This is a genomic window from Antarcticibacterium flavum, from assembly GCF_006159205.1.
GTDB classification, from domain to species: Bacteria; Bacteroidota; Bacteroidia; order Flavobacteriales; family Flavobacteriaceae; genus Gillisia; species Gillisia flava.
The window spans coordinates 1,384,111-1,499,453 of the sequence record NZ_CP040812.1 but is presented as its reverse complement, the minus strand read 5'-3'; the positions used below and the strand labels follow the sequence as shown (position 1 = coordinate 1,499,453).

Genomic DNA, 115,343 nt, shown 5'->3' with positions numbered 1-115,343 from the left:
CTTCTACATTCTCAGTAATTTCAGAAACAATAAAATCATACAATTCTGCTCTTTCTATTTGCGGCAATTCCTCAACGGTTATGTTATTTTCTGTATAGAACGGCACATTACCAAAGTCATCCATTAACAGATAGTAAAAAAATGCACGTAGAATTTTGGCTTCAGCAACTTTTGCCTGTTCAGCACCAGAGTTTTCCAGCTGCTCCACTGCCAGGTTTGCACTAAAAACAGATTCATACAACCAGTTCCAGGTGTTGTTAATAATAAAATCTGTAGGCAACCATTCGTGCTTATAGAGCCTTGCAAAATCCAGTTGCCAGTCCCCTGTAGTACGGTGAGGAATTACCTGCTCATCTGCACTCATTGAGTTAAGGTCATACCAGCCATTGTCTGCCCCGGCATAACCTACACCACCCCAGTTACCTCCAATTTGTGAATAAACTCCTGCCAAAGCAACATCTGCCCCTTCTGGAGAACCGTAAAATTCATCGGCAGGGTACTTGTCATACACCCGTTCACCTACATCTGTACACCCCTGCAACAAGAAGAGGTTTAAAAATAGTGCAATTAGTATAGTTTGTGTTCTCATTTTTTTATTATTTAAGTTTTACTGTAAGTCCTAGTGCTACACTTCTGGTACGGGGATAAATCCCATTATCTCCACCAAATCCACTACCACCACTTAAATTAAGTTCCGGGTCTATACCTGTGTATTGTGTGAATAAAGCCAGGTTATTGCCGGTGAGTGATACACGCACAGATTCAATATTTTTATTGTCAAAAAAGAAGTTATACCCTGCCGTAAGATTTTCCAATCTCAGGAAAGATCCGTTTTCCAGCCACAAATTGGAGCTGTACTGGGAGGTATAGATATTCAATGGTACAGCACTGGTTAAAAGGTTGGATCTTCCAATGTTCTCCATATAACTTAAGTTTGCCCTTAAACCATTAAAGACCTTGTTACCACCAGATCCTCTCCACACCATGGCTACATCAAAGTTTTTATACCTGAAGGAAGGATTTATAGCGTAGGTATGAGTAGGTAAGGCTGCACCCTGTAATGCTCTGTCCGGACTCCGGGCGCCCATGTCTATAACTCCATCTCCATTTCGATCTTCTACTATCTCTGCCCCCACCTCATTCACACCTGCGTGCTGTAGGATATTAAATGTTCCAATGGGCTGTCCTTCAATCAAAAAGGAATCTGGTCCCCAGGGCACATAATTTGTGTTAAGGTCAACCCCGTTAATGCTACCACTTAGGTTTAGCACCCGGTTTTGTAAAAGGGAGAGGTTACCAGCCAAAGTAAAGGTCATATCATCTGTGCTTATAACATCATAGCTAAGCACGGTTTCCAATCCCCTGTTCAATACGCTCCCCACGTTGGCAGCGATAGTGTTATGTGGAAAAGGAGGCTGAGGTACTGTATAATTGAAAAGTAAATTATCTGTAGTAGCAGTAAACGCATCTATAGAACCGCTTAACCTTCCATTAAGTAATGAGAAATCCAAACCAACATTCGTTTGTTTTTTGGTTTCCCAGCGCAGATCTTCATTCGCATTTTGTATGATATTAAAATTTGTGATCTGGTTTCCACCAAAATAGGTAACACCGGCTGCACCCACTAAAGAAAGAGAACTCTGGGGATATAACCCCTGTTGATTACCTGTTATTCCATAACCTCCCCGAAGTTTTAATTGATCAAAGAGTTCCTGGTTGGCCATAAATGGTTCCTGGTCAATGTGCCAGGCTACGGCTGCAGATGGGAAATTACCCCATTTGTGGTTTTCCCCAAAAACAGAGGAACCATCCCTTCGCATACTTAAAGTTAACTGGTAGCGGTGTAAAAATGTATAGTTTAACCTGCCCAGAAAAGATATAAGGGTACGGTCATTTTTATATGATGAAATATCACCCGGCCTTACGCTGGAAAGATCCCCCAGTTGTAAAGCATTATAAGTAGTGAGGTCATTAAGGAATCCCCTTGCCTGCAGGTAATTCCCCTGGTATGTTTGATTTTGCCATTCATAAAGCAAAAGTCCATCAAAATTGTGATCGCCTATCCTGTTGGTATATTTTAGACTAACATTCATCAATTTCTCATCCTGCCTGTTGTTGTTCACATTGGCAAAACCATTCTGATCTATTGCCGCAGCAACTGTAGATTCTACCGGAAGAAAGAAACCAGAAGTATAATCTGTTTTTCTCCAGCTACCGAACCACCCGGTAGAAAACCCGTCAAACAGTTTTAAATCTGCATTTAAACTTGCAAATAGATTATTATTTTTCCCCTCATTCACAACAGTTTGGGCAACAGCATAAGGATTTAAATATTGGAAAACGTTAGGATCCATATAATAGCTGCCATCTGTATCCAAAACGGGGTCTGTAGGGCGCATCACATACGCATTTGATATAAGGTTAGAGGTGAAAGCCGCTCGTCCTATACTCTGTACACTACTGGTTGTATTATTAATACCGCTATTTAAATTCATGGTAAGCGATAAACGGTCATCGAGAGCCTTTTGGGTAGCTTGTATCCTTCCAATATACCTCTCATTGTTGGAGTTGATCACGATTCCCTGCTGCAAAATTGCACTTACGGAAGCCCTGTAATTGAAATTCCCTGTACCGCCTCCAAATGATAACGTGTGGTTTTGAGTAGCTCCTGTTTGGGTCAACAGGTCAAACCAATCTGTACTGGAGCCGTGGTTGGCAGAGGCAGGAACATTGTTTATCCTGGCCTGTTCCCACCATTGGTTCGCATCCATCATATCCAGCTTTTTTGGAATGAAATCCAGGGACATTGCTGTTGTATATTCCAGGGAAGAAGTGCCTTCCCTGTTTTTCTTTGTGGTGACTATAAGTACTCCCGGGGCACCCCTGGAACCATAAATGGCTGTGGCCGATGCGTCTTTTAAAATATCTATAGACGCGATTTCACTTGGTGGTACCTGGTTGAGCAGATCCATATTTCCCTGTATTCCGTCTACTACAACCAAAGGATCATTACCACCAATTAAGGAGGTGATACCCCTTATTCGTACACTGGGTGATGATCCGGGTTCACTCCCCGTCTGATTTATGACCACCCCTGCTGCCTTCCCGGATATTTGCTGTAATGGATTGGTAATAGCTCCCTGGTTAAGGTTCTCCTCAGAGATTGAAGAAATGGCGCCAGTAACATCCCTTCTGGAGGCCGTACCATATCCTATCACTACTACTTCACTAAGTGCATCGACGGAGACAGAAAGTGTCACATTTATGGATGCCTGGTCCCCCACTGTAATTTCCCGTGTTTCAAAACCTACACTGGAGAATACCAGAACAGCATTTTGGGTGGTGACCTCAATTAAATAATTTCCATCAAAATCTGTAATCACACCATTGGTAGTCCCTTTTTCAATGATGTTTACACCCGGGACCGGTAATCCGTTTTCATCTACAACAGTTCCCCCTACAGTTTGCTGTAATAGATCTTTGCCAATTGGGTCACTATGGACAGCAGCTTTCGCAAAAGCATTTGTTGAGTGGCAAATAATGCACAGTAACAAAACGAAGAAAATTGTTTTCGTTTTTGAGAGGCAAAAGAAATTGACCTTTCTTTCTGATAGTTTTTGTTCCATATTATTTAAACGTTGTTCATTTTTCTGAAACTTATTTCCCTTTAGGAATAATGAGAAATCGTTTTCGTTCAGGAAAAAGATTAATGAACACCAAACTTATATACTATGATAGTGTTATAGAAATTGTGAAGAAAAAATCAAGGTGTTTATGAATCCGTTTCATTGATAAAATATTGAAAATAAACGACTTATTGGGAATAAGCTTACGTAGAAATCAATATTAAATCAAGGTTTTAATTTAACGAATTTTAGGAAAAGTGGAGTTTTTCATTATATTTGGCTCATAGAGTGTTAAAGAAATTATAAATATATTCGGGCATTGAAAAGGAGAGATTGGTTATGTGGATGTTTTGTTTTGTTTGGCCATTTCCTGATGGCTCAACAATATCTGCCTCTTTTGGAAAAACTTGATGAGGAATTAAAAAATGAAGATTCCTATGTTAAGAGTAAACATTCCAAGATTTCAAATCTACAGGATGAAGTTCAAAAAAATCTGCTTAGGAGCGATACCCGCGATCTCTACTCATCCTATTTAAAACTTTTTGAAGAATACAAGTCATTTAAATACGACTCTGCTTATTATTATATAGAGGAAGCCAAGGAGTTGGCGTTGTTAATGGATAATGATATCCTGGTGGCACAAACCGGCATAAAGGAAGGGTTTGTTCTATTGTCTTCCGGCTTATTTAAAGAAGCCCTTGATGTACTCAGTACTATTGACCCCAATAAGCTGGATGACAAGACGAAATTTGATTATTATTTTATAATGGCGAGGGCCTATTTTGATATGGCCAATTATAATGATGACCCAAGGTTCAGAATTAATTACGTTCGGCAGGGAAATCGGTATCTGGAAGAAGCCCTGGTTTACGCTGAACCAAATTCTTCAAATTTCTGGTCTGCTGTAGGTCTTATGTGGTTAAAGCAACAGGAATGGGATAAAGCCAGGGAGGCTTTTCATTACTGGATAGATTTTTATGACTTACCTCCCGATCTTTATGGGGTCGCAACTTCCAGCCTTAGTTTTATCTATTCACAAACAGGGAATTTTGAAAAGGCCATAGAGTATCTCGCTTTGGCAGCAATATCTGATGTGCAAAGTGCAACTAAAGAAAATATAGCCCTCCGTAATCTTGCTACTGAACTTTATAATGTAGGAGAACTTGAGAAGGCCAATACCTATGTACATTCTGCTATGCGGGATGCTACTTTTTACAACGCAAGGCACAGAAAAATTGAAATATCATCCATACTTCCAATTATTGAGGGGGCACAGCTAATTAAAGCTGAACAAAAGAATGCCACCCTGGTAAGGGTAGTGGTGCTTCTTGCTTTCCTGGCATTTATAGTAATCATTTTTCTATATATTATCCTGAAGCAACTCAAAGCTAAAAATGTAGCCAGAACTGCTTTAAGTGAATATACCCATAAGTTAGAAGAGACGAACCTGAATCTTTTGGAAGCCGATGCGATCAAACAGGATTATATCACCTATTTTCTAAAGGCTACCTCAGGATTGATTCATAAAATGGACCATCTGCAAAAAAGTACCAGGCAAAAAATCAAGACCAGGCAGCCGGAAGAGGTGCTGGCTATCCTGAAAAAATATAGTGTTCAAAAAGAAAGGAATGATCTTTTCCATCAATTTGATGAAGTTTTTTTAAAGCTTTTTCCCACATTCATAGAAGAATTCAATAACCTTTTTCCACCAGACCAAAGAAGAGAAAGAAAAAAAGGGGAGTTACTCAACACAGAACTCAGGATCTTTGCGCTTTACCGGTTAGGTATCCAGGATAATCAACAGGTAGCTGAATTTCTGGAGATCTCTGTAGCTACGATTTATTCTTATAAAACCCGGTTAAAAAGTAGGTCTCTTTATAAAAATTCATTTGAAGAAAGGATTATGTCAATCAAGAGATTATAAGGGTTTATTATATTTTTTCTATTCCAGTCTACCTGCTACTTGTCGCCAAATAGAATGTTTCAATCTCTAACCCAAAACCTGCTTATGTTTCGTATAAAAAGCATCTGCCTGCAGCTGCATAAGCTCGCGTGCCTTTTTTCGCTTATAGTCGTACAGTTCCTGTTCTTCGGCAATGTCTGCATACACCCGGTTGTTGACTTCGGCATCTGTTTTAAGAATGAGTTCCCGCTGCTGTATTTGCTGTGAGACCCAGGTTTGCAGTGCATTTTCCTCTTCTTCCAGCTTCAGGTCGTAGGCTCCTTTTGACGATAGCAACTTGGCGATAATAGGGGAGGTCTCAATCGCCAAAAACAAGAACATAATGAACAAAGAGGGCAGGAGCGGCAGTTTGTTCAAAGCGTTTACCCGCGCCATGAGTCCGTCAAAACCATCTATAACAGGTTGTGACTCATTGATCCTGGCCTGATTTTCCTGATTTAGGGAAGCAATCGCCTCTTCCGCAGCTTCAATTTTCCCGGCATTTGTTTCTTTTAATTCCTTGAGAGTTAGCAACTCTGCATCATGCTTCTGCCTTTTTTCGGCATATACCGGGCCTTTACCTAATTTTCCGGTTCCGGCGGTACCTTCAGCTTCTGTGATATAGGTGCTGTAGAGGGCGTTGACTTCAGCTTCCTTAACAACCACTTGCTCTTTCAAAGAAGCTATTTCCGCAGTAAGCGCGTTTATCTTCGGCGTGAATTGGGTGGCGATCTGCTCCTGATTTGCAAGGGTCATATCATTCTTTTGTTCCAGTAGCACCCGGTTGATCTCTTTCTCAAAGATCTTAAGCTCCAGCGGTTTTGCGATCACGATCGCGATGATCACTGCCAGAATGATCCGCGGGGTGGCCTGCACTAACTCACTCCTGAAGTTGTTTTTCTTTTTGATAGTGGAGACAATAAACCGGTCCAGGTTAAAAATAAGAAGGCCCCAGATCAAACCGAATAAAACTGCCGTAAGAGCATTATCAAATACGGTGTAAAGCGCATAGGAAGAAGCAATGAATGCCATCACTGCCGTAAAGAAAACAGTGGCGCCTATGCCTGCATATTTTGTTTGTTCGCCGGGAGAACAGGAGTCGAGGATCTTAGTATCTGCCCCGGAGCAGAAAATAAAAAATCGTTTAAGCATGAGTGATGTTTGATTGATGAAATCCTATAACGCTCATTTTCAATATTTCTTGCAGGGTGGTGGTTAAAAATGTTTTAGAGATAGAAGTGGACAGAGGACAGAAAGTGTAGAACCAGGCTACAACAAGAGTCAAGAAACAAGAGCCAAGAAACAAGAAACAAGAGAAGAGAGAAGAGAGAAGAGAGAAGAGAGACCGAAAAGAAGTAAAAAACCAAACGCCAAACACCAAACCCCAAACCTTAAACACCAAACCCCAAATTCCAAGCACCAAATTCCAAATTCCAAATTCCAAGCACCAAATCCCAAATTCCAAATTCCAAATTCCAAAAATATAACTTAACTGAAAACGGTAAACGGAAAACATTTCTCAAACACCAAACCGACAACCCACAACTGACAACTGACAACGGACAACTTTTCTAACGACTAAAGACTAACGACTAACGACTAAAGACGACTCCTCCTCACCTTCAGAAAAACATACCCGAAAAAGATTCCGAAGAAAAGGTCATTGACGCCATAGATGCTAAAGAATAATCCGGCGAAGGTATCCTGATCATATAAATTGCCGGGGGAATTTGAGAACAGCCAGCTGAGCCATACAAGGACATACACCGCTTTTTCAATTGTAAAAACTGCAAGTAACCAGGGAACCGCAGCATAGGTGTTGCGGACTGAAATATAGGCCAGGCCCCATAGTATTATGGAGATAAGGCCAAAATAACTCATCACTGCCGGTTGTGCCGACAATAATACACTGTTTGTAAAGAATTTCGAGAAAATAAGAACCCCCAGGATATTGCTGAGGCCGGCGAAAAGGAAGAGTTTGGAGATGATGTTTGGTTTCATATGCTGTTTTTAAAAACCCCGGATAAATGCAAATTTCCTGTTTCTAATGTTCGTTTATCGGCTTAATAAAATATCTAAGGGAGATTATATAAAAGAAGACTTTATAATTAGATAAAGCACTAAGATCCCAAATTAATTCCGGGAAACTAAAAAAAGCTCCGTGTAATCCGCTAAAATCCGTGTAATCTTAATTTTAAATTCCAAGCACCAAATTCCAGGCACCAAATTCTAAGCACCAAGCACCAAGCACCAAATTCCAAATTCCAGGAAGAAATAAATAGCACCTGAACTTGATTCCATTAGATCCTGAAACAAGTTACCATTGACATATTTTTAAAAGTGCTCATTATTCTCTATATTTTGAGGGTGAGTCTAATCCCATTTCATAGGACCGCTCCTTCTTTTTTGCATCGCCCAAAAAAGAAGCAAAAAAGTCTAGGCTTACGAAAGCTTATCTAAATTTTTCATTCGGTGGCTAAATTTTAGGAACTCGCGGGAAAGTATATTCTATCGAGATTAATCCGTTTCGCTCAAACAGCCTAAAATTCTTTACGCCCCTCTCATTTCAAATTTTACGATAAACTTTCGTAGGCCGGAAAAAACCTTCAAATAATATATTGACTCGAATTGATAATTCTCCTACGTCATCAACTTGCGCTAATAAAATTTTTTATGTGGGTCTCAGGATGACGGTAAAGAGACGTATTTAAGAAACCAAAACGGAAATTTGCGAACAGTAAACACTAAACAGAAAACGGAAAACGGAAAACCGCAAACCGAAAACGGAAAACAGTAAACAGAAAACAGCAAACAGAAAACAGAAAACAGAAAACGGTAAACGGTAAACGGTAAACGGTAAACAGAAAACTTTACAAACTAACTCCCACCCCAATATTCAGGTTAGAAGTATATTCCTCTGTATTCAGCGGAGTCTTACTGTCGAAATAATAATTATAAAGGGTAAATACCTTTAACCAGCCGGAAAGGGGAATGTCGAGCCTGAACTGTTCCAGGATCCTGTAGTCGCTCAAATCCCTGTAAAGCGGTTGGTAATACACGGTATTGGTAACTGAAAATTTTCCCGCGCCTGCAGCATAGGATAAGGTAAGGTAGGTGCTGTTGCGATGATTATAATCTGTAGTTCCTGCCTGGTCACTGTATTCCGCTTCATACATATAGCTGTTGCCGGCATAGCCGCTGAAACGTTCCCTGTCCATCCATTTCACCCGGAGCCCTGCCCCAGGAGGTTACGCTGCTCCACCACCAGCAGCTGATTGTACTGCCCCTGGATAAAGCTTTCAATCCGCAATAATGGTAACTCATCAAACTTATAATTGAACCTCCCGTGAAGGAACCAGGCATTCTGCAAATTATTTCCTTCGGAATTTATTAGCCGGTAATTTCCCAGGAAGAAATAGATCTTCCGGAGATCCCTGGATTTCATCTGAGTGGTAATGGCCGCATCAATCTGGTTCACCTGGTTCCCGTCATTATTGGTGTGGTTGAAGGAGAAATCGGCATTCAGCGCAAATCTCACTGAATCGGTTTGCATTCTTTTAGCTTCAATATTCACCAGTTGCGCAGAGAGGAGGCCGGGAAACAGGCAAAGGAGGGTTAAGAGTAAGATTCTTGTCATAACGTGAAATGAAGGGCAAAAGTAAAAAACATGTTTTAAAGTTGTAGGTTGTAAGTTGTAGGGTTGTAGGTTGAAAAAAAATGTTGTCTGTTGTCGGTTGTCTGTTGTCGGTTGAAAAGGTTGTAGGTTGTAAGTTGTAGGTTGTAGGTTGAAAAAAAATGTTGTCGGTTGTCGGTTGTCTGTTGTCGGTTTTTGTTAGGTGGTGACGAGATGAATTTGAGATCCTTCAAGTTTAAATGGCTTGAAGAGGAAAATTCTCTAAGAACCACAAAAAAATGCCGTTCGGCATGACCGATTCCGTAGCCCAGGGTTTCAACCCTGGGTTTTGTGATCGTGCTAAGAATAGAATGCCGTAGGTATGGCCGATAAATCTGCGGCTGAGTGAGAAACATAGAACCTCCAATTTTTATCGGTCGTACCCTACGGCACTTGATATCGAGGGTGTGTCACCTTTCCCCGGAATGAATTCCGGGACTACGAAATGGGTCGTGCCGCTGGCACTTGGTTTTGGATATGCCGGGTGTTGTTCTCTTTGGAAGGGAGATTGTTATAGGGACATCCAGATAGATTTTAGGGAACCTAAAAAAATGCCGTTAGGCATGGCCGATTCCGCAGCCCAGGGTTTCAACCCTGGGATTCAGGATAGGAATAAGAATAAAATGCCGTTAGGTATGGTCGATATATTCACGGCTGAGTGAGAAACATATGTCCTCCAATTTTATCGGTCGTACCTACGGCACTTGATATGGAGGGCGTTTTGCTTTCCCCCGGAATGAATTCCGGGGCTGCGAAATGGGTCGTGCCCCTGGCACTTGGTTATGGATATGCCAGGTGTTGTTCTCTTTGAAAGGGAGATTGTTATAGGGACATCCAGATAGATTCTGGAGACCTCAAAAAAATGCCGTCAGGCATGGCCGATCACGTAGCCCAGGGTTTTAACCCTGGGAATCAGGATAGGAGTAAGAATAAAATGCCGTTAGGTATGGCCGATATATTCACGGCTGAGTGAGAAACATTGGAACTCCTAATTATATCGGTCGTACCTACGGCACTTGATATGGAGGGCGTTTTGCTTTCCCCCGGAATGAATTCCGGGGCTACGAAATGGGTCGTGCCGCTGGCACTTGGTTATGGATATGCCGGGTGTTGTTCTCTGGGAAGGGAGATTGTTGTAGGGACATCAAGATAGATTTTGGGAACCTAAAAAATGCCGTCAGACATGGCCGATTCCGTAGCCCAGGGTTTCAACCCTGGAATTCAGGATAGGAGTAAGAATAAAATGCCGTTAGGTATGGCCGATATATTCACGGCTGAGTAAGAAACATAAGACCTCCAATTTTTATCGGTCGTACCTACGGCACTTGATAACGGGGGTGTGTCACCTTACCCCGGAATGAATTCCGGGGCTACGAAATGGGTCGTGCCGTTGGCACTTGGTTATAGATGTGCCTGGTGTTGTCCTCTGGGAAGGGAGATTGTTGTAGGGACATCCAGATAGATTTTGGGGAACCTAAAAATGCCATTAGGCATGGCCGATCCCGTAGCCCAGGGTTTCAACCCTGGGATTCAGGATAGGAATAAGAATAAAATGCCGTTAGGTATGGCCGATATATTCACGGCTGAGTGAGAAACATATGTCCTCCAATTTTTATCGGTCGTACCTACGGCACTTGATATGGAGGGCGGTTTGGTTTCCCCCGGAATGAATTCCGGGGCTACGAAATGGGTCGTGCCGCTGGCACTTGGTTATGGATATGCCGGGTGTTTTATGTTAAGGCGGATTACGGTTGAGGTCTCAAAAAAATGCCGTCAGGCATGGCCGATTCCGTAACCCAGGGTTAACCCTGGGTTTTGTGATCGTGCTAAGAATAGAATGCCGTTAGGTATGGCCGATATATTCACGGCTGAGTGAGAAACATTGGAACTCCTAATTATATCGGTGTACCTACGGCACTTGATATGGAAGGCGTTTTGCTTTCCCCCGGAATGAATTCCGCGGCTACGAAATGGGTCGTGCCCCTGGCACTTGGTTATGGATATGCCGGGTGTTGTTCTCTGGTAAGGGAGATTGTTGTAGGGACATCAAGATAGATTTTGGGAACCTAAAAAAATGCCGTTAGGCATGGCCGATCCCGTAGCCCAGGGTTTCAACCCTGGGATTCAGGATAGGAGTGAGAATAAAAATGCCGTAGGTATGGCCGATATATTCACGGCTGAGTGAGAAACATTGGAACTCCTAATTATATCGGTCTACCTACGGCACTTGATATGGAGGGTGTTTTGCTTTCCCCCGGAATGAATTCCGGGGCTACGAAATGGGTCGTGCCGCTGGCACTTGGTTATGGATATGCCGGGTGTTGTTCTCTGGTAAGGGAGATTGTTATAGGGACATCCAGATAGATTTTAGGGAACCTAAAAAAATGCCGTTAGGCATGGCCGATCACGTAGCCCAGGGTTTCAACCCTGGGAATCAGGATAGGAGTAAGAATAAAATGCCGTTAGGTATGGCCGATATATTCACGGCTGAGTGAGAAACATAGGACCTCCAATTTTTATCGGTCGTACCTACGGCACTTGATATGGATGGCTACGAAATGGGTCGTGCCGCTGGCACTGAATTGATAACAGATTATGATGTGACCGGTATACTTCAGGTGTGGTAATTAATCAGATTTCAATTATTCGGGCATTTTAAAAATGTATCGCTTGTCGTATTCGATCTCAAATTTCTTCAGGAATTGAATGTATTCCTCCACAAAGGTCATCTTCTTATGATGCTCTTCCTGATTTTGGATATACCTTATAACATCCGGCACCTGACTTTTACTATACGAAAACGTCCCAAAACCCGACTGCCATTCAAATCGGCTATCCAAAAATCTGCTTTCATTGATCCATTTGGATGATTTTGCCTTCACATTTTTCATTACTTCAGAAACAGAAATATCCGGTTTCATACTTATTAAGCAATGAACGTGATCTTCTGTGCCATTTGCTATGATAATTTTACACCCTGTTTCGTTGATGAGGTTACCTATCACTGCAAAAAGATCCGCCTTCCATTGTTGCTGAATTAATGAACCTCGGTGCTTCACTGCAAAGATGCTATGGATGAAAATTTGATGATGTGTATTGGCCATTGAATATCGTTTTTCTGAAATTACCAATTTATTTGATTCGATAATCTAAAAATCTTCCTCCTCCTCACCCTCCTCATCATCCAGCTCATCCAATTCCTCCTGCGTGATCCCATTGATGTTCGCCAAATAATTCATCACATCTTCCAGCTCATCAAAAAAGTCGAGCAGCTTATTCAGGTTCACATCACTGGTACCTCTGAACTGTTCCACATCAAATTTATAAGTATCTCCCACAGCGAAAACTTTATTCACCTCTGCCAGTTCCCCTGTCATTCCCACGTTGATAGTGCGGGTGAGGAGTTCTTCGTGCATTTTGAGAAGAAATTTGTAAGTCAGCAGGATCTTTTCGCGGTAAGGAGTAGGCATGGGTTGTTGGATTTTATATTAGTATTGTAAGATAACTTAAGGTAGCGACAATAGGTGTCGGTGCTCTGAGAGTCTAGAGTCTGGAGTCTAGAGGCTGGACTAAAATGTGTTTTCTATCGCTTTGAATATGGTGGTTGCGGCTTAATTCCAACTACGCCCGGAACCAAGAAACAAGAACCAGGAAACAAGAAACAAGAGTAAATTCCAGGCAACAACTTCCAATTTCCAATTAGAAGACAGTTTGCGTTAAACAGGAGGCAATAAAAGGAGTAAATAACTTTTTCCGCCACCCTTTAGGGAGGGGCAAAGCGGAAAAAGAGATAGGAGTTAAGAGCATAAAGGAAATATTTCTCCGCTCAGGTTACTTGTAACCTTGAGTTTATTTTAGGTCCCGCAGCGCCCACCCCGCCTTTCAGGCACCCCTCCGCAGGAGGGGAATCTCCCAAGCCTAACTCCGTGCAACTCCTATTCAAAACTCCTATTAAACTCTGTGTTTAAGCTGCCATTAGCCTCGAAAAAAAGAAAAGTAATCTCGCCAAAAAAAATTTTCAACCTACAACCTACAACCTAGAACCTACAACTTTTTTTTCAACCTTCTTTAATAATAAAAAACCCTAAATTTACGATAAACACCAACTAACCAATACCTTATAAATGAGAACCAAAAATTTACTAGTTATTGTCCTTTTTTTCTGTCTTGGGCTCACGTTTTCTCAAACCCCGGATAAAGAAGTGAGACTTACATTAGACAAGGAGATATCAGATTCGCTCCACTCAAAAAACAAGCATTCTTATAGTATAGAACTGGATTCAGCTCAGTTTGTTCACGGGTTTATCAATCAAAAAACAGTAGATGTGGCTGTTAAGATCCTTAATCCAAAAGGGGAAACGGCAGCTCAATATGACGGGCCCGGTAGAGGAAATGAGTATTTTTATTTTGAAACAAAGTCGGCAGGTAAATACACCGTGCAGGTTAACCCATTCGAAGAAAGCCAGGGTCGGTATAGTATTAATCTTACTAAAGTAGAACCTCTGGCTAAGGAACCTGGAAAAAGAATAAGTCAATACATGACCCCTTATTCGAGAAAGGATGTTCCCGGTGCAGCGGTTTTGGTTTTAAAAGATGACAAGATCCTGTTTCAGGAAGCTTATGGGATGGCAAATCTTACTTATCAAATTCCCTTTGAAGTGAGTACCCCTACAAATATTGGCTCCACATCCAAACAATTTACAGCCTTTGCCATTCAGTTACTGGCAGACCGCGGAAAGATCTCTTTGGATGATGATATAAGAAAATACTTTCCTGAAATTCCCGACTTCGGAAATACTGTAACCATAAGGCATTTGCTTACCCATACCAGTGGATATCGGGAGTTTCTAAACACCCTGGGAATGACCGGCCGCAGCCTGAACAGCCCTATGGAAAATGAGATGATATTTAAAATTTTAAAGAATCAGCCCGAATTACAGAATGAGCCCGGGGCTGAATGGAATTATAATAACACAGGCTATGTATTGGCGGCTGCCCTGGTAGCCAAAGTAACAGAGGTACCTTTTCCCGAATGGATGCAGAAAAATGTTTTTCAACCTTTAGGTATGAAAAATACCATTGTGAGAGCAAACCAGAATGAAGTTGTTCCCGGACGTTCCCAGGGTTATAATATGGATGAGGACGGGAAGTACCAGGAAGTGGAAGATCTTGGAGGGGCTATGGGCGCCGGGGGAATTTATACAACCCTGGAGGATCTTGCAAAATGGGTCAGGAATTTCAGAGATCCTAAAGTTGGAAATGCAAAGATCTTTAAGGAAATGACCACCCCCTTTGTCCTGAAAAACGGAGATACCACCAACTACGGACTCGGACTTTTCATTGAAGAAAAGAATGGAATGAAAGTAATACATCATGGCGGGGCAGATGTAGCCCACCGGTCCATGTTAATGTATTATCCTGATATAAATGCTGCGGTGATCACCCAAAGCAATAATGCAAATTTTGATGGGAACAGCGTAGAGAAAATTGGAAAGCTTTATTTTCCGGAATATTATAAGGAAAAGGAAAATGGGAAGAGGCAGGATACAGCAAAGGGAAGTACTGCAGAATTCGATTATGATGTAGAGAAATTTGATGCCCTTACCGGCCGATATGAACTGGAAGTTGCTCCCGGATTTGTGTTGACATTTAAACGGGATGAGGATAGGATCTATACTCAGGGTACCGGCCAACCCGAAATAGATATTAAAGCCGTGTCAGATTCTGTATTTCATCTGCAGGGTGTAAATGCTAAAGTCACTTTTCATCTAAAAGAGAATGGCTCTGCCGATTCCCTTACCCTTCACCAGAATGGGAATCATATTGCAAAACGAATCACCTGGGATCCCGATGTAGCCGCGCTGAAGGAATTTACCGGAAAATTTTATAGTCCTGAGATCGAGACGGTTTACAATGTTGATGTTATCGATGAAAATCTTGTTGTTACCACTTATCAGGTAACAGACAAAGTAAAGCTATCGCCTACCGATAAGGATTCCTTTGGAGGCGAATTCCCTCTTGCTGAAGTAAAATTCCTGCGGGATGATAATGGGAATATCAAAGGTTTTGATGCCTCAAACGGCAGGTCCCGTGGAATACGGTTTGAGAAAATGAAGGATTTGGAATAATGCTCAAATTCAACTAAGAAATAAGAGCCAAGAGCCAAGAAACAAGAGCCAAGAAACAAGAAGCAAGAAACAAGAAAAGAGAGAAGAGAGAAGAGAGAAGAGAGAAGAGAGAAGAGAGAAGAGAGAAGAGAGAAGAGAGAAGAGAGAAGAGAGAAGAGAAAATGAGTTTAGAGTATAGAGTCTGGAGTCTGGAGTCCGGACTGGGCAAATAATTCGAGAATGTGGCTTTACCGCTTAAAATTGGGAGGTGGTTGTATGATTGTTACTCCGCCCGGAACCCTTCCGTCTTAAGCGGTTGATCCTTTCCGGATACGAGGCTATTTTTCTGCCGCTTACACCACCCACCCCGATCGCTATTGCGGGCTTAAAAAAGGGAAGGAACTTTTTTGTTTGTAACTTTTTCCGCCACCCTTTAGGGAGGGGCAAAGCGGAAAAAGACATAGCAGTTAAGAGCATAAAAGAAATATTTCTCCGCTCAGGTTACTTGTAACTTTGAGATTATTTGAGGTCCCGCAGCGCCCACCCCGCCTTTCAGGCACCCCTCCGCAGGAGGGGAATCTCCTAAGCCTAACTCCGTGCAACTCCATTTTAACCTCCTTTTAAACTCTGTGTTGAAGCTGTCATTAGAATCGAAGAAAAGAAAATTAAGCTCCGCAAAAAACCAACCGACAACCCACAACCGACAACCGACAACTTTTTTTTTTAACCTCCAACCTACAACCTTCTAACCCGTCCCAACTATCCACTTCTATGTTGTAAACCAAGTTCCAGAAGCTAAAAATTTCATAAATTTAAGTCATAAATCCGAAGAGGAATTGAGCTCTGCTGGAGAGCAACTCAACAGCAATAGGGTTTATGACGATGAAAAAAGTAGAGCCCCTTCTTGTTAAGGGGTTTACAATTATTCAATGTCGGGTATGGCTAAGAAAACTCACGGTCTTCATAGCTTACCTGGGGTGCCCGGATGTTGTAATTCTATAAAACAGCCTTCTATGAGCAGTCGATTTATCGCTGCAGTGTCTTGTTCAGCATTAAAGGATAATGAGCCGTAGTCTCTCCGATAACAGTCGCAAAATCGCTGCAGTGGAAAGTGAACGGTCTCATTGGATTGAAATTTTATAGAGATTATACAACTTCTAATTTATATAGTTCTTTGTTCTTTAGAACAAATCGTATTCTTCTTAATAGCTTTTTTGCAATTCTAATGATTGCTTTATTTGGCATTAGACCTTTGTGACATAATTCGGCATATCTGCAAGCTAATGCAGGATCCTTTTGAACCGCTATCCAGGAAGCCTCTATTAAAAGTGGTCTTAAAATAACCTGAGCTCGTGAGGTAATTTCGCCAACACTTTCTTTTTCTCCAGAGGATTTTGTGGAAGGAACAAAGCCTATAAAACTGCAAAGTTGATCAAAAGTTTTAAACCGATTCATATTCTCTAATTCAGTTAAAAAGGCCATAGCTATTACCAGTCCGATTCCTGGTACACTCCGAAGCAGTTTCACATCTTGTTCATATCTGCTGGTTCTGGAGAGTTCAGTTATTTGTTTTGTAATGCATTTTTTTTTCTCAGCTAGTCGCTCATAATCCTCCAGCAATCCATTTAAAGTTAGCCGTAGAGACAAACTCAAGTCAATTTCTTTTAACCAATTTATCAATCTTTTCGGCCACCTCCCTTCTGGGATATCTTCTGGTACTTTGAGGCCATTTAAATTGATAAACGATCTTATTCTGTTTTTTGTTCTGGATAATTCCTTTACAACAGTATTTCTATACCTGCAGAGACTTCTGTCATCTAAACACTCCTGGGAGGGAACATAGATGGGAGTAAGATCTCTATTCTGCAAGGATTTTGCAATTTTTCTACTGTCCCTTACATCTGTCTTCTGAACCTTCTCTTTAATGGTCGTAGGGATATCAGCTGCATTGACCACAATAGAATTAATCCCTAATTTAAGAAGTTGATAATGAGGCCAAAATCCAGCAAATCCAGCTTCATAGGCACTAAAATAGTTTCCTCCGGGAAATTTCTTGTCCAAATAATGCCGGAGAGTCTCTGGACTTGCAGGTGCATTAAAGGTTTTGGAAAATAGCCCCATCATTGTCGTAATATTCCAGCTCTTTTTATGAGTGTCAATGCCCACAAAAATATCTTTGCCCGTATAGTCTAATTTTGTAACTTGCTTTTGCATAAGTTTCAGTTTTAGAGTTAGTTATCACCTTTAAATTACTCTACTTTTCTGAAACTTGTGCTTTTTTATACAAACATAGGACCTCTCCACTTTTTTCAACCTACAACCTACAACCTACAACCTACAACCTACAACTCACAACCGACAACTGACAACTGACAACCGACAACCGACAACCGACAACTTTTTTTTCAACCTACAACCTACAACCTACAACCTTCTAACCCGTCCCAACTATCCACTCTCCACTTTTTTCAACCTACAACCTACAACTGACAACTGACAACTGACAACCGACAACCGACAACCGAGACCCACTTTTTCTAACGACTAACGACTAAAGACTAACGACTTTTCCCTAATTTCGTAAAATGCAATTCCCCCAATTCAAGCTTTACCTGTTTAGCCTGCTATTACTCCTTAACACCGCCTGCGACAGCAGCGGGGAAGGGCAGGAGATTGCTGTGAGCGAGGCTGCGCCAGGGGAGGCGGCTTATTATTTTGAACACGCCAAACAGGCGGAAGGATCTGAAGAGAAGATCCAATTTCTCAATGCCGCACTGAAGGCTATGGATGAGGAAAGTGACAGTCTGCTAATCAATCTACTCGACTTCAAGATTTATTATCACAAGGACCTGAAACAACGCGACAGCGCCTATTTCTTTGCCGACAGCCTTATAAGGGCATCAGAGGGGAATGGGGATTTCACAGGAATAGGGCTGGGGTATTACCGCCTCTCCAAGCTTAATTTCGATGAGGATGACCATATAGGGGTTTTTAAGAACGCCTTCGAGTCCCGCCGATTCTATCTCGCCGCCGGTGACAGTTTGAAGTTTGGGCGCAGGTCTATGGAAATGGCCAATGCCCAGGTGCGCACCGGTGATTATACCGGCGCTCGTGAAAGTGCTACCGAGGCGCTGAGGTTCCTGGAGCAGGAGGCAGATTCGGTGTACCTTAGCAGTGCCTATAACGCCATCGCGATCACTTACAGGATGCATGGTTTCCATGCAGACGCAATCCGTGAATATGAGAATGCCCTAAGATATTTCACCTCGCGGGATGACAGCATCTCCTACCTTAACAACAAGGCCCTCGCCCTGCAGGACCTGCAGCGGTATGAGGAAGCTGTTGACATCCTGAGGAACCTGCTGGAAACAGAGCAGGAGGTAAAAAAGGTTTCCCGCGCAAGGCTGCTGGATAATCTGGCATATACAAAATGGCTGCAGGACCCAGATGCCAATGTGGAGGAGGAACTTTTAACCGCAACGCAAATGCGCAGGGATGCCGGGGACCGGGATGGCCTGCTGGCAAGTTATGATCACCTCACGCAGTTCTATGAGAGAAAGAATGACCAACAGGCACGGCAATATGCCCTAAACTGGCTGGAAACTGCCGAACTTTACAATAACCCTTCCTCCCGTCTCAATGCGATGAAATATTTGCTGCAGCTACCCGGTGATGGCGGGGAGGATTATGCCGTGGAATATGTGCGGCTTAATGACAGCCTCAACACTGCTTCCCTGCAGGCCAAGAACAGCTTTGCCAAGATACGTTTTGATGAGGAGCGCAAGCTGCAGGAGATAGCTGCCCTGGAAACTCACAGTGCCCTGCAGCAGCTGGAAACCCAGCGGCTTCGCAATACTACTTCCATCATTCTGCTTGTGGTGCTGCTGGTGGTACTCGCGCTTTTCTTTCTTATCTATTATCTACGGCAGCGGTACAGGAAGGAAAAGGTGCAGGAGGTTTACAGGACAGAGAGCAGGATCTCCAGGATGATTCATGATGAGCTGGCCAATGACATTTTCAACGTGATGAGCAGCCTGGAGCAGGTGGTGCCCGAGCCGGTTATAGACAAACTGGAAAAGGTATACCTGCGCACCCGCGATATTTCCCGGGAGAACAGCGAGATCGATACCGGTCCGCAGTACTTGCAGTCACTGGTGGCAACACTTTCTACCAACACCCCGCCTGGTGCCCGGCTTATCCTTAGAGGCGAGAACGAGGTGAACTGGGAGAAGCTGTCAAAGGAGAAGAAACTGGTGCTCTATCGCGTGCTGCAGGAGCTTATGGTGAATATGAAGAAGCACAGCAACGCCAAACTGGTGGCGGTTACTTTTGCTGAAACATCGGGCAGGATGGAAGTGAATTATTCCGATACCGGCACCGGACTGCAGCCGGAAAATTTTAATCCGGGTAACGGCCTGCGGAATGTGCAGAACAGGCTGGCTTCCATCAACGGCAAGATCAGTTTCGAACCCAATGAGAATGGCTTCAAAGCGATGCTTGCTATCCCTTTAAAATAGTTTCGGTTATTTTTCTGCGGAAGGCTTCTCCTTCTGCTGAAAGTTTAAAAAATCCCCCTTCAAATTTCTGAAACCGAAAAATTTTCTGAAATAATTAAGAATATCCCATGCAGGGTGTGTGTGGTCCAATATTTTGATTATCTTACCTTTATGAAAATCACCCTGCTATTTTTGCTCGTATTGACCACCACTTCTGGAATTTCACAGGAAGTGTACACCAGCCACGCCACCCAGCATTTCCCATCGGCTGAAGTTATATCGATGGACCGGGTGATCACGGTAGACGATCAAAAGATCACTATCAAGTCAGTAACCAACGAGAACAAAGTGAAGATCCAGACCCTGCAAATCACCGGCAAGGTTACAAATTATGATAACGGTTATTCCTTCGTGGAATACCGCTGCACCACCAGGAACAGCCGTTCCCCCAGCACCGTGATCATCAAAAAAGACCGTCCCTCCTTCATCACCCTTCTGCAACCCTCCCTCACAGACCACAACACCCTGGAAGAACTCAAGATCCTGCTTGATAGGTAGAAGAGAGACAAGAATCAAGAGACAAGAACCAAGAGAAAAGAACCAAGAGACAAGAACCAAGAGACAAGACAAAACAAATCTGGAGTCTGGAGTCTGGACCGGTTTTTTTTTGCGACTCAAACTTTACATCTCCTTTTAAAACTCTGTTTTTAAGCTAATATTAGCCTCGAAGTAAAGAGAATTACCTTTGCCAAAAAAAATCACAACCTAGAACCTTAGAACCTACGACCTACAACATTTTTAAAATTCCAAATCCCAAATTCCAAGCCCTTCTAACGACTAACAACTAAAGACTAACGACTAATTTTAACTACCATTAGCCTCGAAGTAAAGAAAATTAACCTCGCCAAAATAACCGACAACCCACAACCTACAACCGACAACATTTTTCAAATACCAAACACCAAACAACAAACATACAACGCAGCACCCCACTTTTCCCGCCACCCTTTAGGGAGGGGCAAAGCGGGAAAAGAGAAAGGAGTTAGTTAGGGTATTCTATGAAGACTTTTTTTACACTCTGCTCGCTTCTGCTTCAAGAATAATCCCGTTCCCGCAGTTCCCACCCCGCCCTTCGGGCACCCCTCCGCAGGAGGGGAAATCTTCAATTCCAAATTCCAAATTCCAAATCCCAAATCCCAAATCCCAAATCCCAAATCCCAAATCCCAAATCCCAAACTTCGCCCCAGGCCCCACTAACGTCTAACGACTAATGACTAACGACTAATCCATCCAACTCCGTGCAACTCCATTTTTTCAACTTCTTTAAAACTCTGTGTTTAAACTACCATTAGCCTCCTAGTAAAGAAAATTAACCTCGCCCAAAAAATCAAACCTACAACCTACAACCTACAACCTACATCCTACAACCCACAACCTACAACCTACAACCTACAACCTACAACCTACAACCGACCACAGACAACCCACAACCCACAACCCACAACAGACAACCCACAACCCACAACTCACAACCCTGTAACATTTTCCCCCTCCAATCGTATTATTAGAAGGATTTTTATCTAAATCATATGAGAACAATTTTACTTTTGGTAGGTTTAATAGTTAGTGTTTCAGGATGTACTCCTATGAAACCCGCTTTATCCAATTCCGGAATGGCTGAGGTGCAGAGTCTGGACGTAAAGGGAAGACAGGGATTGTTGATCAATCAAAAGCTGTCATTTGGGGAGTTTCAAACTTCTAAAGTAAAACGCTCCTGGACCAGGGGCAGGGAAGGAGGTTTTGGCGTGCCCGTTGGAGCCGGCGGTCGCGATATACTGTCTTATACAACCATTGAAAAGGCCCAGACTTTCTCTTTTCAAATGGAAGACATTCACGGAAACCGCGCAATCGTTTATGCAATATCTGAATTCGCTGCGGAAGAACTGCAGCTAAATAAAAATCTTGGGGGGCTGGTGGAGGATTTTTTCGGAGTAACCCTCTCCGGAAATAACATTTTTTACCTGCAGCTTTTTATCAATAATGAATTCCAGCCCTGGGAACTTATCCTTAATAATGAAGCCGCACAGGTATTCGCAAAGGAGTACAAAGGTTTGTTTGCCGCAAGTGAGGAACAATACTATGTCTTAAAACCAATTACAAAAATTGAAGGAAAAAAGGGTCCTCAAAATTTAATCATGGGTTCCATTGGTTATGAGATCTTTAATAAAAACGAAGAACCCGTAGCTGCGGTTTCCCTTGTTGATGCAGGCCGGGTCTTTTTCCATACCACAGATCCTTCAGAACGATTCCTGCTGGCCAACCTCTGCGCAGCCCTTTTGTTGCAAGAAGATATCGCCGAATAACCTCCGATAGAATATCCGGCAGGTACAGGGGAATTCAATTCCGCTTTATTCGTTTATACTTCAAGAATAATCCCGTTCCCGCAGCTCCCACCCCACCTTTCGGGCACCCCTCCGGAGGAGGGGAAATTTTTTCCGCGCAATCCGTTTCCCTCCGTGCAACTCAATTTTTTAAACTCCCTTCAAAACTCTGTGGTTAAAATACTATTAGCCTCGAAGAAAAAAAAATTAACCTCGCAAAAAAATCACAAACCTACAAACCTACAACCTACAACCTACAACCTACAACCTACAACTACAACCGACAACCCACAACCCACAACCCACAACCCACAACCCACAACCCACAACCCACAACCCAGTAACACGTCCCAACTATCCACTCTCCACTTTCCACTCTTCACAATTTTTCAACCTACAACCTACAACATACAACCTACAACCTACAACAGACAACCTACAACAGACAACCGCCAACAGACAACCGACAACAGACAACCAACAACATTTTCCAACAAACCTTCATCATTTCCAAAAATCTTCTTAATTTCAACCCTTCAGCAGGAACCGTTCCCTACAATCGTATTGCTTTGAGGCTAATTTTCAGCCTTATTTAGATACTCCTGCCTCATCAATCATCAAGAGTCACTATGAAGAGTTTAAATTGGCCTTTCCTGTTCCTTTTTTCAGCAATCATCAATATTCCCCCTCTCGCGGCGCAGGAGGCGCAGGATCCCATGGCTGCCTATAAGTGGTTTGACGCCGTGGTGGGAAAGGAGAATACAGGCCTTTTTAATGGGATAGAATATATCGAGCAGCACGTGACAGTAAATGACCGGCAAAAATTCCTGGGCAGCATCTACTACTCTCCCGGAAGCCTTGTTTATGAGGGACAGCCCTACTATGAGGTCGATATGAAATACAATGTCTATGATGACCTGTTATTACTGCGGGGTACGGGAAGCAAGCCTTTGCAAATTCACCAATCCAGGATTGCGGAATTCCACCTGGATGGCTATGACTTTATAAATATCAATGCCGATACTACCGCTGCGGTACACGGATTTTATGAAGTGCTGCTGGAAACAGGACAACTAAAACTGCTGAAGAAGCACAGGAAAAAATACCGGAAATTCCTGGACAGATCTTATACTTACTATGAATTCTACGACGATACTCCGGGATATGCCATCGCAATTGAAGAGGATTTTCATCCTGCCAATTCCCGGCGGGAGGTTATAAGTGCTTTTCCCGGTAATGCCCGTGAGATAAGGCGGTTCTACCGCGAGCGGCGGAAGCTGTCAAAGAACAATCCCGATATTTTTATGAGGGAACTGGCGGGAAGGCTGGAACAATTGTCTCATTCTAATACAGCTGGGAAATGAAGAAATTATTACTGATAGCGCTTTTCTTTTGTTTCCAGATCTCTCAGTCACAGGAGCAGGAAAAACAAGTTTCTATAAATTTTGAGAATGCCCTTATTCCTGAAGTTCTCGAGCAGTTAAAGCAAACTACCAATCTTCAGTTTTATTATGTGGAAGCCTGGTTTGAGAACAGGAGGGTGAGCGGCAAGTATCAAAACGCCCCGGTAACGAAGGTGCTCGAGGAGATCTTTAAGGATACCTACATCAACTATTATTTTATGGATGGGGGCCGCGTTGTGCTCACCCGTAACAATATCATCTACGACGAGCTGCCCCGCGGTTTCTTTGAGGAAAAACAGGAAGCCGTGGCAGAGCGGGAAGTAGAGGAAGAGGCCTATGATCCTGTTTTCTATACCGGGAATAAGACCGCGACCACGGCGCCTATGGAAACCGTTTATATTGGAAGGGAAGACAGGGCGACGAACAGGAGCAGGTTGAGTTTATCTGGTTATATCTATGACCGCGAGACCGGGGAGCCAATTCCCAATCTCGCGGTATTGGTACGGGGCCGTAATATTGGTGCGGTGACCAGTGATTCTGGTTTTTATTCCCTGCAGCTGCCGGCCGGGGAGAATATCCTCGAAACGCGCAGCCTGGGGAGCGAAAATCTGCAAATGCGGGTGGTGATCTATAATGACGGGGAGCTGAACTTACAATTATCTGAAAATTTCGAAGCCCTGGGCGAGGTTTTCCTCGAATCCAATCTTGATAAGAATGTGAAGAATGCCTACGCCGGGGAGGAGACAATTGATGTAAGGGAAATAAGGAACATTCCGCTTATTTTGGGTGAGCGTGACATTATGAGGGTAGCTACAACCCTGCCCGGGATCTCCACTGCCGGGGAAGGCGCGGCGGGCTTCAATGTACGGGGCGGGAATGCAGATCAAAACCTTATCCTGCTCGATGATGCGGTGATGTATAATCCCGCGCATTTCTTCGGAATATTTTCTGCTATCAACCCCTTCACCACCGGCGATGTGACTATTTATAAAGGCAGCATCCCCGCGCAGTACGGGGGCAGGTTGTCCTCTGTCTTTGACCTGCGTACCAAAGATGCAAATACTGAAAAATTCTCAGGGGAGGTTTCTATAGGGCCCGTTACTGGGAATGTGGCCCTGGAGGTCCCAATTATCAAGGAAACTTCCGGATTGCTGGTGGGGGTGAGGAGCACCTATAGCGACTGGATCCTGAAAAGCCTTGATGAGGAAACCCTGAGCGACAGGAGTGCTTCTTTCTATGACGGTAATATCAAGTACAACCACAAATTCAGCGATAATACAGATCTAAGCGTAACTGGCTATTACAGCAGGGACTCCTTCAGCATCACTGCCGATTCCCTTCACAGGTTTTCCAACCGAATGGCCACCATCAGGCTTAATCATAAACTTTCTGACAGGCATCGTGGGAGCGTGATCCTTACCAATAGCGATTATGCTTTTGATATAGATTATGACAGCGATTTCAGCAATAATTTCACATCGGGTTACAACATCAATGAGACCGAGGCAAAGCTGAATATGGACTTTCAGTTAAACCCCAAACACCGCTTTAACTACGGGATATCGGGAAAACTCTATAATGTGATGCCGGGAGAGATCGCGCCCCTGGGGGAAAATTCCATAGTGAGGCCCCTGCGGCTGGATACCGAGAGGGGGCTGGAAGGCGCGGTATACTTCGAGGACAGTTTTAATGTGACAGATAAGTTGCTGGTGAATGCCGGGATTCGGTTTTCGGTTTTTGCCGCGCTTGGTGCCCGGGAGCAGAACATCTATGAGCCGGGAGTACCAAGGCGATTGTCAACAAAAATTGAGAGGCGCGAGTATGATGACAATGAATTTATGGAGACCTATGCCGGGCCCGAAGTGCGCTTAAGCAGCAGGTATCTGCTCACCCGGGATCTTTCAGTCAAAGTGAGTTATAACAATACCTACCAGTACATTCACAGCCTTTCCAATAATACCACCGCGTCGCCTACAGATACGTATAAACTCAGTGACATCAACATCGCTCCACAGCGGGCAAATCAATACTCCCTTGGTTTTTATCAAAATCTGGATAATAACACTTATGAGTTAAGTGTGGAAGGCTTCTATAAAACTTCAAATAATATCCTTGACTACAAAGTGGGGGCAGAGATGTTCCTCAATGAAGCTATTGAGACCGAAGTGCTGCAGGGAGAAGGCAGGGCTTATGGAGCAGAATTCCTGCTGAAAAAAACCATAGGAAAGTTAAACGGCTGGCTGGGGTATACCTATTCCAGGTCCTTCATCAAGCTGGACAGCGAATTTCGTGAAGAGCGGGTGAACAACGGGGAATATTTCCCTTCCAATTTTGACAAGCCACACGACCTGAGTATGGTGGCCAATTACAAGATCACAAAACGCTTCAGCTTTTCTGCCAATTTCGTTTACCAAACAGGAAGGCCGGTAACGGTGCCGGTGGGCAAATTTGTCGAGGGAGGCTCACAGTACGTGATGTACAGTAACAGGAATGAATACCGCATCCCCGATTATTATCGCCTGGATGTAAGTTTCAACGTGGAAGGGGATCACAGGATAAAGAAATTTGCCCACAGCTTCTGGAATATTTCAGTGTATAATGTGTTGGGCAGGAATAACCCTTACTCGGTATTTTTTGTGACCGAGGCAGGAGAGGTAAAGGCATACCAGAGTTCCATATTTGCGATCCCGGTGCCTACCATTACGTATAATTTCAGGTTTTAACCTTCAGCAAAAGAGAAAATGAAAATGATCGACAGATATTACCGTGGGCTCCTTATGCTGTTCTTAACCGCGCTGCTGCAAGGTTGTATAGAGCCATATGATTTTGAAGCGGAATCCTATGAAAATATTATGGTGGTGGAAGCCAATATTACAGATGAATTCAAACGGCAGGAGGTACTGCTTACAAGATCCTTTATGGTGGGGTATGACACCCCTATGCCACAATCTGCAAGCGTATGGGTATATGATGACAGCGGGAATAGTTACTTATTTAGGGAGGTGGAGCCGGGGAGGTATCTATCTCTTGAGGAATTTGCTGCGGTGCCAAACAGAAATTACCGGCTTCATATTACAACTACTACAGGGCGATATGAATCCCATCCAACCACCCTGGAGGAAAGCAGCCCAATTGATGATCTTTACGCCCGGCGCACTACCTTTAATGGGGATGATGGGGTGGCGCTGTTGATAGATAACTATAATCCAGAGGATGCTGCCACATATTTTCGCTATAAATATGAAGAGACCTATAAGATCATTTCCCGTTATTTCCACGACTTTGATATGGTATATGAGGACGGGCAATTCCGGGAGGTGCCAAAAACAAAGGAGGAAAGGATTTGTTACAACACTGTTCCCTCCAATGATATCATTCTGGCAGCCACTACCTCGCTGCAAGAGAATAACCTGGAAGGTTTCCTGGTGAGGTTTATAGACAGCCGTAATCCAATTGGTTCCAGGCGCTACAGCATCCTTTTAGAGCAACAGGCCCTTTCGCCGGAAGCTTTTACATACTATGAAACTTTGAAAAAATTATCGGGATCAGATAATGTTTTTTCCCAGAATCAGCCCGGTTTCGTGACCGGAAATATATATAAGGTAAACGATCCCGAAGAAATGGTCGTGGGGATGTTCAATGTTTCCTCGGTTTCTTCAAAAAGGATCTATTTCAATTATTCCGATTTTTACGGACCTGAATACGACCGGCCACATTTCACCGATGATTGTGATATTAGTACTCCGCCTATTAATCCGCAGGAAGCAGCAGATAATGTGATCGCATTCCTCGAACTGGGATGGATAAAATACCTGGGCTTATCCCATCTTGCCGGAGAGGAAACAGGAGTGATAGGAGCTATAGATGATGTAGGCCCATATATGTTTGTGAATGCAGAATGTGTAGATTGTACCCTGCTGGGCACGAATGAGGTACCCGATTTTTGGGAGGAAGAATAAAAAGATCGAAGATGAAAATAATTGGTAAATATAATCCGCGATTCCTTTTGCTGTTCTTAACCGTACTGCTGCTGCATAGTTGTATAGAACCCTATGATTATGAAGCTGAAACCTTTGAGGACGCCCTTGTGGTGGAAGCAACTATTACAGATGAATTGAAAAGGCAGGAAGTGCTGCTCACAAGATCGTTTATGGTAGGAGGCAACACCCCTGCGCCACAAACCGGGGCAGATGTAAGGATCACAGATGAGAGCGGAAACATATTTCTCTTTGAGGAAGCAGAACCGGGAAGATATTTTTCCCGGGAGGAATTTGCTGCAGTTGCCGGCAGGAATTACCGGCTGCATATCGTCGTTGCGGGAAGCGAGTATGAGTCAGATCCCACCACACTTCAGGTAAGCAGCCCGATTGATGAGTTGTACGCCCGCCGCACCAATTATAATGGTGATGATGGTGTAGCTTTGTTTATTGATAATTATAATTCACCAGATGCTGCCCGCTACTACCGCTATAAATATGAAGAAACTTATAAGATCATTTCCCGCTATTCCAATATTTTTGACCTTACTTATATAGATGGGGAGTTTGTGGAGGTTCTAAAAACTAAAGAAGAGACGACTTGCTATAATACGGTAGCCTCCAATGATATTATCCTGGCTGCAACCACTTCCTTACAGGAGAATAATTTGGAGGGATTGCTGGTGCGCTTTATCGAAACCGGTAATCCCATAAGCTCCAGGCGTTACAGCATCCTGGTCAGGCAATATGCCCTGTCGCCCGAGGCTTTTGCCTACTATGAAACCCTGAAAAAATTGGCAGGAGCAGACAATGTTTTTTCTCAAAATCAGCCGGGATTTGTGGTGGGGAACATTTATAATGTAAACGATCCCGAAGAGAAGGTGGTAGGAATGTTCAATGTATCCTCCTTTTCCTCAAAAAGGATCTATTTCAATTATTCAGATTTTTATGGGCCGCAGGACAGCAGGCCTCATTTTACAGATGATTGTGATATAGGTACACCTTCCATAATTCCGCAGCCACGAGAAGAGAATTTGATCTCCCTGCTGGAAATGGGGTGGGTAAAATATTTAGGGCCTTCAGGTTTATCGGGTGAGGACGCGGGTCCTTACCAGGTAGTGAATGCTGAGTGTGTGGACTGCACCCTGCTGGGAACAAATGAGGTTCCGGAATTTTGGTTAGAAGAATAAGGTATGACAGAAATTAAAAGATCAATAAAATTTTTTCTCCTGCTTTTTAGCAGCGTGGTGATGGCTCAAACCAACCTTAGCCCGGCACAGGCCGGGGGGGTTGCCCAAATCCCGCAGGAACAGGTTTTTGTGCATTATAATAACTCCCTCTTATTTGCCGGGGAGTATATCTATTATAAGATATACACCCTGGATGCGGGATCGAATAATCTCAGTTCGCTTAGCAAAGTTGCCTATGTGGAACTGCTGGGGGAGGATGGCAACCGGGTCTTCAGGCATAAACTGAAACTTGAAAATGGCACCGGCCGTGGGGATTTCTTTATACCCACAGCTGTGCCTTCGGGTAATTACAAACTACTGGGATATACGCAGTGGATGCTGAACGGGGGGGAGGAGAACATCTTCCGCAGTGATATCGCCATTCTTAATCCATACAGGGGCGACCAAAGTGCCGTTACTCCCACAGAAGATTCAGGAGTGAAACTTTCCCTAAGGATCTCTGCGGAAGGAGCTCAACAAGCCCCAACTGCTTCCGGTGATCTCAGCCTGCATATCACTAAGCAGAAATATTCTCCCCGGGAGCAGGTGTTGCTGAAGCTTAGCGGAAAAGGTAGCGCAGCAGAAGGAAACTATTCTGTTTCTGTTCGTAAAGCTGAAAATATTGGCCAACCCAAAATGCCGGGAGCACTAGATTTTGGAAAGTTATTCCACCAGGCCGATAGGGGTAATCCCACAGAAGTCTACCTTCCCGAACTCCGCGGGGAGCTGTTACAGGGTAAGATCGTGCCGGTGGGAGATGAAGGCTCTTCTGCAGTACAAAATAATAAGATCATCCTGTCCATCCCGGGAGACGATTACGTGGTTAAAGTAGCACGGACAAACGCCAGCGGGGATTTCTTTTTTAATGTAGATGGGGAATATTCAGGGGAGACTGCTTTTTTAGAACTCTTGGGAGATCAAAATAGCCAATACCAGATCCGGTTAGCAGAAACCCCGGCCGTAGACCCTAATAAGCTTAAATTCAATAGATTTTACATCACTCCGCAAATGGAGGAAATGATCGTGCAGCGCAGTGTTTACAATCAGATAGAGAACGCGTATTACGGCGTCAAACCAGATACCCTGTTAACCGGGGAATCGAGGAAGCCATTTTACGAAAAGAAAACCATCGAGTATGACCTTGATGATTATACCCGGTTTTTAACTCTCAGGGAGACTTTTATTGAGATCGTCAAAGAGGCTTATGTTCGTAATGTAAATGGCAGGCCCAATGTGATGGTACGGCCTTATTTGAATGCCACAGCCTCGGGAATGCCTCCGCTAATCCTGGTAGACGGGGTGGTAGTGCAGGACCACACCACCTTCCTCGATATCCCGGCCCCGGAAGTGCAAAGTATTAAGATTGTAAAAGACAACTACTACCTGGGGCCCCAGCTTTTCCAGGGGGTCCTGGATGTGCGAACCATCAATGGAAATTTCCACGAGAGGCTTACCGGGCAACATATTACCCTCCTGGAACTGGAAAAACCCCAACCCGCAAAGCGCTATTTTAAACAGCAGTACGATGGTGACAGCAATGAGAACATCCCAGATTTCCGCTATCAGCTTCTCTGGCAACCCGGGGTTAATTTCGAAAATAATGCAGCCACTTTAGAATTCTTCACCTCAGATGTCAAAGGCGACTTCGAGATCCACGTGGAAGGATTTACGGGAGATGGAAAGCCGGTGTCGCTTAGGGGGGAAATTAGGGTGGAGTAGGAGGTTGTCAGTTGTGGGTTGTCGGTTGTAAGTTGTAGGTTGTAGGTTGTAGGTTGTAAGTTTTAGGTTGTAGGTTGTAGGTTGTAAGTTGTAGGTTGAAAAAAGTGAAAAGAGGAGAGTGGAGAGTGGATAATTGGGGCTTGTTATGCTGTAGGGGTTGGGCTTGCCCCGACCCGGAATTTGTCGGTTGAAAAAAAGTTGTCAGTTGTCAGTTGTCAGTTGTCGGTTGAAAAGGTGTGAAGTTGTAGGTTGTATGTTGTAGGTTGAAAAAAGTGAAAGTGAAATTACAGTCTCAAAGAAAGATAGTTGGGAGCGTGTTAGAAGCGCCTTTCGGACACCCTTCCGCAGGTGGAGAATTCTTTTTCGCACAATCCTTTTAACTCCGTGGAACTCCATTTTTTAACTCCTTTTAAACTCTGTGTTTAAACTGCGATTACACTCGGAAAAAGAAGAATAATCTCGCCAAAAAAAATCCAACCGACAACCCATAACTGACAACCGACAACATTTTCAAACCCCAAACCCCAAACCCCAAACTCCAAACCCCAAACATCAACGGAGCACCGCACTTTTCCCGCCACCCTTTAGGGAGGGGCAAAGCGGGAAAAGAGAAATTAGTTCAGAGCTTAAAAGTGGTCGACAATTTTAATTAGAAGATTTATTCTGCTCTCCGTTTTGTAGATTTGACAGGTGAAAAAAATCTCAGTCACGCAGTGCTCACCCCTCCCTTCGGGCACCCCTCCGCAGGAGGGGAAATCTTTTTCGCACAATCCTTTTAACTCCGTGTAACTCCCTTTTTTAAACTCCTTTTAAACTCTGTGTTTAAACTGCGATTACCCTCGAAAAAAGAAGATTAATCTCGCCAGAATAATTTAACCGACAACCCATAACTGACAACCGACAACATTTTTCAAACAACAAACCCCAAACCCCAAACAAACAAACTTCAACGGAGCAGATTACTTTTCCCGCCACCCTTTAGGGAGGGGCAAGGCGGGAAAAGAGGAATTAGTTCAGAGCTTAGAAGTGGCCGGTGAGCGTTTATCCTTGTTTCCTCTCAAGATTTTCTATTGCCTTAATTATTTTTTCAGATTTTTGATCGTCCGTTGCAACAGTCCAGATTTCGTTTAGAATTTCAGTCTGTTCTATTTTGTCCAAGAGTTCAAATATCTGCAAAACTTGTGCATCTTTGAAACACTCCAAAATCTCAGAAATGTCATTCGTTTCGCTTGGATTTTCGAGAAATATAGTGACAATTACAGTATCTCCACCAACTTTGTTTATTGCATTTCTAATTTCTGAATTTATGGATATTTTTTTGTCAGAATTTTTTACTGGTCCTAAATTCTTATTCTTTATTTTATAATTATCTATTGTTCCTGATACTTTTAATTCACCCCATTTTCCTTTAATATTTCTAGTGTTAGGTATTATCAACTGATAAGTCCAGGCTCCATTTCCAGGAATATATTGAAGCGTTAATTTTTCATTTTGGACAATGTAATTCATTCGTTTTTCATTTTTTAGTATAGTTCTTAAATTCCAGTTTGGTTCATTTTGTTTGCATTACTGTCAACGGTGAAATAAATCCGCGTAACGCCGTGCCCACCCCGCCCTTCGGGCACCCCTCCGCAGGAGGGGAAATCTTTTTCGCACAATCCTCTTAACTCCGTGCAACTCATTTTTAAACTCCTTTTAAACTCTGTGTTTAAGCCACAAATAAACTCGAAAAAAAGAAAATTAACCTCGCCAAAAAAAATTCAACCGACAACCCATAACCGACAACCGACAACATTTTCAAACCCCAAACTCCAAACTCCAAACAAACAAACTTCAACGGAGCAGATTACTTTTCCCGCCACCCTTTAGGGAGGGGCAAAGCGGGAAAAGAGAAATTAGTTCAGAGCTTAAAAGTGGTCGACAATTTTAATTAGAAGATTTATTCTGTTCTCCGTTTTGTAGAATTGACAGGTGAAAAAAATCTCAGTCACGCCGTGCCCACGCCGCCCTTCGGGCACCCCTCCGCAGGAGGAGAATTCTTTTTCGCACAATCCTTTTAACTCCGTGCAACTCATTTTTAAACTCCTTTTAAACTCTGTGTTTAAGCCACAAATAAACTCGAAAAAAAGAAAATTAACCTCGCCAAAAAAAATTCAACCGACAATCCATAACCGACAACCGACAACATTTTCAAACCCCAAACCCCAAACCCCAAACTCCAAACTCCAAACTCAAGCTCCACTAATGACTAAAGACTAACGACTAACGACTATCTAAAATTAGTCTCGAGAAAAAGTAGATGAAGCTCGCCAATAACGGTAAACAGTAAACAGAAAACAGCCCAAACAGCAAAGGCACTTAAAAAAGTGCCTTGCATTGAAATATAAACTTAAAACTAGCCGAAAAATTACATTTTATAGGTTTTTACCAGGCTTACTTCATTGTCATACCTGGCGGTGATCCTGCATACGCCGTTTTTTTCCTCCATGTCATAGATAATGCTTTTTCCAAAATCTTTCCACTGCATCTCATCGGTTTGCACCAGGTCGCGGGAGAAGGAGAACATATTGTACTTGGTTTCAGAAGCCGGCTCCAGGATCTTCCATTTATAGCAGATCTCCTCGCCATTTTCATTTTCCTTGAAGAAGAGTACTTTTCTTTGATCAAAGGTACCGCTACTTTTGGTTGTTACAGGATACTTATAATAAAGGTAAGGATCCCCGTTTTCTGAAATCCCGGAACAGAATGGGGTACCATGGGTATTAATGATATCACTTTTTGTATTTAGGATCTGTGCCTGTGCCGTGGTATGGCTGAAGGCAAACATTAAAAATCCGATTACAAACGTTAAACTTAAATTAGTTTTCATAGCGTCATTTTTTATAACCAAAAGGGGTTGTGAATCAGTTAAATATACAAAAATCAGGATATCCTGTGGTTAAACGATTCACAAAATTTTAATACCTGTGGAGCCTGAAGCAGCTGAAGCCTATTTATTACAGGCATGCGAACCCTGGGGGTCAATTGAAAAAATTTTAATAACGAAGGAACTAACCCTTAGAACTATAATTTACAGGGCAGGGTTAAACAAATAATGACCCTGGTGCATTCCGGATCCTATCGCACGAGGAAACTAAGGAATACCATAAATAAAAAGAAGAGGAAAACAGCTAAGTTATCGTAGCGCCTGTCCCTTTTTTTACGTGTACGCACCTTTTGTCTAAACAGCAAATATTCTTCCCGTGTACTCATAATAGTAGTTTTTAAAGTGGTTTTGAGTCCCTTTAAAATTTTTCAGGTCACGGCAATTTTTTTACAATTTATAAAGTTTTGATAAAATTCGCAAAAATTTTCCTACAGAATTTTAAGTATCAGGAATTTAAGAAGCCATAACTGCCGCTTTATTATTCCTGGCGCTATAAGAGGTCTAGTGAATTCACCCGGAGGTTTTAAAAAAAACCACTCACGATTTATTGCTAAAAATTTTCAGAAAAATTCCTTTATTTACCCCTCGGTAGGTCTAGTGGCAGAAGAAATGTTCTTCTAATGAAGTTAGATTTTTTCTTATAAACGAATCGGCAGATCGAGTGAATTCTGTCGACCGGCAGGGAGAAGGAATTTGTATCGAGAACGCCTTGGAGTACGAAAGGTTCTCGATACATTTTTCTCTTTTGCTATGGCTGCAGGAAAAAACACTACCATTGACGTATTTTAATTCTCTTACATTATCCAGGCGAGGTTATCAGCATTTCCTAGGACCGCCTTTTCTTTTTTGCTGCAATCCTCTCACTCTGGTCGTCGGTTGCAAGAAAAAGAACCAAAAAAGTCTAGGCTTACCAAAGCTTATCTAAATTTATCATTCGGTGGCTAAATTTTAGGAACTCGCGGGCAAATCCATTCTAGCAAGTTTAATCCGTTTCGCTCAAACAGCCTAAAATTCTTAACGCCCCTCTCATTTCAAATTTTACGATAAGCTTTCGTAGGCCGGGAAGGACCTTCAAACGAAAAATTAACTCAAATTGATGATTCTCCTACATCATCACCTCACGCTAATGAAAACATTTTTATTGGGGTCTCGATCTGACGGCAGAGGTTCTAATAATAACTGGATTATGTCACGTATTCCGTAAATATCAAGTATAAGTTAGCTTCACGCAGGGATCAAAAAACATTCGTGCATTCGTGGCAAAAAACTTTAGGAATTCTCATTCTTATTCTTAACTCCGAAGAGGTCTCGATACAATTTTTCCTTGCGCTCTCGCTACAGGAAAAACCACTCGACCTGACGCCGTATTTTTGAATGAAAACCCGTTCATGCAGAGATAAAAAACATTTGTGCATTCGTGGCAAAAAAATGTGAAACAAGAAACAAGAATCAAGAAACAGGACAAAAGAGTATTTTCCGCTCTGGTCCCTTTTTACTTCAAAATTATTTCCGGTCCCGCGGCCCACCCGGCCCTTCGGGCACCCCTCCGCAGGAGGGGAAATCTTTTCCGCGTAATCCTTTTAACTCCGTGCAAATCCCTTTTTTAGCTCCTTTTAAACTCTGTGTTTAAACTGCGATTACCCTCGAAAAAAGAAAATTAATCTCGCCAAAAAAAATTCAACTGACTACCCATAACCGATAACAGACAACATTTTCCAATTCCAAATTCCAAGCACGAACTTCCAAATTCCAAGCACCAACTTCCAAATTCCAAAACGGATGAACTAATTAACCACCCTTAAACAGAAAACAGAAAACAGAAAACAGAAAACAGTAAACAGTAAACAAACCAAACAACAAACCCCAAACCATACTAACGACTAACGGCTAACGACTAACGACTAACTAAGAACTACAAGACAACATTGAACACCCCGCCTTTTTCGACGCCCATTCGGGTCGCTTTTTGAAGAATTCGGGGTTGTTATCGTTATAAGGTTCTTTGAGTGCGTCCCTTAGTTTTTCAAAAAGGCTGTCGTCGCCGTTTTCAAGGCCCTCGATCGCCTGGTGAAGCAGGTAGTTGCGCAGCACGAAGTGCGGACTCGTTTTTTTCATTAGCTCTCTGGAAGCTTCAGCAGTGATGTTATTTTGATTACGACGGGAGGCATAACGCTTCAGGAGGTCAAGGAAAGCGGTTTTTGAGGGTTCTTCAGCTTCAGCATAAAAACTATCCTCAAAATGTTTCAGCAGTTGTTCATCACCTTCCGAAGCATTTAAAGGCATATCTATAAGTAACCGGTAGAAGATGGTCATATCGGGTTTTATTTGTGGAAGGACCTCTTCAAAATTGGAGATGAGCTTTTTGTCCTCCTCCCGCACTTCATCCAGGCCAAGTTTGTTGCCCATCATCAAATAATACCTGCTCCAGAAGGCTTCCTCATAGGTGTGCAGCACTTCTTCAAGACCTTCAGAATCATCAAAAAGTGGCAACAAGGCGCTGGCCAGCTTGCTTAAATTCCAGTAACCTATGGAAGGTTGATTACCAAACGCGTATCGGCGCCCGGGAAGATCGGTCGTATTCGGAGTGAAGGATGGGTCGTAATCATCAAGGAAGGAATAGGGGCCGTAATCTATGGTTTGCCCAAGGATGGACATATTATCTGTATTCATCACTCCATGCACAAAGCCTACCCGGTGCCACTCCACCATAAGAGCGGCGGTGCGGTCCACCACTTCTTTAAACCAGTCCAGGATCTTGTTTTCACCTGTAATATGTGGATAATGATTTTCTATTGTCCAGTCCACAAGGTTTTTGAGGTTCTCTACCTCCTTACGCACTGCCAGGCCTTCAAAATTCCCGAAGCGCAGGAAGCTTGGTGAGACCCGGCAAACCACAGCCCCGGGTTCATAGGCTGCATTGCCGTTATAAAACATGTCCCGAAGGATCTTTTCGCCGGTGCTTACCAGGCTCAAGGCCCTTGTAGTGGGAACGCCCAGGTGGTGCATCGCCTCGCTCATAAGATATTCCCTTACAGAGGATCGCAAAACCGCCCGGCCATCTGCATGCCTTGAATAAGCTGTGGGACCTGCGCCTTTGAGTTGTAGCTCCCACAACTTTCCCTCCTGTTGCAATTCACCCAGGCTTATAGCCCGGCCATCCCCCAGCTGCCCTGCCCAATTTCCAAACTGATGTCCGCTGTAACAGGCGGCATATGGCTTCATCGAGGAGGTGACTTTATTTCCTGCCAGGATATCCACGTCTTCCTTCCCGGGATGATCCAGGCCCATCTCCCCGGCAAGATCCTCTGTCCAGGCCAGGAGCTGTGGTTCCTCAACCGGGGTTGGCACTGCTTTGCTGTACAACACCCCCGGGGTTTGCCGGGGAGAGAGATCGCCGCTGTCATCCCCCGGGAAGGTGGAGACAAATTCGTTTTGAAATGCTATATCTTTTAATTGGGCCATGGAGTCCTTTTTTTGCTGAACTATAAAGATACTCTGCAGTCTTTCTTTCTGAAAATTTAAGCAGCACTTTACTTTTACTTTAACGCTAAAGACCCCTTTGCTGATAATTATCATATTTCCCACCGAACTATTCCTGTAATTTTCAAAGGATGTCGAAAAAGCTTTTTGCATTATGACTCCAGTCATATTACAGGGGGAACTTATAGGATAATTTTACCTCGCAATATAAATACATTTTAAAGCCATGAAAAATTTAATTAAATCCCTTAGCCTAATAGTTATCGCACTCTTTATGTTTTCCTGTGGAGACTCCACCAAGGAGGAAAAAGACGATGTGAAACTGGGTGATTACTCTGAAACTCCCGCCAAAAAAGAAACAGCCAGTACAGATCCTATGGAAAATAAAGGTATTGGACCTGTTAAAAACCTTGATGTGCCAGATGAAATAGATGCCGATATGGCTGCCCGCGGAGCCGATCTCTTTAAGAACATGTGCTCTGCCTGCCACAAAATGGATAAGAAATTCGTTGGCCCGGCAGTAGCAGGAGTTACAGAAAGACGTACCCACGAGTGGATCATGAACATGATCCTTAATCCCGAGCAAATGATCAAGGAAGATCCAATTGCCAGGAAACTGCTAATAGAGTCAAATATGGCGGTAATGGCCAACCAGAACCTCAAAGAAGATGAGGCGCGGGCGATCCTTGAGTATTTCAGGAACTATGACAGGGCCAACTAGGCTCTTTTAAAAAAGATTATTGAAGTAATTACTAACTAAATATTTTTTGCCTATTAACATAACCCTCTAACAATGAAAACAATCTCATCCTTTTTTTCAATTCTTCTTATCCTTGGAGTAATCCTGCTTACGGGATGTAAGCAAAGCGATACTGCAGAAGAAACAACCACTGCTGAAAGGCAGTCAACAACAGAATCCTCTTCCAACAAAGGCCAGGCCTTTATAGAAGATGAAGATTCTGAACCCAACGCCCTGCGTATCGCCATTGGTTCACCAGATCATTCTACCCTGGTAGCAGCAGTACAGGCTGCAGGGGTGGAGAATTCCCTGGTAAACGTGGGCCCGCTTACAGTTTTTGCCCCAACCAATGAAGCTTTTGACAAGCTGCCGGAAGGAACGGTGGACGAACTCCTGAAGCCTGAAAACAAGGGAAGATTGGCCTATATCCTTAAGCACCACGTAGCACCAAGCAACTATCCTATTGAAACTCTTATCAAAAACGTTGAGAAAGGAAGAACGCTTTATATGGCCTCTGGTGAGAATGTGGAAGTGACCCGTGAGGGAGATGACATCTATGTAGGAGGGACTAAAATAGTAGGTACTGTAAGAGCAAGTAACGGCTGGGTACACATAATAGAAGAGGTGATTCTGCCTAAAAGGGAATAAAATTTAAAAAGCTGATTGGGGTCATTTTTCCCCGCCGGCACCCGCAATATTTTTGCCGCTCAAAATAATAATACAAACAATAATTAATATCAGTTTAAATGAAAAATATCTTAAAAATAGCAGCTGTTGGCCTCCTCGGGTTCTTTATGCAGTCCTGCAACAATGGTGACTCTAACGACAAGAGATCGAGAGGTGCCATGGCTTCCAATGTTGCCGAAAGGGTTTACGTGGCTCCCGGAGACCACGATGAATTCTACGGTTTCTTCTCTGGCGGATTCAGCGGACAAATGTCTGTTTACGGTCTGCCTTCAGGAAGGTTACTAAAAGTGATCCCTGTATTCTCACAGGATGCAGAAAAAGGATATGGATACAATGAAGGTACCATTCCTATGCTTAACACCTCTTACGGATTTGTGCCGTGGGGTGACCTTCACCACGTTGATATTTCTCAAACCAACGGGGAGCTTGACGGCCGCTGGGTATTTACTCACGAAAACAACACCCCGCGTGTTGCCCGTATAGACCTTAATACTTTTGAGACAGGAGAGATCCTGGAAATTCCAAACAGTGCAGGAAACCACAGTTTCGCCATTACAGAGAATACAGAATATCTTATCGCGGGAACCCGTTTTGCGATTCCTTCCCCGCAAAGGGATATGTCTATAGATGAAATGAAAGGGAACTTTAAAGGCCCCCTTACTTTTGTAAAAGTGGACCAGGAAACAGGAGGAATGGAGATCGACTTCCAGGTGATCATGCCCGGGTTCAACTTTGACCTTGCCCACCCGGGAAGGGGAAAATCTCACGGTTGGATGTTTGCAACCACATACAACTCTGAGGAAGCAAGTACCTTGCTTGAAGTAAATGCATCTCAAAATGATAAGGATTTTATCGTAGCCCTTAACTGGCAAAAGATCGCCGAATATGTAGCCAACGGTGGAGGAACCAAAATGGATGCAGAATATGCACATAACAAATTTGACCACGAAACCCATACCGCTACTACAGAGATGAAGAAGGGTATTATGACAGTGGATCCTAAAGATGTTCCGGGTGCTGTATTCTTTATGCCAATTCCAAAATCCCCACACGGTTGTGACGTGGATCCAACAGGAGAGTATATTGTAGGTAGTGGAAAACTTGCTGCAGAACTTACCGTGTTCTCATTTGATAAGATCACCCAGGCTATAGAAAATGAAGACTATGATGGAGACGCTTATAATATTCCAATCCTTAATTATGACAATATCCTTGCAGGTATCGTAAGAGAGCCGGGATTAGGTCCTCTTCACACTGAATTTGACGGAAAAGGAAATGCTTACACTACTTTCTTTATTTCTTCAGAAGTTGTGAAATGGAGCCTGTCTGATTTTCAGGTGATCGATAGAAAACCAACCTATTACTCTGTAGGGCACCTTATGATCCCAGGTGGAAACTCTCAGAAACCTTTCGGGAAATACCTGGTGGCTATGAACAAGATCACCAAGGACCGTTACCTGCCAACAGGGCCGGAGATGAACCACTCTGCACAGTTATATGACATTAGCGGTGATAAAATGGAATTGCTGTTGGATTTCCCCACCATTGGTGAGCCACACTACGCTGCGGGTATTCCTGCCGACCTTGTAAAGCAAAACTCCAAGAAGATCTACCGTCTTGATGAGAACAAGCATAAGTATAAAGTAACCAATGAATCTGAAACCCGTGTTGAACGTAACGGAAATGAAGTTCACGTGTATATGACAATGGTGAGAAGCCACTTTGCACCAGATAATATTGAAGGGATAAAAGTGGGAGATAAAGTATTCTTCCACGTGACCAACCTGGAACAGGATTTTGATGTACCGCATGGTTTCGCAATGATTGGAGCCAATACAGCTGAACTTCTTGTGATGCCCGGCGCTACCAAAACAATGGTTTGGGAGCCTAAAAAAGTAGGGGTTTGGCCGCTGTATTGTACAGATTTCTGTAGTGCCCTTCACCAGGAAATGCAGGGATATGTGAGAGTGTCTCCCGCGAACTCCAATGTAGAACTTAGTTGGTCTCTGGACGGAGAGTAAGGATGTTTGATTAGTTGATAAGTTAAATAATCCTAATGGAAAGGCGGGTAGATATCATATTTGCCCGCTTTCTTTACTAAATATAAAAACATGATAAAGTCTGGAATTTTAATGATAATAGGTTCTGCCCTGTTGCTTGGACTTTTTATCTATCCGCTATGGAATATTGAATTGGGTGCGCCTCAATATCCAGACCCACTGGCTATGAACATATACATAGACGGGATTGAAGGGGAGGACGAGTTTGATATTCAAAATATCGACGGGGTGAATAAATACATTGGGATGAAAAAGATCCCTAAACCTGAAGAGATGTGGGAGTTTGAGGTATTCCCGCTCGTGATTGGTGGAATGGCCGGCCTGGGAATCATTATTGGTATCCTGGGATTATTAGGTAAAATAAGTGTGCATTGGTTCCTGGGATGGTTCATCCTTATGATGGTACTGGGGCTGCTTGGAATGTATGATTTTAACAGCTGGTTGCTCGATTACGGGACAGACCTTGATCCAAATGCGATCATTAAATTGAAGGATGCAGAGGGAAATCCGTTGAATTATAAACCACCATTATTAGGTACGCAGCAAATCCTAAATTTCACTGCACATTCCTACCCCAGGGCGGGAGCTGTTTTGATGTTCATTGGAATGTTCTTCACGCTTGTCGCGTGGTGGTTAGGATTAAAAGAAGTGAGATCTAAAAAAGTGAACTCATAAAAGAGTACAGAAAAAAAATTTAAAAAGGGAATCCTGTTAAAATTAAATAATAAGTAAAAAGAGAGAATTATGAAAAGGATACTATTAATAATGGCCGTATTACTACTTGCGGCCTGCAGCCGGGAGGCAGAGCCTATTGCTTATGGTAGCGATTCCTGCCACTATTGTAAGATGACCATCGTGAGCAAGGCACATGCCGCGCAGCAGGTAACTCAAAAAGGAAAGCAATATAAGTATGATGCAATCGAGTGTATGCTACGTGACAATCTGGAAAACCACAAGGATGTGGAAATGGCAATAATGCTGGTAGCCGACTTCCAGGAGCCGGGAACTATGATAAGCACCTCCAATGCCACATTCCTGATCCATGAGAGTATTTCCAGCCCAATGGGGGAGAACCTTGCTGCAATTAAGGACAGCAGCGAGCCAGTAGACCTGGAAGATCCAAAAGCCTATAGCTGGAGCCAGCTTAAACACCATTTTCTTAACGAGGGAACATTAAGCCACCAATGAGATATTTGAGTTTTATATTCTTTGTACTTTTTACCGCAACAGGTTTTGGAAAGGAGATCACCGTATGTGCAACCTGCGAAGTGAAGACCGTAAAACATGCTGTGGAACTGGCAGAAAGTGGTGATACTATCATCATCGAGGCCGGGGTGTATAAAGAAAATGATATTAATATAATAAATAAGACGCTGCATATTATTGGAAGGGGACTTCCTGTAATTGATGCTGAAATGAAAGGGACTGCCTTTGGAATAAGGGCAGAGGGGGTCATTATTGAGGGCCTAAAAATTAGGAACATTGGCAGGAGCCATACCAAGGATTTTGCCGCCATACTCCTTAATGGAAGCAATGGATTTACCCTGAAAAATAATGTGCTGGAAAATGTATTCTTCGGGATGCTTATTGAAAAATCTACCAAAGGACTTATTGAGAATAATAAGATCACAAGTACCGGCGGGACAGAGTCAAACAGTGGGAACGGGATTCATTTGTGGAACTGTTCAGAAATAACAATTAGGAACAATAAGGTAAGCGGAATGCGTGACGGGATCTATATAGAATTCGGCAAGCAATGCCTGGTGACAGAGAATGTATGCCACGATAATATAAGATATGGCCTGCACTTTATGTTTTCAGATAACAACAAATACATCAGCAATACCTTTGAAAAAAATGGTGCCGGGGTAGCTGTTATGTTCTCCAAACATATTGAGATGAAGAAAAATCTTTTTAAGAAAAGCTGGGGCTCTGCTTCCTATGGATTGCTGCTTAAGGAAATTACAGATGCCACCCTTCAGCATAACATCTTTGAAGATAATACCATCGCGGTTAATGCAGATGGTACTACCAGGGTGAAATTCCTGGAGAACGACTTTTATAATAATGGCTATGCTGTGAAAGTGCACGGAGGTGCCTATACCACCAGTTTTACCCGGAATAACTTTAGATATAATTCCTTTGACATCGCTTTTTCGGGAAGGTTGAACGATAATAGCTTCACCGGAAATTACTGGAGTGACTATACCGGCTATGACCTTAACCGCGATAACGTGGGCGATGTGCCATACAGGCCGGTGAAATTGTTTTCCTACCTGGTGAATCAAACCCCGGAAGCTATTGTACTATTGAGAAGTACGTTCATCGATTTGCTGGATTTTTCAGAAAAAGTTTCCCCCATTTTCACACCGGCAGAATTAATTGACCATGAACCCCAAATGAGAAGAATAAAATGGTAAGTATTCAGAATCTACATAAAAAATTCGGCTCCCAAATGGTGCTCAAAGGCCTTGATCTAGAAATAGACCAAAAAGGGATCATAGCCGTGCTGGGGCCAAATGGCTCCGGAAAAACAACATTGATAAAAAGCATCCTTGGAATGGTGATCCCCGATAAGGGCGATATCATCGTGAATGATCGGAATATCAAAGGTCACTGGGACTATAGGTACGGCATAGATTATTTGCCTCAAATTGCAAATTTCCCCGGGAATCTAAAGGTGAAGGAGTTAATTGGAATGATAAAGGACCTGCAGGGAAGGCCTGCAAGGGACAAGGAATTGATTGAATACTTTAAACTGGAGCCTTTCCTGCACAAGAAGCTTAACAACCTTTCCGGCGGGATGAAGCAAAAGGTGAATTTGGTGCTGTGCTTTATGTTCGATAGTCCGCTGGTAATATTAGATGAACCCACCTCTGGCCTGGATCCATTATCTCTTATATGGCTGCGGAAGTTTATCCTGATGGAGAAGGACAGGGGCAAGACCATTCTTATTACCTCTCATATTATGAGCCTGGTGGAAGACCTATCAGATAAGATCGTATTCATCCTTGACGGAAAGATCTATTTCAACGGCACTGTGGAAGAGCTGAAATCTTCTACGGGAGAACCGCGATTTGAACATGCTATTGCAAACATTTTAACCCTGAATCATGCTGAAGATATTAAAGTATAGTTTTTACGACCTTTCCAGGAGCCGCTGGAGCTATGTATATTTCCTGTTTTATTTAATACTGGGAATTGTACTGCTGTTCCTTAATAACGATCTATCGAGTGCGGTGATCACCTTGATGAATGTCATCATTATCCTTGTGCCGCTTATTGGGACCATCTTTGGGATCATGTACTATTATGATTCCCGGGAATTCACACAGCTGCTATTAGCACAGCCCGTGAAGCGGAGTTCGATCTTTATAGGCCAGTATCTGGGAGTGGCAATTTCCTTGTCCTTAAGCTTAATGCTTGGGCTGGGTCTGCCATTTGTCGCGTATGGGCTTTTTGAGAGCAGTGCCATCTGGGATTTCTTTTCCCTGCTGGTATCGGGAGTATTTCTCACCTTTATATTCACAGCACTGGCGTTTAATATTGCCCTTTCTAATGAAAATAAGATAAAGGGTTTTGGAATCGCGATCCTCTTATGGCTGTTTTTGGCTGTGATCTATGATGGGATCTTTTTGTTGAGCCTGGTATATTTTCAGGACTATCCGCTGGACAAGTTTTCCCTTATAGCCAGTATGGCAAACCCCATAGATCTTTCAAGGATCCTGGTACTGCTTAAGCTGGATATTTCTGCCTTACTTGGTTACACCGGAGCAGTTTTCAAGCAATTCTTTGGAACTTCCCAGGGCCTGATCATATCATTTGGAGTGCTGGCATTGTGGGTTGTATTACCGGTTTACAGAATTACACGCGTATCTGCTAAAAAGGATTTTTAAGAGTTCGTTTCTCATCCAAAATATATAAATCCTCCTGCAGTGGGAGGATTTTTTTATTCTTATGATTTCCGGACTATTTCTGATAGAAGTGGGGCGGAACACCAGATCTTTTTTCCCAGAACTTCGCAGACTATAGGGAAATTGTAAAGAATTGGAGCCTGGAAAGGAAATGAGCCCTGAACAAAAAAATAACCGTGAAGGATACTATAGGAATAAATTTTTAAGAGTGATTAATTGATACGAAGGAGGTTTTGCTAAAGGTTGGAGGGCATACCTTTTTTATCTTCTTAAGAAATCCAATTCAATTTATAAGTCCCTACAATCTGCATTCTCTTCTAAGGAACCATTTTTTAGATTTAAACGTTAGATGGCTGCTGCTGCTCTATTGGTGTTTATTTTCCTACAGTTTTTACTGATGGGAATGTAGCTGAAAAAGACGTGTTTGTACCATTGAACGAATATTTCATCCTTTCTTCGAAATTTTATAATTTTTCCTTAAACGCGTTAAAAATTATTGTTAATTAGTTGTCGCTGCGGGGTTTACCTGCGGCTGTAAATTACCCCTACAACCAGAACATCACCCCCACAGTTCCGGCCAATTTACAAGCATATTATACCCCATTAAGGTTACAGGAATTAATCATTCTATTATATATATGTTTAACAATTAATTAAGTTGGTATGGCTGAATTTTTACTTTTTAAAAGGGCGGGATTGCTAAATTTCACCCTAACATTTATTACCTCGATCTTCCTGGTTACTGCGGGGTGGGGGCAGAGTGTCACCACAGATAAGCTGGATTATGCACCAGGGGAAATAGCGATTATCTCCGGTTCCGGGTGGACCGGGGATTCTATGATCGACATTCACATGGATGAAGATCCGCCGCTGCATGAAGATCACGAACATGACTTTGATGATGTTCCAGTTAATGCCGATGGCACCTGGAGTGTGGAATTTCCTATTGAGGAATATCACCTTGGGGTAACATTTTATGTTACGGTGACGGGGCAGCAGACTGGTATGACGGCGGAGCATGTTTTTACGGATAATGGTTTTTTTGCAATTACAATTAATCCGATTAGTAGTGAAGCTTCTGAGATTCAAAAGTATATTATTACAATAAAGAATTCAGAGAATAATTCAGGAAATTCCGTTAAGTTTGGATCATTTCAAATTCTTTTACCAGGAGGATATGCTAATCCAACAGCTATAGAGAATTTTAAAATTAATAATAATTCAACCACCAGATTCACCACTTATAATGGAGGCTCTTACTCTAATGGATATAACTCCATCAATCGTTATATTGGAATCACCTCAATAGGTAACACCAGTAATAATGATAACAGACTAGTAAAAGGAGAAGTTTTAACTTTTGAAGTAACTACTGTGAACCCTGGGGCTGGAGACTATACTTGGACGACTGGAGCATCAAACAACCTTTTTTCATCTTTTAATAATAATGGTTCCATTGAAGGTAACCAACCTGTGGTAAAAATAATATCTTCATGTAATGCTCCAACAATTAATGAAAATCCAGAAAATCAGACTATAACTTATGGGGAAAATATCTCTTTTTCTGTTGATGCTGAGGGTGATGGGTTAGAATATCAATGGCAGGTAGATACAGGTGATGGTTTTGAAAATGTAAATAATGGTGGATTTTATTCTGGGGCAGAAAGTGCAACTTTAAATATAATTAGCCCAACTGTTGCAATGCACGAATTTAAATATCGTGTGGTTGTTTCTGGAGATTGTGATGCAGATGCTGTGAGTGAGGCTGCTGTTTTAACTGTAACTCCAAAAGCACTTGAGGTTATAGCCAGCAGTGACAGTAAAGAATACGGTTCTGAATATACATTTGACGGAACAGAGTTCACTACCGAAGGTCTTGTTAATGACGATGCAGTTACATCTGCTACGATTACTTCCACCGGATCAGGTGCTACTGCTGCAGTTGCAAACTACGACATCAATATCAGCGCCGCGCAGGGTACAGGACTTGGAAACTATACGATCACTTATACTAAAGGTAACCTGGAGGTGACTCCAAAAGCACTAGAAGTTATAGCCAACAGTGACAGTAAAGAATACGGTTCTGAATATACATTTGACGGAACAGAGTTCACTACCGAAGGTCTTGTTAATGACGATGCAGTTACATCTGCTACCATTACTTCCGCCGGATCAGGTGCTACTGCCGTAGTTGACAATTATGACATTGATATCAGTGCTGCGGTTGGAACAGGACTTGGGAACTATACCATCACTTATACTGAAGGTAATCTGGAGGTGACTCCAAAAGCACTTGAGGTTATTGCCAACAGTGACAGTAAAGAATACGGTTCTGAATATACTTTTGACGGAACAGAGTTCACTACCGAAGGTCTTGTTAATGACGATGCAGTTACATCTGCTACCATTACTTCCACAGGCTCAGCCGCTACTGCTGCAGTTGCAAACTACGACATCAATATCAGCGCCGCGCAGGGTATAGGACTTGGAAACTATACGATCACTTATACTAAAGGTAACCTGGAGGTGACTCCAAAAGCACTAGAAGTTATAGCCAACAGTGACAGTAAAGAATACGGTTCTGAATATACTTTCGACGGAACAGAGTTCACTACCGAAGGTCTTGTTAATGACGATGCAGTTACATCTGCTACCATTACTTCCACAGGCTCAGCCGCTACTGCTGCAGTTGCAAACTACGACATCAATATCAGCGCCGCGCAGGGTATAGGACTTGGAAACTATACGATCACTTATACTAAAGGTAACCTGGAGGTGACTCCAAAAGCACTAGAAGTTATAGCCAACAGTGACAGTAAAGAATACGGTTCTGAATATACTTTCGACGGAACAGAGTTCACTACCGAAGGTCTTGTTAATGACGATGCAGTTACATCTGCTACCATTACTTCCACAGGCTCAGCCGCTACTGCTGCAGTTGCAAACTACGACATCAATATCAGCGCCGCGCAGGGTATAGGACTTGGAAACTATACGATCACTTATACTAAAGGTAACCTGGAGGTGACTCCAAAAGCACTAGAAGTTATAGCCAACAGTGACAGTAAAGAATACGGTTCTGAATATACTTTTGACGGAACAGAGTTCACTACCGAAGGTCTTGTTAATGACGATGCAGTTACATCTGCTACCATTACTTCCACAGGCTCAGCCGCTACTGCTGCAGTTGCAAACTACGACATCAATATCAGCGCCGCGCAGGGTATAGGACTTGGAAACTATACGATCACTTATACTAAAGGTAACCTGGAGGTGACTCCAAAAGCACTAGAAGTTATAGCCAACAGTGACAGTAAAGAATACGGTTCTGAATATACATTTGACGGAACAGAGTTCACTACCGAAGGTCTTGTTAATGACGATACAGTTACATCTGCTACCATTACTTCCGCCGGATCAGGTGCTACTGCTGCAGTTGCGAACTACGACATCAATATTAGCGCCGCGCAGGGCACAGGACTTGGGAACTATACCATCACTTATACTGAAGGTAATCTGGAGGTGACTCCAAAAGCACTTGAGGTTATTGCCAACAGTGACAGTAAGGAGTACGGTTTTGAATATACTTTTGACGGAACAGAGTTCACTACCGAAGGTCTTGTTAATGACGATGCAGTTACATCTGCTACGATTACTTCAGCCGGATCAGGTGCTACAGCCGTAGTTGACAATTATGACATTGATATCAGTGCTGCGGTTGGAACAGGACTTGGGAACTATACCATCACTTATACTGAAGGTAATCTGGAGGTGACTCCAAAAGCACTTGAGGTTATTGCCAACAGTGACAGTAAAGAATACGGTTCTGAATATACTTTTGACGGAACAGAGTTCACTACCGAAGGTCTTGTTAATGACGATGCAGTTACATCTGCTACCATTACTTCCACAGGCTCAGCCGCTACTGCTGCAGTTGCAAACTACGACATCAATATCAGCGCCGCGCAGGGTATAGGACTTGGAAACTATACGATCACTTATACTAAAGGTAACCTGGAGGTGACTCCAAAAGCACTAGAAGTTATAGCCAACAGTGACAGTAAAGAATACGGTTCTGAATATACTTTTGACGGAACAGAGTTCACTACCGAAGGTCTTGTTAATGACGATGCAGTTACATCTGCTACCATTACTTCAGCCGGATCAGGTGCTACAGCCGTAGTTGACAATTATGACATTGATATCAGTGCTGCGGTTGGAACAGGCCTTGGGAACTATGCGATCACTTATGCTAAAGGTAACCTGGAGGTGACTCCAAAATCACTTGAGGTTATTGCGAACAGTGACAGTAAAGTTTACGGTTCTGAATATACTTTCGACGGAACAGAGTTCACTACCGAAGGTCTTGTTAATGACGATGCAGTTACATCTGCTACCATCACTTCCACCGGCTCAGCCGCTACTGCTGCAGTTGCAAACTACGACATCAATATCAGCGCCGCGCAGGGTATAGGACTTGGAAACTATACCATCACTTATACTGAAGGTAACCTGGAGGTGACTAAAAAGGGTCTTGAGGTAACTGCTGTTGCAGATGATATCACTTATGGTGATGCTGCACCAACAGTAACGGTTGAGTACAGTGGATTTGTAAACAATGACGATGCTGATGATCTTGACAACACAGGTTTTGCTCTTGGCACAGATTATACCCAGTTCGATGCTGTTGGAACTTATAACACGACCATCACTATTACAACAGCCGAAGACAACAACTACAACTTTACTCCGCTAACATCAAGCACTTTTACAGTTGGACAAAAAGAGTTGACTATAACCGCTAATGATCTTTCAAAATATTGCGGCCAAACAATAATCTTTGGTGGTACAGAGTTTAGCCAAATTGGTCTTGTGGGCGGGGATGTAATTGAATCTGCTACCATTTCTTCTAATGGTGCAGGAGCTTCAGCTGAACCAGCAGGTTCTCCCTATGTTATTATCATTGAGGATGCTATTGGAACAGGATTAAGCAATTATACTATTACTTATGAAACAGGTGAATTAACAGTTAATCCTGTCAGTCTCGACCTAACCAATGCCCAAAACCCACGCAGTATCAATGAAGACGTGATAATTAAGATTGGAGTAAGCGATGGTGCAACCCAAGTTTCTGGAGCACTGGTAACTTTAAAAGTAGAGGGAAAAGGCTCTTTCGAGGCAACTTCTTCCAATGGAATAGCAACTTTCAACCTTGGAAAATTACCGGCAGAACTTTATGCGGTAACTGTACAAGCCGGAGGATGTGAAACAAGTGCTGAAGTTTATCTTCCTATTTACGATCCCAATGGTGGATTCGTAACTGGTGGAGGATGGATAGATTCTCCCGCAGGTGCTATGACGGGTGATTATGAAACAGCAGCCGGAAAAGCCAATTTCGGATTCAACGCTAAATACAAAAATGGTAAGAACAACACGACTGAAGTAGATGGAAGCACAAACTTCCAGTTCAAGGATGGGGACTTCCACTTTAAAAGCTCAAAGCACGAAGATGAATCATTGATCATCTCCGGGGCTAAAGCAACTTTCAGAGGGGTGGGAACTGTTAATGGAAAAGGAAATCACCAGTTCAGGATCATTGCAATAGATGGCGATGTAAGTGGAGGTGGAGGAACTGATAAATTCCGAATCATGGTTTGGGATGACAATTCTTCAAGCACTCTTATCTACGATAACAAACGCGGAATTGCGGAAAGCTCCGATGACGCTACTGTTCTTGGCGGTGGTTCCATTGTGATCCACAAACCAAAAGGTGGTAACAACAAAACGGCTGAAGTCAATGAGAAAATAACCGTTGCTGAAAGCAAAGAGGAGATCGTACAACTGGATATCCTGGGCAATCTTGCCGTGGCGCCAAACCCGGTGAGACATGAAGCGAAGGTTAGGTTCAGCTTGATCGAGGATGCGGGAGTTACTGTAAGACTCTACGACTTTAACGGCAGGGAGATACAAACCCTCTATACCGGAAATGCAAAGGCACACCAGGTATATGAAGCAGCCTTCCAGCGTAATAACTCAATGAGCGGAATTTATATTGTGAAGCTAACAACAGATCGTGGCCACTCTTATAATAAGCAGGTGATATTTGAATAACCAACCAATTTATAAATATTTGAAACTTAGGCTCCGGATTCTTCCGGAGCTTTTGTTTTTATGAATGTCTAAGGTTTTGCACCCAAACTTATATTAAAACTTTGGCAGGGGAGACAGAGGCACTTAATTTTAAGGTTGAGGGCCTAAGAGCTCTTTTCTACACATATTCAAATAAATATTAATTGCAAAAAAAGAACTATGAAAGTATTAATGGTGTTAACCTCTCACGACAAACTGGGTGACACAGGAAAGAAAACCGGATTTTGGGTGGAGGAATTTGCAGCACCTTATTATGTACTGGCCGATGCCGGCGTAGAAGTCACCCTGGCTTCTCCAAAAGGTGGTCAGCCGCCAATTGACCCTTCCAGTACTACAGAAGATGCACAAACAGAAGCTACCAAACGTTTCGATAAGGATAAGGAATTACAGGAAAAGCTTTCCAAAACAAAGAAACTCGAGGAAGTAAAGGCTGCCGATTTCGACGGTGTTTTCTACCCCGGTGGCCACGGACCTTTATGGGACCTTGCGACAAACCTTGAGTCCATAGAGCTCATCCAGGATTTTTATAATGAGATGAAACCCATGGCACTGGTATGTCACGCCCCCGCGGCCCTGGCAAATACCAAGTATAATAATGAGCCTCTGGTAAGAGGAAAAGATGTGACAGGCTTCACAAATTCAGAAGAAGCAGCAGTGGGTTTAACAGATGTTGTTCCATTTTTAATTGAAGATAAAATGAATCAGCTAGGCGCCAACTACAGCAAAGCCGATGACTGGCAGTCCTACGTGAAAGTGGACGGAAAACTCATCACCGGCCAAAACCCCGCTTCCTCAGAAGAAGCAGCAAAAGCATTGCTTAGGTTTTTGTAGAATTTTAGAGAACAGAGGACGGGAAGGGTTTTCCGTTTTCCGTTTTCCGTTTTCTGTTTTCTGTTTGTTGTTTGGGGTTTGTTGTTTGTTGTTTGGTGTTATTCTTCTGAACAGAATGATTCTTTTCGCTTCAAGTCCAATTTTATTTAACCACAAAGTTACAGTAGTTTTACTCGGAGTTTCACGGGGTATTAAACCCTCCCGTTTTTTCACTCCCCCTTTGGGGGCCGGCGGGCTGCGTCCCGACTATCCACTCTCCACTCTCCACTTTCCACTTTCCACTCTTCACATTTTTACAACCTACAACCTACAACTTACAACCTACAACTTACAACCTACAACTTACAACTGACTCTTCGACCGACAACCCACAACCCACAACTCACAACCGATGACAACTGACAACTGACAACTGACAACCGACAACAGACAACTACTCCCCCGGCTCCATAAACTCTGCAACCTCCTTCTCTGTAAGTTCCGGGTTTGCTCCTTCGCGGGAGGCTACCAAAGCTCCTATGGCACAGGCGTAATCCAGTGCTTTTTGAGGTTCTTCTTCCTTCAGCAAACCTGCAATTAAAGAGGCCAGAAAAGAATCTCCGGCACCTACCGTGTCCCTGACCTTTATTTTGAAACCACTATTGTAATAAAGCTTATCATCTCTTAAAAGCACTGCACCATGCCTGCCTTTAGTCACACATATTGTAGCAGTTTTGGTCTTTTCTGCAATATAATGCAGGTTTTGCTCGAGGGAATTATATGGAGACCCCACTTCTTTTGCTATCTCATATAATTCATCATCATTGAATTTTATAAAGTGTGCCTTGTGCATCAAATGTTCGAGTACAGCAGTTTTATAATGAGGAGGCCTAAGGTTCACGTCAAAGATCTTATAGCAATCTTCCTCAAGGAGTGCAAAAAGGGTATTTCTGCTAATTTCATCCCTGCAGGCAAGACTGCCGTAAATAAATGCATCACTATGGGCGACGGCACTTTTCATTTCAGGTTTTAACTCTATCCTGTCCCAGGCAGCAGGGTGGGCGATATCATAATAAGCAGATCCTTGTTTATCCAATGTTACAAGAACAATCCCGGTAGGTTGTTCAGCATCCATTTCTATTAATGGTGTATCCACTCCATTTTCTTTCAAAAAGGAGATGGCTTTTTCTCCTTTTTCATCATCTCCCACCTTGCTTATCATAGCAGCCTCTATTCCCGCAGCGCTCAGCCGGGAGGCCACATTCAAAGGGGCGCCTCCAATTCTCTCCTCCTTATCTGGAAAAACATCCCAAAGCACTTCTCCAAAACAAATAGCTTTTATGCTCATATTTTATATTTTAGTTCACTTAGCCTGTATATATTACTGCAGGTTAAGTACTGTTTCCAGGTCAATTTCTGCAACTGAATTTACAATAAGGTCTGGTTTAAAGGCGTAATCTATTAAATTTTCCTTTTTAGAAACCCCGCTCAGGGTCAGGATTGTGGTATATCCCAATTGGACACCTCCAAGGATATCTGTATCCATCGTATCTCCAATAATAATTGTCTCTTTTGCTTCCAGGCCCAGGTATTTGCGGGCAGAGCGCATCATAACAGGACTTGGTTTCCCTACAGAAAAAGCTTTCTTTCCGGTGGCTTCCTCGATCATTGCCACCACCGCTTTAATCCCCAGGTTTGTCCATCCTGTTTTCTTGGGAGAGGGATCAAGGTTTGTTGCGATAAGCTTTGCTCCGTTAAGGATCATATCCACAGCATTATTCACCATCTCCAGAGTGAAGTTCCTGCCTTCGCCCACTACTACAAAATCGGGATTATTGTTTACCAGGATATAACCTTCCTGTGAGAGGCTCGTAATGAGTCCTCCCTCGCCAAGGACATAGGCCGTGCCTTTTGGTTCCATGAAGGACAGGAAAGAAGCAGTGGCCATGGCGCTGGTATAGACATTCTGTTCCTTGATCTTAATTCCCATTTTCGCGACCTTATTCACTGTATCCAGCGGGGTACGCTGGCTGTTGTTGGTCATAAAAAGGAACGGGATCTTCTTTTTTTGAAGCTGCTCAATAAATTTATCTGCTCCCGGGATAAGGGTGTCATTCCCATAGATCACCCCGTCCATATCTATTAAAAATCCTTTTTTCATTTTATTCTCTTAAAATTAACCGTCAATCTAAGAATTGAGGAGCATTTTTTTTGTTACTCGTTTACCTCTTTTCATTGTTATTTTAACTTGCCTTACATTCAACTAATGTAGTGGGGCAATCCAAAAATCTACAAGCAAACCTTTTATTCTGTTCCGTATATAATCTTACCGGGTATCTCTATGTAAGTATAAAAGTAACGGCTTAAGGCTTTACAACATTAAGGTTTTCAAAAGTTGCAGATGTCCCCTTAGCTATTATTCCCCATTCTTTTCCAATGGCATCATAAACCCGGTTGCTAAAAGCTGCTTTCCCATTAATGTAAAGAACAACGATGGAACCTTCGATCACCAGTTCCATTTGAAAATCATCCTCCACTACAATAGACCTTTGATTTACTAATTCCGCAGTTCCTCCTGAAATTCGGTATGCCGCAACCCGTTCCTGTGAAGGTTCAATGAGAATTTGATAGCTTTGTTCGGAAGCTGAGGCTGCGTTAAGCACAAAACCTGCTGCACCTGTTAAGTTATCAATGCTGAGATTTGTATTAATCATTCTAGTTCCATTTAGGATAGTGAAGGTTTGCAGTGCTGTTTCTGGGTTTCCATTTAAAATAAAATTATTTTCACTTCCTGTAACAGATCCTTGACTATTTTGAATTTCCAAAGGAATAGCATCTGTAAAGACATTTACAACCCGATTCGGAATATTAATTCCCAGGGTGCCATCTGATTCCTGCGTAAGCTGGTGTATTACCATATTTCCTGCCCATTCCTTGTTTCCATTATTAGTCTCTGGAGACCTCCTTGCTGTCCAGCCGAAAAGATAGCGGTTGTCACCATCGCTGGCTGTTTTTGCTGCATATAGAAATTCGCCATCCATCACATCTATTTCTGGTTTAATCCAGGGCCCTCTGGAAGAGGTGGAAATCCGGTAGTGAGTAGCTTTCTCATTCCAATTCTCTGAAAATAACATATACCAGTAATTACCCATCCTGAACATGTCAACACATTCCAACATAAGGTAATTCTCTTCCTCTGTAGTGGTATATAAAGGCTCCTGAAGTTCCCATTGATGTGTTGTGGGGTCTTGAGTGGTATACAGTAATGCGACTGCCTTGCGAGCAGAGGTTTGAGTGCTTATGATCATCCAGTACTCACTTTCCTCGGAATTATAAAAAACGTGTGGGTCACGGAAATCGAAATCGTAATATCCCATGGGAGCAGTTATTTTAAAATCTTTTTGCTTGGTCCAGTTTTCCAGGTCTGTACTGGTTGCCAACAGCACACTCTCTCGCGGATTATTTTGAACAAAGCCTGAATTGCCATTGTGTCCTGTGTAATAGAAATAATAAGTATCTCCCACTTTTACTGGAGAGCCTGTGCCAATTGCAAAATCTGCTTCGTTCGTAGTACCGTAAGGGATCATTTCACCTTGATATGAAAAATCTACCAAATTCTGGCTCTCAAACTTATGAATAGGATGAAATCCTTCTCCTCCCGGTTTAATTTGTGCATCATGCAGGAAGAATATATGAAACACTCCATTGTCATAGTATGGCATGATATCTCCTACCCATCCTGTAGTGTTGTAAGGATTCGATTCCCCCATCCACCCCGATGGCGGTTTTGGATAAAAGTCGGTCTCAGTTTCCTTGTTAGTCGGAGGTACTTCGGGCTCAATTCTATCTTCACTGCAGCCACTCATAATGATTACCATAATAAGTACTGTTGATTTAAAATTCATCATAATTGCTTTTTTTAGTTCCCTGCACTGCCGAATCATTACCGGCTTATTCGTTGGAATTCTTTACTACTCTTCTCCCTATTCTTCTTCTCCTAGTTCTTCTTCTCCTCCTCCAAGGTAATAAATAGCGTTTTCTGTCAACCTTTTGATATTCGGGAGAAATGCATTTGCCTGGCTCTCATTTCCATCGGCATCAGTTTCATTATACCAGTCGTATGCTCCAAAACCTATAACAATGACATTTCCCTGGGCTTCCGTACCATTGAATTCTGCAATAGCCACACGACCATCTAGATTATCATCCCAGGATTCACTAGCTAAATTAATTCCCCCCGTCTGGTTTCTCCAGCCTTCGCCATTACCATAATTTCCCCACTCAGGAAGGAACCACCAGGCAGTATGATTTTGTCGGAAAGTACCTTTTTCAAGGAAATTGGCTTTGCCGTTCTCGAAAGTTTCAAGCCCTACAAAAAGAGGATGCTCTTCATGGCCCCTAAAAGATATACCCCAATTGTTATTCTCATCCACAAAACCGCCTGTCCCAAAATCACCAAAGACATTGTTTGGCTGGTGACCTGCGGGAACAATACCTAGCTCATCTACAAGGAGGGCCGCAAAAGTAGTTAACAAGAGACCGCCACCTTCATTACGAAAATTTTTGAGGGAGTTCAACACCTCAGGATTATATGCAATTTCCGGAAGGTCCTGAGCCTCATCAAAATGCCACCAGATAACAGCAAAATTGCTGAGATTGGTACCGGTGGCTACATCTTCAAAAGAAATATATTCCACTTCTCCAAAAGTACTAAATAACCAGTCTGCGGCGGCCTTTTCATCAGGGTCGGAAATAGAACTTCTATTAGAAGCAACTCCGAGATATCCTATCTTCACTCCTGTGGCAGGGGTAGTTACATTTACAGTATATTCAAGGGTATGATCATTCGCATTTATTGTAAAAATAACCGGTTCCGAAAAATCTATGCTGGTGCCGGAAGATGGGCTAATAGTCAATCCATCGGAAATTTCTATCTCCGGTTGTAAGTTAGAAAGATTGGTGCCTTCTGGCATTAATAAATTTATTGTACGGTTAGTGTGATTAATGGCCCCGGCTACCCCATTGATGGAAAAGTTAAGGATTGGTTTTAAAACTTCCACTTTCACTACATAATTTTTATAGAGGTTTCCGTTCACCACGGTATATGTCACTTCCTGAGTAAAATCCCTTGGAACATCGACAGAAGGAGTCAAAGTAGCTGATCCTGGAAGTTCCACTGTAGGCACTATACCTGTTATATTAGTATTATAAGGCATAATGAATGTTATTTCTCCTGAAGCTTGATCTATTTGGCCTTCCTCACCGTGAAGACTAAAAGATTCAATATTTACAGGAACATCTAAAATAAAACCAGAGTCATCTATTGAATCGTCACATGAAAACATCATTATTGAAATTCCTATCAGGATTGCAGGCAATTTAAAAACTACCTTAAGATCTAAAATTCTCATATTTCTTTAATTAAAATGGTTATTATCATTTTTACTTATTTCTATTATTCTTTTTTATTCCAAATGGATTCAAGTTCCCACATCCTAAGTTCGAGCAGCTCAGTTTTCCCTCCGTTGGAGAAAACCTCTATCCCTTTCTGCTGTTCACCGGGGAATGTAAGTGCACTAAAAACTTTTTCTCCCTCATTTGTGAAGATTTCTATTGAAGCCTGGTCAACTAAAATGTGTAGTTTTATTTCCTTATTGTTAGAAATCACAGGAGCGCACATCTTTGTGGCAAATTTCTTAAGGAATTCCTCATCGGAAAGATAATCGGTCGTCCGAGTTCTGTCAAGACAAAAATTAGAGGTTCTGGGATCGTAGGAAATTACAAGTTTTCGGCTCTCACCCACCAAAAGGTTAAAACCAAAATCAAATAAAGATTTTGTGCTAAAAACGGCCTCAATCTCATAGGTGTTTCGTGATGGGGAAATGATTTCTTCAATTCCCTCCACGGATTTCTTCTTTACATTTAAGATCTCCTTCCTAAGCTTTTTTAGCTCCGGTACCGGCTGTTGTACAACCCTAATTCCCTGAGGTAATTTCTTAAGAGAAATTTCCCGGGGCACAGATTCAAAACCTTTCCCCCAGGAGGTGGGCACGTCGCGGGAATAATCCCAGTTACCCATCCATCCCAGGACCACCGTCCGGTCACTAACATTATCAATATCCCTCCAGGTGCGGGCCGCATAAAAATCTGTACCATAATCTAACCACAACGCATGCTCCAGGTTCTGGTTTTGAAGAACATCAGAGAACATAATATGGTCAATAGCAATATATTGTGTGTCTTCCTGGGCAGTATTATCCTCAATGCTTATCTGTGCTTTTTCGCCTTTTAGATTGGTCACATCCCAACCATTCCACTTGAAAACATCTGTGTTATCTCCAGAGGTGCTTCGAACCTTTTTTCCATTCACCACTAGATTAATACTTGTTTTGGAAGGATTCTTTCCTCCGGAGATTAAAAAATTAATTGCGCTTTTATTTATAATAAACTCAGGAGAAAGCAGTGATCCCGTTCTTTCAACTGATTGAGGATTATCAGCAACGACTCCTCCGGCCATTAAGGGATCAATAGAGGTGGAAATTTTTTGATCTGAATTTTTCATTGAGGTGATGTATAAGTTTCCCAGGGCACCTGTTGAATCTGAAACCGGGCTAAGTTTAAAGGCATTGCCAGAATTTTCCCAGGATTCAAACGATTCACCTTCAAAATTGGCGAACACTTCACCGTTAAGACCCTTACCTAATCTTAGGTAATCCTCTGTTTCTTTATCTGCAACAAATTCCTTTCCGTTAAAGCTTCCTAAAAAATACTGCACCCTATTTGGTCCTCTTCCTATTAGCATTACCCACTTTGAATTATTGACGTCCCCATCCACTGGAAGTTGGAACAGGTCAGGGCATTCCCAAAAAGAATTTTGAGCTCCCAGATAACCAAATTCACTCAGATAATCCCAGTCCTTCATATTCTGCGATTCGTAAATTTGTATTTTTTGAACATCGGGCAGGGAAACTACCATCACCCATTTTTTTTCAGGTTCATACCAAAAAACCTGAGGATCCCGAAAGAAGATCTTATTAATATCCAGTACCGGATTTCCTTCGTAGTATTTAAAATTGATAGCATCATTGCTCACAGAAATGGCTTGGGTTTCCGGAAGGGAATCCCCCGGCATGTGGCGGGTGTATACAGCAATGAAACTATCTTCCCCAAAACCAGCCGTGTTTTGCTTGTCAACTACAACGGAACCTGAAAAGTAGGAGAAGGTACCATCTCCTCCTTGCATAGGGTAGGGGAGTTCCTCCCAGTGCACAAGATCATCAGATACAGCATGACCCCACCAGAAAAGATGGTACTTCCCATCATTAAAGACTAAACCATCTGGGTCACCAATCCATCCTTTTTTTGGGCTGAAGTGAAATTGCGGCCTATATTTTTCATCGTATTGTGCCTTAACCTCCTGTTTGGAGAGAAGTAATAATACTGCCAAAGGTAAAAGCTTCAGGCGTAATTTTTGATCCCAGTGATTCATTTTTAATATTTTAATTTTCTTAATAACCAGGATTCTGGATGTATCTGTCCTCACTCCAGAAGATTTGGTTTTGAGGTATAGGGAGATATTCGTGTTTTCCTGAAACGAACATACCACCACTTAAGTATTCTCTTCTGGTTGCCTCAATATCTAGGTAATTATTCAGCACTTCCTCGGCATTGCCCCATCTTACCAGATCAAAGAAGCGGCTACCTTCCAGCGCCAGCTCGAGACGGCGTTCGAATCGTACAGCTTGCCTGGCCGTTTCCTGATCCCAGGTTATATTGACTCCGGGAATATAAGGTTCAACGTCGTAATTGGCTAATAATGTTCCATTTGCATCCACTAATCTTTCTGTGCTATTGGCAGCACGTAATCGTAATTGATTGATAATATCCAATGCTTCATCCAATCGTCCTAACTCTACCAACGCCTCAGCTTTGAATAACAAAACATCGGCATATCTTAAAATTATTCTCGGCTTTGTATTACCATAAAAAGGATCAACATTTATATACTCATCTTCTTTCACGTTCTCTTTTAATGAATTATAGAATCCGTAGATCTGAGGTGAGCGGCTCCAGCCTTCCGTGAACATCACATCGCTTTCGTACTTCCAGGGCACATTTGGTCGGGCAATAGTATGATCGAGTCTTGGATCTACAGTATTTAGATTGAAATCCAGGTTGCTTTCGTTGAAATTTTCTAAAAAAGGCACCCCCTGGGAGGTTTTAAAAGCGTTCATTAGATTTTGGGAAGGTTTTTGAAAATCACAGCAACCAATTCCTTGTGGAGTGGTTAACATAGTGCCGTAGTTCACACGCCCTCGTCCTACCCCATCATTAGTGGAAAATTGAACAGCAAAGATTGACTCAGGGCCATTTTCAAAACCTCCTGTAAGAAAATTGTTTGCAAAATCTTCTTCAAGGAAGTGGTTGGAACCAATCACCTGGTTAGCAGCGTCAATTACTTGTTGCAGTCTTTCAAAGTTAATATTTTCCACCTGGTGTTGTTCATTTTTCTCATAAGCCTGGTATAATCTTGTTTTTGCCAGGTATGCATATGCTGCTACTTGATCTGCCCTACCAATTTGAGGTTGGATTTGGGGTAGGTATTGCGCAGCAAACTCAAAATCGTCTGCAATTTTTTCCCAAAGCTCATCACTTGAAAGTTCAACATTGGAAACAAATTTATATTCCTCTGCGGGTAGATGCTCATCCATATAAGGAATTCTGTTGAAGAGAATTTTAAGCTGAAAGTAAAAATGACCCCTCAGGAAGCGGAGTTCAGCAGTCCTTACTTCCAGGAGAGGGTATTCTTCTTCTGTCAACATACTCAAAATCCTAAGGCCTTCATTGGCTCGTCGCACACCGATGTACTGGTGGAACCACATTCCATCTATTTCCCACATGTCCGGTCTTATATTTGTATAGGTTTCCATGAAATGAAAACCCTGACCGTCACCAGGATCCCGACCTCCTTTATAGGCATCATCTGCCCTAACGTTCCCGTATGGCCAAAGACTGAAAGGGCGGTTTATTTCATCATTTCCCAACTGGGAATATGCAGCAATGACAAAGCCTTCAGCACCCTCTGGTGTGGCAATTTGGCCTTCATTTAATACACCTCTTGGGGCAACATCCAATTCTGCTTCACAGGAGGAGAGCATAACTAAACTTGCTATGGCTATTAGTATTAACCTTTTCATATATATACTTTTAATTGTTTTTTACTAAAATCTAATATTCAATCCGGCGGTTACAACCGTTGGATTAGGATAGCCGAAACCTGGATTTTCAGGATCTATTCCAGTGAAGGATTTGCTTTTTAGCAAAAGCGCAAGGTTGTCACCTCCAACATACACTCTGAAGTAATCCATTCCTACTTTAGATGCTGCTTCATTCGTTAAAGTATAACCCATTTGGGCGTTTCTTAATCTCAAATAAGAGCCATTCTCCACAAAATAGCTGGAGAAACGTGCTTCCCAATTCTCGTCTACCAGTGAAATCATTGGAATATCAGAATTCGTATTGGTTGGAGACCAGGCATCTAACAGTCTAGCCCCTTTATTGGAACCGGTCTCTGAAGCACTCCAAAAATCAGTAGCAAATTTGAAGTCGTTAATTACATCCACTCCGGCAACTCCTTGCAGGAAAAGAGACAGGTCAAATTGTTTGTAATTGAATTCAGCTGACAGTCCATAGGTGAAATCTGGATGAGGTGTGCCAATCCAGGTGCGATCATAATCATCTATCACTCCGTCTCCATTCAAATCTGCATACCTAATTCTCCCCAGCCCTTTTCCTGGCTGTTCAGCATGTGCTGCCACTTCTTCCTGGCTCTGGAACAATCCGTCTGCTACATACCCGAAAAAGGAGTTAATTGGCCGGCCTAGAATATTCTGCCCTCTCCCGTCGCCGCCGTAGGCATTGACCACCTCATTTGGTAGTACTGTAACTTCATTTCTATACAAGCTTAAGTTAGCATCAAGTTTCATCCTGAAATCTTCATTAATATTAGTGCGGTTCCCAATGCTCAATTCAAAACCCTTGTTTTGCATAGACGCACCATTCACCCATTGGTTTCCTCCTTCTCCCAATGTTCCTATATATGGAGGCAAAAGAAGAATGTCTGAAGTCTCCCTGATATAGTATTCTGCGCTCCCATATAGCCTGTGGTTAAATAGGTCGAAATCGAGACCAAAATTTGTCATTTTACTCTGCTCCCAACGCAGGTTAGGATTGGCATTTTGAACCAGTTTATAGCCGGAAGGCAAAACTCCGCTACCATTTCCATTTATATCATAGGAGGTACTGTTATAATCTGTTAAGTATAGATTATGGATAGCATTGTTGTCAATTTCTTGATTTCCGGTGATTCCCCACCCAAAACGCAGTTTTAGTTCGTCGAAAATATGGGTGTTGTTTTGGATAAAGTTTTCCTCGCTTAAGCGCCAACCAACAGAGAATGCAGGGAATGTACCAAATCGATTGTTTTCACCGAAACGGGAGGAGCCGTCATATCGCAGTGTTCCTGAAATAAGATACTTATCAAGGAAAGAATAATTGAGTCTTCCAAAATAAGAAAGCAATACGTGTTCTGCACCACTGCCGCCATTGTCCTTTTGACCCGTTCCTGCATCCAGGTAAGTAAAGGCATCATCTTCAATTTCGAAATCTTCTCTGGAGGCCCAGAAATTGTTATTCTTTTCACGGAAAAATTCAGTTCCCACAATTGCGTTCAGAGAGTGATTTTTGACGTTTATACTATAATTCAGGGTGTTTGTCCAGGTAGTTTTGAGATTATGGGTTTGACCAGATTCCACCCTGTTCACAGGATTATTGAGGTAACCTGACTGATATCTCTTTCTCAGGTTTCTATAGGTGTAATTTCCATAATCAATACCGAAGTTAGTTCGAAAATTTAGATTCTCCAGAATAGTGGCTTCGGCATAGAAACTACCGAACAAACGAAAGAAATCATACCCGTTTTGTTTGTTATCCTCAAGGAGTCTTACGGGGTTCTGCCTATCGTTCATACCTCCCACAGGTCCTCCCCAGCCTTGTCCATCTACCGTTCTAACCGGAATAATAGGTAGCGCCTGCATTGCCGCATTCATAGGGGCGGCAGCTACTTCAGAGGTTTTGGTCAAACTAAGATTTTCACCTACAACAATTTTTCCATCAAAGAATTTGTAATCTGTATTTAAACGGGCAGAAAATCTGTCGAATTTTGACGTTTTAATAACTCCTTCATTATTAAAATATCCAAGTGATAAATAGTAATTCCCATTTTCTGTACCATTAGAAAGAGCAACATCATAGTTTTGAATTACTCCTATTCGGGAAATTTCGTCGAACCAATCTGTATTGGAGGCTCTCATAGTGCGCTCTGCATCCAGATATTCTGGAACCAATACCTGGTTTAGAATAGGCTCCCCGGTTTCTGGATTAATGCCCCAGTCAAACCTGTACTGGACGCTATTATCGTTTGGATCTGTGCCGTTATTAATATTAGCCTGCCATAGAGCTCTTCCATAGCCTTCAGTGTCCAGCATTTCCGTTCTGCTAGTGTAACTGGATAATGAAGTATAGACATTTGCATCCAACCTTACTTTCCCAAGTTGACCTTTTTTAGTGGTCACAATGATAACACCATTGGCTGCTCTGGACCCATAAATACTGGCAGCTGAAGCATCTTTAAGTACCTGAATGGACTCAATATCCTGCGAGTTTAATTCGTGCATTCCAGCTTTTGTTGGCACTCCGTCTATAATATACAGTGGATCGTTGTTGTTCAAAGTACCAATTCCCCGTATACGAACGGTAGCTGGAGAACTTGGAGAACCATTACCGGTAATATTCATTCCTGCAACGCGTCCCTGAAGCGCTTTTATTGGATTGGCCACGGCTTGTTTTTTCATCTCGTCAACATCAACCACCGAAACTGCACCAGTAATATCTTTTTTTCTTTCGGTTTGATAACCAGTTACTACCACCTCTGATAATTGCTCAGCATCAGGTGTTAAAGCAATACTAATCTCATTCCGTCCATTTACCGGCACTTCCTGAGTTGTAAAACCTACATAACTAAAAACCAGTATGTCATCTGAATTTATATTCTGAATAGTAAATTTTCCATCAAAATCTGTCACCACTCCTTTAGTAGTATTTTTGACCAGGATGGAAACCCCCGGTAATGGTATTTGATCATCTGCCGAGATTACTGTTCCGGAAACATTAACTTCCTGGGCCCATACAGATATGGACAGGAGGAATAATATTAAAAATTTGTAATTCATAGGTAGGAAGTTTTATTAATTAAAGTTTAATTGATGAGCTTCAAAATTTTCTATTTTGAATGTCTCATGGGATTTAGCGCTGAGCGTTTGGAATGGTTTATTTGGAAAGAAAATCTCTGTCATCACAGTGTTTCCATCATCAAAGAAGATCTCGATGGACATATTGTCTATGATCGCTGTAAATCTTAGATCCTGTTCCTGTGATAGTCTGGGGGCTAAAGATCGTTTGGAAGCAAAATCCTCATTAAAATCTGTAATTCCAGATTGGCTTCTGTCTATATAATAAGCGGCTTCTCCGGCATCATAACCAAATTCCAGGACGTTACCGGCATCATTTTTTAGCTGAAAAATATAGTCCTGCTCCTTAAAGTTGGAGATATTAACTTCCACCACAGAAGGTGATAAACTTATCTCCCCGTTTTTAATTATTTCAGTTTCAGCTTCAATTTGAATATTTTGCTTTGTAATACCATCGGTTTTATAGTTTTCCAGTTCTTTCACCGGGCTGGAGGTGATCCTGTAAGTAGCTGCTGTTTTTTTGAGATCCAGGGTGCGTGCAATTGTCATAGCACTTCTCCAGGTTTCAGTTGGAACCTCATTCGCATATTGCCAGTTGGACATCCAACCCATAAATATATGCCTGCCATCCTCCTGCGGAATGTTAGACCAGGTCACCCCTGCATAGTTGTCCTTTCCAAAATCTACCCAGTAATCATGCTCTTCGCCAATATCTTCAACACTTTCATCCAGGGTAAAAGTGGTTCCGTCAAAATCACCTACAAAATACTGTGTGGCAGAACCTCCGTTTGGCCCTCCGGGATTAATGCTTACTAAAAGCACCCAACGTTCTTCTCCTGTGTCACCAACCTGCATTTTAAAAAGATCGGGGCATTCCCATACCCCTCCATGGTTGCCAGAATTTTTTCCAAAATCACTTAGGTGTTCCCAGTCCAATAGGTTGGAAGAAGAATAAAATTTAATATGGTCCTGCACTGCAAGTGACATGATCCATTTATTCCCTTCTTCATACCACACCACTTTAGGGTCCCGGAAATCCCTTATTCCAGGATTTCCTAGTACAGGGTTATTCTCATATTTGGTCCAGGTCTTCCCTGCATCTGTACTATAGGCGATCCCCTGAGTTTGAAAGTCATTTGCACCCTCCTGTTCTCTTTCAGCATCGTGGTAGGTGAAGATCGCAATGACAGGAGGAGTATTACCGTCACCCAGGCCAGATGTGTTCTGGTGGTCCACTACAGCACTTCCGGAGAAAATAGTTCCATGTTCGTCCGGTTCCAGGGCAATAGGCTGCTCTTCCCATACAATAAGGTCCTTGCTGGTGGCGTGTCCCCAATGCATAGGCCCCCAGACGTTGTCATCTGGATTATGCTGAAAGAAGAGATGGTAAGTGCCATCCAGGTAAAACATTCCATTGGGGTCGTTCATCCAGCCAGACTTGGGAGTGAAATGGAACTGAGGCCTGAAGTCCTCATTGCTTTGAGCAGGAGTCTCTGTGTTCAGGGCTGTGCTTTTTTCATCATCCTTACAGGAGAAGCTTAAAAAGCTAAGCAATACGGTTAGACAAATTAAAACTGGTCGCATATTCTTATTGTTTTTAATTAATTATTCTTAAATGATAATGTGGTCTTACCGGGAGATAACTCCTCGCTTAGTTCTTCCAGGGATTTTCCTTTTGTCTCCGGCATCATAAAGATTACGAAGATAAGCTGCAAGACCATCATAAAGGCAAAGAAGGCAAATACGAGGGCAGGGCCAACAGTCGAGAAAAGGAAGGGAATCAATGACGGAATGATTGCCGCCAGCAGCCAGTGCGTGGAAGATCCAAATGCCTGTCCCGAAGCTCGTAAATGATTAGGAAAAATTTCTGAAATAAATACCCATATTACTGCACCCTGTCCAATGGCGTGGGCAGCAATGAAGAGGAAAAGGAAGATAGGCACTGTTAATCCTCCCCAGTTCAGGAAAAATGAAGCTGCTACCAGGGATAATGAGATTATATAGCCAATAGACCCTATAAACATTAATTGTTTTCTTCCAAGTTTATCAATAAGGACTACTCCCAGAATGGTAAAGAGCAGGTTAACAACTCCTATTCCTATACTGCTTAACAAGGCGGTACTTTCTCCCAGGCCTGCCGCTTCGAAGATCCTGGGTGCATAATATAAGAATGCATTTATACCGGAAAGCTGATTGAAAAATGCCACCAAAAATGCAAGTATTAGCGGGAAGCGGTATTTTTTTAGAAAAATGTTCTCGCCAGAGATCTTGGTTTCAGACTGCTTTTGGATCTCCAGCATTTTTCCTTCAATATCTGCTTCCGGGTGTATGGTCCTTAGCACCTTTTCTGCCTCGGCATATTTTGCTTTTGAAATGAGCCATCTTGGACTTCTTGGTACAAAGAAGATGAAGGCAGTATAGATCACTGCAGGAATAGCTTCCACTCCAAGCATCCACCGCCATGGTTCTGCACCGGTGTTGCGCAAAAGGTAGTTAGAAAGAAATGCGATGAGGATACCAAGTACAATATTGAATTGGTATAAAGAAACCAACCGTCCCCTGTGTTTTTGCGGCGCTATCTCTGAAACATACGTGGGCGCTGCGATAGTAGAGGCTCCAACTCCCAGTCCACCTATGAATCTAAAGGCCGCAAAAGTGATTGGATCATTTGCCATCGCAGATCCCAGTGCCGAAAATATATATAAGAGACCTATAAAGATAAGGGTGTTCTTTCTTCCAAAGCGGTTTGTAGGCCAACCTCCAAAAATGGCCCCTATGACAGTTCCCCATAGGGCCATAGCCATGACAACCGAACCGTGAAAAGCATCTGAGGTGCCCCAGTTTGCCTGTAAGGCTTTATCTGCCCCTGAAATTACCACGGTGTCAAACCCGAAGAGGAATCCTGCAAGCGCAGCAGTAATGGACCAGGCTACAATTTTTGAGTGCATACTATATAGTTTATCGAATTCATTTTTAATGTATTTTTTATTCTCCCAGAGTTTCCACTTGAATCATAAGTTTTTTGCCTCCTCCTGCCAAGTAACATAAGCGAGGTGGGTGTCAAGGCGGGAAAAACTTAAAAGAATAGGTTTAAACATCATTTAAAAGGATTAAATTATAAGGGTTATAAAAGTGATCTTCCCGTTTTTAAATCTCGCAAAGGTTTTCGTAGCTTCAGAAAAAAACCTTAAGATTGCGGGGGAGAGAGAAAACTTTTTTTAACATTTGTTTATTGAACTTCAAAGCGTCAGCAATTTAATATTAGGCCTCGGGACCGGGGGTTGTTGTTTTGATATTTTTAGGGGGATAAATTGTTAACCCTTTAATAGCAAGGCTTCTGAAAGGTGTATTTTTGAGATATTACTTAATATTTTTTTATGAATAAGTGGAAGCTGTTGGGGCTTATCCTACTATTAATTACCGGTTGTACTTCCTCGAAAAAGGAAACGATCAATATTGGCTTTTCTCAATGTCTGTCTGACGATGAGTGGAGAATTGTAATGAACTCTGAAATTTTTACTGAAGCAGACCTTATAAATGACAGGGATGTAAATATAATTTACCGCACTGCTCATGGCGATAATGAAGTTCAAATCCAGCAAATAAAAGAGTTGATGGAACAACCCATTGATCTTTTGATCGTTTCCCCTAATGAAGCTGCTCCTCTTACAGATATTGTTTCCCGGGTATATAAAATGGGGATCCCCGTGATCGTGGTGGACCGTAATATTAATTCCAGTGATTTTACATCTTTTATTGGGGGGAATAATCTTGATGTAGGCATTACAGCAGGAACTATTGCGCTAAACATGCTTTCCGAAAAAAATAAGGATTCGGCCCGTATTCTTCAAATTACGGGCCTTCCGGGTTCTTCCCCGGCAGAACAGCGGTTTAACGGATTTCTTCAATCGGTAAGAAATAATTCCTCGCATGGAGTCGATGTTCTTAATGCCGACTGGCACGAGGAAACCGCTTATTATAAACTCGACAGCCTGTATAGGGAACGTACAGAAGGATATGACCTTATATTTGCGCACAATGATGAAATGGCACACGCTGCTTATAGGGTGACCCGTAACTTCGATATGGATGCTATGATCATTGGGGTAGACGGTTTGATCACAGAAAGAGGGGGAGTGCCAATGATCCTCGACAATAAGATCGATGCTACCATCTCATATCCCACAGGAGGGGATATTGCGGTAAGGACCGCGCTCAATATCCTGGATGGCAGGGAGGTCGACAAATATAATTATCTCAATACTTTCCCGGTTGATTCCAGGAATGCCGAGACCTTGTATTATGAAGGGATAAGACTTCAAAATCAAAAGGAGAAACTGCGGGAGCTCATTGGAAGGTATGACCATCTATACCTTAACGTAGAAAGGAAAAATGTACTCATTTTTGTTTTCTCGGTTTTTACGATTTTGCTCCTGCTAAGCACGGCGGTGATCTTTTATTTTCTTTCTCAAAAAAATAAGGCCAACAGGCTGCTTCTCAATAAACAGGAAGTGATTGATAACCAGAACAGGTATATTAAGAAACAGCGGGATCATCTTCTTAGCGCAGTGAAAAAAATGGAGGAACTTACAGAGGTTAAGACCAGTTTTTTCACAAATATTTCCCACGAATTTAAAACGCTGCTCACCATTTTAAAACTTGATATCGAGAAACTGGATGCCAGTAATAATACCGTGCACCACCTGCGAAACAATGTTACAAAGCTTACCCGTACCCTGAATCAACTGTTGCATTTTCAAAAAGTGGAAAGCCCGGAGTACCCGGTTAATTTTGAATATGGCGATATTTCTATAATTATACATGAAATTACTGAAAACCTGCGGCCAAGTGCAGAGAAGAAAGGCCTGGGCTTTAATGTAGATGCTCAAAGATTATTTTGCGATTTTGACAGGGACATTATAGAAAAAGCCGTTAGGAACATTCTGCATAATGCTATAAAATATACCCGGGAAGGTGAAATTTCCCTTCGCCTTTTTAGTGAAGAAAATCTGGTAATAATAGAGATAGAGGATACCGGCATTGGCATACCCGAGGATGAAAAACAAAGGATCTTTGAAAGGTTTGAACATTCTTCCATATCAGATTTTAGTGAGGATTCCTCAGGGATAGGACTTGATTTTAGTATGAACCTCATTTTAATGCATGAGGGTAATATCGAGGTAGAAAGCCAGCCGGGTAAGGGCTCTGTATTTACGGTAAAAATCCCTGTGAGGCAAAAGAACTCAGTAGTAAAAAGTAAAGAGACTGTTGTAGCATTAAGCAAAGAGAAAAGGCCAAGGATCCTTATCGTGGAAGACTCGGAACAGATACGGCAAAGGCTTTGCGAAATTTTGAAACAGGAGTATGAGGTCATTGAAGCCGGCGATGGGATTGAAGGCTATGAACAGGCAAAGTATTATTCCCCAGACCTCATTATTAGTGACCTGCTAATGCCTAAAATGGATGGGCTCGAGTTTTCTCAAAAGATCTTCCAGAACCCCGGTACTATGGGGATACCATTTATACTTCTTACGGCAGTAAATACAGAGGAGTCCATTATCAAAGGTTATAAGATTGGCGTAGATGACTATATCACAAAACCATTTAATCCCGAAACTTTAAGAGCAAGGGTGAGAAATCTTTTTGAAAAACGTCTTAAAGTTAAGGACCCGGTGGCAGGCACCAATTCCCCTGGTGATAAGGATGCACTATTTCTGAATAGGATCAAAGAGATTACCTATGAGAACATCACCAGCGAGAATTTCAAGATCGAACAGGTTGCTGAAGAATTGGGTATGTCACGATCTAAATTCTACAAAAAACTTAAAGAGATCACAGGCCTTTCTCCTGTCAAATACTTAAGGCAGGCTAAGCTGGAATATGGGGCGAGGCTTATTTTGAAAACAGACAATACAATCTCTGAGATCGCATATCAATCTGGTTTTTCTGATGTAAAATACTTCACCAAAAGTTTCGTAAAAGAATTTGGCCAATATCCCACAGAGTACAGGAAAAATTTCCAGTAGAAGATGCAGATTCCGTATAAAGAGAGATATCCCGGATTATGGACTATCTTACCCCATTTTTTTACGTCTTAACTTAATTTTTGTCAAGATACTATTTGTTTGGAATTCATTAGGTTATTACGTTAAACATGCCATAAAAAAAATTGAAAAAGACATTCTTCCCCTAAATTTATCCCCACAAACAAACAGAACTTTTTAATTATGACAACCTACTATAAACAAGCAGAAATTAAAGCTTCAATGAAGAGGCTTGTTGACCATTACCTGGAAGATTGTAAGAAATGTCACGTTCTTTCTGAAGATTTTATTGCGCTAATTAAGCATAACTTTTTGGCATCTTATGTAAGTTATAACAAGAAAACCCAAACCATTGAAGTGGGAATCGAGGAGGATGGTAAGGATGATGATTTTTATCCAAATATCAAGGTTTATAAATATCCTTTGAACTCCAATAAGAAGTGGCTGGAAAGATCTTTCAGAAATGAAAAAAATGACCTTGCCTTTTATGGGAGGTTACTAAACAGGACAAAGACTACAGAAGAGGCGGAGATTGTCGTTTTGTAGTACAATAAACAGGAGCAGATGTAAAAAGCTGCTCTTTAGAGGAATGGGTCTTAGTTTTAGAATTAAGGCCCATTCTTATTTTTTAAAAATTCGGAAATATTGTTCAGGCTTGTGCAGTCAGGATCTAATTCATTTCCCTGCGGCTTTTTTTACAAATTAAGTATCAATCCCACCCGGTGGTTAACTTTGGAACTAAAAATTTTAAGCAGTTCTAAATTCTTTCAGCAGAAGTTGAAGCGATTAATTTCCAGACCCGGAAATTTAAATTCCCGGTTCTGGATTCTGGAAGGCGCTATCCAGAATCTTTACTTACAACTTTGATTATTATTTCGAAACTATATCCCCTACGATCATCCTAGCATGAACCCGGGAATTCTCAATAAACCATTTATGGGTTTCCATTCCGCCACAAATCACGCCGGCAAGGTAGATCCCGGGTACATTGGATTCCATCGTGTCTTTATTGTAAGCAGGGATCCTTCTTCCATCATTGGAAAGCTCAATACCCAGCTTCTGTAAAAATTTAAAATTAGGCCTGTATCCCGTAAGCAGGAGTACAAAATCATTTTCAAGGGTTTCTTCCCCGGCTGCTGTTTCAATGATCACTTCCTTCTCCCTTACCTCTTTAAGGCGTGCATTGAATAATCCTTTAATACTACCTTCTTCTATCCTGTTAATAATATCTGGCCGTACCCAGTATTTTACCCTTTCGCCAATTTCGGGGCTTCTTACTATCATTGTTACATCCCCGCCTTTCCTGTAGATCTCCAGTGCCGCGTCTACTGCTGAATTGCTGGCACCTACCACCACGACTTTTTGTGTGGCATAGAAATGAGGGTCATTATAATAATGGGCTACTTTTGGGAGGTCTTCCCCGGGTATATCCAGGTAATTTGGTATATCATAAAAGCCTGTAGCTACAATGACGTTCCTGGCATTATAAGTGTCTTTTTCAGTTTCCACCTGGTGGGTTTCCCCTTCAGATGTTTTTACTGAAAGTACTTTTTCAAAAAGGCGAATATTCAGCTTATTTGAAGTAGCAATTCTCCTGTAGTATTCCAGGGCTTCAGCTTTCCGGGGCTTTGGATTATTGCTTATGAAAGGGATATTGTCCAATTCCAGCTTCTCTGAAGTAGAGAAGAAAGTCATATTGGTAGGGTAGTGGTAGAGGGAATTAACCAGGCAACCTTTTTCCAGTATGAGGTAGGAAAGATTGTTTTTTTCGGCTTCCAAACCACAGGCAATCCCAATAGGGCCGCCTCCAATTATTATAATGTCGTATTCTTTTTTCTTAGCTGTTTGCAAGTTTTTTTAGTCCTTTAATGGTTTCGAGTTGATCCTTGGCTTTGAACACATAGCTTCCCGCAACAAGAACATCTGCACCGGCTTCCACCAGTTTTGCAGCATTTTTATCTGTCACCCCGCCGTCTATTTCAATAAGAGTGGCGGCACCGCTGCCGGCAATGATCTCCTTCAATTGCCTCACTTTGCTATAAGTATTCTCGATAAAGCTTTGACCCCCAAAACCGGGGTTAACGCTCATAATACAAACTAAGTCGATATCATTGATCACATCTTTCAAAAGATCAACATTTGTATGAGGGTTTAATGCTACTCCCGCCTTCATACCTTCAGCCTTAATAGCCTGTAGGGTACGGTGAAGATGCGTGCAGGCTTCATAATGTACAGTAAGTATGTTTGCCCCCAGACTTGCAAATTCCTTAATATATCTGTCTGGATCAACGATCATTAGGTGGACGTCAATTGTTTTTTGAGCATGTTTATTGATGGCCTGCAAAACCGGCATTCCAAAAGATATGTTGGGAACAAATACCCCATCCATAATATCTATATGAAACCAGTCTGCTTCACTTTGGTTGATCATTTCAACATCACGCTGTAAGTTGGCAAAATCGGCAGCCAGGACCGAGGGGGCAATTAATTTGGTTATCATAGAATTTCTTTTGATTTGCCCTGCAAAAGTAGTAAGAATAAACTAATTGGAAGTCTCTATAAAGACCTCCAGCATTCTTTTTGCGACCTCTTTGGTCTTAGGATCCATTCCCTCCAGGGGTTCCAGGTATTCCTGAAAGGTTTTTGAGTCATATTTATTCTCATCAGTTACGATATCTGTCACAAATCCGTCAAACGCAGTGGTTTCCATCTCCTTACCTACAATTTGAATGATATTGGTATGTCGCCTGTCACTTTTTATTTCAGAAAATAATTCCAGGATATATTGTTTTTCCCCCTCCATAACGTGAAAAAAATTCCCGTCTGAATATAAGAGGATTCCCTTAACATCATTTTTGTTGTTGCTTTCCTCGATCTTTTTAAGCAGGGAACTTACTTTCTCCTTATCCAGTTTAGCAGTGGCCGTGCTTACGTAGCAAATGGTATATCTCATAATAATTCATTAGTGTTAAACCTTAATATCTTTAAAGTGGTCCTGTACCACCTTTTTCGCTGCATTAAAGCCGCACATTCCATGTACCCCTCCACCTGGAGGAGTGGAAGAGGAACAAATATAGGCACGGGGGTCTGGGGTAGAGTAGGGGGATAGGGATACTATTGGCCTTGTGAATAGTTGCGTTATATCCTGCCGGCCACCGTTTATATCCCCTCCCACAAGATTGGGGTTCCATTGCTGCAGCTGTACCGTATTCATTGTGGATCTTGCTAGTATGGTCTCTTTAAATCCAGGAGCTGCACGTTCTATTTGGTCTTCAATGATCTTGGTATAATCCTTTATACTACCATTGGGGACGTGACAGTAGGCCCAGGCAGTATATTTTCCATCTGGCGCACGGGAATTATCGAAATTGCTGTGCTGTGCTACCAGGACATAAGGGGTATCTGTCATATTCTTCTTATGGATGAAGGCTTCAGAATCTTCAATCTCTTTTTGGGAGAATCCAAGGTGTACGGTTCCTGCCAGTTTGCATTTATCATTGGTGAATGGTATGGGTTCATTTAAGGCCCAGTCAATTTTAAAAACCCCTGCGCCATAATTGTAGTTGCTCATCCTGGAGCGGTATAATCCGGGAAAGTCGAGTCCTTTAATATTTAGCAACTGCTTTGGGGTCAAATCAAACATATAGGCTTCTGCCTGTGGCAATTCTTCCAGGTGCGTTATATTTCTTTCCAGGACCAATGTGCCGCCAAGAGATTTATAATATTCCAGCAGGGCATTGGTAAAATTTTGCGCACCACCCTTTGGAAATGGCCAGCCGTACCGGTGGGCCATCGTTGTAAGCACTAAACCAAATGAAGCCGAAGCAATATTGGTAAGTGGCAGGGTAGAGTGGGCAGCAGAGCCATAAAAGAAAACCTTGGTTTTTTCCTCTTTAAAATAGTGGTTCACCAACATCCTCGCAGATGGGATTGCCTTTAGCCCAAATTTTAAAAAATCTATAGGATGGGCAGGTATACCCAGCGGACCCAGTAGATCATTTTCCAGCTTGTTCCAGTTTTCTACCAGGGGTGTAAATAGGTCCCGGTAAGCATTCTCATCCCGGCCAAGCTGCGCGGCCGTTTTATCTATATCCTGGTAAGCTGCGTGTGCAGACCCATCGGCAAAAGGATGTGCGTAGGGGATATCTGGAAAGATCCATTCCAGCCCGTAGTTAGCCAGTGGAAGGTTTCTGAAAAACGGGGATGCATATCCCATTGGCAGTATGGCCGATCCCACATCGTGTTTAAATCCCGGAAGGCTAAGTTCCTCTGTCCTGGTTGCCCCACCCGGGGTGGACGCCTGCTCAAAGATTGCGGTTTTTATTCCTTTTTGCTGAAGGTATATTGCTGCTGAAATTCCATTGGAACCGCTTCCGGTTATTATTACATCAAAATTTTCTGGCATTATGGTAAATCATTTAGGTCCAGTGTCTCCAGGTATTCCCTGAAGCTTATTGATCCATTGCTCTCACCTATCATATCGTTTGTGGTGATATAGGTAAAATAATCCAGCTTGTCATGAGTTCCTTCACTAAAGATCTTTGGAAGTTCTGCTCCCATCTCAGCAATGGTTTTTGGTACTTTTATAATTTGTCCTCCAATCTTATCCCTTATCATCTCTGCCATTTCCAGGCGGGTATGAATATTTGGCCCTCCTACTTCTATTATCTCCGGCCCGTCTTCCAGGTAAGATACCACAACTTTTGCAAGATCGGCATGGTGAATGCTGTTGGTTTTTGCCTTTCCATCGCCTACGATGGGTATAACCTTACGCTTGGCCATAATGGCAAGGTCGTTAAGCCCGGAGTAAAATCCTACCGGCCTTATAATAGTATATTCAATACCAGAGGCTCTTAATTCATTTTCAAATAACTTATGCGCTTTTGCTATGCTGTAATCCTCCTCAACATCGGCTCCCTTAATCGAGACATAAATAAATCGCTTTACCCCATTCTGCAATGCATCATCGAGTATAGCTTTATTTGCTAGAAAATCACTTTCAAAAAAGGATTCTTCACTTGGTGAAAAAAGGCTTACGCTTTTTCCAAGGGCAGAAATTACAGTGCCTACACCTTCGGTGATCCCATTAATTTCCGGAGCTTCACCGGCGTTTCCTTTCCATATGTCTTTTGTGAAGGGGCTTAGTTTTGAGGCTCCCTCACTGGAGCGGGTCAGTACCCTTACCTGCCTCTCGTCCCGGGTTAGGATCTTTACTATTTCGGTGCCTAGCGCCCCTGAAGCTCCTGCAACCAATATTTTTTCTGATTTTTCCATAGGTGTCTCTTATGTTTCTTCTTTTTAAGAAATTTAAAAAGAATTAGAGAGGAAACTGCAGAATTACGGTTGATTAACACAAATTTAGAGGCCCCTGTGAATATTAACAGAAAAATCCAGCAGGCCTTCTATTTTATTCCTTCAGAAAAATTCTTCAGAATATACTTTACAGAGGTTTGAATGCCGGGATTTAATTTATCTATTTGGGCGAGGTAGGTAGTAAGGTCGTTTTCCCTGTACCGGGAATCTACTGAAATAAAATCGGCTTTATATCCTGTGAATCTCTCTTCAACGATATCTTTGGAAAAGATCTTTATGATGTCATAATGCCGGGCATCATTTTTAATTCGTTTAAAAAGCTCCTCTACAAGTTGTTTCTCCCCTTCGAGAACCTGGAAAAAATTTCCTTCAGAATATAAAAGTATACCGGTAATATGATGATCCATATTCCAGTTGCGGCTGTAGTCCAGAATTTTTTGAATTTCCTCTTCCCCGAGATTGGAAGAAGCGGTACTTACATAGCTTATGGCGTATTTCATGATTAGAGGAAAAAATAGAAACGCCTAAAATAAAGATTTTTTAAGAAATGTTGAAGTTATATAAAAAGAAAAACCCCGGTCATCACTCCGGGGTTCATTCATCAATCAAAAAACGAACAGTTATTTCACGCGGCGGTCATCACTCCGCCACTTAACTGTTGTCATCTTCAGCATTATCCCAGGTAAGTCTTTAAGATCTTACTTCTGGATGTATGTTTTAATCTTCTAATAGCTTTTTCCTTGATTTGGCGAACTCTCTCTCTGGTAAGGTCGAAAGTTTCTCCAATTTCTTCTAACGTCATAGGATGTTGATCGCCTAATCCAAAGTATAAACGAATAACATCGGCCTCACGAGGCGTTAAGGTTTCCAGGGCTCTTTCGATCTCTGTCCTTAAAGATTCGTGTAGTAATTCCCTGTCTGGATTTGGTGATTCCCCACTTCGCAGAACGTCATAAAGGTTTGAATCCTCACCCTCTACAAGAGGTGCATCCATAGATACGTGACGGCCGGAATTTTTCATGGATTCCTTTACGTCATTAATTGTCATATCCAGTTCCTTCGCGATTTCCTCGGCACTTGGAGGACGTTCGTGAGATTGTTCAAGAAAAGCAAAAGTCTTGTTGATCTTGTTAATAGAGCCAATTTTGTTAAGCGGTAATCTTACGATCCTTGACTGCTCTGCCAGGGCTTGAAGAATAGACTGGCGAATCCACCATACCGCATACGATATGAATTTAAATCCACGGGTTTCATCAAAACGCTTTGCTGCTTTTATAAGCCCTAAGTTACCTTCATTAATAAGGTCGGGGAGGGTAAGCCCCTGGTTTTGATATTGTTTTGCTACAGATACCACAAAACGTAAATTTGCTTTGGTCAATTTTTCCAAAGCACGGTCATCACCCGCCTTAATTCGTTGTGCCAACTCTACCTCTTCATCGGCAGTAATCAGGTCAACTTTTCCAATTTCTTGCAAATACTTATCCAGCGAAGCAGTTTCACGGTTTGTTACCTGCTTCGTAATCTTAAGTTGTCTCATCTATCTTCTCCTTGGATTTTTAATGTGAATAGCTCTTGTATTAATTGTACGTGAATAGTAGCTGAAATGTTACAAAACTTACAATAAATTTAATAATTTCAATTTTATCCACTCATTTTCAGCAAGTTGATGATTAGTTTCTAACCTTCAACGATCCCTCCCTGCAAACTGTTTTTAAAATCTTCTCCTTTGCCTGTTTTTTACATACGGTGCAAAAGCTTTGCCATAGTTAACTGAAATACAGTTATTTATAAATTTACATTATGGAAAAATTCCAATTAATATGTTGGATATATTCCGCTTTTAAGTATATTTGGGTATGGGAACAGACGTATCACTTGAGGTTAAGCGGTTTAAAGAAATTCGCGATGACCATAATTTCACGCAGGCAGAATTTGCGTCCCTGCTTGGAATAAAAAAATCCACGGCCGATATTGAACGTGGCAGGACCAAATTATCGGGGAAAATTGTGGCAGAATTACTCAGGCAATTTGGGGTGAACCCCCTCTGGTTGTTTGGGGACAGTAGCCAGAAGTATCTCCCTGTTAATAAGGGTGATGTGAGCCCCAGGGTGGTCACCGTGAACAGTGGTGAGAATGAGAATATTGTCCTGGTAAATCAAAAGGCCGCAGCGGGGTATCCACATAACGTGCAGGATGTGGAATGGTACCAGCAACTCCCGGCATTTGATATACCCCTGCCAGAATTCAGGAATGCCACATACCGGGGCTTCCAGGTGGAAGGGGACAGTATGATGCCAAACCTTAGCCCGGGGGAATGGGTACTTGGAAAGGCAGTGCCCAGCTTAACCGAAGTGAGCACCAACAGGATATATGTGGTGGTGCTTTATGACTCTGTACTTGTTAAGAAGATGCAAAAGCTTGAGGATCCTTATAAATTATTATTGATCTCCATTAACGAGGAATATCCTCCTGTAGAAGTCCTGGTAAGCGATATACAGGAACTTTGGCAGGTAAACAGTAAACTCACCTTTAGTCTTGATGCTACCTCAGAAAATGGATTGTTGAAACAACTACAGCAATCTATGGAAGAACTCAAGAGTGAATTCAAAACTTTTAAGCACTAAAAAAGCCCATTCTGGGTTAAAGAATGGGCTTTTCCGGTTTTAGTTGGTTGGATGGTTAGTCCAGTTCATCTGTGGCGTCGTCTATAGCGTCACCAACATCATCTGCAGCTCTTTCAACGCTTGAGCGGTCATCCCTGCAGGATGTAAACACTACACTTGTAGAAAATGTAAGTGCGAGTAATAAAAGAAGCTTTTTCATAATTTAAAGTTTAGTTGTTATAACCGGTAAAAATGGAACCTGCAGGTGGTTAACAACAGGTTCCAATATCTTAAGGACGTTTAATAATCGTCACTTCTTACTTCTCTTTCAACCTCATTGGCCCCTTCCTCGATAGATCTTCCCACATCATCGGCGGCATCTTCAAGGTCATCCCCAACATCATCCAGGTCATCCATATCGTCTGTTACCTCTACATCGCTTCCCCTGTTGGTTGTTTCCCTACAGGAGGTAAAGAATGAACTAAATGTAAAAGCAGCTGCTAATATTAAAATTGATTTCTTCATAATTTAGATTTTAAAGTTATTGGTTATCAAATTTATTAAGGTATGTGCCTGCATCTATATTTAGGTATAAACCTAATTATCGTCTCCTATACGATCTATTTCCTCATCAATTTCCTTATTTACCTTTTGGTCTACTTTCTCTCCTGTTCTCTCAAGGATCCCTTTTCGTTCCTCGGTCTCTACAGGTTCTGTCCTTTCAACTTCAACTTCTCTTACTACAGTCTCCCTGTCATTTGCATCCCTGCAGGAAAGAATACTTCCGGCAGAGAGTAAGGCAAGGGCCGTAAATAAAATAGCACGTTTCATACTCATCATTATTTATGATTTCTATGAGTCGAAATTACTATTTAATTAATTCCAGAAATCACCCTTTTGGAATACTTTAATATAAATTAAATTAAAATTTAAGGTTTAGCCGAAAAATTAAGAACTTTTAACGTAATTTTCTTTAATGAAGGATGTAATAATTGCCGTCGCCCCTTTGCCAGAAGATATAAAATGACCTGCTATCATTCCTGTCTTTTCCCGGAAATCCTTTTGCTGAAGGAGCTTTTCCATAACCTCACTTAGTTCCTCTTTTGTGGCTGCACTGTAAAGTCCTGCCAGTTTTTGCAGTTGTTGGGCCTCAGGAAACCGGTCGAAATTCTTACCTATGACAATGGGGACTCCAAAAGTGGCCGGTTCCAGGATATTATGAAGTCCGGTTTTTCCCGCTGCGCCACCTACATAAGCAACATCGGCATAACTATACAATTTTCCAAGCATCCCAATATTATCAATGATCAACAGGCGTTTTTCTTTAAGGATTGTACTGTTGGCTTCAGATAATAGCATGGCACCACTAAATCTCTCTTTTAACTTTCTGTTTTTTTCAGGTTTGATCTCGTGGGGTGCTATGATAATCTTCACCTCTTCCCCACAGGAATTTATAAAGTCCCCCAGGAGGTCCTCATCCTCTGGCCAGGTACTTCCCGCTACGATGCATTGTTTACCATTGATAAAAACCGGGGCAAAGTCCAGCGTATTATCCATCTCCAGTTGCCCGGCTACCCGGTCAAAACGAGTGTCCCCACTTACTGTTGCGTTGGTGAAACCTATGGATCCCAGCAGTCCTTTTGATTCCTCGTTTTGAACAAAGAAGTGATCAAAACTTTTGAGGGATTTCCTCATCCATTCCCCATAAGGCTTAAAAAAGATCTGTGACCTATGGAAACCGCCGGAGACCAATATGGCTGGTATCTCCCTTTTTGAAGCTCGTAAAGATAATTTGGCCAGAAGTCGTATTTCACAAAAATCACATGCGAGGGATTCACAAGGTCCAGGAATTTTCGTGCGTTTCCCGGCGTATCAAGTGGCAGGTAAACTGTGACATCTGCAATAGAAGCATTCTTCTTATTCTCATAACCTGAAGGTGAAAAGAAACTCACCAGGATCTTGTGAGCAGGAAAAAGCTCCTTTACAACCTTCATTATGGGGAGCCCCTGTTCAAATTCGCCAAGAGAAGCTACGTGAAACCAGATCACCTTCTCTCCCGGCTGTATATTGTTCTTTAAAATAGAAAAGCTTTCTTTCCTGCCCCTCACAAATAACTTCATTTTCTCACTGAAGATCCCGCTTAATGGAAGTGCTGCCTGTACGAATTGTGAAGCTATATTGTAGATTTTTTGCAAGACTAAAGGTTTAAAATGCTAAAATACCTCTTTCCTGAAAATAGCATTGGTGATGGGGGTGATATTTTGTATTTTCGTGGGACTTCAAAAGTATATAAATGAAAAAGATCCAAATGGTTGACCTTCAGGGTCAATATGAGCAAATAAAGGATAAAATAAACACTTCGCTTCAGGAGATCATGGAAACTTCAGCCTTTATCAATGGGCCCGAAGTTCAAAAATTTCAGAAGGAACTGGAAGAATATCTGGATGTAAAACACGTAATTCCCTGTGCCAATGGTACAGATGCCCTGCAAATTGCAATGATGGGATTGGGGCTGCAACCCGGGGATGAGGTTATCACAGCAGATTTCACCTTTGCGGCTACTGTTGAGGTGATTGCCCTCCTGCAACTTACCCCGGTGCTGGTAGATGTGGAGCCCGATACCTTCAATATTGATCCTGAAGCTATAAAAAGAGCAATAACCCCTAAAACCAAAGCTATCGTTCCTGTTCACCTTTTTGGCCAAACCGCCAATATGGATGCAATCATGGAAATAGCCAAAGAGCATAACCTTTACGTTATCGAGGATAATGCCCAAGCCATTGGGGCCGAGTTCCATTCCCGGGAAGCAAAGACCTATAAAACAGGAACTATAGGAGATGTGGCTTCTACCTCTTTCTTTCCTTCTAAAAACCTTGGGTGTTTTGGAGATGGAGGTGCTATATTTACCAATAATGATGACCTTGCCCATATCATTAGGGGCATAGTTAACCATGGGATGTATGAGAGGTACCACCATGATGTGGTAGGGGTCAATTCCAGGTTGGATAGCTTCCAGGCGGCGGTGCTACGGGCAAAGCTTCCCAATCTCGATCTTTATAACGAAGCCAGAAAAGAGGCGGCCCTTAAATATGATGAGGCATTCGCAGGGCAGGAACATATAGTGATCCCGTTGCGTAAGGGAGAATGTGATACCCATGTTTATCACCAGTATACCCTGAAGATCACCAATGGTAGGAGAGATGAGCTGGTAAAGCATATGAATGAAAAAGGTATCCCCTGTGGGATCTATTACCCCATCCCACTTCACAGCCAGAAGGCTTACAAAGATGAGAGGTATAAAGAGGAGAATTTCCCTGTCACCAATCAACTGGTGAAAGAGGTGATCTCCCTGCCTATGCATACCGAACTTACAGATGATCAAATTGCACTTATAAGCAAAACCGTTATTGACTTTATAAATTCCTAATTTTTATTTTTTATGAAATCCCTCCTTATTTCCGTTTGCGGCATTTTCCTGTTCTCTGCTGCTGCCGCACAGGACATTTATATTCATGCCGGTAAGCTGGTAGATACAAAAAACGGAAAGGTCCTGGCGGAAAAGACCATTGTCATATCTAATAAGAGGATCAAAAGTGTTGAGAACGGGTATATACAACCTAGAAATTCTGCTGACAGTCTTATCGATCTGAAGAACATGACAGTACTTCCAGGGCTTACAGATATGCACGTACACCTTGAAAGTGAGACCAATCCAAATAAATATCTTGAGCGGTACACCAATGAACCGGCAGATGATGCTTTTAATTCGGTTGGATTTGCCAAAACAACCCTTATGGCAGGATTTACCAGTGTAAGGGAACTTGGTGGCAGCGGGGTGAATATTTCTCTGCGCAATGCCATCAATAAAGGAAAAGTACCAGGCCCACGTATTTTTACAGCAGGAAAATCCATTGCTACTACCGGCGGACATGCCGATCCTACCAGTGGGATGAGGAAAAGCCTTATGGGTAATCCCGGCCCTGCAGATGGGGTGGTGAACGGCCCCGATGAAGCAAGGAAGGCCGTAAGACAACAGTATAAGAACGGGGCAGATCTTATTAAGATCACTGCTACCGGGGGTGTGTTAAGTGTGGCAAAAAGCAGTTCCAATCCACAATTTACCATAGAGGAAATTCAAATGATCACCCAAACTGCGGCCGATTATGGTTTTCATGTTGCCGCTCACGCCCATGGCGATGAGGGAATGCAAAGGGCTATTAAAGGCGGTGTGAAAACAATTGAGCACGGGACACTAATGAGCGAGGAAACTATGGACCTTATGAAAAAGCATAATACGTACCTGGTTCCCACCATTACCGCCGGAAAGGAAGTAACAGAAAAATCTGAAATTGAAAATTACTATCCCGAGCTGGTTGTTCCCAAAGCCAGGGAAATAGGACCTAAGATCCAGGATATGTTTGGCAGGGCTTATAAAAGAGGGGTGCCAATAGCGTTTGGAACAGATGCAGGGGTATTCGAACACGGTAAAAATGCGAAGGAGTTTGGTTTTATGGTGGAAGCCGGTATGCCTGCTATGGAAGCCATACAAAGTGCCACTATCACCCCTGCGATTATTTTAAATATGGAGACTGAAAGCGGACAAATAGCAAAAGGTTTCTTTGCAGATATTATTGCAGTTCAGGAAGATCCTACCCAAAACATTAAAACAATGGAAGAGGTGGTATTCGTAATGAAAGAGGGGAAGGTTTATAAGAACTAGTATAATCTAAACATAAAAAGAAATCCTGATCGAAGCAGATCAGGATTTCTTTTTATGCTTAAGACCTCTTTACATTGTCTTTACCATCAACTCTTCCGATATTAGGTAACCTTCAGAATTTATTCCTTCAATAATTATCTTTACCTCTGGCTGTAGAGTGTTTAAGATCTTGAATTGTGCCTTACCTTCAGCATCCAAACTTAGATTTGAGATCCAGTCAATAGTTCCAAATTCCTCATAAGCCTGGGAGGTATAAGAGGAATACCGGGGGGTGTAAAACTCCCTGTCTTTGCTAAATCCATTATCGGCAATTATTGATAACATCGTATCTGAATACTGCGTCGTGCCGGCTCCTCTTTTGGTTACGACCTTAATAACCCCGTTTCCACCCTGCATACCATAGCCTTCTCCTCTTTTATTTATAACAATTGATTCCACCTGTGAAGTCTGCAGGTCAATTAACATCTCGGCTCCATTTACCATAGGAGCTCCATTGAATATAATCAACGGGCTTTGATTGCCATTCAAACTGAATGGAATATTATTGATAATCTCTACACTGGTGGGGGTTCTTATAACTCTAAACCCCTTTTTTGCAATAAGATCTGTAACATAAAAATACCGGCTTGCTATATCATCTGTGATAGCAACTTCTTCCTGAAAGGTGTTACTTTCATTTCGAAATTTTTGACTATCCTTTTTTATACCTATAAGAGAAATAGTATCCAGTGATACATCACTACTTATCAAGTCAATCCTGTCTCTATTGGTATATGTCTCCTCTACCGGAAAAGTTTTTGACATCTTTGAAGCAGCCAGGGGTTGTTGCCTGGTTTTTACCGGACTAATTCTAAATGATACCCTGGGTTTGGTTATTTTATCATTCCTCTCGTTTACCAGGCCAATTGCCAGTGCGGTACTATCTTCAATATAAAGATTATCCACCCGGAAGGTGTCGTCCTCATTGATCTCAACAAATTCCAAAAGACCGGAATCCTCAGACCGAACAAAAAGGCTGGTGTGTTTTTTTGCATTTCGCCCGGTAATAGTTCCTTCTATGCTAAATCCGGTTTCAGAAGCGTAGATTTCCTGAGCAGGTTTGGAAAAGATCTTGTTCCAGTTGTACTTGCTCCAGCCCTGGGTGAGTAATAATAGATCCAGATCGTACATCTTTCTTTGGTCCTCTCCCGGGGAAAAATAATAAGTAGCGTGATCAATACTTCCTTCTATATAAGGCTTTAGGTAAAAAGCAGAAACAATTGAATGATTTGCATTGTACGCCAGGGTTTTCGCTGGTAGCACCGAAATGCTCATCGAATTGTTGTTCAATGGCCTGGAAGCCGTGAGTTCCACGCTAAGAGAATCCCCACGCCTGGCAGTATTCTTAGCTGCTACAGGTAGATGTTTTAGATCACGGGAATTAAAAATAAGACGCTCCAGGACCGGTTCAAGGGCTTCATTAAAAACAGTGATAGTATTAACCCCTGTAAAAAGAGAATCTTTTTCCACCCGAATATTAGCTTCCAGTTTATTTTCAGGGAACTGGAAGGCGACATCTTTGATTGCCCCATCCTTATGGATTGCCAGAAAAAATTTCTTGTCATCCAGCGACTGCCTGGTTTCCTCATTGGTTTTAAGGGAGAAAATATAGAAATCCTTACGTTCATAGCTTGTTAAGGCGATCCCGCTCATTTGCGCCTGGGGAACTTTCTTCGAAATTTGCTCGCCATTTCCAGTGGTCAAAACCACTTTGTAAGCTTCATTCTCACGGGGTGTCAAATTAAATCTTGCCATTCCAAAATCGTTGGAATCAAATGAGGTTATTTCCACGCCGGCAGAATTTAATACCTTTGCTTCTGTAAAAGAAGTTCCCCTGCCTTTATCGTTGATAAGCTTAACACCTACAGAGCTTAATACTCCTGTGACCAAATGTCCACCTTCTGGCAATAACTGTAGGTCAAAACTTTCCTTTGCTCTTTCCCGTGGCTCACCTTCTGCATAAATTGTAAAAGATTGAAGATATGAGAGATCCTCCTCGAAATTGCGCATATAATTGGTGGAGGCTCTTAAATAATAGGTGCCGGGTGCAAAAGTATTTGGATCAAGATCAAAATAGAGGGAACCTTTACCACCAGAAACCAGGATAGTTTTGGAATCCAGGAATTTACCATCTTCTGAAAATATATCTATGTTTAAATTGGCTGTTTCCTTATTTGGGAGGTGAAGCTTTGGATTATAGACATAGGCAGAGATCCACAGATTCTCCTTGGGTAATACCGTAGTTTTATTGAGATGTAAAAAAACTACCTCCCTGTCAAGTTTAAAATATTCAGTGTATTTTTCTTCGAGTTTCTTAATGTTCTGTGGAGCCTGACCAAAAATTACAGCAGGGGACAGCATTAAAATAAACAGGTAAACAAAAGTAAAGTTCTTCATGTATAGGAGGATTAAGAAGGTAGTAGGGGTCCCTTTTGATTATTAATTATTCAAAATGTTAGCAAAAACAATACCTTCTTTGCAAATTCAATGAATTTTTTTGCAAAACAATTGAATTTACCTGCAGAATTTTAAACTTCAGCTGAACTTACCTCTGCATTCCGGTCAATTTTCTTTACCAGTCCCTGCAATACCTTCCCGGGACCAACTTCTGTAAAATGAGTAGCCCCATCTGCAATCATATTTTGTACACTTTGGGTCCATTTCACCGGGGCTGTTAACTGGAAAATAAGATTCTTCTTGATCTCTTCGGGATCTGTAACTGCAAAGGTGGTCACGTTTTGATACACTGGACAAATAGGCGTTTTAAAAGTGGTATTTTCAATGGCTGCTGCCAGTTCCTTTCTTGCAGGTTCCATTAAGGGAGAATGGAAAGCACCGCCTACTGGGAGGATCATAGCTCTTTTAGCTCCTCGTTCTTTAAGTTTTTCACATGCGGTCTCTACTGCCTCAACGCTACCAGAGATCACAAGTTGGCCGGGACAGTTATAATTGGCTGCCACCACAACGCCATCCACCTCTGCACAAACTGCTTCTACTATAGAGTCTTCAAGGCCCAGCACTGCTGCCATTGTTGAGGGTTGCAATTCGCAGGCATGTTGCATGGCAAGTGCCCTTTTGTAAACTAGTTTTAATCCCGACTCAAAATCAAGGGTTTGATTGGCGACAAGTGCAGAAATTTCCCCAAGGGAGTGTCCTGCAACCATGTCTGGCTTAAAGGAATCACCAAGCACCTTGCTAAGTATAACCGAATGTAAAAACACTGCAGGCTGTGTAACCTTTGTTTGCTTAAGATCCTCTGCAGTACCATTAAACATGATGTCTGTGATAGGAAATTCCAGGATCTCATTGGCCCTTTCAAAAAGCTGTCGGGCTTGCGGGTATTTTTCAAATAGATCGAGTCCCATTCCTGTAAACTGCGCTCCCTGTCCGGGAAAAATATATGCTTTCATAGTAGAAATTTGATTTGGCTAAAATAGAAATAAAAAAAAAGACCTCATAACATGTATATGCTATGAGGTCTGTTGGTGAGATTTCGCAGTTAAAACTTTAATTTTCCTTTTTCACCAATATCTGCTTTATCGCCTGTTATTGCTGAAATCCCCATTTTGAACAGGCTCACGTATTTATTGTCTTTGGTATCCCAGAAATAAGCTTCCTTAGGTACTACTTTTATTGCTGTAAGATTTGGATCATCTACTCCTGTGAACCAGGCATCATCCTTTTTATTATATAATTCTTCGAGTACCGCTTTGTCTGTAGAAATGGTCGCATCTCCATAAATGCTTATAAACTCCATGTCACCGGGAGCGCTGTAAAGCAACTGTACCTTTGGGTTTTTCACAATGTTGGAATTGTGGTCACTGTTCAAGCCACTTAAAAACCAAATGTCCCCGTGCTCATCTACTTTTTTGGTGGTCATTGGAACCGCACTTATGGGTTGTGTATCAAGGTCGGTTAGAAGCATCGTAAATTTGATATCATCTACCAAACTTGTCATTTTTTCCAGCGCCTCTTTACTCGTCAAATTTTCCGTACTCATAGTTATATATTTTTGCTACAAGTTACCAAGCAGTGAAAAGCATGTGAGTTAATAAATTCCTAAAAGAAAACGATTTAGGGTTAAGATTTGTAAAATTACGAGTACCTGTTCAGGATAGAAGAGACCTGTGATCTATAACCACTGCCAAAGATGTTGAGGTGTACCAGCAGGTAGTAAAGTTGCCACAGCGGGATCCTTTCTTCCAGGCCGGCTTCTGTAGGAAAATGTTCCTCGTATGTTTCAAAGATCTCTTTGTCAAAACCTCCAAATAGCTTCATCATCCCCAGGTCCATTTCACGGGGAGCATAGGAAACGGCAGGATCAATAAGACAGGGTTCTCCCCGGTTGCCTACCATATAATTTCCGCTCCACAAATCGCCGTGTACCAGGGCAGGTGGTTCCTGGGGGATTAATGCCTCACAGTTTTTGTATAATGCTGAAGGATCTCCCAGGTCGTTCCCCTTATCCTTTGCCATTTTAATTTGAGGCTCCAGCCGCTGGGTAATGTAAAATTCTGCCGCTGTTGTGCAGGAGGTGTTGCACTGCGGAAGGCTGCCTATATAATTGTTTGACTTAAACCCGAAATCCTTTGCCGTGGTCTTATGAAGGGCTGCAAGTTGTTGTCCAAATTTCCTGCTGAAATCTATAGGCGGTTTGGCTGAATTTATATATTCCATTAAAATATATGATGCGCCGCTTTCTTCGCCAACCTTTTTTACTTCCGGGACCTTTATCACACCTGCCGCTGAAAGTTCTTCCAGGCCTTCTTTTTCGGCCTCGAACATCCCGGGGAATCTAGAGGCGTCATTTAATTTTATAATAAACTTATCTTTTGCTGTTTCAAGAAGGTAAACCTCGTTGATATCTCCACCTCCCAAAGGCCGGCAGGATTTTACCTCCAGCTGGTTACCGGCAGCGATCTTTTGAATAATATTTGCGTTATCGTTATTTCCTCTCATAGGTGAGGTACGTAAAAGCATACTTATGCTTTTCATCCTTCTCATGAAATTCCTCCCTCACCAGCTTCCATTTATTTTCATCGATCTCAGGAAAAAATGTGTCGGCTTCAAATTTGCCATGCACCCTGGTGAGTTCTATCCTATCTGCCACATCCATCGCCATCTCATAGATCTCCCCGCCGCCAATAATAAATGGCTGGGGATCTTCATTGCTTAGTTCCACCGCTCTTTCCAGGGAATGCACCACTACGATGCCCGGCTTTTTATAGTCATCGCGCCTGGTGATCACAACATGGGTCCTGTCTGGCAGCGGCTGTGGGAAAGACTCAAAAGTTTTCCTTCCCATTAAGATATGGTGGCCGGAGGTTAGTTTCTTAAATCTCCTGAAATCATCTGGTAGATGCCATACAAGATCATTGTCTTTTCCAAGGGCGTTATTCTCTGCGGCGGCAGCTATTATTGTAAGCATATTTTATGTGTTTAGTGGATGGTCGGGATTCCTGGGCTGGGGGGTTCTTCCCTGGCAGGGGCAGGATCGGGGTTTTTTGTAGGTGCGGGATGGTCTTTCTTAACCTTTCTGTCCAACTCCTCAATACGTTCCCGTTGTTTTCTTACCAGGTTTTCCATTTGTTTCTGCTCCCATTCCTTACCCATAAAACTACTGGTTACAAATACATTGATAAGGTGAATGAGAAAGAAGAAGGTCCATATTAAAATAGCCCATACAAACCAGTTGTAACCCAACGGGGTAAATTCCTCCTTATATCCAATTACAACGTTCACCACTATAAGTAATACTGCGCCAACAAGGAAAACTACAAAATGCTGGAATAATCTCTTTTTCTGTAGAGTCCTGCGCCGGGCATTCTCATAAAGTTCACGTTGTTCAGAATCTAGTTTGGAGGGGTTTTTCTTTTTAGAAAACATAATAAGAAGTACTTTAGTATCTACTCAAATTTAAAGATTTTTTACTCCAATGTTAAAATGCTTATGAAGAATTTAAGAAAACCTTTCCCTGTACTCCAGCAATATGTCTATTTAAATACTGCAGCCTCGGGGCTGCTTTCAGAAAAGGTATTTGATTTCAGGCAGGAGCACGATCTGGATTTCCTGGTTTCAGCAAGCATTTTAAAGGAAAAACAAGGCAAACTCCTTGCAGGAGTGAGAGAAACAGTGGGTAATTTCTTTAATTGTGCTGCTAACCGGGTGGCTTTGGTGCCCAATTTTTCTTACGGCTTTAATACCCTTCTGGAGGGTATAGAAAAAGGTAAAAAGGTCTTACTTCTGGATGAGGATTATCCCTCCATCAACTGGGCTGTAACATCCAGGGATTTTGAAGTAAATTATGCTGTTATAGATGAAAACCTGGAAGAGCATATTGAAACTGCTTTTAAGGCAAATACCCCAGATGTTTTTGCTTTTAGTTTAGTACAGTATATAAGCGGAATCAAATTGCCAATCTCCTTTCTTTCAAAACTGAAGCAACTTTATCCCGAAACACTTTTTGTTGCAGATGGTACCCAGTTTTGCGGTACAGAGATATTTGACTTCGATGCTTCCGGCCTGGATGTGGTTATCACAAGCACCTATAAATGGCTAAATGCGGGATATGGAAATGCTTTTATACTTTTTAGTGAATCTGCCCCCAATAAGATCGCCCCAAAAACCTCCGGATTCAATTCCCTGCAGGGGAAATATAAGGCACAGGAAGGAAATTTCCTTGGCAAGTTCGAGCCGGGCCACCAGGATACCCTAAACTACGGAAGCTTAAAAGTGGCCCTACAGCTGCTTAAGGATGTTGGGATGAAGGTGGTGGAAGAACGTGTGAAAAACCTCGCCGGGGAAGCAAAGGAAGAATTCACGAAAATGAACCTGTTGGAAGATAGAGTTGTCAAAAGGAAAATTCATTCTTCTATCTTCAATCTACAAGGAGATGATAAGCTCTTCAACCAATTAAGAAGCAATGACATTATTTGCTCCCAAAGAGGGGAGGGGATACGGGTAAGTTTTCATTACTTCAACACAGAGGAGGAACTGGAGGAGCTGTTGAGGGTGTTGAAAGGGAGCGTCTAAAATCTGGAGTCTGGAGTTTGTTACTGGAATCGAGAGACAAGAACCAGGAACCAAGAGAAGAGATTAGAGATAAGAGAAAAAACAGCAGCCGTTGAGATGCAATGTTTCGTGGTTTTTGAACCGACAACCGTCAACATTTTTTAATCTACCACTTCCATTTTTTACACGTCCCGACTATCCTCTTTCCACTTTCCTTCTTTCCACTTTTTTCAGCCTACAACCGACAACTTTTTTTCAACCTACAACCTACAACCTACAACCTACAACCTACAACCTACAACCTACAACCTACAACTTTTTTTTCAACCTACAACCTACACCTTTTACAACATTCTACCTTTTTCCACGTCCCAACTATCCTCTTTCCACTTTCCTTCATTCCACTTTTTTCAGCCTACAACCGACAAATTTCGGGTGGGGGCAAGCCCAACCCCTACAGCATAACACGCGTTGACTATCCGCTCTCCACTCTCCACTTTCCACTCTCCACTTTTTTACAACCTACAACTTCCAACTTACAACTTACAACCTTTTCAACCGACAACAGACAACAGACAACCTACAACCTACAACCACCTAACGACTACTCCTTCACCTCAACCCCTTTCCAAAACGCCACATAACCCTCAATTGGTTTTGCAGCATGGCTGGCATCGGGGTAAAACCAGGCTGCGTCTTTATTCATCTTTCCATCGACTTCGAGGTTGTAGTAATGAGCTTTTCCCTTCCAGGGGCAACGGGTGTGAGTGTCGCTGGACTTGAAGTACTCATCATTTATCGATTCCTTCGGGAAATAATGATTGTTCTCCACGATGCGCGTATCATCACTTTCTGCTACTATAGTACCATTCCAAATCGCTTTCATTGATCAATTATTTTTAGGGTCCTTTACCTGTGGTTTTTCTTAAATAATAAGGCTTTATAAGGGCTAGATCTTCATAAAAATATAGTTTTTATAATAACTCCTCTCATCTGTAAAGAATTCAACCGGCTTAAGATTGGCCTCCTTTGCAAGCCAGTTCACTGTTTGGTCATCATATTTTTGAGAGATCTCGGTATGAATGGTTTCCCATTTATCAAAATGCACTTCCAGGCCAAGAGCATCTATATTAACCGTTTGTTCGATCATGCTTACCAGGAAACTTCTTGCGGTTCCAGACTCGGGATCATAGGTTTCCCAATGCATAAAGGAATCTGTGTCAAAATTCCCTCCCAGCTCTCTGTTGATCCTCACCAGGTGGTTTTTATTAAAGGCCGCCGTTACTCCTGTGGGATCATTATAGGCATCAAGGATTATCTGGGGGTCCTTCTTTTGGTCAAAGCCCATGAACAACATATCCTCTTCACTCATTGCAGCCGAAATATTTTTGAGGAAATTGATGGCATCCTTGTGCAAGAGGTTACCAATGTTGGATCCAAGCATCATAATCACCTTTTTTCGGGAGCTGTAATTTGCCAGTTTTTCAAGGGTTTGAAAATAAGTACCCTGCTGGATGTTCACTGAGACTTCGGGAAGTTCAGTTTTTAAAGAATTTTCGAGTTCCTTTAGTACGTTTTCGCTTATATCAACGGGGAGATAATTGAAGTTCACATTTTTTTCTGCCAGATGCCGCAAAAGGACCTTGGTTTTCTTACCGTCCCCCGCTCCCAGTTCTATAAGGTCAAAACCATTGGGCCCGGCTAGGTGCGCAGCAATTCCAGATGTATGCCTTTGCAAAATATCATATTCACAATTGGTGAGATAGTATTCCGGCAGGTCCATAATATCCTGAAATAATTTATCACCCTTCTGGTCATAGATATATTTGGATAACAGGTATTTTGGATAACTGGTTAAGCCATTGTAGCAGTCTTCTTCAAAGGAAGAGGCAAAGGTAGTCTTGTGCTGTGTTCTCATTTTTTTGATAGGTTATTTTGCCAGTCTTATCCCTGTAAACTGCCAGCGCAGGTGAGGATGAAAAAAGTTTCGGTATGTATTTCTTGTGTGGTTTTGGGAGGTAGCGACAGAGCCTCCCCTTAAAACCTTCTGGTTTACCATGAATTTGCCATTGTATTCTCCCAGTGCACCTTCAGCTGTTTTAAACCCGGGATAGGGAGAATATGCACTTTCTGTCCATTCCCATCGCCGTCCCCAGTCAAACTTTTCGCTTGCGGCCTCCCATTCAAACTCTGTGGGTAACCTGCAACCCTTCCATTGTGCATATGCAAAAGCTTCATAATAAGAAATGTGAGATAAGGGCGCTTCAGGATCAAGCTTTTGAAGCCCCTGCATTGTATATTGATGCCATTCGTTATGTTTCCTGTGCCAGTAAAAGGGAGCGATAATATCTTCACTGTGTATCCAGTCCCATCCTTCGGCATGCCAGAGCAGCACATCCTTGTAACCACCGGCCTCCATGAATTGCAAATATTCTCCATTTGTTACGAGTTGGTTGGAAATTTCAAATTCTTGTAGATAATTCTTGTGCCGTTTCCGTTCATTGTCGTAAGAAAAGCTGTCGCCTTTATGTCCGGTTTCATGGATGCCTTCTTCTATTTTAATCCACTCCCGCTTATTCTCCTCAACGGTATTCTCAATAAAGTCTCCACTATAGTAGGGGAGCAGGGGATTATTTCCAAGGATATATTTAATATCTGTAAGAAGTAGTTCCTGGTGTTGCTTCTCATGATGGCAACCTATTTCCAGGACTTCCTTGATCTCCTCGTTTAATTTTCTTTTGCTGAAGAATTCCAGTATGGCATCTGTAACATACTTTCTGTACTCATACACCCAGGCGACTGTTGGCCTGCTTAGGTTTCCCCGGTCTGTTCTCACAACTTTTTCCCCTACACTTTCATAGTAGCTGTTAAATACAAAAGCTGAATTATCATCGAATAGCTCATACCCTTCAGCATATTTCTTCAGCACGAATTCTTCAAAGAACCAGGTGGTATGTCCAAGGTGCCACTTTGGAGGCGAGACATCAACCACCGGTTGCACCACGTAATCTTCGGTTTCCAGGTGGGAACAGATTTTCTCAGTATCCCTGCGCGTTTCAGTAAATAGGTTCAGTAAAGTTTCTTCAGTGATCATAAAAGGTAGCTATAGGCCTGTCTACCAAAGTTACAATTTTTTAAGAACGGCTTGAACTAACATGAGTTAAGGGGAGTTAAAGTAGGCTCTCTGGTGGTTCACGTAGGAAAGGAAAAATAAAATTACCAGGGATTGTAAAAAAAAAACGGGAAGTTTCCCTCCCGTTTTAAATTTTTACCGCTATTTATAACGACTTATATTGGAAGTATTTAAAAATTAAAGGACATTTGATAGTTAATGGCTACGGGATTTTCACCGCGCATTCCCGGCTTTAATTTAGGAAAGGATCTCACCACTCTTTCCACTTCCTTGTTTACAATAGGTTCAGGCCCTTCAGTTTCCACATTGGTTACCTTTCCGGTATCATCAACAGTAAAGGAAACAGTGGACTTTCCCCGTACCCATTCTCCTGCATCGTTTTGGGAATAACTAAAATTCTCCTTTATAAAGGAATTCATTTTGGTATTAAAGCATTCTTTAGTGGATTCACTGTCTTCACATCCCGGCCAGATTGGGGCCACTTCTTTTTGGGTAACTTTATTTCCTTCCACAGTGGTATTTTCCTGGGCAAAAGAAAAGTTTGTAAATAAGGCAAATACGATAAGTGCTTTGAAAATTCTCATAAAAAATTAAAATTTTTAGACAGCTACCTTTGCTTTGATATGCGGGTGCGGGTCGTAATTTTCCAGCGTGAAATCTTCAAACTTAAAGCTGAAGATATCCTTAACATGGGGATTGATTTTCATTGTTGGCAACGGCCGTGGATCCCGGCTAAGCTGTAGCTGCACCTGTTCATAATGATTACTATAAATATGTGCGTCTCCAAATGTATGAATAAAATCACCATAATCATAATCACATACCTGTGCCATCATCATTGTGAACAGAGCATAAGATGCAATATTAAAAGGTACTCCCAGGAAAATATCGGCACTACGCTGATAGAGCTGTAGGGAAAGTCTTGGTTTGCCACCTTTTTTTAAAGGGGGAGCGACATAAAATTGAAAGAAAGCATGACAGGGAGGTAGGGCTGCCTTTCCATTGGCCACATTTTCTTCAAAAGATTTTGAGGTATCTGGTAATACAGAAGGATTCCAGGCGCTTACCATCATCCTCCTGCTATTTGGATTATTTTTTAAGGTCTCCACCACATCTTTAATCTGGTCAATCTCCTCATTGTTCCAGTTTCTCCACTGCCGGCCGTATACAGGTCCCAGTTCCCCTTCCTCATTGGCCCATTCATTCCAGATCCTCACCCCGTTTTCCTGTAAATATTTCACATTGGTATCACCATTTAAAAACCAGAGCAATTCGTAAATGATAGATTTCAAATGCAATTTTTTGGTAGTGACCATAGGAAAACCTTCGCTTAGGTCAAACCTCATTTGATAACCAAAAACGCTTTTGGTCCCCGTTCCTGTGCGGTCACCTTTTTCATTTCCATTTTCCAATACGTGGCGCAGGAGGTCATGATACTGTTTCATAAAAAAGAATTCTAGAATTTAAGAGTGATTAAAAATAAACATTCAATTGTTGTGGGAAATCATGTGAGGTTATTTTTTATCCATACTTATTAACTTAATGTTAATTCGTTTATAATCAGTGCTTTTGAGGGGGTAAAACTTTGTTAATTAACTTTATTTAAATATCAAAAATTCTAAATAAGCTGTAACTAGTAGAAAGCCGAATACTAACTTAAATCAAAATGAAAATGAAACGAAGAAATTTAATGAGTATTATGTTATTACTGGGGCCATTGGTTTTACAGGCACAGGAGCGGGAAGTGGATTACATAGCAGAATCGATAATCACCCCACATTTTTTCATAGCTGTTATAGCAGGGGTGGTCCTGGCGATGGGTTTCCAGTTCATACTTACCGCACTCTCTGTAGCTACAGGGATTACGGCTATTGGAGATATCAAGGAGAAATATGTAAAGGGTAAGTATCACCCAAACAGGAAAGATAATCTTCACGATTTAGATCACGATGTAACCCGTGACGATGACGATGATGATGGGATGGATACCGGCACAATGATCACTACCGGTTTTGGGGCCTGGAGTGTGCTTACTACTATCATATCCCTTTTTGGAGCCACGGCGCTTGCAATAAACCTCGCACTTATTGCAAGCCCGGTAATCGCGATAACTCTGGGACTTGTAATTTGGGCCACTTTTTTTATCCTGCTTTTCTATCTTGAAAGTAAAGTTGTAAATTCTTTAATAGGAGGTCTTATTAATACTGCTACCTCGGGTCTTAGAGCCTCTGGAGAAGCAGTGAAGAGCATGTTTGCCACCTCGCCCGAAACTCAAATGAAGCATGTTGCTGAAGATACTGTGGATAAGATTCGAAAGGACTTTAGTGCGAGTTTTGATCCCACGGTTATCAACGATACTATTGATGAGTTCTTTACTAAAGTAGACAGAAATGTACCAGATTATGAGAAGGTAAAGAATGATATCAAACAAATAATTGAAGAATCTGATAAAAGAAATGAACGTATCACCCGGGAATCTGATGAAAGGACTGAGAAGATCACCAGGGAATCTGACCAGCGACAGGAGAAGGTTCAAAAGCAAACCAGCAGCAGTAGCAGCCCCGGGAAATGGATGGCTATACAACAGGTAATGACCAGGGCCATCGAACAGGCTTCGGGAGATGAGGCAAACGTTGAGGATAAAGGAAAGGTAGAGCAACTAAAGCAACTTCAAAATGAACTTAAGCAGGCCTATGGCGAAGGTGATACCAAAGAAGAGAAGCTGGAGAAGGTAGTAGCCAAATTCACCCCGGCAGAGGAGGAGGAAGTACATGGATATATTGAGAAGATCAAGGATATCCTTTCTAAAGCCACTCCTGAGGATATGGACAGAGACCAGATAGAGCAGCAAATTATGAGTGTTGTGAATAATCCCAAAGTGGAAGGCAGAAAGTTAGCTTCCAAAATGGGCGAGATAGACCGCAAGACCATTATCGATGTCCTGGCTGCAAATACTGCATTGAACAGGCAGCAAATAGAGAAATATGCAGATAAAGTGGAAGAGCTGCTTCAAAAAGTGATCTCTCAATTCAGCGGGGCAGGTAGTAGTGTCGATGGGGTGATGCATGATGCTACAAATCTTAAGATGAAACTGGAAAGAGAGGTTTCGAAGCTGCTGAACGGCAACGGAAAGCCAGATATTGATTTTTCCAGGCTTACCAGTTACTTCCAGAATAAGATAGGTATGGGTGCCGGTAGTGGAAGCGGTGAGAATGCCTTGTCAAGCTTTAAGAGAAAACTTTCAGGAATGGACAGGGATACAATTGTTTCCGCAGTAACCGCGAATACCAATATTGACCAAAGAGATATAGATAGAGTGGTGCAGTCTTATGAGGATGCGAAGAACAACGTGCTTCAAAAGATCACAGAGGTGGAGGATGAAGCCAACCGAAGAGTCGAGAACCTCAAAAGAAAAGCGGTCATCCAGGCAGAGAATACCAGGAAGAATGCCGCTGCAGCAGCCTGGTGGCTGGTTGCCAGTGCTGTTCTTTCAGCCGGAGCCGCTATTGGTGGTAGCCTTGTAGCACTGGGATAGACACCTAATATTGTTGAAATAAAAAACCCTTTCGGAATCCGAGGGCACTGAAAAAGTCCTCTAAATAATTACATTTTAGGATAAATAAAAAGGAGCGAAATCATAATGGTTTCGCTCCTTTTTTGTATTTTCATGACTGATTTCTAATGTCTCCCATATGTTGTTACCGCAGCAAAAAATGCAATTAAGTGCATATTCTGATTTATATGCTTTAATTATACCCAAAGATAATCTTCTTAGAAAAATCAACGAATTAATAGATTTTACTTTCATCTACGATGAACTAGTGAACAACTATTGTTTAAATAATGGGCGTAACGCAGAAAGTCCTATCCGGATGTTCAAGTATTTACTATTAAAAACGATCTATACCATTTCAGATGTTGATGTAGTTGAACGTTCCAGATATGATATGTCCTTCAAATATTTCCTTGAAATGGCACCCGAGGATGCAGTCATAAACTCCAGTTCATTGACTAAGTTTCGTAAGCTGCGTTTAAAAGATACCGATTTATTGAATCTGCTTATAAATAAAACTGTCTCAATATCCATTGAAAAGGGAATCATTACATCTAAATCCCTTATTGTTGATGCCACACATTCTCTATCCAGATCAAATCCATATTCAGCACTTGAGGTCCTGAGAGAGCGTTCAAAGCTGCTTCGCAAAGTGGTTTACGCTGTAGATGAAAATATGAAAGAACGCTTCCCGGAAAAGAACGCTTCGGGTGAGTTGGAAAAGGAACTTGCTTATTGCAAGGAACTGGAGAAGTGTATTGAATCAGACCAAACATTAAGTTTAATTCCTGCAGTCAAAGAGAAGTTGAACCTGTTAAAGGAGACTGTGGAAGATACCCAGGAAAACTACATTCTTTCTAAGGATACAGATGCCAAAACCGGCCATAAATCAGCTGACAGTAAATTCTTTGGTTACAAGACCCATCTGGCCATGACAGAGGAACGCATTATTACGGCTGCAGTTGTCACCTCGGGTGAAAAAGGTGATGGTCCTGAGTTGCCAATGCTTGTAAAAATAAGCCAGAACAATGGAATTCAGGTGGATACAGTAATTGGTGATAGCGCATATTCAGGTAAGGAAAACCTTAAGCTCAAGGATAAAGATGATCAGAATATTAAAATCGTAGCAAAGCTGAACCCTGCAATCGCACAAGGCTCTAGAAAGAATGAGGATAAATTTGATTATAACAAGGATGCTGATATGTTTGTGTGTCCGGCAGGACACCTGGCCATCAGAAAAGCACGACAAGGGAAAAAGGAACGAGGCAAGAACCAGGTAGATACTTATTATTTTGATGTAGAGAAATGCAAGACCTGTCCATTACGAGATGGCTGTTATAAACCGGGAGCTAAAACTAAAACTTATTCGGTCTCTATAAAGTCAAGCTTACACCAGGAACAGATAGTGTTTCAGGAGTCTGAATATTATAAAGAAAAATCTAAACACCGCTATAAGATCGAGGCTAAAAATAGCGAACTAAAAAATGTTCACGGTTATGATCGTGCTATAGCATATGGCATTAATAGCATGCAAATGCAGGGGGCTTTGGCAATATTCACCGTAAACCTTAAGAGAATCCTTAAATTAACCATATAAGTTTCAGATTCGAAATAAAATGAGCTTTAAGAGCTCAGATTAATCATCCTAAGGGATTGGTCATCAATAAAAAAACCGCCACCGGAAATCCTAAATAAAAAAGCGATCGAGTCAAAAATAGATTTTTGCTTGATCGCTTCAATAAGTTCATCTCAAAAGAGATAGTTTTTCAGTGCCCTCCGGAATCCGGAAGGGTTTTTTTATCATTCCAATAGAAATTAAGTTTTAAAAATAGGTTAAGAAAAGGATGCAAACTCTCCGCGGGAATTACGCCCCTTCAGGGCTTTCATTTATACCCGGTTTTAATTCCTCCCCCTCCAGGGCTTTCATTTATACCGGGTTTTAATTCCTCCCCCTTCAGGGGAGGCTGACATATTTCGCCCCTTCAGGGCTTGTTTTCATTGGAGCAAGAATCCTCCATCTTCACAGGATCTTATTAAATGGTCGGATGCTGTTCTGTTGGCTCCTTCAAGATTGAATTTTCCTGCTGGGCACAAATTATTCTACAGTACGGGTTGTTTAGATATTTTGCCATCTATAAAGTCGAAATCTAGTTTAATGCATAAGCCTGAGGGGACTTTATCAATTAGCGATGGGTGCAGAGCGGGAATTACGCCCCTTCAGGGCTTTCATTTATACCGGGTTTTAATTCCTCCCCCTTCAGGGGAGGCTAACATATTTCGCCCCTTCAGGGCTTTATCTCCTCTTGTTATCGTCATCTCGCTTCACGGGATACAGTTAGATTGCGTCCCTTCAGGGCTTGATTTAGAGGCTTATCAAGAACCTTCCATCTTTACGGGATCTTATTAAATGGTCGGATGCTGTTCTGTTGCCTCCTTCAAGATTGAATTTTCCTACAGGACCCAAATTATTTTGCAGCACGGGATGCTTAGATATTTTGCCGTTTATAAAGTCAAAATCTAGTTTAATAAATGAGCCTGAGGGGGCGGCATCAATTAGCGATGGGTGGAGAGCGGGAATTACGCCCCTTCAGGGCTTTATCTCAACTGGTTATCCATGTCATCCCGCTTCACGGGATGCTGTCTGATTACGCCCCTTCAGGGCTTTATCTCCTCTTGTTATCGTCATCCCGCTTCACGGGATACAGTTAGATTGCGCCCCTTCAGGGCTTGATTTAGAGGCTTATCAAGAACCTTCCATCTTCACGGGATCTTATTAAATGGTCGGATGCTGTTCTGTTGCCTCCTTCAAGATTGAATTTTCCTACAGGACCCAAATTATTTTGCAGCACGGGATGCTTAGATATTTTGCCGTCTATGAAATCATAAGCTAGTTTAATAAATGAGCCCTGAAGGGGCGACATCAATTAGCGATGGGTGGAGAGCGGGAATTACGCCCCTTCAGGGCTTTATCTCAACTGGTTATCCATGTCATCCCGCTTCACGGGATGCTGTCTGATTAAGCCCCTTCAGGGCTTTATCTCCTCTTGTTATCGTCATCCCGCTTCACGGGATACAGTTAGATTGCGCCCCTTCAGGGCTTGATTTAGAGGCTTATCAAGAACCTTCCATCTTTACGGGATCTTATTAAATGGTCGGATGCTGTTCTTTTGCCTCCTTCGAGATTGAATTTTCCTACCGGACCCAAATTATTTTGCAGCACGGGATGCTTAGATATTTTGCCGTCTATGAAATCATAAGCTAGTTTAATAAATGAGCCCTGAAGGGGCGACATCAATTAGCGATGGGTGGAGAGCGGGTATTACGTCCCTTCAGGGCTTTATCTCAACTGGTTATCCATGTCATCCCGCTTCACGGGATGCTGTCTGATTACGCCCCTTCAGGGCTTTCATTTATACCTGTTTTTAATCCTCCCCCTTCAGGGGAGGCTGACATATTTCGCCCCTTCAGGGCTTGATTTAGAGGCTTATCAAGATCCTTCCATCTTTACGGGATCTTATTAAATGGTCGGATGCTGTTCTGTTGCCTCCTTCGAGATTGAATTTTCCTACCGGACCTAAATTATTCTGCAGCACGGGATGCTTAGATATTTTGCCGTCTATGAAATCATAATCTAGTTTGATAAATGAGCCCTGAAGGGGCGTAATAAATTAGCGATGGGTGAAGCCCATCGAATAAGAAACCGAATATTTGCATAGCCCTGAAGGGGCGTAATTATTAGAGGAATTTTCTATATTAGAATGGAAGATGCTCTTTAGAATAAGAGGCGAACTTCAAAATATTACCCAATGATCATCCCCGCGATAGTCGCAGACAGAAGAGAGGCTATAGTTCCTCCAATTAAGGCCTTCATTCCGAATTCAGATAACACTTTTCTTTTGCCGGGAGCCAGTGAGCCTATCCCTCCAATCTGTATCCCTATAGAAGCAAAATTTGCGAATCCGCAGAGCATATAGGTCGCCATGATAACAGATTTTTCGTAGTTGAGGCTTAGGAAATTTGCAGGGTTCTTTAGATCGGCCAGCTGTATGTAACCTACAAATTCACTGGCGACAAGTTTTATTCCCAGCAGTTGCCCCATAAGCATCATATCTTCTTCTGCCACCCCAATGAGCCACATTAGCGGTGCGAAAACAGTTCCAAGGATGGCCTCAAGGGAAACCTTTGAGTACGGTGTATATTCGGCAATGAGTGAATTTAAGGTCGTGAGCGCTCCTATATATCCTAAAATGTAATTTATCATCGCGATGAAGGCGATGAATACCAGGAGCATCGCTGCAACATTTGCCGCAAGTTTTAAACCTTCAGTAGTACCATTGGCGATGGCGTCCAGGATATTGGAGCCAATTTTTTCAGTAGAGATCTCCACATTTGTATTTACGGGTTCCTGTTGCGGGTAAAGGATCTTGGAGATAACTATTGCCCCAGGCGCAGCCATCACAGATGCTGCCAGTAAATGCTTTGCAAACTGAAGCCTTAATACGGGATCGTCACCTCCCAGAAAGCCGATATAGGCTGCCAGCACCCCGCCGGCAACGGTTGCCATTCCTCCAATCATTACCAGCAGGATCTCACTGCGGGTCATCCTTTCCAGGTAAGCTTTTATCAATAGAGGAGCTTCTGTCTGGCCAAGAAAGATATTTCCCGCCACACTTAGACTTTCTGCGCCCGAGATGCCCATGAGTTTAGTGAGCACCCAGGCCAGTCCCCGAACAATTATTTGCACCACCCCTAGATAGAACAATACAGATGTCAAGGCCGAGAAGAAGATGATGGTAGGCAATACCTGGAAGAGGAATATAAAACCAAAACTATCAACCTCCATAAGGCCGCCCAAAAGGAATTCACTTCCTGCTTTTGTGAAATCCAGAATGAGTACAAAGATGTTTCCAACAAACTCAAAAATGTTCTTTATGAAGGTCACTTTCAAAACCCCGATAGCCAGGAGCAGTTGCGCTGCCAGTCCTACTCCCACGGTCCTCCAATTAATAGCACTTCTTTTACTGCTAAAGAAGAATGCCAGCAACAGCAGGGAAAACATTCCAAGGATCCCGCGCCACACGCTGGTAACGGTAAGGCCCTGACTCGGTATGATCTCTTTTGCAGTTTCAGCCGGGATCAATTCTTCTACTTCTGTAGGAGATTCGGTAAAACTATAGGTTTGATAACTGTCTGTAAGAACAAGGGTGTTATCTGTAAGTTCAGTGATCCTGTATTTTCTTATCGTGTCATTGGGAGGGTCAAAGAAAAATACCAGCAAATTGTTCTGGTACAGGTAATCCCCTTCAAGATCTTCTCCTTCAGCAGCATTTAATACAAATCTTCCCTCATCCAGGACCAACCTGTCAATGTTTGAGAAATTATTCTGTGAGGTAGTGGAAGTGTCGGTTGTTTCAAGTTGCCATTCCTTGGTGATACTTTGCGAATGTACATTTAGAATTCCCAGAAAAATAAAGAGCAGGACTGCCCGGAAGTTTTTCATAAAATAAGCTTACTTATTGCGTTTTGAGATCTCATCTCTTATTCTGGCAGCCTTCTCGTAGTCTTCATTCTTAACTGCCTGGGATAGTAGGGATTCCAGCTCCTCAAGGGACATGGATTTATAATTTCCGGCCGTAGTGTCACCTTTTTCTGTAAATATCTCATCTACTTTGGCCTCTGTAGGAGAAGGTGTTTGTGTCATAGTGCCAGATTCTCCCTTAAGGAAGATCCCGGCCTTATCCAGTATATTCTTATATGTAAATATAGGTGCATTAAATCGCAGCGCCAGGGCTATGGCGTCACTTGTACGTGCATCTATGATCTCTTCGATCCCATCACGCTCACAAATGAGGCTGGAATAGAATACCCCATCCACCAGTTTATGAATGATCACCTGCTTCACTACGATCTCAAACCTGTCACTAAAATTCTTGAACAGGTCATGGGTGAGTGGCCTGGGAGGCTTAATTTCCTTTTCCAGGGCAATAGCAATGGACTGCGCTTCAAAAGCGCCGATTACAATAGGTAATTTTCGTTCCCCATCCACCTCGCTAAGAATAAGGGCATAGGCCCCATTCTGTGTTTGACTATAAGAAATTCCTTTTATATTAAGGCGTACTAAACTCATATAGCAATAATTAAAAAGGGCTGTCTAAATAAGGACATTTTACCATATTTAGACAGCCCTTTTAAGGCTCGCAAGTTAAAAAAATTATGCGTTTTTAGCTTTAAATTCTTTGAGTTTTTCATTTAGCTTCGGCACGATTTCAAAGGCATCTCCTACTATACCGTAATCGGCTGCTTTAAAGAAAGGTGCTTCGGGATCATTGTTTATCACCACTTTGGTCTTTGAAGCACTAACTCCTGCAAGATGCTGTATAGCTCCGGAAATTCCTACTGCTATGTAAAGGTTGGCAGCAACAGGTTTTCCTGTTTGCCCCACGTGCTCACTGTGAGGCCTCCAGCCCATATCACTTACAGGCTTCGAGCAGGCTGTAGCCGCCCCAAGAGTATCTGCCAGTTCTTCCAGCATACCCCAGTTCTCCGGTCCTTTCATTCCACGTCCACCGGAAACCACGATCTCTGCATCTGCAATAGTCACTTTGTCCCTGGCTTTGTCCACATTGGTAACATTTACTGAAAAATCTTCAGAAGATAGCTCAGGATTAAAATCCTCAACTGCAGCATCACCCTGGTTTTCCTTTAAGCCGAAGGCATTTTTAGAAAGTCCAATGATCTTAACATCTGTAGTAAATTTTGTGAAGCTGAATGCTTTATTGGTGAAGGCGGTTCTCTTCACAGTGAAAGGATCTGTACTTTCCGGCAAAGCCATTACGTTGGAGGCATAACCTGCATTAAGATGAACTGCGAGAAGGGGAGCAAGATATTTACTGTTGGCACTCTGGCTTAAAATAATAACTTTCGCACCTTCTTTTTCTGCCGCCTGCGTAAGAGCATCGGCATAAGCTTCAGCATTGAAATTATTCAATTTATCATTGCTTACTTTTAATACTTTATCTACCCCATGCTTTCCAAGATCTGCTGTATCTTCAGCATTAAAGGTAACAGCGGTAACTGTAGTTCCCATCATCCCTGCTACTTCCTTTGCGTAGGAAGCAACCTCCAGGGCAGCTTTTTTGAATTTTCCTTCTTCTGATTCTGTATATACTAAAACTGACATATATTTATTTTTTAAATTATTCAAACCGCCCATTTTTGAAAACGTTTGCGGTCTACTTTAATTTTTTTTTTAGATTACCTTGGCTTCATTATGTAGCAGGTTGATCAATTCATCCAGGTTATCAGGATCAATTAATTTAACTGCTCCCTTGGCATCTGGCTTTTCAAATTTTTCTACTTCTGTAGCCTGATTGGAATCTACCGGCTCCACCACATTCAATGGTTTTTTACGGGCCATCATAATCCCACGCATATTCGGGATCCTAAGATCACTCTCCTCAACAAGGCCTTTTTGAGCTCCTATCACTAATGGAAGGGATGCGGTAACGCTTTCCTTACCACCGTCTATTTCCCTTACGGCTTTGGCTTCATTGCCTTCAACCTCAAGGCTAATACAGGTATTTACAAAATTAGCTTTTAAAATTGCCGCAAGCATTCCCGGTACCATTCCTCCATTATAATCAATAGATTCTCTCCCGGCAATAATAAGATCATAACTGCCGTCCTGTGCTACCTTAGCGAGTTCTTTTGCAACCTGGAAACCGTCCTTTGCAGGAGTGTTTACACGTATGGCATTATCTGCTCCTATGGCCAGGGCCTTTCTTAAAGTTGGTTCAGTTTCAGGACCTCCAACATTTACAACATCAACACTGGCACCCTGCTTTTCCTTGAACCACATGGCGCGCGTAAGTCCAAATTCATCATTTGGATTAATTACAAACTGTACTCCGTTGGTATCAAACTGGGTATTATTATCTGTGAAATTGATCTTGGAGGTAGTATCTGGCACGTGGCTTATACATACTAATATTTTCATCTATATTATCTTTTTAATAAGGTTTGAATATATGGTTTACGAAGATAAGTAAATTATATCAGAATTTGCTATGCGTGCATAACAAATATTTTATGCTGAAGTAGTAGTTTAAACTTTCCTTAATTACTATTTTTGTTCTTCAAAAAATTTGACAACAATACATTTTATATAGAAATGAAGACAATCCAATTTAGAGAAGCAGTTCAGCAGGCGATGAGTGAAGAGATGCGCAAGGACGACACCATTTATTTAATGGGAGAGGAAGTTGCGGAATATAACGGAGCTTATAAAGCCTCAAAAGGCATGCTGGACGAGTTTGGGCCCGAACGTGTAATTGACACTCCTATTGCAGAGCTTGGTTTTGCCGGTATAGCCGTGGGAAGTGCGATGAACGGCAACAGGCCAATTGTTGAATTTATGACCTTTAACTTCTCTCTTGTTGGAATTGACCAGATAATTAACAACGCTGCCAAAATGAGGCAAATGAGTGGCGGGCAATTCAATATTCCAATTGTTTTTCGTGGCCCGACTGCATCTGCAGGACAACTTGCAGCTACACACTCTCAAGCTTTTGAGAGCTGGTATGCAAATTGCCCGGGTTTAAAAGTAGTTGTGCCTTCAAATCCATACGACTGTAAGGGGCTTTTAAAATCGGCTATTCGTGATAATGATCCCGTGATCTTTATGGAGAGCGAACAAATGTACGGGGACAAGGGTGAGGTGCCGGAAGAAGAATACATAATTCCATTGGGCGTTGCAGATATTAAAAGAGAAGGAACAGATGTTACTATTGTTTCCTTCGGAAAAATAATCAAGGAAGCTTACAAGGCTGCTGAAGAATTGGAGAAAGAAGATATCTCCTGTGAGATCATTGACCTTAGAACTATTCGTCCAATGGACCATGAGGCCATCTTAAAGTCGGTTAAAAAAACCAACCGTCTTGTAATCCTTGAAGAGGCCTGGCCATTCGGGAACATCGCTACAGAGATCACTTACCAGGTGCAGTCACAGGCATTTGACTATCTTGATGCTCCAATTGTAAAGATAAATACAGCCGATACTCCTGCGCCATATTCACCGGTTCTTTTCAAAGAGTGGTTACCAAACAGCGAGGATGTAATAAAAGCAGTTAAAAAGGTTTTATATAAATAAGAACTTTTTACTCCTATATTTGAAACTTCATCTTTACCAGATGAAGTTTTTTTTGTGCCCTATGAAGCAGCTTTTTATCTTCAGTTTTTTCCTTTTCCACCTTTTTACCGCTGCACAAACCAGGGTAAGCGGGGTGGTAAAAAATGAGGCAGGGGAACCGGTGGGTTCTGCCAATGTGGTTTTCCTTAAATCATCAGAAGGTACTACAACTACAGAGGAGGGACAATTCTACCTTATCTCCACAGGGAATCACAGACAGCTGGAAGTGTCTTTCGTGGGATACGAAACCCAGGTGTTGGAGCTACAACCTGGGAACAACCAGGGGCTGGAGATCCTTCTAAAGGAAGACGAGGAGAACCTGGATGAAGTTTTCATTTACAGGGGCAAAACTTCCAAAAAAAACAATCCTGCTATAGATATCCTTAGGAAGATTTGGGAAAACAGAAGGAAGAATGGTGTTAAAGCGTTTGACCATTACGCTTTCCGGAAATACGAAAAACTGGAATTTGATATCAACACTGTAGACAGTGCTTTGATGAACAGCAAGGTCTTTAAGGGCCTTGAATTTATTTTTGAGGACCTGGACACCAATCATATTTCCGGGAAAACCTATTTGCCAATTTTTCTCAATGAATCTATTATGCAGGTTCACGGGAATAATACAAGTGGGAAAAAAAAGGAGGAGTTACTCGGGAATAAAAACTCAGGTTTTAATAATAACCAGATCCTTATCGCGGCACTAAAGGACCTTTATTTTGAGGTGGATGTATATGATAATTATATGCGCATTTTTGATAAAAATTTTATAAGTCCGCTCTCCACTACAGGTATAGACACTTATAATTATGTCCTGGCAGACAGTTCTTTTATAGAAGATAAATGGTGTTACAAGGTGGTTTACTATCCCCGGCGGGAGAATGAACTTACATTTAAAGGTGATTTTTGGGTCAATGATACCGCCTGGGCGATCAAAACTATTAACCTGGAAATGGCAGAAAAGGCTAACATCAACTGGGTTAATGGAATTTATCTTGAACAGGAATTTGAGGTATATAATGATTCTGTTTTCCTGCTGAAGAGGGATTTTCTTATGGCCGATTTCTCCTTCGAAAAAAAAGAGGATGCCCGCGGGATCTATGGTAAAAAGACCGTGGTTTATGATGACTTTGTTTTCAATGAGCCACAACCCGATAAATTTTACAGCAATAAGGTAATCTCTTACCGGGATGAGGTATACGACCGGGAGGAGCAATTTTGGGAGGAAAACCGCCTGGAACCACTCAACAGGAATGAAAGCGGTGTCTATGAAATGATAGACACCCTCCAAACCGTAAAGGCATTTCAGCGAGCCTATAGACTTGCGCACGTTGCAGCCACAGGCTATGTAGAATTCAAAGGCTGGGACCTGGGCCCTGTATATAATTTTGCTGGTTATAATGAAGTGGAAGGATTCCGCTTAAGAGCGGGGGCAAGGACCTTTTTTGGCCCCAATGACCCATGGCGAATTGAAGGTTACGGCGCCTATGGCTTTCGTGATCAAAAATTCAAATATGGGATCCTGGGGCAGGTGATGCTGGATAAACCCAGCAGACTTATAATTTCTGCAGGGTACAGGCGCGATATAGAACAGCTGGGCGCTTCCCTTACCAATGTGACCGATGTGCTTGGCAGGAGCCTGGCTTCCAATTCCCTGCTCACCGTTGGCACTAATGATAAATTATCTGCAATTCAACTCGCAACCTTTGGCGTGGAGATCGAGCCAATCCGTAATGTTACTTTTCAGGTAATAGGATCTCACAGGAACCTTACCACTGCCTCCCCCACCTTTAGCCTCGCCTGGTATGAAGATGAAGCGCGCACAATAGTTTCTGAAGAAATCAACCAGGCAGAGGTTTCCACTGTATTGCGATTAACCCCTGGAAGGAAAACAGCCGGTTTTGGAGTGGACAGGGTAGCGGTGAACCCGGAGAACTTTGCAACTGTTTTTCTTAATTATAGTGTGGGAGTGAAGGATATTTTCAACAGCGATTTTAATTACCGTAAGATCCAGGCTTTTTATGACCAGCCCTGGTGGATAGGAGGGTTAGGTCTTGCAAATGTAAGCCTGGAGGCAGGGAAGACATTTGGAGAAGTTCCGCTGGGGCTGCTAAGCGTGGTGCCTGGAAACCAGACTTTTTTCTCTATGTACAATACTTTCCCGCTGCTCAATTTCTATGAATTTGTCACAGATACTTATATTTCCTCTCATTTTGAGCATAATTTCAACGGAAGGATCTTCGCCTATATCCCACTTCTGCGGGACCTTAACCTCCGTGAAGTTGTAGGAATTCGCGGGGTATGGGGCGAGATATCTGAAGCGAACCGGAAACTGGATGCTTCAGGAATGCTTCTGGTGGCACCTAGCCGGGAGCCTTATTGGGAATACAGTGTGGGTGTAGGAAATATGTTTAAATTCCTTCGGCTCGATGCCCACTTCCGCGGAAATTATTTTGATAATCCCGATGCCCGCTCTTTCGGCGTCACTGCAACCTTCGGTTTTCACTTTTAAATAACATATTTTACAGTATAAAATAGCTATATTTGCGCCCTCGAAAAAAAATGATAACAGAATGAAAATGTCAGATACTTTTGATGTGCTTATAGAGATCCCAAAGGGGAGCCGAAACAAATATGAATACGATTTTGAATTAAAGAAGGTTCGTTACGACCGTATGATCTTTTCTTCGATGATGTATCCAGCAGATTATGGGTTTATACCCAACACCCTTGCGCAGGATAGTGACCCACTGGACGTACTGGTGCTGGTTGCAGAACCAACTTTCCCGGGAATAGTAATGGAGGTAAAGCCAATAGGGGTTTTCCATATGGCAGACGAAAAGGGGCCGGATGAGAAGATCATTTGTGTGCCGGTTTCAGACCCTATCTGGAACAGGATCAATGATCTTAATGAATTGAACGGCCACCTTACCAAGGAGATCGAGCATTTCTTCAAGGTTTATAAGGATCTTGAGAAGAAAAAAGTAGACGTTGGTGGCTGGGGTGATGCTGCAGAGGCCAGAAAGATCATTAAGGAATGCGTGGAGCGATATAAGAACCACGAAGGAGATAAGGAAAGATTCGGGATCTAATTAAGGATCTTACATTGAATTATTATAATGGAAAGCAATAACCTTAAAAAAGTTATTGCTTTTTTAATTATCATTGATTTACTACATTAGCGACATTAACTAAAATTTAACAAGCTACTATGGAATCAATGATGATCTACGCTCCTTTGGTGCTGGCTTTACTGGGCCTCACATACATGTGGGTGAAAAGATCCTGGGTATTAAAACAGGATGCCGGAGACGGAAAAATGAATGAAATCGCCTCGCATATCTACGAAGGGGCACTGGCTTTTCTAAAAGCCGAATATAAATTGCTTACAATTTTTGTTTTGGTTGCCAGTATTGCCCTCGCAGTGGTATCATTTATAGTACCTACCACCCACTGGTTAATTGTTGTTGCCTTTATTTTTGGAGCTGTATTTTCTGCACTTGCAGGAAATATGGGAATGAAGATCGCTACCAAAAGTAACGTGCGTACCACCCAGGCCGCTCGTACAAGTTTACCGCACGCGCTTAAAGTATCCTTCACGGGAGGAACCGTGATGGGATTGGGGGTGGCAGGGCTTGCGGTTTTAGGTTTGACCGCGTTTTTTATTCTGTTTTTCCACTACTTCATGGGTGGGGTATGGACAGATACGTCCCAAATGACCATAGTACTTGAAACTCTTGCAGGATTCTCCCTTGGAGCTGAATCTATTGCACTCTTTGCCCGTGTGGGTGGAGGTATATATACCAAGGCGGCCGATGTTGGTGCCGACCTTGTTGGAAAAGTGGAAGCCGGGATCCCTGAGGACGATCCTCGAAACCCTGCCACCATTGCAGATAACGTGGGTGATAACGTGGGAGATGTTGCCGGGATGGGTGCCGACCTTTTTGGAAGTTACGTGGCTACTGTACTAGCCGCAATGGTATTAGGTAATTATGTGATCGAGGATATGGGCGGTAATATAGTGGACCAGGGCTTCGGCGGGATTGGGCCTATTTTGTTACCAATGTCCATCGCCGGGGTGGGAATCATTTTCTCCATCGTGGGAACCCTCTTCGTTAAGATCAAGAACAACCAGGCTAAGGAAGCTGAGGTTCAAAGAAGCCTAAACACCGGAAATATCACCTCAATCGTTCTTGTAGCGATCTCCTGTTATTTTCTAGTACAATGGATGCTGCCGGCACAAACCATGACGATGGGATTCTTTATTGGTGGTGCTGAAGGTTTTGAGTACAAGGTGATCTCGTCAATGAGAGTTTTCTATGCAACTTTAGTAGGTCTTGCAGTAGGAGGTTTGATCTCTGCTGTAACTGAATATTATACGGGATTAGGTAAAAAACCGGTACTTTCCATAGTTCAGAATTCCAGTACAGGAGCCGGAACCAATATTATCGCGGGGCTTGCAACCGGGATGATCTCTACCTTTGCTTCAGTTCTTCTATTTGCTGCTGCTATCTGGGCTTCTTATGCCCTTGCAGGTTTCTACGGGGTGGCGCTTGCCGCTTCAGCAATGATGGCTACCACGGCAATGCAGCTGGCTATTGATGCTTTTGGGCCAATATCAGACAACGCAGGTGGAATTGCAGAGATGAGCGAACTTCCGGCAGAGGTTAGGGAACGTACAGACATTTTAGATTCTGTTGGAAATACAACCGCGGCAACAGGAAAAGGATTTGCGATCGCTTCAGCAGCGCTTACTTCCCTTGCACTATTTGCAGCCTATGTGACCTTTACAGGAATAGACGGGATCAACATCTTTAAAGCACCTGTTTTGGCGATGCTCTTCGTAGGTGGAATGGTACCGGTGGTATTCTCTGCCCTTGCGATGAATTCCGTAGGGAAAGCTGCGATGAAAATGGTGGAAGAGGTGAGAAGGCAGTTCCGCGAAATTCCGGGAATTATGGAAGGAACAGGAAAACCAGAATACGATAAATGTGTGGCAATTTCAACGGAAGCTGCCCTTAAGGAAATGATGCTGCCGGGTGCCCTTACCATTGGATTCCCAATCGCTATCGCTTTCCTTCCAATGATCTTTGGTTATGAAAATATGCTGATTGCTGAAATGCTTGGAGGTTATATGGCGGGGGTAACGGTAAGCGGTGTGCTTTGGGCAATTTTCCAGAACAACGCAGGGGGTGCCTGGGACAACGCTAAAAAATCTTTCGAGGCTGGTGTACTCATCAACGGGGAAATGACCTACAAGGGCTCTGAAGCTCATAAAGCAGCGGTTACCGGTGACACTGTGGGAGATCCGTTCAAGGATACCTCGGGGCCGTCGATGAACATACTTATTAAACTAACCTGTTTGATAGGTCTTGTACTTGCCCCAATCCTTGGCGGACATACGGAAGGTGATGTGCCAAACGAACCTGAAGATACTCCTGTTAGGGCTGAAGGCGAAGATGCCATGGGCGCTTTGGAGAACATTGCCGTTTATGAAGATTACATCAGCTAAATGATAAATAAATAATTTTATCTGAAAGCAAATTCAGAAAAAATAAGACCCGGAAAGGAAATGATAATTTCTTCTCCGGGTTTTTTATTTCCTGCAGGCTGCAGCAGCTTTGTTAAGAATGGTTAAATAATATTGAACTTGTTATAATGAGTAGAATACATAGATGTGCTGAAATTCAGAATTCTTAATTTAAAGCAATGAAATTTTAATGGAAAGGATATCATGAGAAGACTTGAAGGAAAAACCGCGATTGTAACCGGTGGAGCAACCGGAATAGGAGAGGCGATCTGTAAAAAATTTGCATTGGAAGGAGCCAGGGTTTTGGTTGTGGGAATGGAAGAGGATCCCGTGGATGAGGTAGTAAGGGAAATAAACAATTCCAGTGGAGAAGCCCTGGGTTATAAAGGGGATATTTCAGAAGAGAATAAAATAAAAGCCGCTATAGAAGTAGCAACAGATGCCTGGGGGAAGCTGGATATTCTAGTTAATAATGCCGGGGTGTTTCCTGAAGTAAACAGCATTGAAGAATTTTCTGTGGCAGCTTTTGATAATTTGATAAAGAATAACATCCGCACCACCTTTTTGTTCACTAAACTCGCTATCCCTGAACTTAAAAAGACCAGGGGCTGTATTATCTCGGCAGGGTCAGAGTCGGCGATCCTGGGTATTGCTGAGGTAGCTCCTTATGGCGGTACGAAAGGATTCGTGCATTCCTTTATGAAAGGCGTGGCGGCAGAACAGGCACAGAACGGAATTCGGGTAAATGTTGTTGCGCCCGGTCCTATTGACACTTCCTGGACTCATAAGGAAAGCAGCGGGATGGATGCAGAGATGGAAAAAACAATGACCAATGCCACCTTAATGGGCAGGAGGGGTAAAACCGAGGAAGTAGCAAATGTATATCTCTTCCTTGCCTCAGATGAAGCCTCGTATGTTACTGGTTCCGTTTACCAGGTGGACGGCGGGATCACCATCGCAAAAGGACCCCTTGGAAAAAAAGTGGAAGATGGCCTGCATAAACCCAAAACCGATCTTGACCTTAAACACGAAACGGAGGGGACTACGAAGATCAAGTGACAATCTTAACCGCCGTGTGGTTTGAGTAAAGAGCCAAGAACCAAGAGCCAAGAGCCAAGAACCAAGAGCCAAGAATCAAGAAACAAGAAACAAGAAACAAGAGAAGAGAGAAGAGAAAAGGTAACAGAAAACAGAAAACGGAAAACGGAAAACAGAAAACGGAAAACAGAAAACGGAAAACAGAAAACAAAAACCGATAGTTATGCCAGGAAAAGACACACCACAGATCAAGAATGAAGAGCAGTACGAGTCCCTGCGTGATAAGGGAATGAGCAAACAAAAAGCCGCCCGGATCGCCAATACCCCAGATTCCGGAAAGAAAGGCGGGAAGGCCGAGAAGTATGAAGATCGCACGAAGGATGAACTCATGAAAAAAGCGAAGGAAGTTGGCATTGAAGGCAGGAGCAAGATGAGTAAAGATGAGCTTATTAAGGCGCTGAGGAAGGGATAGCCCCCGGCCCCCAAAGGGGGAGAATGGACAAAGACCGCTTCGCTGCTAGATATTAGAATATAGACCACTTCGCTGTTGGACTTTTGAATAGTCGTCAGTCGTTAGTAGGTCGTTGTAATGAGACTTGGTCGCCTTCTAAATCGTCAGTTCGAGTGAATTTTTTTGACCGGCAGGGAGAAGAAATTTGTATCGAGAACCATTAGAAGTTGGAACTCCATAGCACTTCTCGATACATTTTTTCCCTCCGCTGCCGCTACAGGAAAAAACACTCGAAGTGACGCAGAGTTTTAATTTGAAAAACAACAAACTGAAATTTGTTTCAGCATCTAATGGGTTAGAACAGGCGAGTAGGCTGAGAATGCACAAGCACGCCAGATCCTGAAGCATTTCTGCCTGTGGCAGGTTCAGGATGACGGTACGAGAATAGGTCCTGGTACCCTGGAGTGGGAGTAGAAAGAAAAAGCAACCTCACGGTCGTCATGCTGAACTTGTTTAAGCATCTAATGGCTTAGAACTTGCGATTGGGCTGGGGATGCAAAAGCACACCGGTTGAAAAAATTTGAAATAACTTAAAAAAGAAAATATCTGTCTTGTCTCTTGGCTCTTGGCTCTTGGTTCTTTAGAAAAGTCCAGACTCTAGACTCCAGACTCCAGACTCTCGAATAACAATTATAAATTTAAACTAAGAACAAACATGCGCTCTGTCTGGAATGGTTCAATACAATTTGGTTTAGTATCAATCCCTGTGAAATTATATTCAGGGTCTGAGGACAGGAAACTGGACCTGGACATGCTGGACCGGCATGACAATGCCCGTATTCGCTATAAAAGGGTAAATGAAGATACCGGCAAGGAGGTGGAGTGGAAGGATATCGTCAAGGGCTTCAAAAAAGGAGAGAAATACGTAGTGCTGGAGAAGGAGGATTTCGAGGCTGCCAATATGAAGAAAAGCAAAACCATAGATATTGAGGAGTTCATCGAAGAAAAGGAGGTGGCCGATGTGCTTTTTAAAAAACCCTATTTCCTGGAACCCCAAAAGGAGGGAGGGAAGTCTTACAATCTGCTTTACAACGCCCTTAAGAAAACAAAGAAACTGGGGGTGGCTACTTTTGTGATGCGGCAAAAGGAACACTTAAGCCTCGTTGGTATCTATGAAAAAGCCCTGGTGCTGCACGTGATAAGGTTTGCAGATGAGATAAGGGATCCTTCAGATTTAAAATTACCCTCTACCAAGGTGACCAAAAAAGAAGTTGATATGGCCATTTCCCTTATTGATCAATATACTACCAAATTTAGTTTTGAAAATTTCAAGGATGTTTATAATGATCAATTAATGAAGATCATTAATTCTAAAAGTGCAGGGAAAAAGGCGAAGGCAGAGAATTATGAAAGCAAGCCCACGGCCGCCAAGGACCTTATGGCGCAGCTTAAGGCCAGCCTTGAGAAGAAGAAAGGAAAAGCCTCTTAAATGAGCCTGGAAGAATATTTCAAAAAACGCGATTTTGCCACCACCCCCGAACCCAAGGGAACTATGCCCAATGAAGACGGGGAGCTGCGCTTTGTGGTGCAGCGCCACCAGGCAAGCAGGTTGCACTATGACCTGCGGCTGGAGATGCAGGGCACTCTCAAAAGCTGGGCCGTCCCCAAAGGTCCGTCGCTGAATCCGGCCGATAAACGGCTGGCGATCCAGACAGAAGATCATCCCCTGCAATACCTCACTTTTCACGGCACCATTCCCAAAGGCAATTACGGTGCAGGGGTGATGGAGATCTGGGATACCGGCACCTACCGGGGCGCAGGAGGGATAAACGAAAAGGAGATGCTGCAGCAATTTATAAAGGGGGATCTTAAGATTGAATTCTTCGGAAAAAAGATCCGCGGCACTTTTGCCCTTGTGAGGACCAGCCGGGGAGATAAGGGAAATCAATGGCTTCTTATCAAAAAGACCGATGATTTTTCTATTGAAGAAAAGTATGATGCCGAGGACTTTCCACCTTACGCAGAGAGCAAAAAACCACAGCTTCCTAAGGAGCCGAAGGTGAAAACCCTGCAGCCAACCGAAGCTATAAAACCTATGCTGGCCACCGCAACCAAAAAGATATTTAATGATCCCGAATGGATATATGAGCTAAAATGGGACGGCTACAGGATGATCGCCAGTGTAAAGGATGGCAACGTGGAGCTGTGGTCCCGCAACGGGATTTCCTTTAATACCAAATTCCCAAGGCTGTTGCGGGACCTGGAACAGCTGGAGCATAACGTAGTCCTGGACGGGGAGGTAGTGGTGGTGGATAAAAAGGGAATACCCGATTTCCAGAAACTGCAAAATTATGACGAGACCACCCTGGGCGAACTGAGGTTTTACGTGTTTGATATGCTGTTCCTCAACGGTCACAGCATGCTCGAGCTGCCATTGGTGGAAAGAAAATCCCTCATCAAAGAAGTGATCGAGGATACTTACCACACTTTTTACTGCGATCATCTTGAAGGAATGGGCAGCGCCTTTTTTAAACGAGCCATAGATTCCGGGATGGAAGGGGTGATAGCCAAAAAAGCCGATTCCACCTACACCCCCGGCTACCGCAGTGAAAATTGGCTCAAGATCAAAGCCGTGAACAGCACAGAGGCGATCATTTGTGGCTATACAGAATCTGACAGCGGAAACCTCTTTGGTTCCCTTATCCTGGGAATGTTCAAAGATGAAAAGCTGAGGTACATTGGGAATGTAGGTTCAGGATTTTCGGCTAAAGATCAGCGGAAACTGTTGGCGAAATTCAGTGTATTGGAAACAGATGAGAGCCCTTTTGAGGAAAAGATCAATCTTAAAGGGCGCAAGGCCACCTGGATGAAACCGGTGCTTATTTGCGAGGTGCATTTTACGGAATGGACAAAAACCGGAAGCCTGCGGCATCCGGTCTTCAAAGGTTTACGAACAGATAAAGATGTGCCCGAGATCACGAGGGAGAAAGTGGTGGAGACACCGCCATCGGCTTCTCCTGAATCTTCCTCTTCAGGTTCCGGCTCTTCTAAAGCCGGACACCTGGAAATAGGAGGGATACAGGTGCCGTTCAACAAC

General features: G+C 42.4%; 84 protein-coding genes and 1 pseudogene (2 of these 85 only partly in view). 37 read left to right on the top strand and 48 right to left on the bottom strand.

All coding sequences use genetic code 11. The features are described from left to right. A protein-coding gene (locus FHG64_RS06200) for a RagB/SusD family nutrient uptake outer membrane protein (protein ID WP_139065611.1) crosses the window boundary here: on the bottom strand, window positions 1–589 show its beginning. Its footprint begins 905 nt before the window's first position; only the first 589 of its 1,494 coding nucleotides appear in the window; it begins with the start codon at window positions 587–589; its stop codon lies off the left edge, out of view. 7 nt (window positions 590–596) lie between these two features. Continuing rightward, window positions 597–3,626, bottom strand: coding sequence for a SusC/RagA family TonB-linked outer membrane protein (locus FHG64_RS06195; RefSeq protein WP_139065610.1), 3,030 nt, complete (start codon window positions 3,624–3,626; stop codon window positions 597–599). 319 nt (window positions 3,627–3,945) lie between these two features. On the opposite strand from FHG64_RS06195, the gene FHG64_RS06190 reads away from it, so the two are divergent. Next, the gene (locus FHG64_RS06190) at window positions 3,946–5,550 is read left to right on the top strand and encodes a DUF6377 domain-containing protein (RefSeq protein WP_246054311.1); all 1,605 of its coding nucleotides are present in this window, start codon (window positions 3,946–3,948) and stop codon (window positions 5,548–5,550) included. Between the two features lie 66 nt (window positions 5,551–5,616). On the opposite strand, the gene FHG64_RS06185 is transcribed toward FHG64_RS06190, so the two are convergent. From FHG64_RS06185 to FHG64_RS06165, 4 genes are all read right to left on the bottom strand, one after another. Next, a complete protein-coding gene (locus tag FHG64_RS06185) occupies window positions 5,617–6,720 on the bottom strand; it encodes a DUF4407 domain-containing protein (protein ID WP_139065609.1) in 1,104 nt (367 codons plus the stop codon). 447 nt (window positions 6,721–7,167) lie between these two features. Then, on the bottom strand, window positions 7,168–7,569 hold the full coding sequence (locus FHG64_RS06175; RefSeq protein ID WP_139065608.1) for a hypothetical protein: 402 nt from the start codon (window positions 7,567–7,569) through the stop codon (window positions 7,168–7,170). A gap of 869 nt (window positions 7,570–8,438) precedes the next feature. Beyond that, complete coding sequence (locus FHG64_RS06170) at window positions 8,439–8,786, bottom strand: hypothetical protein (RefSeq protein WP_139065607.1); 348 nt, start codon at window positions 8,784–8,786, stop codon at window positions 8,439–8,441. A gap of 5 nt (window positions 8,787–8,791) precedes the next feature. Beyond that, window positions 8,792–9,205, bottom strand: a complete 414-nt coding sequence (locus FHG64_RS06165; protein WP_139065606.1) for a hypothetical protein — start codon at window positions 9,203–9,205, stop codon at window positions 8,792–8,794. 2,217 nt (window positions 9,206–11,422) lie between these two features. Between FHG64_RS06165 and FHG64_RS06160 the strand changes: the two genes are divergently transcribed. After that, window positions 11,423–11,605, top strand: coding sequence for a hypothetical protein (locus tag FHG64_RS06160; protein ID WP_139065605.1), 183 nt, complete (start codon window positions 11,423–11,425; stop codon window positions 11,603–11,605). A gap of 278 nt (window positions 11,606–11,883) precedes the next feature. On the opposite strand, the gene tnpA is transcribed toward FHG64_RS06160, so the two are convergent. Continuing rightward, the gene (gene tnpA, locus FHG64_RS06155; RefSeq protein WP_139065604.1) at window positions 11,884–12,345 is read right to left on the bottom strand and encodes an IS200/IS605 family transposase; all 462 of its coding nucleotides are present in this window, start codon (window positions 12,343–12,345) and stop codon (window positions 11,884–11,886) included. Between the two features lie 45 nt (window positions 12,346–12,390). Beyond that, on the bottom strand, window positions 12,391–12,711 hold the full coding sequence (locus tag FHG64_RS06150) for a hypothetical protein (RefSeq protein WP_139065603.1): 321 nt from the start codon (window positions 12,709–12,711) through the stop codon (window positions 12,391–12,393). Between the two features lie 732 nt (window positions 12,712–13,443). Here FHG64_RS06150 and FHG64_RS06145 point away from each other — a divergent pair. Then, on the top strand, window positions 13,444–15,369 hold the full coding sequence (locus FHG64_RS06145) for a serine hydrolase domain-containing protein (protein WP_168191325.1): 1,926 nt from the start codon (window positions 13,444–13,446) through the stop codon (window positions 15,367–15,369). Between the two features lie 1,125 nt (window positions 15,370–16,494). On the opposite strand, the gene FHG64_RS06140 is transcribed toward FHG64_RS06145, so the two are convergent. After that, window positions 16,495–17,562, bottom strand: a complete 1,068-nt coding sequence (locus FHG64_RS06140; protein WP_139065601.1) for an IS110 family RNA-guided transposase — start codon at window positions 17,560–17,562, stop codon at window positions 16,495–16,497. A gap of 371 nt (window positions 17,563–17,933) precedes the next feature. Between FHG64_RS06140 and FHG64_RS06130 the strand changes: the two genes are divergently transcribed. From FHG64_RS06130 to FHG64_RS06095, 8 genes are all read left to right on the top strand, one after another. After that, window positions 17,934–19,865: a tetratricopeptide repeat-containing sensor histidine kinase gene (locus FHG64_RS06130; RefSeq protein WP_139065600.1), complete on the top strand. Its 1,932-nt coding sequence runs from the start codon at window positions 17,934–17,936 to the stop codon at window positions 19,863–19,865. A gap of 150 nt (window positions 19,866–20,015) precedes the next feature. Continuing rightward, entirely contained in the window at window positions 20,016–20,402 is a 387-nt protein-coding gene (locus FHG64_RS06125) for a hypothetical protein (protein ID WP_139065599.1), read from the top strand. A gap of 1,031 nt (window positions 20,403–21,433) precedes the next feature. Next, complete coding sequence (locus FHG64_RS06120) at window positions 21,434–22,207, top strand: hypothetical protein (RefSeq protein ID WP_139065598.1); 774 nt, start codon at window positions 21,434–21,436, stop codon at window positions 22,205–22,207. A gap of 647 nt (window positions 22,208–22,854) precedes the next feature. Further along, window positions 22,855–23,589, top strand: a complete 735-nt coding sequence (locus tag FHG64_RS06115) for a hypothetical protein (protein ID WP_139065597.1) — start codon at window positions 22,855–22,857, stop codon at window positions 23,587–23,589. Beyond that, window positions 23,586–26,351 carry a carboxypeptidase-like regulatory domain-containing protein gene (locus FHG64_RS06110; protein ID WP_139065596.1) on the top strand — a complete coding sequence of 922 codons (2,766 nt, stop codon included), beginning with the start codon at window positions 23,586–23,588 and terminating at the stop codon, window positions 26,349–26,351. Before FHG64_RS06115 ends, FHG64_RS06110 begins: the two co-directional genes overlap by 4 nt. Before the next feature lie 24 nt (window positions 26,352–26,375). Beyond that, a complete protein-coding gene (locus FHG64_RS06105) occupies window positions 26,376–27,587 on the top strand; it encodes a DUF4249 domain-containing protein (protein ID WP_168191324.1) in 1,212 nt (403 codons plus the stop codon). Between the two features lie 11 nt (window positions 27,588–27,598). Continuing rightward, entirely contained in the window at window positions 27,599–28,795 is a 1,197-nt protein-coding gene (locus FHG64_RS06100) for a DUF4249 domain-containing protein (RefSeq protein ID WP_139065594.1), read from the top strand. Between the two features lie 3 nt (window positions 28,796–28,798). Continuing rightward, window positions 28,799–30,553: a hypothetical protein gene (locus FHG64_RS06095; protein ID WP_139065593.1), complete on the top strand. Its 1,755-nt coding sequence runs from the start codon at window positions 28,799–28,801 to the stop codon at window positions 30,551–30,553. Window positions 30,554–31,594: 1,041 nt separating this feature from the next. Here FHG64_RS06095 and FHG64_RS06085 read toward each other — a convergent pair. The 4 genes from FHG64_RS06085 to FHG64_RS06075 form a co-directional block, all read right to left on the bottom strand. Beyond that, the gene (locus FHG64_RS06085; protein ID WP_139065592.1) at window positions 31,595–32,062 is read right to left on the bottom strand and encodes a DUF1905 domain-containing protein; all 468 of its coding nucleotides are present in this window, start codon (window positions 32,060–32,062) and stop codon (window positions 31,595–31,597) included. 898 nt (window positions 32,063–32,960) lie between these two features. Then, window positions 32,961–33,422, bottom strand: coding sequence for a hypothetical protein (locus FHG64_RS06080; RefSeq protein WP_139065591.1), 462 nt, complete (start codon window positions 33,420–33,422; stop codon window positions 32,961–32,963). Between the two features lie 248 nt (window positions 33,423–33,670). After that, complete coding sequence (locus tag FHG64_RS19775; protein ID WP_262710276.1) at window positions 33,671–33,805, bottom strand: hypothetical protein; 135 nt, start codon at window positions 33,803–33,805, stop codon at window positions 33,671–33,673. 1,579 nt (window positions 33,806–35,384) lie between these two features. Next, on the bottom strand, window positions 35,385–36,941 hold the full coding sequence (locus FHG64_RS06075; protein WP_139065590.1) for a protein adenylyltransferase SelO: 1,557 nt from the start codon (window positions 36,939–36,941) through the stop codon (window positions 35,385–35,387). A 244-nt stretch (window positions 36,942–37,185) separates the two neighbouring features. Between FHG64_RS06075 and FHG64_RS06070 the strand changes: the two genes are divergently transcribed. From FHG64_RS06070 to FHG64_RS06025, 10 genes are all read left to right on the top strand, one after another. Next, a complete protein-coding gene (locus FHG64_RS06070) occupies window positions 37,186–37,680 on the top strand; it encodes a c-type cytochrome (protein ID WP_139065589.1) in 495 nt (164 codons plus the stop codon). 72 nt (window positions 37,681–37,752) lie between these two features. Further along, window positions 37,753–38,346, top strand: a complete 594-nt coding sequence (locus FHG64_RS06065) for a fasciclin domain-containing protein (protein ID WP_139065588.1) — start codon at window positions 37,753–37,755, stop codon at window positions 38,344–38,346. A 98-nt stretch (window positions 38,347–38,444) separates the two neighbouring features. Beyond that, on the top strand, window positions 38,445–40,406 hold the full coding sequence (gene nosZ / locus FHG64_RS06060) for a Sec-dependent nitrous-oxide reductase (RefSeq protein ID WP_139065587.1): 1,962 nt from the start codon (window positions 38,445–38,447) through the stop codon (window positions 40,404–40,406). A gap of 90 nt (window positions 40,407–40,496) precedes the next feature. Beyond that, window positions 40,497–41,120 (top strand): hypothetical protein, encoded by a 624-nt coding sequence (locus tag FHG64_RS06055; protein ID WP_139065586.1) that lies wholly within the window; start codon window positions 40,497–40,499, stop codon window positions 41,118–41,120. 69 nt (window positions 41,121–41,189) lie between these two features. After that, window positions 41,190–41,633, top strand: coding sequence for a nitrous oxide reductase accessory protein NosL (locus tag FHG64_RS06050; protein ID WP_139065585.1), 444 nt, complete (start codon window positions 41,190–41,192; stop codon window positions 41,631–41,633). Further along, entirely contained in the window at window positions 41,630–42,865 is a 1,236-nt protein-coding gene (locus FHG64_RS06045) for a nitrous oxide reductase family maturation protein NosD (RefSeq protein WP_139065584.1), read from the top strand. Before FHG64_RS06050 ends, FHG64_RS06045 begins: the two co-directional genes overlap by 4 nt. After that, window positions 42,859–43,581 (top strand): ABC transporter ATP-binding protein, encoded by a 723-nt coding sequence (locus FHG64_RS06040; RefSeq protein WP_139065583.1) that lies wholly within the window; start codon window positions 42,859–42,861, stop codon window positions 43,579–43,581. Before FHG64_RS06045 ends, FHG64_RS06040 begins: the two co-directional genes overlap by 7 nt. Continuing rightward, window positions 43,559–44,341, top strand: coding sequence for an ABC transporter permease (locus tag FHG64_RS06035; RefSeq protein ID WP_139065582.1), 783 nt, complete (start codon window positions 43,559–43,561; stop codon window positions 44,339–44,341). The genes FHG64_RS06040 and FHG64_RS06035 overlap by 23 nt, the downstream gene beginning before the upstream one ends. Window positions 44,342–45,022: 681 nt before the next feature. Next, window positions 45,023–50,470, top strand: coding sequence for an MBG domain-containing protein (locus FHG64_RS06030; RefSeq protein ID WP_139065581.1), 5,448 nt, complete (start codon window positions 45,023–45,025; stop codon window positions 50,468–50,470). Between the two features lie 198 nt (window positions 50,471–50,668). Beyond that, window positions 50,669–51,340 (top strand): type 1 glutamine amidotransferase domain-containing protein, encoded by a 672-nt coding sequence (locus FHG64_RS06025; protein ID WP_139065580.1) that lies wholly within the window; start codon window positions 50,669–50,671, stop codon window positions 51,338–51,340. Between the two features lie 433 nt (window positions 51,341–51,773). Here FHG64_RS06025 and FHG64_RS06020 read toward each other — a convergent pair whose 3' ends face one another. From FHG64_RS06020 to FHG64_RS05980, 9 genes are all read right to left on the bottom strand, one after another. Next, window positions 51,774–52,667, bottom strand: coding sequence for a carbohydrate kinase family protein (locus FHG64_RS06020; protein WP_139065579.1), 894 nt, complete (start codon window positions 52,665–52,667; stop codon window positions 51,774–51,776). 33 nt (window positions 52,668–52,700) lie between these two features. Beyond that, the gene (locus tag FHG64_RS06015; RefSeq protein ID WP_139065578.1) at window positions 52,701–53,480 is read right to left on the bottom strand and encodes an HAD-IIA family hydrolase; all 780 of its coding nucleotides are present in this window, start codon (window positions 53,478–53,480) and stop codon (window positions 52,701–52,703) included. Between the two features lie 202 nt (window positions 53,481–53,682). Further along, on the bottom strand, window positions 53,683–55,227 hold the full coding sequence (locus FHG64_RS06010; protein ID WP_168191323.1) for a glycoside hydrolase family 32 protein: 1,545 nt from the start codon (window positions 55,225–55,227) through the stop codon (window positions 53,683–53,685). Between the two features lie 75 nt (window positions 55,228–55,302). Continuing rightward, on the bottom strand, window positions 55,303–56,730 hold the full coding sequence (locus FHG64_RS06005; protein ID WP_139065576.1) for a DUF4960 domain-containing protein: 1,428 nt from the start codon (window positions 56,728–56,730) through the stop codon (window positions 55,303–55,305). 44 nt (window positions 56,731–56,774) lie between these two features. After that, complete coding sequence (locus tag FHG64_RS06000; RefSeq protein WP_139065575.1) at window positions 56,775–58,808, bottom strand: glycoside hydrolase family 32 protein; 2,034 nt, start codon at window positions 58,806–58,808, stop codon at window positions 56,775–56,777. Between the two features lie 19 nt (window positions 58,809–58,827). Beyond that, window positions 58,828–60,516 carry a RagB/SusD family nutrient uptake outer membrane protein gene (locus FHG64_RS05995; RefSeq protein WP_139065574.1) on the bottom strand — a complete coding sequence of 563 codons (1,689 nt, stop codon included), beginning with the start codon at window positions 60,514–60,516 and terminating at the stop codon, window positions 58,828–58,830. 24 nt (window positions 60,517–60,540) lie between these two features. Then, on the bottom strand, window positions 60,541–63,609 hold the full coding sequence (locus FHG64_RS05990; RefSeq protein ID WP_139065573.1) for a SusC/RagA family TonB-linked outer membrane protein: 3,069 nt from the start codon (window positions 63,607–63,609) through the stop codon (window positions 60,541–60,543). A 15-nt stretch (window positions 63,610–63,624) separates the two neighbouring features. Then, the gene (locus tag FHG64_RS05985) at window positions 63,625–65,211 is read right to left on the bottom strand and encodes a glycoside hydrolase family 32 protein (protein WP_139065572.1); all 1,587 of its coding nucleotides are present in this window, start codon (window positions 65,209–65,211) and stop codon (window positions 63,625–63,627) included. Between the two features lie 17 nt (window positions 65,212–65,228). Then, window positions 65,229–66,575, bottom strand: a complete 1,347-nt coding sequence (locus tag FHG64_RS05980) for a sugar porter family MFS transporter (protein WP_139065571.1) — start codon at window positions 66,573–66,575, stop codon at window positions 65,229–65,231. Between the two features lie 429 nt (window positions 66,576–67,004). Between FHG64_RS05980 and FHG64_RS05975 the strand changes: the two genes are divergently transcribed. Then, window positions 67,005–69,653, top strand: coding sequence for a hybrid sensor histidine kinase/response regulator transcription factor (locus FHG64_RS05975; RefSeq protein WP_139065570.1), 2,649 nt, complete (start codon window positions 67,005–67,007; stop codon window positions 69,651–69,653). 201 nt (window positions 69,654–69,854) lie between these two features. Beyond that, window positions 69,855–70,217 carry an SRPBCC family protein gene (locus tag FHG64_RS05970; protein ID WP_139065569.1) on the top strand — a complete coding sequence of 121 codons (363 nt, stop codon included), beginning with the start codon at window positions 69,855–69,857 and terminating at the stop codon, window positions 70,215–70,217. Between the two features lie 324 nt (window positions 70,218–70,541). Here the strand turns inward: FHG64_RS05970 and FHG64_RS05965 are convergent, their stop codons facing one another. From FHG64_RS05965 to FHG64_RS05935, 7 genes are all read right to left on the bottom strand, one after another. Further along, window positions 70,542–71,522 (bottom strand): YpdA family putative bacillithiol disulfide reductase, encoded by a 981-nt coding sequence (locus FHG64_RS05965; RefSeq protein ID WP_139065568.1) that lies wholly within the window; start codon window positions 71,520–71,522, stop codon window positions 70,542–70,544. Next, window positions 71,509–72,171 (bottom strand): ribulose-phosphate 3-epimerase, encoded by a 663-nt coding sequence (gene rpe / locus FHG64_RS05960; RefSeq protein ID WP_139065567.1) that lies wholly within the window; start codon window positions 72,169–72,171, stop codon window positions 71,509–71,511. The genes FHG64_RS05965 and rpe overlap by 14 nt, the downstream gene beginning before the upstream one ends. Before the next feature lie 42 nt (window positions 72,172–72,213). Next, window positions 72,214–72,624 carry a BLUF domain-containing protein gene (locus FHG64_RS05955; RefSeq protein ID WP_139065566.1) on the bottom strand — a complete coding sequence of 137 codons (411 nt, stop codon included), beginning with the start codon at window positions 72,622–72,624 and terminating at the stop codon, window positions 72,214–72,216. 15 nt (window positions 72,625–72,639) lie between these two features. After that, complete coding sequence (locus FHG64_RS05950) at window positions 72,640–74,076, bottom strand: phytoene desaturase family protein (RefSeq protein ID WP_139065565.1); 1,437 nt, start codon at window positions 74,074–74,076, stop codon at window positions 72,640–72,642. Further along, window positions 74,076–74,945: an SDR family oxidoreductase gene (locus FHG64_RS05945; protein WP_139065564.1), complete on the bottom strand. Its 870-nt coding sequence runs from the start codon at window positions 74,943–74,945 to the stop codon at window positions 74,076–74,078. The genes FHG64_RS05950 and FHG64_RS05945 overlap by 1 nt, the downstream gene beginning before the upstream one ends. A 128-nt stretch (window positions 74,946–75,073) precedes the next feature. Further along, window positions 75,074–75,484, bottom strand: coding sequence for a BLUF domain-containing protein (locus FHG64_RS05940; protein WP_139065563.1), 411 nt, complete (start codon window positions 75,482–75,484; stop codon window positions 75,074–75,076). A 173-nt stretch (window positions 75,485–75,657) separates the two neighbouring features. Next, the gene (locus tag FHG64_RS05935; protein ID WP_029035204.1) at window positions 75,658–76,521 is read right to left on the bottom strand and encodes a sigma-70 family RNA polymerase sigma factor; all 864 of its coding nucleotides are present in this window, start codon (window positions 76,519–76,521) and stop codon (window positions 75,658–75,660) included. A 319-nt stretch (window positions 76,522–76,840) separates the two neighbouring features. Between FHG64_RS05935 and FHG64_RS05930 the strand changes: the two genes are divergently transcribed. Next, window positions 76,841–77,608, top strand: a complete 768-nt coding sequence (locus tag FHG64_RS05930) for an XRE family transcriptional regulator (RefSeq protein WP_139065562.1) — start codon at window positions 76,841–76,843, stop codon at window positions 77,606–77,608. A gap of 55 nt (window positions 77,609–77,663) precedes the next feature. Here the strand turns inward: FHG64_RS05930 and FHG64_RS19145 are convergent, their stop codons facing one another. The 4 genes and pseudogenes from FHG64_RS19145 to FHG64_RS05915 form a co-directional block, all read right to left on the bottom strand. Further along, window positions 77,664–77,807, bottom strand: a complete 144-nt coding sequence (locus tag FHG64_RS19145) for a hypothetical protein (RefSeq protein ID WP_168191322.1) — start codon at window positions 77,805–77,807, stop codon at window positions 77,664–77,666. Window positions 77,808–77,887: 80 nt separating this feature from the next. Then, on the bottom strand, window positions 77,888–78,112 hold the full coding sequence (locus FHG64_RS05925) for a hypothetical protein (protein ID WP_139065561.1): 225 nt from the start codon (window positions 78,110–78,112) through the stop codon (window positions 77,888–77,890). 72 nt (window positions 78,113–78,184) lie between these two features. Further along, window positions 78,185–78,418, bottom strand: a complete 234-nt coding sequence (locus FHG64_RS05920; protein WP_139065560.1) for a hypothetical protein — start codon at window positions 78,416–78,418, stop codon at window positions 78,185–78,187. A 117-nt stretch (window positions 78,419–78,535) separates the two neighbouring features. Beyond that, window positions 78,536–79,707, bottom strand: a pseudogene (locus FHG64_RS05915) (3-deoxy-D-manno-octulosonic acid transferase). A 173-nt stretch (window positions 79,708–79,880) separates the two neighbouring features. Between FHG64_RS05915 and FHG64_RS05910 the strand changes: the two are divergent. Next, window positions 79,881–81,014, top strand: a complete 1,134-nt coding sequence (locus tag FHG64_RS05910; RefSeq protein ID WP_139065559.1) for a DegT/DnrJ/EryC1/StrS family aminotransferase — start codon at window positions 79,881–79,883, stop codon at window positions 81,012–81,014. 12 nt (window positions 81,015–81,026) lie between these two features. After that, a complete protein-coding gene (locus FHG64_RS05905) occupies window positions 81,027–82,307 on the top strand; it encodes a metal-dependent hydrolase family protein (protein ID WP_139065558.1) in 1,281 nt (426 codons plus the stop codon). 69 nt (window positions 82,308–82,376) lie between these two features. Here the strand turns inward: FHG64_RS05905 and FHG64_RS05900 are convergent, their stop codons facing one another. The 6 genes from FHG64_RS05900 to FHG64_RS05875 all read right to left on the bottom strand — a co-directional run bounded on the left by FHG64_RS05900 (window position 82,377) and on the right by FHG64_RS05875 (window position 88,232). Further along, entirely contained in the window at window positions 82,377–84,743 is a 2,367-nt protein-coding gene (locus FHG64_RS05900; protein WP_139065557.1) for a hypothetical protein, read from the bottom strand. 131 nt (window positions 84,744–84,874) lie between these two features. After that, the gene (gene fabD / locus FHG64_RS05895; RefSeq protein ID WP_139065556.1) at window positions 84,875–85,756 is read right to left on the bottom strand and encodes an ACP S-malonyltransferase; all 882 of its coding nucleotides are present in this window, start codon (window positions 85,754–85,756) and stop codon (window positions 84,875–84,877) included. A gap of 89 nt (window positions 85,757–85,845) precedes the next feature. Continuing rightward, window positions 85,846–86,346 carry a pyridoxamine 5'-phosphate oxidase family protein gene (locus FHG64_RS05890; RefSeq protein WP_139065555.1) on the bottom strand — a complete coding sequence of 167 codons (501 nt, stop codon included), beginning with the start codon at window positions 86,344–86,346 and terminating at the stop codon, window positions 85,846–85,848. Window positions 86,347–86,441: 95 nt separating this feature from the next. After that, window positions 86,442–87,326 carry a fructosamine kinase family protein gene (locus tag FHG64_RS05885; protein ID WP_246054309.1) on the bottom strand — a complete coding sequence of 295 codons (885 nt, stop codon included), beginning with the start codon at window positions 87,324–87,326 and terminating at the stop codon, window positions 86,442–86,444. Continuing rightward, a complete protein-coding gene (locus FHG64_RS05880; RefSeq protein WP_139065554.1) occupies window positions 87,292–87,774 on the bottom strand; it encodes a dihydrofolate reductase in 483 nt (160 codons plus the stop codon). Before FHG64_RS05880 ends, FHG64_RS05885 begins: the two co-directional genes overlap by 35 nt. A gap of 11 nt (window positions 87,775–87,785) precedes the next feature. Then, window positions 87,786–88,232 (bottom strand): 2TM domain-containing protein, encoded by a 447-nt coding sequence (locus FHG64_RS05875; RefSeq protein WP_139065553.1) that lies wholly within the window; start codon window positions 88,230–88,232, stop codon window positions 87,786–87,788. Between the two features lie 63 nt (window positions 88,233–88,295). Here FHG64_RS05875 and FHG64_RS05870 point away from each other — a divergent pair, with 63 nt between their 5' ends. Further along, window positions 88,296–89,378, top strand: a complete 1,083-nt coding sequence (locus FHG64_RS05870; RefSeq protein WP_139065552.1) for an aminotransferase class V-fold PLP-dependent enzyme — start codon at window positions 88,296–88,298, stop codon at window positions 89,376–89,378. Between the two features lie 583 nt (window positions 89,379–89,961). Here the strand turns inward: FHG64_RS05870 and FHG64_RS05860 are convergent. The 5 genes from FHG64_RS05860 to FHG64_RS05840 all read right to left on the bottom strand — a co-directional run bounded on the left by FHG64_RS05860 (window position 89,962) and on the right by FHG64_RS05840 (window position 93,935). Beyond that, the gene (locus FHG64_RS05860; protein WP_139065551.1) at window positions 89,962–90,243 is read right to left on the bottom strand and encodes a DUF427 domain-containing protein; all 282 of its coding nucleotides are present in this window, start codon (window positions 90,241–90,243) and stop codon (window positions 89,962–89,964) included. A gap of 63 nt (window positions 90,244–90,306) precedes the next feature. Then, on the bottom strand, window positions 90,307–91,275 hold the full coding sequence (locus FHG64_RS05855) for an L-histidine N(alpha)-methyltransferase (protein ID WP_139065550.1): 969 nt from the start codon (window positions 91,273–91,275) through the stop codon (window positions 90,307–90,309). Between the two features lie 12 nt (window positions 91,276–91,287). After that, a complete protein-coding gene (gene egtB, locus FHG64_RS05850; protein WP_139065549.1) occupies window positions 91,288–92,451 on the bottom strand; it encodes an ergothioneine biosynthesis protein EgtB in 1,164 nt (387 codons plus the stop codon). Window positions 92,452–92,660: 209 nt separating this feature from the next. Continuing rightward, complete coding sequence (locus FHG64_RS05845) at window positions 92,661–93,074, bottom strand: energy transducer TonB (RefSeq protein WP_139065548.1); 414 nt, start codon at window positions 93,072–93,074, stop codon at window positions 92,661–92,663. Window positions 93,075–93,089: 15 nt separating this feature from the next. Continuing rightward, complete coding sequence (locus tag FHG64_RS05840; RefSeq protein WP_139065547.1) at window positions 93,090–93,935, bottom strand: thymidylate synthase; 846 nt, start codon at window positions 93,933–93,935, stop codon at window positions 93,090–93,092. 227 nt (window positions 93,936–94,162) lie between these two features. Here FHG64_RS05840 and FHG64_RS05835 point away from each other — a divergent pair, with 227 nt between their 5' ends. Then, window positions 94,163–96,025, top strand: coding sequence for a hypothetical protein (locus tag FHG64_RS05835; RefSeq protein WP_139065546.1), 1,863 nt, complete (start codon window positions 94,163–94,165; stop codon window positions 96,023–96,025). A gap of 157 nt (window positions 96,026–96,182) precedes the next feature. Further along, on the top strand, window positions 96,183–97,640 hold the full coding sequence (locus tag FHG64_RS05830; RefSeq protein ID WP_139065236.1) for an IS1182 family transposase: 1,458 nt from the start codon (window positions 96,183–96,185) through the stop codon (window positions 97,638–97,640). A gap of 2,202 nt (window positions 97,641–99,842) precedes the next feature. On the opposite strand, the gene FHG64_RS05825 is transcribed toward FHG64_RS05830, so the two are convergent. The 4 genes from FHG64_RS05825 to FHG64_RS05810 form a co-directional block, all read right to left on the bottom strand. Next, entirely contained in the window at window positions 99,843–101,543 is a 1,701-nt protein-coding gene (locus FHG64_RS05825) for a NupC/NupG family nucleoside CNT transporter (protein WP_139065545.1), read from the bottom strand. A gap of 9 nt (window positions 101,544–101,552) precedes the next feature. Next, the gene (locus tag FHG64_RS05820; protein WP_139065544.1) at window positions 101,553–102,170 is read right to left on the bottom strand and encodes a bifunctional nuclease family protein; all 618 of its coding nucleotides are present in this window, start codon (window positions 102,168–102,170) and stop codon (window positions 101,553–101,555) included. Between the two features lie 84 nt (window positions 102,171–102,254). Further along, window positions 102,255–103,223 (bottom strand): electron transfer flavoprotein subunit alpha/FixB family protein, encoded by a 969-nt coding sequence (locus tag FHG64_RS05815; protein ID WP_139065543.1) that lies wholly within the window; start codon window positions 103,221–103,223, stop codon window positions 102,255–102,257. Window positions 103,224–103,292: 69 nt separating this feature from the next. Continuing rightward, on the bottom strand, window positions 103,293–104,039 hold the full coding sequence (locus tag FHG64_RS05810) for an electron transfer flavoprotein subunit beta/FixA family protein (protein WP_139065542.1): 747 nt from the start codon (window positions 104,037–104,039) through the stop codon (window positions 103,293–103,295). 174 nt (window positions 104,040–104,213) lie between these two features. On the opposite strand from FHG64_RS05810, the gene FHG64_RS05805 reads away from it, so the two are divergent. The 8 genes from FHG64_RS05805 to ligD all read left to right on the top strand — a co-directional run. Continuing rightward, the gene (locus FHG64_RS05805; protein ID WP_139065541.1) at window positions 104,214–105,191 is read left to right on the top strand and encodes a pyruvate dehydrogenase complex E1 component subunit beta; all 978 of its coding nucleotides are present in this window, start codon (window positions 104,214–104,216) and stop codon (window positions 105,189–105,191) included. Between the two features lie 61 nt (window positions 105,192–105,252). Further along, complete coding sequence (locus FHG64_RS05800; RefSeq protein WP_139065540.1) at window positions 105,253–107,739, top strand: DUF5686 and carboxypeptidase-like regulatory domain-containing protein; 2,487 nt, start codon at window positions 105,253–105,255, stop codon at window positions 107,737–107,739. 67 nt (window positions 107,740–107,806) lie between these two features. After that, window positions 107,807–108,319 carry an inorganic diphosphatase gene (locus FHG64_RS05795; RefSeq protein WP_139067901.1) on the top strand — a complete coding sequence of 171 codons (513 nt, stop codon included), beginning with the start codon at window positions 107,807–107,809 and terminating at the stop codon, window positions 108,317–108,319. 119 nt (window positions 108,320–108,438) lie between these two features. After that, entirely contained in the window at window positions 108,439–110,739 is a 2,301-nt protein-coding gene (locus FHG64_RS05790) for a sodium-translocating pyrophosphatase (RefSeq protein ID WP_139065539.1), read from the top strand. Window positions 110,740–110,961: 222 nt separating this feature from the next. Next, complete coding sequence (locus FHG64_RS05785; RefSeq protein WP_218937559.1) at window positions 110,962–111,816, top strand: SDR family NAD(P)-dependent oxidoreductase; 855 nt, start codon at window positions 110,962–110,964, stop codon at window positions 111,814–111,816. 202 nt (window positions 111,817–112,018) lie between these two features. Beyond that, a complete protein-coding gene (locus tag FHG64_RS05780) occupies window positions 112,019–112,267 on the top strand; it encodes a DUF7218 family protein (protein ID WP_139065537.1) in 249 nt (82 codons plus the stop codon). Between the two features lie 694 nt (window positions 112,268–112,961). After that, window positions 112,962–113,735 carry a non-homologous end joining protein Ku gene (gene ku, locus FHG64_RS05775; protein WP_139065536.1) on the top strand — a complete coding sequence of 258 codons (774 nt, stop codon included), beginning with the start codon at window positions 112,962–112,964 and terminating at the stop codon, window positions 113,733–113,735. After that, on the top strand, window positions 113,736–115,343 hold the 5' portion of the coding sequence (ligD, locus tag FHG64_RS05770; RefSeq protein ID WP_139065535.1) for a DNA ligase D. Its footprint extends 858 nt past the window's final position; the window shows 1,608 of its 2,466 coding nt (coding positions 1–1,608); its start codon is at window positions 113,736–113,738; the stop codon falls past the right edge of the window.

Excerpts from the sequence above, each read along its gene's own strand:
- FHG64_RS06150 (WP_139065603.1), bottom strand. The coding sequence starts at position 12,711 with ATGCCTACTCCTTACCGCGAAAAGATCCTGCTGACTTACAAATTTCTT.
- nosZ (WP_139065587.1), top strand. The coding sequence starts at position 38,445 with ATGAAAAATATCTTAAAAATAGCAGCTGTTGGCCTCCTCGGGTTCTTT.
- FHG64_RS06055 (WP_139065586.1), top strand. The coding sequence starts at position 40,497 with ATGATAAAGTCTGGAATTTTAATGATAATAGGTTCTGCCCTGTTGCTT.
- FHG64_RS06110 (WP_139065596.1), top strand. The coding sequence starts at position 23,586 with ATGAAGAAATTATTACTGATAGCGCTTTTCTTTTGTTTCCAGATCTCT.
- FHG64_RS06005 (WP_139065576.1), bottom strand. The coding sequence starts at position 56,730 with ATGAGAATTTTAGATCTTAAGGTAGTTTTTAAATTGCCTGCAATCCTG.
- FHG64_RS06130 (WP_139065600.1), top strand. The coding sequence starts at position 17,934 with ATGCAATTCCCCCAATTCAAGCTTTACCTGTTTAGCCTGCTATTACTC.
- FHG64_RS05980 (WP_139065571.1), bottom strand. The coding sequence starts at position 66,575 with ATGCACTCAAAAATTGTAGCCTGGTCCATTACTGCTGCGCTTGCAGGA.
- FHG64_RS06050 (WP_139065585.1), top strand. The coding sequence starts at position 41,190 with ATGAAAAGGATACTATTAATAATGGCCGTATTACTACTTGCGGCCTGC.
- FHG64_RS19145 (WP_168191322.1), bottom strand. The coding sequence starts at position 77,807 with ATGAAAAAGCTTCTTTTATTACTCGCACTTACATTTTCTACAAGTGTA.
- FHG64_RS06105 (WP_168191324.1), top strand. The coding sequence starts at position 26,376 with ATGATCGACAGATATTACCGTGGGCTCCTTATGCTGTTCTTAACCGCG.
- FHG64_RS05870 (WP_139065552.1), top strand. The coding sequence starts at position 88,296 with ATGAAGAATTTAAGAAAACCTTTCCCTGTACTCCAGCAATATGTCTAT.
- FHG64_RS05780 (WP_139065537.1), top strand. The coding sequence starts at position 112,019 with ATGCCAGGAAAAGACACACCACAGATCAAGAATGAAGAGCAGTACGAG.
- FHG64_RS05990 (WP_139065573.1), bottom strand. The coding sequence starts at position 63,609 with ATGAATTACAAATTTTTAATATTATTCCTCCTGTCCATATCTGTATGG.
- FHG64_RS06165 (WP_139065606.1), bottom strand. The coding sequence starts at position 9,205 with ATGACAAGAATCTTACTCTTAACCCTCCTTTGCCTGTTTCCCGGCCTC.
- FHG64_RS06010 (WP_168191323.1), bottom strand. The coding sequence starts at position 55,227 with ATGATGAATTTTAAATCAACAGTACTTATTATGGTAATCATTATGAGT.
- FHG64_RS05875 (WP_139065553.1), bottom strand. The coding sequence starts at position 88,232 with ATGTTTTCTAAAAAGAAAAACCCCTCCAAACTAGATTCTGAACAACGT.
- FHG64_RS06070 (WP_139065589.1), top strand. The coding sequence starts at position 37,186 with ATGAAAAATTTAATTAAATCCCTTAGCCTAATAGTTATCGCACTCTTT.
- FHG64_RS06065 (WP_139065588.1), top strand. The coding sequence starts at position 37,753 with ATGAAAACAATCTCATCCTTTTTTTCAATTCTTCTTATCCTTGGAGTA.
- FHG64_RS06080 (WP_139065591.1), bottom strand. The coding sequence starts at position 33,422 with ATGAAAACTAATTTAAGTTTAACGTTTGTAATCGGATTTTTAATGTTT.
- ku (WP_139065536.1), top strand. The coding sequence starts at position 112,962 with ATGCGCTCTGTCTGGAATGGTTCAATACAATTTGGTTTAGTATCAATC.
- FHG64_RS05795 (WP_139067901.1), top strand. The coding sequence starts at position 107,807 with ATGTCAGATACTTTTGATGTGCTTATAGAGATCCCAAAGGGGAGCCGA.
- tnpA (WP_139065604.1), bottom strand. The coding sequence starts at position 12,345 with ATGGCCAATACACATCATCAAATTTTCATCCATAGCATCTTTGCAGTG.
- fabD (WP_139065556.1), bottom strand. The coding sequence starts at position 85,756 with ATGAAAGCATATATTTTTCCCGGACAGGGAGCGCAGTTTACAGGAATG.
- FHG64_RS06025 (WP_139065580.1), top strand. The coding sequence starts at position 50,669 with ATGAAAGTATTAATGGTGTTAACCTCTCACGACAAACTGGGTGACACA.
- FHG64_RS05810 (WP_139065542.1), bottom strand. The coding sequence starts at position 104,039 with ATGAAAATATTAGTATGTATAAGCCACGTGCCAGATACTACCTCCAAG.
- FHG64_RS06045 (WP_139065584.1), top strand. The coding sequence starts at position 41,630 with ATGAGATATTTGAGTTTTATATTCTTTGTACTTTTTACCGCAACAGGT.
- FHG64_RS06175 (WP_139065608.1), bottom strand. The coding sequence starts at position 7,569 with ATGAAACCAAACATCATCTCCAAACTCTTCCTTTTCGCCGGCCTCAGC.
- FHG64_RS05975 (WP_139065570.1), top strand. The coding sequence starts at position 67,005 with ATGAATAAGTGGAAGCTGTTGGGGCTTATCCTACTATTAATTACCGGT.
- FHG64_RS05825 (WP_139065545.1), bottom strand. The coding sequence starts at position 101,543 with ATGAAAAACTTCCGGGCAGTCCTGCTCTTTATTTTTCTGGGAATTCTA.
- FHG64_RS06100 (WP_139065594.1), top strand. The coding sequence starts at position 27,599 with ATGAAAATAATTGGTAAATATAATCCGCGATTCCTTTTGCTGTTCTTA.
- FHG64_RS05785 (WP_218937559.1), top strand. The coding sequence starts at position 110,962 with ATGAGAAGACTTGAAGGAAAAACCGCGATTGTAACCGGTGGAGCAACC.
- FHG64_RS05955 (WP_139065566.1), bottom strand. The coding sequence starts at position 72,624 with ATGAGATATACCATTTGCTACGTAAGCACGGCCACTGCTAAACTGGAT.
- FHG64_RS05800 (WP_139065540.1), top strand. The coding sequence starts at position 105,253 with ATGAAGCAGCTTTTTATCTTCAGTTTTTTCCTTTTCCACCTTTTTACC.
- FHG64_RS05890 (WP_139065555.1), bottom strand. The coding sequence starts at position 86,346 with ATGAGTACGGAAAATTTGACGAGTAAAGAGGCGCTGGAAAAAATGACA.
- FHG64_RS05910 (WP_139065559.1), top strand. The coding sequence starts at position 79,881 with ATGAAAAAGATCCAAATGGTTGACCTTCAGGGTCAATATGAGCAAATA.
- FHG64_RS06115 (WP_139065597.1), top strand. The coding sequence starts at position 22,855 with ATGAAGAGTTTAAATTGGCCTTTCCTGTTCCTTTTTTCAGCAATCATC.
- FHG64_RS06040 (WP_139065583.1), top strand. The coding sequence starts at position 42,859 with ATGGTAAGTATTCAGAATCTACATAAAAAATTCGGCTCCCAAATGGTG.
- FHG64_RS06075 (WP_139065590.1), bottom strand. The coding sequence starts at position 36,941 with ATGGCCCAATTAAAAGATATAGCATTTCAAAACGAATTTGTCTCCACC.
- FHG64_RS05845 (WP_139065548.1), bottom strand. The coding sequence starts at position 93,074 with ATGAGAATTTTCAAAGCACTTATCGTATTTGCCTTATTTACAAACTTT.
- FHG64_RS05930 (WP_139065562.1), top strand. The coding sequence starts at position 76,841 with ATGGGAACAGACGTATCACTTGAGGTTAAGCGGTTTAAAGAAATTCGC.
- FHG64_RS05815 (WP_139065543.1), bottom strand. The coding sequence starts at position 103,223 with ATGTCAGTTTTAGTATATACAGAATCAGAAGAAGGAAAATTCAAAAAA.
- FHG64_RS05900 (WP_139065557.1), bottom strand. The coding sequence starts at position 84,743 with ATGAAGAACTTTACTTTTGTTTACCTGTTTATTTTAATGCTGTCCCCT.
- FHG64_RS05805 (WP_139065541.1), top strand. The coding sequence starts at position 104,214 with ATGAAGACAATCCAATTTAGAGAAGCAGTTCAGCAGGCGATGAGTGAA.
- FHG64_RS05820 (WP_139065544.1), bottom strand. The coding sequence starts at position 102,170 with ATGAGTTTAGTACGCCTTAATATAAAAGGAATTTCTTATAGTCAAACA.
- FHG64_RS06195 (WP_139065610.1), bottom strand. The coding sequence starts at position 3,626 with ATGGAACAAAAACTATCAGAAAGAAAGGTCAATTTCTTTTGCCTCTCA.
- FHG64_RS05935 (WP_029035204.1), bottom strand. The coding sequence starts at position 76,521 with ATGAGACAACTTAAGATTACGAAGCAGGTAACAAACCGTGAAACTGCT.
- FHG64_RS06015 (WP_139065578.1), bottom strand. The coding sequence starts at position 53,480 with ATGAAAAAAGGATTTTTAATAGATATGGACGGGGTGATCTATGGGAAT.
- FHG64_RS06000 (WP_139065575.1), bottom strand. The coding sequence starts at position 58,808 with ATGAATCACTGGGATCAAAAATTACGCCTGAAGCTTTTACCTTTGGCA.
- FHG64_RS05905 (WP_139065558.1), top strand. The coding sequence starts at position 81,027 with ATGAAATCCCTCCTTATTTCCGTTTGCGGCATTTTCCTGTTCTCTGCT.
- FHG64_RS19775 (WP_262710276.1), bottom strand. The coding sequence starts at position 33,805 with ATGAGTACACGGGAAGAATATTTGCTGTTTAGACAAAAGGTGCGTACA.
- FHG64_RS05835 (WP_139065546.1), top strand. The coding sequence starts at position 94,163 with ATGAAACGAAGAAATTTAATGAGTATTATGTTATTACTGGGGCCATTG.
- FHG64_RS06185 (WP_139065609.1), bottom strand. The coding sequence starts at position 6,720 with ATGCTTAAACGATTTTTTATTTTCTGCTCCGGGGCAGATACTAAGATC.
- FHG64_RS05940 (WP_139065563.1), bottom strand. The coding sequence starts at position 75,484 with ATGAAATACGCCATAAGCTATGTAAGTACCGCTTCTTCCAATCTCGGG.
- FHG64_RS05885 (WP_246054309.1), bottom strand. The coding sequence starts at position 87,326 with ATGCTTTTACGTACCTCACCTATGAGAGGAAATAACGATAACGCAAAT.
- FHG64_RS05880 (WP_139065554.1), bottom strand. The coding sequence starts at position 87,774 with ATGCTTACAATAATAGCTGCCGCCGCAGAGAATAACGCCCTTGGAAAA.
- FHG64_RS06030 (WP_139065581.1), top strand. The coding sequence starts at position 45,023 with ATGGCTGAATTTTTACTTTTTAAAAGGGCGGGATTGCTAAATTTCACC.
- FHG64_RS06035 (WP_139065582.1), top strand. The coding sequence starts at position 43,559 with ATGCTGAAGATATTAAAGTATAGTTTTTACGACCTTTCCAGGAGCCGC.
- FHG64_RS06140 (WP_139065601.1), bottom strand. The coding sequence starts at position 17,562 with ATGCAAAAGCAAGTTACAAAATTAGACTATACGGGCAAAGATATTTTT.
- FHG64_RS05995 (WP_139065574.1), bottom strand. The coding sequence starts at position 60,516 with ATGAAAAGGTTAATACTAATAGCCATAGCAAGTTTAGTTATGCTCTCC.
- FHG64_RS05855 (WP_139065550.1), bottom strand. The coding sequence starts at position 91,275 with ATGAGAACACAGCACAAGACTACCTTTGCCTCTTCCTTTGAAGAAGAC.
- FHG64_RS06095 (WP_139065593.1), top strand. The coding sequence starts at position 28,799 with ATGACAGAAATTAAAAGATCAATAAAATTTTTTCTCCTGCTTTTTAGC.
- FHG64_RS05840 (WP_139065547.1), bottom strand. The coding sequence starts at position 93,935 with ATGAAACAGTATCATGACCTCCTGCGCCACGTATTGGAAAATGGAAAT.
- FHG64_RS05970 (WP_139065569.1), top strand. The coding sequence starts at position 69,855 with ATGACAACCTACTATAAACAAGCAGAAATTAAAGCTTCAATGAAGAGG.
- FHG64_RS05790 (WP_139065539.1), top strand. The coding sequence starts at position 108,439 with ATGGAATCAATGATGATCTACGCTCCTTTGGTGCTGGCTTTACTGGGC.
- FHG64_RS05945 (WP_139065564.1), bottom strand. The coding sequence starts at position 74,945 with ATGGAAAAATCAGAAAAAATATTGGTTGCAGGAGCTTCAGGGGCGCTA.
- rpe (WP_139065567.1), bottom strand. The coding sequence starts at position 72,171 with ATGATAACCAAATTAATTGCCCCCTCGGTCCTGGCTGCCGATTTTGCC.
- FHG64_RS06120 (WP_139065598.1), top strand. The coding sequence starts at position 21,434 with ATGAGAACAATTTTACTTTTGGTAGGTTTAATAGTTAGTGTTTCAGGA.
- FHG64_RS05920 (WP_139065560.1), bottom strand. The coding sequence starts at position 78,418 with ATGAAACGTGCTATTTTATTTACGGCCCTTGCCTTACTCTCTGCCGGA.
- FHG64_RS05950 (WP_139065565.1), bottom strand. The coding sequence starts at position 74,076 with ATGCCAGAAAATTTTGATGTAATAATAACCGGAAGCGGTTCCAATGGA.
- egtB (WP_139065549.1), bottom strand. The coding sequence starts at position 92,451 with ATGATCACTGAAGAAACTTTACTGAACCTATTTACTGAAACGCGCAGG.
- FHG64_RS06170 (WP_139065607.1), bottom strand. The coding sequence starts at position 8,786 with ATGGACAGGGAACGTTTCAGCGGCTATGCCGGCAACAGCTATATGTAT.
- FHG64_RS06020 (WP_139065579.1), bottom strand. The coding sequence starts at position 52,667 with ATGAGCATAAAAGCTATTTGTTTTGGAGAAGTGCTTTGGGATGTTTTT.
- FHG64_RS05860 (WP_139065551.1), bottom strand. The coding sequence starts at position 90,243 with ATGAAAGCGATTTGGAATGGTACTATAGTAGCAGAAAGTGATGATACG.
- FHG64_RS05830 (WP_139065236.1), top strand. The coding sequence starts at position 96,183 with ATGTTGTTACCGCAGCAAAAAATGCAATTAAGTGCATATTCTGATTTA.
- FHG64_RS06125 (WP_139065599.1), top strand. The coding sequence starts at position 20,016 with ATGAAAATCACCCTGCTATTTTTGCTCGTATTGACCACCACTTCTGGA.
- FHG64_RS05925 (WP_139065561.1), bottom strand. The coding sequence starts at position 78,112 with ATGAAGAAATCAATTTTAATATTAGCAGCTGCTTTTACATTTAGTTCA.
- FHG64_RS06085 (WP_139065592.1), bottom strand. The coding sequence starts at position 32,062 with ATGAATTACATTGTCCAAAATGAAAAATTAACGCTTCAATATATTCCT.
- FHG64_RS05985 (WP_139065572.1), bottom strand. The coding sequence starts at position 65,211 with ATGCGACCAGTTTTAATTTGTCTAACCGTATTGCTTAGCTTTTTAAGC.